At 41.4% G+C, this 115343-nt stretch carries 96 protein-coding genes (2 of these 96 running past the window's edge); 51 read left to right on the plus strand and 45 right to left on the minus strand.

Annotation, left to right across the window (positions count from 1 at the left end; all coding sequences use genetic code 11):
* The 9 genes from AC57BQ_RS00825 to sucD all read right to left on the minus strand — a co-directional run.
* Positions 1–622 carry the 5' portion of an acyltransferase family protein gene (locus AC57BQ_RS00825; protein WP_496404473.1) on the minus strand. The gene continues 335 nt to the left of window position 1, outside the view, so the window shows 622 of its 957 coding nt (coding positions 1–622); its start codon is at positions 620–622; the stop codon falls past the left edge of the window.
* Positions 623–761: 139 nt separating this feature from the next.
* A complete protein-coding gene (locus AC57BQ_RS00830; RefSeq protein WP_496404474.1) occupies positions 762–968 on the minus strand; it encodes a cysteine-rich CWC family protein in 207 nt (68 codons plus the stop codon).
* Between the two features lie 169 nt (positions 969–1137).
* Positions 1138–3510: a ribonucleoside-diphosphate reductase subunit alpha gene (locus AC57BQ_RS00835; protein WP_496404475.1), complete on the minus strand. Its 2373-nt coding sequence runs from the start codon at positions 3508–3510 to the stop codon at positions 1138–1140.
* 207 nt (positions 3511–3717) lie between these two features.
* Positions 3718–4689: a ribonucleoside-diphosphate reductase small subunit gene (locus tag AC57BQ_RS00840; RefSeq protein WP_090462904.1), complete on the minus strand. Its 972-nt coding sequence runs from the start codon at positions 4687–4689 to the stop codon at positions 3718–3720.
* Positions 4690–5247: 558 nt separating this feature from the next.
* Positions 5248–5619, minus strand: coding sequence for a methionine-R-sulfoxide reductase (locus AC57BQ_RS00845; RefSeq protein WP_496404476.1), 372 nt, complete (start codon positions 5617–5619; stop codon positions 5248–5250).
* A 376-nt stretch (positions 5620–5995) separates the two neighbouring features.
* A complete protein-coding gene (locus AC57BQ_RS00850) occupies positions 5996–6979 on the minus strand; it encodes an aldo/keto reductase (protein ID WP_496404477.1) in 984 nt (327 codons plus the stop codon).
* 126 nt (positions 6980–7105) lie between these two features.
* The gene (locus AC57BQ_RS00855) at positions 7106–7504 is read right to left on the minus strand and encodes a (R)-mandelonitrile lyase (RefSeq protein WP_496404478.1); all 399 of its coding nucleotides are present in this window, start codon (positions 7502–7504) and stop codon (positions 7106–7108) included.
* A 118-nt stretch (positions 7505–7622) separates the two neighbouring features.
* The gene (locus AC57BQ_RS00860; RefSeq protein WP_496404479.1) at positions 7623–8504 is read right to left on the minus strand and encodes a helix-turn-helix domain-containing protein; all 882 of its coding nucleotides are present in this window, start codon (positions 8502–8504) and stop codon (positions 7623–7625) included.
* 325 nt (positions 8505–8829) lie between these two features.
* The gene (gene sucD / locus AC57BQ_RS00865; protein ID WP_090462922.1) at positions 8830–9708 is read right to left on the minus strand and encodes a succinate--CoA ligase subunit alpha; all 879 of its coding nucleotides are present in this window, start codon (positions 9706–9708) and stop codon (positions 8830–8832) included.
* A 365-nt stretch (positions 9709–10073) separates the two neighbouring features.
* Here sucD and AC57BQ_RS00870 point away from each other — a divergent pair, with 365 nt between their 5' ends.
* Positions 10074–11078, plus strand: a complete 1005-nt coding sequence (locus AC57BQ_RS00870; RefSeq protein ID WP_496404480.1) for a hypothetical protein — start codon at positions 10074–10076, stop codon at positions 11076–11078.
* A gap of 355 nt (positions 11079–11433) precedes the next feature.
* On the opposite strand, the gene AC57BQ_RS00875 is transcribed toward AC57BQ_RS00870, so the two are convergent.
* A complete protein-coding gene (locus tag AC57BQ_RS00875) occupies positions 11434–12741 on the minus strand; it encodes a dicarboxylate/amino acid:cation symporter (protein ID WP_496404481.1) in 1308 nt (435 codons plus the stop codon).
* Positions 12742–12846: 105 nt separating this feature from the next.
* On the opposite strand from AC57BQ_RS00875, the gene AC57BQ_RS00880 reads away from it, so the two are divergent.
* From AC57BQ_RS00880 to AC57BQ_RS00900, 5 genes are all read left to right on the plus strand, one after another.
* Positions 12847–13167 (plus strand): hypothetical protein, encoded by a 321-nt coding sequence (locus tag AC57BQ_RS00880; RefSeq protein WP_496404482.1) that lies wholly within the window; start codon positions 12847–12849, stop codon positions 13165–13167.
* 76 nt (positions 13168–13243) lie between these two features.
* Entirely contained in the window at positions 13244–13444 is a 201-nt protein-coding gene (locus AC57BQ_RS00885) for a hypothetical protein (RefSeq protein ID WP_496404483.1), read from the plus strand.
* Between the two features lie 625 nt (positions 13445–14069).
* Positions 14070–14834, plus strand: a complete 765-nt coding sequence (locus AC57BQ_RS00890; protein WP_496404484.1) for an ABC transporter ATP-binding protein — start codon at positions 14070–14072, stop codon at positions 14832–14834.
* Between the two features lie 154 nt (positions 14835–14988).
* The gene (locus tag AC57BQ_RS00895; protein ID WP_496404485.1) at positions 14989–16086 is read left to right on the plus strand and encodes an ABC transporter permease; all 1098 of its coding nucleotides are present in this window, start codon (positions 14989–14991) and stop codon (positions 16084–16086) included.
* 180 nt (positions 16087–16266) lie between these two features.
* Entirely contained in the window at positions 16267–17760 is a 1494-nt protein-coding gene (locus AC57BQ_RS00900; RefSeq protein WP_496404486.1) for a TonB-dependent receptor, read from the plus strand.
* Positions 17761–17777: 17 nt separating this feature from the next.
* Here the strand turns inward: AC57BQ_RS00900 and AC57BQ_RS00905 are convergent, their stop codons facing one another.
* Positions 17778–19283, minus strand: coding sequence for a serine hydrolase (locus tag AC57BQ_RS00905; protein WP_496404487.1), 1506 nt, complete (start codon positions 19281–19283; stop codon positions 17778–17780).
* Between the two features lie 156 nt (positions 19284–19439).
* Between AC57BQ_RS00905 and AC57BQ_RS00910 the strand changes: the two genes are divergently transcribed.
* From AC57BQ_RS00910 to AC57BQ_RS00935, 6 genes are all read left to right on the plus strand, one after another.
* Positions 19440–20174, plus strand: a complete 735-nt coding sequence (locus AC57BQ_RS00910; protein WP_496404488.1) for a DUF2490 domain-containing protein — start codon at positions 19440–19442, stop codon at positions 20172–20174.
* A gap of 166 nt (positions 20175–20340) precedes the next feature.
* Entirely contained in the window at positions 20341–21636 is a 1296-nt protein-coding gene (gene eno / locus AC57BQ_RS00915; RefSeq protein ID WP_090462949.1) for a phosphopyruvate hydratase, read from the plus strand.
* Between the two features lie 58 nt (positions 21637–21694).
* Positions 21695–22015, plus strand: a complete 321-nt coding sequence (locus AC57BQ_RS00920; RefSeq protein WP_496404489.1) for a DUF7683 domain-containing protein — start codon at positions 21695–21697, stop codon at positions 22013–22015.
* A 61-nt stretch (positions 22016–22076) separates the two neighbouring features.
* A complete protein-coding gene (lspA, locus tag AC57BQ_RS00925; protein WP_496404490.1) occupies positions 22077–22619 on the plus strand; it encodes a signal peptidase II in 543 nt (180 codons plus the stop codon).
* 473 nt (positions 22620–23092) lie between these two features.
* Positions 23093–24475, plus strand: coding sequence for a DEAD/DEAH box helicase (locus AC57BQ_RS00930; protein ID WP_496404491.1), 1383 nt, complete (start codon positions 23093–23095; stop codon positions 24473–24475).
* Positions 24476–24629: 154 nt separating this feature from the next.
* Entirely contained in the window at positions 24630–24953 is a 324-nt protein-coding gene (locus AC57BQ_RS00935) for an FtsB family cell division protein (protein WP_369829165.1), read from the plus strand.
* 242 nt (positions 24954–25195) lie between these two features.
* Here AC57BQ_RS00935 and AC57BQ_RS00940 read toward each other — a convergent pair whose 3' ends face one another.
* The 3 genes from AC57BQ_RS00940 to fabG form a co-directional block, all read right to left on the minus strand.
* A complete protein-coding gene (locus AC57BQ_RS00940; protein WP_496404492.1) occupies positions 25196–26362 on the minus strand; it encodes an acyltransferase family protein in 1167 nt (388 codons plus the stop codon).
* A 294-nt stretch (positions 26363–26656) separates the two neighbouring features.
* Positions 26657–28738, minus strand: a complete 2082-nt coding sequence (locus AC57BQ_RS00945) for a hypothetical protein (protein WP_496404493.1) — start codon at positions 28736–28738, stop codon at positions 26657–26659.
* Between the two features lie 224 nt (positions 28739–28962).
* Positions 28963–29706, minus strand: a complete 744-nt coding sequence (gene fabG / locus AC57BQ_RS00950; RefSeq protein WP_496404494.1) for a 3-oxoacyl-[acyl-carrier-protein] reductase — start codon at positions 29704–29706, stop codon at positions 28963–28965.
* 230 nt (positions 29707–29936) lie between these two features.
* Here fabG and purH point away from each other — a divergent pair, with 230 nt between their 5' ends.
* The 14 genes from purH to AC57BQ_RS01020 all read left to right on the plus strand — a co-directional run bounded on the left by purH (position 29937) and on the right by AC57BQ_RS01020 (position 43151).
* Positions 29937–31463 (plus strand): bifunctional phosphoribosylaminoimidazolecarboxamide formyltransferase/IMP cyclohydrolase, encoded by a 1527-nt coding sequence (gene purH / locus AC57BQ_RS00955; protein WP_496404495.1) that lies wholly within the window; start codon positions 29937–29939, stop codon positions 31461–31463.
* A gap of 214 nt (positions 31464–31677) precedes the next feature.
* Positions 31678–32700, plus strand: coding sequence for a rod shape-determining protein (locus tag AC57BQ_RS00960; protein ID WP_076378059.1), 1023 nt, complete (start codon positions 31678–31680; stop codon positions 32698–32700).
* A gap of 85 nt (positions 32701–32785) precedes the next feature.
* Positions 32786–33619, plus strand: coding sequence for a rod shape-determining protein MreC (gene mreC, locus AC57BQ_RS00965; protein ID WP_496404496.1), 834 nt, complete (start codon positions 32786–32788; stop codon positions 33617–33619).
* On the plus strand, positions 33612–34130 hold the full coding sequence (locus AC57BQ_RS00970) for a rod shape-determining protein MreD (RefSeq protein WP_090462986.1): 519 nt from the start codon (positions 33612–33614) through the stop codon (positions 34128–34130). The genes mreC and AC57BQ_RS00970 overlap by 8 nt, the downstream gene beginning before the upstream one ends.
* Positions 34127–36145, plus strand: coding sequence for a penicillin-binding protein 2 (gene mrdA, locus AC57BQ_RS00975; protein WP_496404497.1), 2019 nt, complete (start codon positions 34127–34129; stop codon positions 36143–36145). Before AC57BQ_RS00970 ends, mrdA begins: the two co-directional genes overlap by 4 nt.
* A 1-nt stretch (position 36146) precedes the next feature.
* On the plus strand, positions 36147–37418 hold the full coding sequence (gene rodA / locus AC57BQ_RS00980) for a rod shape-determining protein RodA (RefSeq protein ID WP_496404498.1): 1272 nt from the start codon (positions 36147–36149) through the stop codon (positions 37416–37418).
* A 538-nt stretch (positions 37419–37956) separates the two neighbouring features.
* Positions 37957–38160 carry a hypothetical protein gene (locus tag AC57BQ_RS00985; RefSeq protein ID WP_143013790.1) on the plus strand — a complete coding sequence of 68 codons (204 nt, stop codon included), beginning with the start codon at positions 37957–37959 and terminating at the stop codon, positions 38158–38160.
* Between the two features lie 188 nt (positions 38161–38348).
* The gene (locus AC57BQ_RS00990; RefSeq protein WP_076378047.1) at positions 38349–38546 is read left to right on the plus strand and encodes a hypothetical protein; all 198 of its coding nucleotides are present in this window, start codon (positions 38349–38351) and stop codon (positions 38544–38546) included.
* A gap of 149 nt (positions 38547–38695) precedes the next feature.
* On the plus strand, positions 38696–38902 hold the full coding sequence (locus AC57BQ_RS00995; protein WP_496404499.1) for a hypothetical protein: 207 nt from the start codon (positions 38696–38698) through the stop codon (positions 38900–38902).
* Between the two features lie 133 nt (positions 38903–39035).
* The gene (locus AC57BQ_RS01000) at positions 39036–39245 is read left to right on the plus strand and encodes a hypothetical protein (protein WP_090465648.1); all 210 of its coding nucleotides are present in this window, start codon (positions 39036–39038) and stop codon (positions 39243–39245) included.
* Positions 39246–39358: 113 nt separating this feature from the next.
* On the plus strand, positions 39359–39532 hold the full coding sequence (locus AC57BQ_RS01005) for a hypothetical protein (RefSeq protein WP_176851901.1): 174 nt from the start codon (positions 39359–39361) through the stop codon (positions 39530–39532).
* A gap of 103 nt (positions 39533–39635) precedes the next feature.
* Positions 39636–39797 carry a hypothetical protein gene (locus AC57BQ_RS01010; RefSeq protein ID WP_166095710.1) on the plus strand — a complete coding sequence of 54 codons (162 nt, stop codon included), beginning with the start codon at positions 39636–39638 and terminating at the stop codon, positions 39795–39797.
* Between the two features lie 64 nt (positions 39798–39861).
* Positions 39862–41028 (plus strand): HlyD family secretion protein, encoded by a 1167-nt coding sequence (locus AC57BQ_RS01015; RefSeq protein WP_496404500.1) that lies wholly within the window; start codon positions 39862–39864, stop codon positions 41026–41028.
* A gap of 11 nt (positions 41029–41039) precedes the next feature.
* Positions 41040–43151: a peptidase domain-containing ABC transporter gene (locus AC57BQ_RS01020; protein ID WP_496404501.1), complete on the plus strand. Its 2112-nt coding sequence runs from the start codon at positions 41040–41042 to the stop codon at positions 43149–43151.
* A 191-nt stretch (positions 43152–43342) separates the two neighbouring features.
* On the opposite strand, the gene AC57BQ_RS01025 is transcribed toward AC57BQ_RS01020, so the two are convergent.
* Entirely contained in the window at positions 43343–44356 is a 1014-nt protein-coding gene (locus AC57BQ_RS01025) for a DUF8457 domain-containing protein (RefSeq protein WP_496404502.1), read from the minus strand.
* 73 nt (positions 44357–44429) lie between these two features.
* Here AC57BQ_RS01025 and AC57BQ_RS01030 point away from each other — a divergent pair, with 73 nt between their 5' ends.
* Both AC57BQ_RS01030 and AC57BQ_RS01035 read left to right on the plus strand, forming a co-directional pair.
* Positions 44430–45002 carry a thymidine kinase gene (locus AC57BQ_RS01030; protein WP_496404577.1) on the plus strand — a complete coding sequence of 191 codons (573 nt, stop codon included), beginning with the start codon at positions 44430–44432 and terminating at the stop codon, positions 45000–45002.
* Positions 45003–45158: 156 nt separating this feature from the next.
* Positions 45159–45536, plus strand: coding sequence for a response regulator (locus tag AC57BQ_RS01035; RefSeq protein ID WP_496404503.1), 378 nt, complete (start codon positions 45159–45161; stop codon positions 45534–45536).
* A 57-nt stretch (positions 45537–45593) separates the two neighbouring features.
* On the opposite strand, the gene AC57BQ_RS01040 is transcribed toward AC57BQ_RS01035, so the two are convergent.
* Together AC57BQ_RS01040 and AC57BQ_RS01045 are read right to left on the minus strand one after the other, a co-directional pair.
* Positions 45594–47777: a TonB-dependent receptor family protein gene (locus tag AC57BQ_RS01040; protein WP_496404504.1), complete on the minus strand. Its 2184-nt coding sequence runs from the start codon at positions 47775–47777 to the stop codon at positions 45594–45596.
* Positions 47778–47893: 116 nt separating this feature from the next.
* Positions 47894–48445, minus strand: coding sequence for a hypothetical protein (locus AC57BQ_RS01045; protein WP_496404505.1), 552 nt, complete (start codon positions 48443–48445; stop codon positions 47894–47896).
* 265 nt (positions 48446–48710) lie between these two features.
* Here AC57BQ_RS01045 and AC57BQ_RS01050 point away from each other — a divergent pair, with 265 nt between their 5' ends.
* On the plus strand, positions 48711–48902 hold the full coding sequence (locus AC57BQ_RS01050) for a cold-shock protein (RefSeq protein ID WP_076378023.1): 192 nt from the start codon (positions 48711–48713) through the stop codon (positions 48900–48902).
* 138 nt (positions 48903–49040) lie between these two features.
* Here the strand turns inward: AC57BQ_RS01050 and AC57BQ_RS01055 are convergent, their stop codons facing one another.
* Positions 49041–49901, minus strand: coding sequence for a sigma-70 family RNA polymerase sigma factor (locus AC57BQ_RS01055; protein ID WP_076378021.1), 861 nt, complete (start codon positions 49899–49901; stop codon positions 49041–49043).
* Between the two features lie 314 nt (positions 49902–50215).
* Positions 50216–52672, minus strand: coding sequence for an AsmA family protein (locus AC57BQ_RS01060; protein ID WP_496404506.1), 2457 nt, complete (start codon positions 52670–52672; stop codon positions 50216–50218).
* Between the two features lie 149 nt (positions 52673–52821).
* Between AC57BQ_RS01060 and AC57BQ_RS01065 the strand changes: the two genes are divergently transcribed.
* Positions 52822–54117: an aspartyl protease family protein gene (locus tag AC57BQ_RS01065; RefSeq protein WP_496404507.1), complete on the plus strand. Its 1296-nt coding sequence runs from the start codon at positions 52822–52824 to the stop codon at positions 54115–54117.
* Here the strand turns inward: AC57BQ_RS01065 and AC57BQ_RS01070 are convergent, their stop codons facing one another.
* From AC57BQ_RS01070 to AC57BQ_RS01080, 3 genes are all read right to left on the minus strand, one after another.
* Complete coding sequence (locus tag AC57BQ_RS01070; protein WP_496404508.1) at positions 54118–54711, minus strand: DUF4202 domain-containing protein; 594 nt, start codon at positions 54709–54711, stop codon at positions 54118–54120.
* Positions 54712–54724: 13 nt separating this feature from the next.
* Positions 54725–56572 (minus strand): chloride channel protein, encoded by a 1848-nt coding sequence (locus AC57BQ_RS01075; protein ID WP_496404509.1) that lies wholly within the window; start codon positions 56570–56572, stop codon positions 54725–54727.
* Positions 56573–57069: 497 nt separating this feature from the next.
* On the minus strand, positions 57070–57765 hold the full coding sequence (locus AC57BQ_RS01080) for a Crp/Fnr family transcriptional regulator (protein WP_496404510.1): 696 nt from the start codon (positions 57763–57765) through the stop codon (positions 57070–57072).
* A 521-nt stretch (positions 57766–58286) separates the two neighbouring features.
* On the opposite strand from AC57BQ_RS01080, the gene AC57BQ_RS01085 reads away from it, so the two are divergent.
* Positions 58287–60170, plus strand: coding sequence for a chloride channel protein (locus AC57BQ_RS01085; protein ID WP_496404511.1), 1884 nt, complete (start codon positions 58287–58289; stop codon positions 60168–60170).
* Between the two features lie 198 nt (positions 60171–60368).
* Here AC57BQ_RS01085 and AC57BQ_RS01090 read toward each other — a convergent pair whose 3' ends face one another.
* From AC57BQ_RS01090 to AC57BQ_RS01100, 3 genes are all read right to left on the minus strand, one after another.
* The gene (locus AC57BQ_RS01090; protein ID WP_496404512.1) at positions 60369–60725 is read right to left on the minus strand and encodes a DUF488 domain-containing protein; all 357 of its coding nucleotides are present in this window, start codon (positions 60723–60725) and stop codon (positions 60369–60371) included.
* 278 nt (positions 60726–61003) lie between these two features.
* A complete protein-coding gene (locus tag AC57BQ_RS01095) occupies positions 61004–61648 on the minus strand; it encodes a hypothetical protein (protein ID WP_496404513.1) in 645 nt (214 codons plus the stop codon).
* Positions 61649–61652: 4 nt separating this feature from the next.
* Positions 61653–62156 carry an RNA polymerase sigma factor gene (locus AC57BQ_RS01100; protein ID WP_496404514.1) on the minus strand — a complete coding sequence of 168 codons (504 nt, stop codon included), beginning with the start codon at positions 62154–62156 and terminating at the stop codon, positions 61653–61655.
* Between the two features lie 362 nt (positions 62157–62518).
* Between AC57BQ_RS01100 and AC57BQ_RS01105 the strand changes: the two genes are divergently transcribed.
* The 4 genes from AC57BQ_RS01105 to AC57BQ_RS01120 all read left to right on the plus strand — a co-directional run bounded on the left by AC57BQ_RS01105 (position 62519) and on the right by AC57BQ_RS01120 (position 66043).
* Positions 62519–63583, plus strand: a complete 1065-nt coding sequence (locus tag AC57BQ_RS01105; protein ID WP_496404515.1) for an LA_2272 family surface repeat-containing protein — start codon at positions 62519–62521, stop codon at positions 63581–63583.
* A gap of 216 nt (positions 63584–63799) precedes the next feature.
* Positions 63800–64375, plus strand: coding sequence for a porin family protein (locus tag AC57BQ_RS01110; RefSeq protein ID WP_496404516.1), 576 nt, complete (start codon positions 63800–63802; stop codon positions 64373–64375).
* Positions 64376–64484: 109 nt separating this feature from the next.
* Entirely contained in the window at positions 64485–65060 is a 576-nt protein-coding gene (locus AC57BQ_RS01115; protein WP_496404517.1) for an RNA polymerase sigma-70 factor, read from the plus strand.
* Positions 65057–66043 (plus strand): FecR family protein, encoded by a 987-nt coding sequence (locus AC57BQ_RS01120; protein WP_496404518.1) that lies wholly within the window; start codon positions 65057–65059, stop codon positions 66041–66043. Before AC57BQ_RS01115 ends, AC57BQ_RS01120 begins: the two co-directional genes overlap by 4 nt.
* A gap of 784 nt (positions 66044–66827) precedes the next feature.
* On the opposite strand, the gene AC57BQ_RS01125 is transcribed toward AC57BQ_RS01120, so the two are convergent.
* Positions 66828–68597, minus strand: a complete 1770-nt coding sequence (locus AC57BQ_RS01125) for a peptidase associated/transthyretin-like domain-containing protein (RefSeq protein WP_496404519.1) — start codon at positions 68595–68597, stop codon at positions 66828–66830.
* Between the two features lie 486 nt (positions 68598–69083).
* Between AC57BQ_RS01125 and AC57BQ_RS01130 the strand changes: the two genes are divergently transcribed.
* Positions 69084–69839 carry an SDR family oxidoreductase gene (locus AC57BQ_RS01130; protein WP_496404520.1) on the plus strand — a complete coding sequence of 252 codons (756 nt, stop codon included), beginning with the start codon at positions 69084–69086 and terminating at the stop codon, positions 69837–69839.
* A 127-nt stretch (positions 69840–69966) separates the two neighbouring features.
* Positions 69967–70548, plus strand: coding sequence for a TetR/AcrR family transcriptional regulator (locus tag AC57BQ_RS01135; protein WP_496404521.1), 582 nt, complete (start codon positions 69967–69969; stop codon positions 70546–70548).
* 65 nt (positions 70549–70613) lie between these two features.
* Here the strand turns inward: AC57BQ_RS01135 and AC57BQ_RS01140 are convergent, their stop codons facing one another.
* Positions 70614–71051, minus strand: a complete 438-nt coding sequence (locus AC57BQ_RS01140; protein WP_496404522.1) for a TQO small subunit DoxD — start codon at positions 71049–71051, stop codon at positions 70614–70616.
* A 346-nt stretch (positions 71052–71397) separates the two neighbouring features.
* Here AC57BQ_RS01140 and AC57BQ_RS01145 point away from each other — a divergent pair, with 346 nt between their 5' ends.
* From AC57BQ_RS01145 to AC57BQ_RS01180, 8 genes are all read left to right on the plus strand, one after another.
* The gene (locus tag AC57BQ_RS01145; RefSeq protein WP_496404523.1) at positions 71398–71556 is read left to right on the plus strand and encodes a hypothetical protein; all 159 of its coding nucleotides are present in this window, start codon (positions 71398–71400) and stop codon (positions 71554–71556) included.
* Positions 71557–71739: 183 nt separating this feature from the next.
* On the plus strand, positions 71740–73389 hold the full coding sequence (locus AC57BQ_RS01150) for a tetratricopeptide repeat protein (protein WP_496404524.1): 1650 nt from the start codon (positions 71740–71742) through the stop codon (positions 73387–73389).
* 333 nt (positions 73390–73722) lie between these two features.
* Positions 73723–76488 (plus strand): TonB-dependent receptor, encoded by a 2766-nt coding sequence (locus AC57BQ_RS01155; RefSeq protein ID WP_496404525.1) that lies wholly within the window; start codon positions 73723–73725, stop codon positions 76486–76488.
* A gap of 28 nt (positions 76489–76516) precedes the next feature.
* Positions 76517–77770, plus strand: a complete 1254-nt coding sequence (locus AC57BQ_RS01160; RefSeq protein ID WP_496404526.1) for a beta-helix domain-containing protein — start codon at positions 76517–76519, stop codon at positions 77768–77770.
* 53 nt (positions 77771–77823) lie between these two features.
* A complete protein-coding gene (locus AC57BQ_RS01165; protein ID WP_496404527.1) occupies positions 77824–78939 on the plus strand; it encodes a phytase in 1116 nt (371 codons plus the stop codon).
* 221 nt (positions 78940–79160) lie between these two features.
* Entirely contained in the window at positions 79161–80015 is an 855-nt protein-coding gene (locus tag AC57BQ_RS01170) for an HD domain-containing protein (protein ID WP_496404528.1), read from the plus strand.
* An 872-nt stretch (positions 80016–80887) separates the two neighbouring features.
* Positions 80888–81844: a PAS domain-containing protein gene (locus tag AC57BQ_RS01175; protein WP_496404529.1), complete on the plus strand. Its 957-nt coding sequence runs from the start codon at positions 80888–80890 to the stop codon at positions 81842–81844.
* 278 nt (positions 81845–82122) lie between these two features.
* A complete protein-coding gene (locus AC57BQ_RS01180) occupies positions 82123–84279 on the plus strand; it encodes a GH92 family glycosyl hydrolase (RefSeq protein ID WP_496404530.1) in 2157 nt (718 codons plus the stop codon).
* A 152-nt stretch (positions 84280–84431) separates the two neighbouring features.
* Here AC57BQ_RS01180 and AC57BQ_RS01185 read toward each other — a convergent pair whose 3' ends face one another.
* Positions 84432–85334, minus strand: a complete 903-nt coding sequence (locus tag AC57BQ_RS01185; protein ID WP_496404531.1) for a glycerophosphodiester phosphodiesterase family protein — start codon at positions 85332–85334, stop codon at positions 84432–84434.
* Between the two features lie 785 nt (positions 85335–86119).
* Here AC57BQ_RS01185 and AC57BQ_RS01190 point away from each other — a divergent pair.
* The 6 genes from AC57BQ_RS01190 (at position 86120) to AC57BQ_RS01215 (ending at position 95655) form a co-directional block, all read left to right on the plus strand.
* Positions 86120–86701 (plus strand): RNA polymerase sigma factor, encoded by a 582-nt coding sequence (locus AC57BQ_RS01190; RefSeq protein WP_496404532.1) that lies wholly within the window; start codon positions 86120–86122, stop codon positions 86699–86701.
* 61 nt (positions 86702–86762) lie between these two features.
* Positions 86763–87896: a FecR family protein gene (locus tag AC57BQ_RS01195; RefSeq protein ID WP_496404533.1), complete on the plus strand. Its 1134-nt coding sequence runs from the start codon at positions 86763–86765 to the stop codon at positions 87894–87896.
* A gap of 253 nt (positions 87897–88149) precedes the next feature.
* A complete protein-coding gene (locus AC57BQ_RS01200; protein WP_496404534.1) occupies positions 88150–91725 on the plus strand; it encodes a SusC/RagA family TonB-linked outer membrane protein in 3576 nt (1191 codons plus the stop codon).
* Positions 91726–91743: 18 nt separating this feature from the next.
* Positions 91744–93312 (plus strand): RagB/SusD family nutrient uptake outer membrane protein, encoded by a 1569-nt coding sequence (locus AC57BQ_RS01205; protein WP_496404535.1) that lies wholly within the window; start codon positions 91744–91746, stop codon positions 93310–93312.
* A 79-nt stretch (positions 93313–93391) separates the two neighbouring features.
* Positions 93392–94291: a substrate import-associated zinc metallohydrolase lipoprotein gene (locus AC57BQ_RS01210; protein WP_496404536.1), complete on the plus strand. Its 900-nt coding sequence runs from the start codon at positions 93392–93394 to the stop codon at positions 94289–94291.
* Positions 94292–94359: 68 nt separating this feature from the next.
* Positions 94360–95655, plus strand: coding sequence for a DUF4302 domain-containing protein (locus tag AC57BQ_RS01215; RefSeq protein ID WP_496404537.1), 1296 nt, complete (start codon positions 94360–94362; stop codon positions 95653–95655).
* A gap of 658 nt (positions 95656–96313) precedes the next feature.
* Here AC57BQ_RS01215 and AC57BQ_RS01220 read toward each other — a convergent pair.
* The 17 genes from AC57BQ_RS01220 to AC57BQ_RS01300 all read right to left on the minus strand — a co-directional run.
* Positions 96314–98482: a peptidase domain-containing ABC transporter gene (locus AC57BQ_RS01220; RefSeq protein WP_496404538.1), complete on the minus strand. Its 2169-nt coding sequence runs from the start codon at positions 98480–98482 to the stop codon at positions 96314–96316.
* A 31-nt stretch (positions 98483–98513) separates the two neighbouring features.
* The gene (locus AC57BQ_RS01225) at positions 98514–99026 is read right to left on the minus strand and encodes a peroxiredoxin family protein (RefSeq protein ID WP_496404539.1); all 513 of its coding nucleotides are present in this window, start codon (positions 99024–99026) and stop codon (positions 98514–98516) included.
* Positions 99026–99682, minus strand: a complete 657-nt coding sequence (locus AC57BQ_RS01230) for a hypothetical protein (RefSeq protein ID WP_496404540.1) — start codon at positions 99680–99682, stop codon at positions 99026–99028. The genes AC57BQ_RS01225 and AC57BQ_RS01230 overlap by 1 nt, the downstream gene beginning before the upstream one ends.
* A 59-nt stretch (positions 99683–99741) precedes the next feature.
* Positions 99742–100947 (minus strand): hypothetical protein, encoded by a 1206-nt coding sequence (locus tag AC57BQ_RS01235; protein ID WP_496404541.1) that lies wholly within the window; start codon positions 100945–100947, stop codon positions 99742–99744.
* Between the two features lie 184 nt (positions 100948–101131).
* Positions 101132–101887, minus strand: coding sequence for an ABC transporter ATP-binding protein (locus AC57BQ_RS01240; RefSeq protein WP_496404542.1), 756 nt, complete (start codon positions 101885–101887; stop codon positions 101132–101134).
* 236 nt (positions 101888–102123) lie between these two features.
* Entirely contained in the window at positions 102124–102288 is a 165-nt protein-coding gene (locus AC57BQ_RS01245) for a hypothetical protein (protein WP_496404543.1), read from the minus strand.
* A 72-nt stretch (positions 102289–102360) separates the two neighbouring features.
* Positions 102361–102516, minus strand: a complete 156-nt coding sequence (locus AC57BQ_RS01250) for a bacteriocin (protein ID WP_496404544.1) — start codon at positions 102514–102516, stop codon at positions 102361–102363.
* Positions 102517–102546: 30 nt separating this feature from the next.
* Positions 102547–102702, minus strand: a complete 156-nt coding sequence (locus tag AC57BQ_RS01255; RefSeq protein ID WP_496404545.1) for a hypothetical protein — start codon at positions 102700–102702, stop codon at positions 102547–102549.
* Positions 102703–102959: 257 nt separating this feature from the next.
* The gene (locus tag AC57BQ_RS01260) at positions 102960–104627 is read right to left on the minus strand and encodes an RICIN domain-containing protein (protein ID WP_496404546.1); all 1668 of its coding nucleotides are present in this window, start codon (positions 104625–104627) and stop codon (positions 102960–102962) included.
* A gap of 27 nt (positions 104628–104654) precedes the next feature.
* Positions 104655–105272: a hypothetical protein gene (locus tag AC57BQ_RS01265; RefSeq protein WP_496404547.1), complete on the minus strand. Its 618-nt coding sequence runs from the start codon at positions 105270–105272 to the stop codon at positions 104655–104657.
* A gap of 58 nt (positions 105273–105330) precedes the next feature.
* Positions 105331–106404 (minus strand): glycerophosphodiester phosphodiesterase family protein, encoded by a 1074-nt coding sequence (locus AC57BQ_RS01270; RefSeq protein WP_496404548.1) that lies wholly within the window; start codon positions 106402–106404, stop codon positions 105331–105333.
* A gap of 313 nt (positions 106405–106717) precedes the next feature.
* Positions 106718–107695: a glycerophosphodiester phosphodiesterase family protein gene (locus AC57BQ_RS01275; RefSeq protein ID WP_496404549.1), complete on the minus strand. Its 978-nt coding sequence runs from the start codon at positions 107693–107695 to the stop codon at positions 106718–106720.
* 23 nt (positions 107696–107718) lie between these two features.
* Positions 107719–109089 carry a RagB/SusD family nutrient uptake outer membrane protein gene (locus AC57BQ_RS01280; protein WP_496404550.1) on the minus strand — a complete coding sequence of 457 codons (1371 nt, stop codon included), beginning with the start codon at positions 109087–109089 and terminating at the stop codon, positions 107719–107721.
* A gap of 2 nt (positions 109090–109091) precedes the next feature.
* Positions 109092–112490, minus strand: coding sequence for a SusC/RagA family TonB-linked outer membrane protein (locus AC57BQ_RS01285; RefSeq protein WP_496404551.1), 3399 nt, complete (start codon positions 112488–112490; stop codon positions 109092–109094).
* A 263-nt stretch (positions 112491–112753) separates the two neighbouring features.
* Positions 112754–113707: a FecR family protein gene (locus AC57BQ_RS01290; RefSeq protein ID WP_496404552.1), complete on the minus strand. Its 954-nt coding sequence runs from the start codon at positions 113705–113707 to the stop codon at positions 112754–112756.
* 153 nt (positions 113708–113860) lie between these two features.
* On the minus strand, positions 113861–114442 hold the full coding sequence (locus AC57BQ_RS01295) for an RNA polymerase sigma factor (protein WP_496404553.1): 582 nt from the start codon (positions 114440–114442) through the stop codon (positions 113861–113863).
* Positions 114443–114568: 126 nt separating this feature from the next.
* Positions 114569–115343, minus strand: partial view of a nucleoside hydrolase gene (locus AC57BQ_RS01300; protein ID WP_496404554.1) — the 3' portion only. The gene runs 245 nt beyond the window's last position; only the last 775 of its 1020 coding nucleotides appear in the window; its start codon lies off the right edge, out of view; the stop codon is at positions 114569–114571.

A 115343-nucleotide genomic window follows, 5' to 3' on the forward strand; every position in this document is an offset into this window, starting at 1 on the left:
TTTTCAAGCTTATCTTTTTAATAAAATATTGAAATACAATATAGCCGGCTGCAAAGTCATACAGATAGGTAAATATCAGCTCGCGTATGTTTACTTTTAATAGCATACACACTAAGCTTATCAGTAGGAATATCAAAACAGATACGAGGGGTTTACACCGCATCAGCAGCGGGAAAAACAATCCTAGTAAAATGTAATACTGAAACTCGATACACAGCGTCCAGAAGATACCGCTGTACCAGTCGTAACCTTTAAATAAAGGGATCAGGTAAAAAATATGTAAAACCAAACGGCTGATGTCAAAGTGCCAGGGCACCCATCCCGATAAAAATAATAGCGCTATGGTTGCCCAATAAGGCGGATCTATCCGGACGCTTCTTTTTAAGAGAAAATTTGGGAATGCCTTTATCGTATAATTTTTTTGACTTAACGAATAAGGCAGCACAAAGCCCGAAATAACAAAAAACATAGCCACCCCCAATTGTCCGCTAAAAAACAACCGTGTCATCAACTGACCATACTGGACCTGGTTTGCTAAATAAAAATGCACAAAACATACACCCAAAGCTGCTATACCCCTTAACAGGACAATGCTTTCAATCTGGTTTTGCTTTTTGAACATAACCAAATATCATATAATTATGTATGGTTATAAAATGGGTAGGTAGCTGAGAGGAACAAAAATTGATGAGGCTCGTTTTGATTCAGTGTATATCTGTCCTGTGGGATCCCGAAATAAATTCGGGATGACGGGTAGTAGCCTACACCAATCCCATACTTTCCCGATACTCCTGCTGAATGACGAGCAGACAGCTGGCGCACAGGCATCCATCATACAGCTCACTTACGTACTGCACCTCGTTGAGGCTAAGCTGCACGGTACTGCACTGGCACTTGCTGAATGAATTGGCTTTACATTCAAAAGGGGCCTCGCAGCGTTCGCAACGGATGATTTCGTGTTTGGTCATTGTTTTTTAGTTCATAGTCGATGGTCCATAGATCATGGTACTTGTGAGCGCAAAATTAGTTAAAGTTGAAATGATTACTGAAACGCCAGTGTCATTAATGAAAAAAGTCCATGAACTATAGCTTTTGCGGCTATGGTCCATGGACTATCGTCAATTGACTAATTAAAACTTATGCAGAGCAGGTTACGCAACCTTCTTCCATAGAGCAGCTTGGGCCCTCTGGTACGTTGTCTGCCAATTGTTCAACCACTTCTGGTATAACAGGTTCCATGTTTGAACCGCCCTGGTTTTCAACAGTGAATTTAACAGCTTGTGATGCAGCTTGTGTACGCAGGTAGTACATACCGGTTTTTAAGCCTTTTTTCCATGCGTAGAAGTGCATTGAAGTTAATTTCGACGCGTTTGGCGAGTTGATGAACAGGTTTAATGATTGCGACTGGCAAACATAAGCACCCCTGTCGGCAGCCATATCAATGATGTTACGCATCTTGATCTCCCAAACAGTTTTGTACAGTTCCTTAACATCGGCAGGTATCTCTGCAATATCCTGGATAGATCCGTTGGCGCTGATGATCTTATCTTTCATAGCCGGGGTCCATAAGCCAAGGTTAACCAGGTCGCGCAGCAGGTATTTGTTTACCACGATGAACTCACCGCTTAATACTCTGCGGGTATAAATGTTTGAAGTATATGGCTCAAAGCACTCGTTGTTACCCAATATTTGTGAGGTTGATGCGGTTGGCATAGGCGCAACTAATAAAGAGTTTCGTACACCATGCTTCATCACATCCTTGCGCAGGGTTTTCCAATCCCAACGGGTGCTGGCAGGTTCTACGTTCCATAGGTCAAACTGGAATTTACCTTTTGACAATGGGGAGCCTTTGAAAGTTTGATACGGACCTTCGGCAATGGCCAGATCTTTTGAAGCTGTCATAGCTGCATAGTAAATGGTTTCGAAGATCTCTTTATTCAGTTGTTTTGCTTCGTCGCTTTCAAACGGCATGCGCAGCTGTATAAAAGTATCGGCCAAACCTTGCACGCCTAAACCAATAGGGCGGTGACGCAGGTTTGAGTATTCTGCTTCGGCAACAGGGTAGTAGTTACCATCAATAATGCGGTTAAGGTTGATGGTTGCCTGGTAAGTTACATCATATAATTTCTGATGATCAAAAGCGCCCTCAATAACGTACCGTGGCAATGCTAATGAAGCCAGGTTACAAACGGCTATCTCATTGGCATCTGTGTATTCCATAATTTCGGTACAAAGGTTTGAGCTTTTGATAGTACCTAAATTTTGTTGGTTCGATTTGGCGTTGGCTGCATCTTTATATAACAGGTATGGTGTACCGGTTTCAACCTGGGCATCCAATACGGCAAACCACAGATCCTGTGCTTTGATCACTTTACGGGCACGGCCTTCTTTTTCGTACCGGGTGTATAATTCAACAAATTCGGCGCCAAAGCAATCAGCCAAACCCGGTGCTTCATGCGGGCAGAATAAACTCCAATCCTCATTGGCTTCTACACGCTCCATGAACAGGTCAGATACCCAAAGGGCATAGAACAAGTCGCGGGCACGCATTTCTTCCTTACCATGGTTTTTACGCAGATCAAGGAATTCAAATATATCAGCATGCCAAGGCTCCAGATAAATAGCGAAGGCACCTTTACGTTTGCCACCGCCCTGGTCAACATAACGGGCGGTATCGTTAAATACACGCAGCATTGGGATGATACCGTTGCTGGTACCGTTGGTGCCGCTGATGTATGAGCCTGTAGCCCTTACATTGTGGATGCTTAAACCGATACCACCGGCGCTTTGCGAAATTTTGGCGGTTTGTTTTAAAGTATCATATATGCCATCAATGCTGTCATCTTTCATGGTTAACAGGAAGCATGACGACATTTGTGGTTTTGGTGTACCTGCATTGAACAGTGTAGGGGTAGCGTGAGTAAACCAGCGCTCGCTCATTAAGTGATAAGTTTTAATGGCGCTTTCAATATCGGCTTTGTGGATACCAACCGAAACGCGCATAAACAGGTGCTGCGGACGCTCGGCTATTTTACCGTTGATCTTTAACAGGTATGATTTTTCCAGGGTTTTAAAACCGAAATAATCAAAACCAAAGTCGCGGTCATAAATAATGGTGCTATCCAGCAGTTCGGCATTTTGCTCAATTACTTCCCAAACGTCATCAGCAATCAGAGACGCGTCTTTGCCGGTTTTTGGATCAATATATTCATGCAGTAAACGCATGGTTTCAGAGAACGACTTGATGGTGTTTTTGTGCAGGTTGGATACCGCAATACGCGATGCCAGCAAAGCATAATCGGGGTGTTTGGTGGTTAACGAAGCCGCCGTTTCTGCAGCCAGGTTATCCAGCTCGGAGGTAGTAACCCCATCAAACAAACCTTCAATTACTTTTTTGGCCACATCAATGGGGTCAACCAAGTTAAACCCATAGCACAGTTTTTCTATACGTGCTGTGATCTTGTCGAATTTTACCGACTCTTTTCTACCGTCTCTTTTTACTACAAGCATGTTTTCGAGTATTTAGAAGCTGGTATCAGGTAGCAAGCCCTATACCAACTTGTGTATATAGTGTGTTAATTATTTTTTTAGTATCAAGTAGTTAGTATCAAGTATCAAGACTCTTTACTAACTGTTAGGGTTTCGTATCGATAGCTAATGGAGGGTATCAAAATTATTTTTATCGTGATACTTGATACTAGCTACTTGATACTATTCCTAAAAATCCTCGTCCAACGAAAATGCCTTGCTTTCGGCATTGTTCATGACGCCGCTTTTCTGATAGTCGCCTACGCGTTTTTCAAAGAAGTTGGTTTTACCTTGCAGGGATATCATTTCCATGAAATCAAACGGATTGGTTGCGCCATAATGTTTTTCGTAACCCAGTTCGCCTAACCATCTGTCGGCCACAAATTCAATATACTGGCTCATCATTTTGGCGTTCATGCCAATCAGGTTAACCGGCAGGGCATCGGTCACAAATTCTTTTTCTATCTCTACCGCGTCGGTAATGATTTTGATAACCTGCTCGGCAGGTAACCTGTTTTGCAACATTTTGTATAACAGGCAGGCAAATTCACAATGCGAACCTTCATCGCGCGATATCAGTTCGTTGCTGAAGGTTAGTCCCGGCATCAGGCCACGTTTTTTAAGCCAGAATATAGAGCAAAAGCTGCCCGAAAAGAAAATACCTTCTACCGCGGCAAAGGCTACCAGGCGTTCAGCAAAATTGCCGTCGTTTATCCAACGCAGCGCCCATTCGGCTTTTTTACCTACACATGGTACGGTATCAATGGCATGAAACAGGCGGTCTTTTTCGGCCGGGTCTTTTATATAGGTATCAATAAGCAGGGCATAGGTTTCGGAGTGGATGTTCTCCATCATGATCTGGAAACCGTAGAAACAACGGGCTTCTGGCAACTGTACCTCGCTCATAAAGTTTACAGCCAGGTTCTCGTTCACGATGCCATCACTCGCGGCGAAGAAGGCCAGGATGTGTGAGATGAAATGACGTTCGCCATCGTTCAGATTTTCCCAGTGTTTCATATCGTCCGAAAGGTCGATCTCCTCGGCCGTCCAAAAACTGGCTTCGGCCTTTTTGTACATTTCCCAAATAGCCGGGTATTTAATCGGCAGAATTACAAACCTGTCCTTGTTTTCTTTGAGTAATATTTCATCTTCCTGTTTCATATGATACCTTTTTTATTGTTCCTTTTTATTACTTCAAGCAATCAGACACGAAAGCCACCCCAGTTTTTCAATTAGGGAGTTTGAATATTTGCGTTGGGCCTGACCAATCACAGGTTTTATTATGTAACGTACTGACAGCTAAGTTCTTGCATTTTGGATGGGGAATACATCCGGCTGTCTTTTGAATACTTTTTGCGAACCTTGTTCAACAAAGTTAATGTTTGAAACCCCAAGTTTTTAATGATAGTTTTACACAAACCCCCGAGTTATTAACACTTTAATGCCCTTATCTGATAAAAGAAAAAATTAATGAACTTGATTACAGTCGGTTAAAAAATGTAGGTGGAATTTGCCCGGAAAATATTTGCGAAAAACGATAATTTAACATTAAGAATTAGTTGACTTAACACCGACAATTATTGCGAATTGTATAACGGCTTTGCTAAGCACCAATTACAACTTTGAAATTGACCGGAAAAACAGGCTGATTTTGCAATTGTGGAAAACGAAATATCCCAACAGGCTGATCACCCGCCGGGATATTCCTAAAAGTTTTAATTATTTTATATCGTCGGCCGATACAAATTTCATCGATACCGAATTAACACAATGACGGGTGTTTTTTGGTGTAAGGTATTCCCCCTCAAACACATGACCCAAATGGGCGCCGCAATTGGCGCATACAATTTCTACACGGCGACCGTCGGCATCCGGTACCCTTTTTACAGCTCCGGGTATCTCATCGTCAAAACTTGGCCAGCCGCAATGTGATTCAAATTTTGATGCTGATGTGTATAGCGGCGTATCGCAGCGTTTGCAAACATACAGGCCCTCGGCCTTATTGTCCAGCAAAGCCCCGGTAAACGGTCTTTCGGTTCCTTTATGCAATATCACCCATTCTTCATCGGGTGTTAACTGATTATATTCCATGTTATTTAATTAGTGAATTATTGAGTTAGCGAATTAGTGATTACGATATTTCACCTTTTTTACTTACTTAAAGATACGGAATTTTGCCGGGATGGATGGCTTCTAAGAGGAGTGTTTACACTGATTTGACATGGGGTTTTAGATGTGTAGATGATCCCATATGTCATTGCGAGGAGGAACGACGAAGCAATCTCCTCCCGTGTCTCTACTTGTGATGAGATTGCCACGCTGCGCTCGCAATGACATGTTGTTTAAAATAAAAATGTCATCTCGAACGAGGTACGAGGAGAGATCTTTTACGCCGGGACTTATCGCTCGCAAAAGACCGCTCACTATCGTTCGAGATGACAGGAGGGAGAGTTTTTATAACAGTCTATCAGCGGTCAACCCGTTGCTGCAGATGCTGCGGATACCGGGCGCCTTCAATGGTAATACTGTCCGCGGCTGCTGCAATTTCGCGCAGATCATCAGCGGTAAGCGTTATTTTTGTCGCTCCGAGGTTTTCTTCCAGACGATGCAGTTTGGTTGTTCCGGGTATCGGTACTATCCAAGGCTTTTGGGCCAGTAGCCAGGCCAGCGCTATCTGGGCCGGTGTGGCTTCCTTTTGTGTGGCTATTTTACCCAGCAGATCAACTAATGCCTGGTTTGCTTTGCGGGCCTCGGGTGTAAAACGGGGTACAATGTTGCGGAAGTCGGTACTGTCAAACGTGGTATTCTCGTTGATAGCGCCGGTCAGAAAACCTTTGCCCAGCGGACTGAATGGCACAAAGCCAATGCCCAGTTCTTCCAGCGCAGGCAGAATTTCCTGCTCCGGCTCGCGCCACCATAACGAATATTCACTCTGCAGGGTCGCAACCGGCTGTACCGCGTGTGCTCTGCGGATGCTTTGTACACCGGCTTCTGACATGCCGAAGTGTTTTACCTTACCTTCGGCAATGAGCTCTTTCACGGTACCTGCCACATCTTCCATAGGTACATTGGGGTCAACACGGTGCTGGTAAAGCAGATCTATACGGTCGGTTTTTAAGCGTTTGAGCGAGGCTTCTGTTACCTGCCTGATATTTTCCGGGCGACTATCAACACCTTCCTGAACGTTTCCATTCTTAAAGCCAAATTTGGTAGCGATCACCACCTCATCCCGGAAAGGGGCCAGGGCTTCGCCCAGTAATTCTTCATTTTTAAAAGGGCCATAAGCTTCGGCGCTGTCAAAAAAAGTAACGCCACTTTCAAAGGCGGTACGGATGAGTTTGATGGCATCCTTTATGTCAGTGGCGGGGCCATAACCAAAGCTCAGGCCCATGCAGCCCAGTCCCAATGCAGAGACTTCGAGGCCGCTATTTCCTAATTTTCGTTTTTCCATTTTGTTTAGTTTTTAATTACTATGTCCGAACGGGTGTCATGCTGAGCGCCGTCGAAGCATGGTGAACTGGCCTCTGCGCTCTACCCTTCGACGGAGCTCAGGGTGACAGCCCCCTTTCAGACACTATTATTGATTATTGTATTGTTCGTCCGTAACCTGCTCCATCCAATCAACAGGCGAGCCATTGTGTTTTTCCTGGATAGCGATATGACTCAGGGCCGTAGTGGCTGTAGCGCCATGCCAGTGTTTTTCGTTAGGGGCAAACCAAACTACATCTCCCGGGTGAACGTTCTCTATCGGTCCACCTTCGCGCTGTACCCAGCCGCTGCCGGCGGTAATAATAAGGGTTTGACCCAGCGGATGGGTATGCCATGCTGTACGTGCCCCCGGTTCAAAAGTAACCAGTGCCATGGCTACACGTGCGGGGTCCGGCGGACTAAAAAGCGGATCGATACGTACTGTTCCGGTAAAATATTCTGCGGGACCTTTGCCTGATGGTTGTGAGCCGCTGCGTTTAATTTCCATAAAATGATCTCTTTGATATGTTTACTACACTAATTTATTCATTAGTGTTTTAGGTACCACAAAGATACCACAGCAAACGGGCCGTGGTTAATGAATATCAAACAGAAGAGTAAGAAAATCAAACAGCTTTAGCTCGTAACGCTTTGGGGATGGTTCCGGTAATTCTTTTGAAGTAGTTATTAAAGTAGGTTGGATATTCAAACCCCAGCGCGTAGGCAATTTCGGCCGTGCTCCAGTCGGTATGTTGCAGGAGGGCTTTGGCTTCGCTGATGATACGATCGGCAATGTGAGCGGTGGTAGGTTTGCCCGTAATTTCCCTCACCGAACGGTTCAGGTGGTTAACATGTACCGACAAGTTTTGGGCAAAATCCTGCGCAGTTTTTAACTTCAGCGGGTGATCGGCGCTTTCAATCGGAAATTGTCGTTCCAGGAGCTCCAAGAACAAAGAGGTGGTTCGTGACGACGCGTTTTTATGTTTGAAAAAATGGTCGACCGGCCGCATTTTCAATGCCTCATGAATAAGCAGGTTGATGTAATTGCGGATCAGGTCGTTCTTGTACAAATAATCAGTGCTTTGCTCTTCCAGCATCTTTTTAAAGATGGTATTTACAAATGCCGACTGTTCTTCATTTAGCGCGAAAACAGGGTTGCCGCCGATTTTAAACAAAGGCGATTCCTGCAGGCTTTCTGAACGCTCATTGGCTTTCAGAAATGTTTCGGTAAATAAACAGGCATAACCGGTTTGTTTTTCGGAATGCAGCTCGGCGGCATAAGGGATATGTGGATTGGCAAAGAATAAGGATGTGCCATCCAGGTCGATACTCCTGTCGGCATAATGTATAGTGCTTTTGGCATTCAGGATACATACTTTATAAAAATCCTTGCGCCGGTAGGCCGGCACACGGCTTGCGCCGGTTTCAATTTCGTATACCTTAAAACCTTTAAGCTTCAAATCAACCGCGTGGGCATCGCAAAGCGCAGCCATACCTTTATCATCCATAAAGTAAAAATAAGAAAAACAAATAGTAAATGTAAGTGGAAGGCGTGCTGCGTGCTGAATCGACTCACCCGATCTGCGCTTTGCTGGATCACCCTCTCTTCGGCTGCGGCAGGAAGAGGGGAAAAGAAGGTGTAAAAAATAACGTCATTGCGAGCGTAGCGTGGCAATCCCCGATATACAGAGCGCCTCTGTATATCGGGGATTGCCACGTCGTTCCTCCTCGCAATGACGCGTGGGTAATTTCACCCACAAAAAAAATCCCGGCCAAACCTGACCGGGATTTTAAATATGATTTTCCAGTTCCCCCTTCAGGAGGTTAGGGGGCTTAAGCTAATTTAGCCAGTTCCTCTGCCATGGCAGCGCCAATTTCGGCGGGAGATGCCACTACGCGGATACCGCACTCGGCCATGATCTTCATTTTAGCCGCAGCAGTATCATCAGCACCACCAACAATGGCACCAGCGTGACCCATACGGCGTCCTGGAGGCGCTGTTTGGCCGGCGATGAAACCTACTACAGGTTTAGTACCGTTAGCTTTGATCCAGCGGGCAGCTTCGGCTTCCATGCCCCCGCCAATTTCGCCTATCATGATGATACCGTGTGTATCCGGATCATTCATCAACAGCTCAACAGCTTCTTTGGTAGGTGTACCAATGATTGGGTCGCCACCAATACCAATAGCGGTAGTGATACCCAAACCTGCTTTAACCACCTGGTCAACCGCTTCGTAAGTTAAAGTTCCTGATTTAGAAACTACACCCACATGGCCTTTTTTGAAGATAAAGCCTGGCATAATACCAATTTTACTTTCGTCGGCGGTAATGATGCCTGGGCAGTTAGGGCCAATAAGGCGTGAATCCTTATCGCTTAAATATTCTTTTACCTCGATCATATCCTTTGTCGGGATACCTTCGGTGATACAAACAATAACTTTAATACCAGCTTCGGCAGCTTCCATAATGGCATCCGCACCAAAAGCCGGAGGTACAAAAATGATAGATACATCGGCGCCTGTAGCAGTAACCGCGTCTTTAACAGTATTAAAAACCGGCCTGTCTAAATGTTGCTGACCGCCTTTACCCGGTGTAACACCCCCAACCAATTGGGTACCATAAGCAATCATTTGCTCCGCATGGTAAGTACCTTCTTTACCTGTGAAACCCTGTACAATAACTTTAGAATTTTTATTTACGAGAACACTCATTGGCTTTTTTCGTTTAGTACGGCAAAGCTAAAGTTATTGACAATAAAGTCAAATTAAATTTAGCCGCCCAAAGCACTAATGCGGTAACAATTTTATTTGTTAACATAAACTTGACTTTTGGGTTATCAGAAAGAGCTTGTTTAGGGTGCGTTAACGTCATTGCGAGGCACGAAGCAGAAGCCCCCTCTAAATCTCCCCCAAAGGGGGAGACTTTAAAAAAACGCTTTGAAACCCTCTCCTTTGGAGAGGGTTGGGTGAGGCTCTTGCTTCGTACCTCGATGACGCGCGAAGAAGCAGATCATCTTTATCAGCTATCTGTATTGCAACATTTTAATTAATTTAGCCCCACATTACCCCTTAACACTATGAAGAAAATAAACAAAAACCTGATCACTCTGCTTATAGCATGCTTTTTTTGTACCACCGCCGCGCAGGCGCAATTTGGCGGCTTAGGAAAAAAACTGTTGGATAAAGGCACGGAAATGGCATCCGGCGGCGGTCTTAACAAGATCCTGAAACAACCCCAGGCTATTACTACCAGTTTTAAAGATGTAAACAAAACGGGTTCAAAACCGCCATCGTTTATGGAAGGGCAAACACCCGAGCCTTTGTATCTTTTACCCAAAACACCTACAGGCGCTTATAAACTTTGTGCCGGCTTTTACGAAATGACCAACAAAAGTTATTGCCTGCATGCCGGTACACGCGGCCCCAGCAGCGGCGACGGTTATATGCTTGCCCCGGTGCTCGGCCCCAAGCGCGATGTGGTGATATTGATACTGAAACATGCCGAAACGCATCCGGAGGTTAATCAGCACAGCATTCAGATATTGTTATGGGCGATAATTGCCCGCACTAAGTTTGCCGATTTTGGTACCGATATTAAACTCACCGCCACCAGACTGTTATCGCCCAACGAACTGCTGATGCTGGAAGGGGGCGCTCTGGGTGTATTGCCTGCCAGTGTAATGGCCAAAGCTAAGGATCAGCTGCCACCCGCTGCGCAAAGTGTTTTTGAGGCCGAAAACAATATTCGTCAGCTGGCGGCATCGGGCAACGCATCGTACGAGGAAATGGAGAAATATGCCATGATCGCCGGTTTGGCGCCGCAGCCCGATCCGGAAGTGCCGTCGGGCATCTGGTCATTACATCCCGATGGGTATTATATCCGGTTTATTCCGCATGGCTATTCACAAACTACCGTACAGATCTACGTACCCAAAGAATTGGTCGATACCAAACCCGGACTGATATATGATGGCCCAAATGGCATCGCCTGCCCGGCCAATGTAGGCGCCCAGCGCCTGGCCCAAACCAACGAACCATTGAACCCAGACAGGACGAAGAAGTTGAAGGCGATTTGTAATTAACCCCCCAGCCCCCTGAAGGGGGAGTTTTTTGATTTTGCCGAAGCAACTTGATAATGCGGCAAAATTTTCGTATCTTTAAAAATACCACGGCCCGTTGCTCCTGATTTGGAGTGACGGGCCGTTTTAGTTAAGACCAAAACAGGCCAAAAATTGACTTATTTTTATATAGTTATTTGAATATCAGGTATTTAATACTTTTTAAAGTTTCAAAAACTGCTCAAAATGGCGTAATAATTTGTTAAAAAGTGTTAAAATGAGGGTTTTTCGGGCAGTTTTTGAGCGATTTTACACCGTTTTTGGGCAGAAAAGTGTTAAAATTTAAGGTTTAAAAAGTTTATTTCGGTCATTATCCGTTTTAACTACCCCCTCGGAAAGTAGTTAAAAACTTTGCCGCTCCTTGTATAAAATCGGCAGTACCATCATCATCGTCGTTATCCTTATGGGGTGGAGGGGTAAATTCTTTCTCGCTCTTGGCGATCACAATAGTTGCCACTCCATTGCCGATCACATTGGTGATGGCCCGGGCTTCGGACATAAACCTGTCTACCCCGAGGAGTATCGCAACTCCTTCAACCGGGATCACCTTGATGGCAGCCAGGGTGCTGGTTAATACAATGAACCCACTGCCGGTAACGCCTGCCGCGCCTTTAGAGGTAACCATCAGGATGCCGATAATGGTGAGTTCCTGGAATAAGGATAAGGGGATTTTGAAAACCTGCGCCAGGAAAATGACACACATAGAAAGGTATATGGTAGTACCATCCAGGTTAAAGGAGTAACCAGTAGGAATCACCAAGCCCACAACCGATTTGGAACAACCGAAAGTCTCCATCTTGTTCATCATCCCCGGCAGTGCCGATTCTGAGGAGGAAGTCCCCAGCACAATCAGGATCTCTTCCTTAATATGTTTTAGGTATTTCCACAGGCTAAACTTAAACAGGTAACAGATCAGGTTAAGCACCACAAAAATAAACAGGAACATGGTCAAATAAACTGAGCCCATGAGCAAGGCCAAAGGTTTCAATGTTTTTAAACCATACTTGCTGATGGTAAAAGCCATACCACCAAAAGCGCCGATGGGGGCTACTTTCATCACGATCTTCATCACATTGAAGAATACTTTTGACAGTTTATCAAACAGTTGGATAACAGGCTGTCCGCTTTCGCCCATCAAACTTAAGCCATAGCCAAATAGTACGGCAAAAAACAGGATCTGCAAAATATCGCCCTTGGCAAAAGCTTCAAAAGCGTTGGATGGTATAATATGGGCGAAGAAATCGCCCCAGTGCATTTCGGAAGCGGCCTTTTCATATACCGCTATCTTGCTGGTATCAACGGCTGTATTATTTACAAAACCCGCGCCGGGTTTAAGCAGGTTAGCTACGGTAACGCCGATAATCAGGGCAAAGGTGGTCACTATTTCAAAATATAGTAAAGCCTTGCCGCCTACACGGCCCACCTTTTTCATATCGCTCATGCCGGCTATACCGAGCACGATGGTGAAAAATATGATAGGAGCTATCAGCATCGTGATCAGGCTGATGAACATTTTGCTGATCATCTCGGCCGTAGGGCCAAATTGTTTAAAATTCAGGCCTACAACAATGCCCAAAGCAATAGCAATAAGTACCTGGACGGTGAGGTTTGAAAAAAGACGTTTCATTATTCAATGATACGGTTTTAGGTTCAGGATACCAATATGTTGATATGACACTTACCTGATAAATGTGTTTATAATTTAATCAAAAAACTACCGTTCTTTGAAATAGTGAAAGTAACAGCGCTCCTTTTGGTTATCTGTATGGTCTTTGTTTCTGTTTTTACAGTAAAGGCTAAGGGTAGCAGCATGTTTGAAAAATGCTGCCATAAAACAACCAAAAGCCAATCCTGTGAACATCAGCAAAAAGACGATTGCGGGCAGGGGATGTGCAATACCATGCTATCCTGCAATACCTGCGGATTTTTGTTTGTGGAACAGGTAACCGTAAAACCAATTGTTCCGGTTTTAAAGGAACGGTCAGTTACGCCTTACCTGTCGAGGAGTTTGTCTGCTTATTCATCGTCATCCTGGCGCCCTCCAAAAGTTTAATAATACGATCTCATCTGCCTTTACCTTATCCGTTTAGGTCAAATTTCTATTATTAAACAATTTAAAAATTCAAATCATGAAAAAGTTTCTTTTCATCGCCATGGTGATGGTATCATCTTTGGGCGCTACATCAATCGCTAATGCTAATACCCCATGCTGCAACAGTAAAATGAACCATTGCACTAAATGTTCAAAAACCTGCGATAAAACCAATTGCATGGACTATTGCAGCAAGGTTTGCAAAACTTCGGGCAATTGCGACAAAACCTGTAAATAATAAAACCTGCTAACGCATCAAAAAGCCGGGTTAGCCCGGCTTTTTGATTATCGGCGAAAATCCTCACCAGCAATTTTCTGCCGTTCACCGAAATTTTCCCGCAGCTGGTCAAAAAGCTTTGGCTACTATAGCTCCCACACAGCAATTTTGAAGAAAAAACAACATTGCTATGAAAACTTTATCTACTCCCATTATATCATTAATAGTATATCTACAGGAACATTCACCCCTGTTTACACAACTGATGGCTAATTTATTTACCTGAGAAAAAGTACCTGGGGATGCTTGCCAACTAAGCGGCTAAAGCAGGTTCATTCATCGGTAATTTCCCGCCGTTTACCGGAAGTTTAGCCGCCTTTACCTAAAAGCACTACTCAAAAACATATTCTGTTAGCACATTTGAACCATAAAATCATCACATCATGAAAACTCTACTCGCCATACAAATTATTCACCTGGTTATGAAAGCCGCCCAACATGCCGAAGCATTGTGGCACTCCATTGGTCACCTGATAAAGTAATATACCTTAAGCACAACGGAGTACAATAGTCATCCAAGCTGTAAAATTTTCGGGATATAAATAAAACTCATGGTTATTTCATTATAGTAATGCATTTTTACCCTATGACAAAACAACCCATCATCACTGTAAATGACCTGGTAAAAAACTATGGCGATTTTGCAGCCGTAAAAGGCATCAGTTTTGAAGTATATGAGGGCGAAATTTTTGGTTTGCTTGGCCCAAACGGCGCCGGTAAAACCACCACCCTCGAGATCATTGAAACCCTGCGTGAAAAAACATCAGGCCACATCATTGTTGATGGCTTTGATATTGAAACAGATACCGATAGCATCAAAAAACGTATCGGTGTACAATTGCAGGCGGCAGGCTATTATCCTAATTTGAATCTGTCGGAATTGATCACATTGTTTTCAGGGCTATATGGCATTGATAAAAGCCCCATGGAAATGCTGGAGAAAGTAGCGCTCACCGACAAGGCAAAAGCCAAATATAAGGATCTGTCAGGCGGGCAAAAACAGCGTTTTTCTATCGCTACCACGCTTATCAATAACCCGAGAATCATTTTTTTGGATGAACCTACAACCGGCCTCGACCCGCAGGCCCGTCGTAATTTGTGGGATCTGATCCGTGAGATCCGTGACCAGGGTACCACCGTTGTTATTACCACCCATTATATGGATGAGGCCGAAGTATTATGTGATCGTGTGGCCTTTGTTGATGGTGGATACATCATTGGTATTGATACCCCTGATCATTTTATCGACCAGTTGGTAGCATCGGGCTTTGAACGTAAAAAACAAGTGAAGCTGGCCAACCTGGAGGATGTGTTTATCAACCTCACCGGCAAAGAATGGCGGGAGGGATAATCCCCCAACCCCCTGAAGGGGGAGTAGTTGGCAGTTTTGAGTTTGCAGTTAGCAAATCAAAAAATAACCTAATGACGCCACAGGCAAATGACTTAATGATAATTCCAAATGACCTAATGACGCTATCGGCGAATGACCTAATGACTAAATTGAAATGAACCCAAAACCATACAGCAATACAAAAGCAACACTGGCCATTGCTAAAGCCAGTTTCCGGTCGATACTGCGCAGCCCTTCGGCTGTAGTATTTACTTTGGCTTTCCCTTTGATATTTATTATCGTGTTTGCCAATATTGGCGGCGGCGGTGTTACGGTTGATGTAGGCGTGGCCAAAACCTGCGATACCATTAGTCCGGTTTACCAGGCGTTGAAAAATGTAAAGGTGGTTCATCTGGTAAAGGATCAGTCCACCGAAGAGATGAACACGAACCTTTCAAAAGGCAGTATTGACGCGATCATCAATATACAAAAAAACAATACCAGGCCACCGTTTACGGTTAATGTGGAATACACTAAAGCGTCCGCCGAAAAAGGAAATATCCTCAGATCGGTGCTCAGCAATATTTACTACAATATCAATAATAATGCACAGATCAATACCCCGCCGGTAGCCGAGATCAGGGAAACCACCATTCAGGGCCGTGAGTATAAATACATAGATTTTATACTACCCGGGCAATTAGGTTTTTCATTGCTAAGTAGCGGTGTTTTTGGTACCGCGTTCGTGTTCCTGAGCTTGCGTTTAACCCTGGTCATTAAGCGCTTTTTTGCTACACCGGTTAAACGCTATAGTATTGTACTGGGTGAAGCTTTGGCCAGAATGACTTTCTCGTTATTAGGCTCCTTATTCATTATCCTGGTTGGCCATTATATGTTTGGTTTTACGTTGGTACACGGCATAACCACGGTGCTCAATATGTTGGTGCTCTCGGCCATTGGGCTCATTATTTTTATGGGTTTTGGCTTCACCATATCGGGCATTGCCAAAAACGAAAGTACCGTGCCTCCATTGTCTAATATTATAACCTTGCCGCAATTCTTATTGTCGGGTACATTCTTTTCGGTCTCAGCTTTCCCTAAATGGCTACAGGGGATCAGTAATGCGTTGCCGCTAACTCACCTGAACAATGCCATGCGTAAGGTTGCCTTTGAGGGCGCCGGTTTAGGCGATGTAACCCACCAACTGTTTATATTATTGATCTGGTTTGTAATTATATACGCCGTTGCCGTTAAAACCTTTAAATGGGAATAGAAGAGAGGTGGTTAACATACTGATAACCCTTCCTTAATGTAAAATCCCAAAAGCGAAAAATGGGAGTCGATTTCTTGCTTTGTTCATAAGTTTTCTGCTGTATTCTTTAAAAAATCGTATTTTTGAGCTGTATTTCAGTTCATGATACTGGCAGCAGTAAACTATAAATAATTGTAGCTTATGAATATCGTTCATAATAAGGATATTGGGACAAAACAAAAAGCGCTTGCCATTAACCTCGACCCCGCAATTTATGGTTCATTTGCCGAAATTGGCGCAGGGCAGGAGGTAGCTGCCAATTTTTTTAAAGCCGGTGCTTCATCCGGTACAATCGCCAAAACCATGTCGGCTTATGACATGATTTTTTCTGATGCTATTTACGGAGTTCAGCAAACACGCCGCTATGTAAGTGAGTCTCGTTTAATATCTATGCTCGACCATGAGTATGGCCTGCTGATTGAGCGTTTGGCGGCATTGCGTGGTGATACTACAACCTTTTTTGCTTTTTCAGATACTTTTGCGGCTCTCAATTATCATAAAACAAACGAAGGTCATGGTTGGATGGGGGTTCGCTTCCAAACAGAGCCGAATGGCGAGTTTAATGATGTGGTGATCCACGTAAAACTATTGGATAATGATAATATCCTGCAACAGCAAGCCGCAGGTATATTGGGTGTTAACCTGATCTATGCCTGTTTCTATTATCATGAAATAGCCCCTGTGTTTTTGCTTTCGCTGATAGATAACCTGTCAAGAGATCGTATCCAGATAGATATGATCAGCTTTGAAGGGCCCGATTTCCAGAAAGTAGATAACCGCTTGATGAGTTTGCACCTGGTTAAGTTTGGCTTTTCTGACGCTGCTGTATTTGGCCCTGATGGTAAAAATCTGCAACCTACAGAGGCATTATATAAAAAGCACGCTGTAGTGATACGCGGTCGTTTCCGTCCGGTTATCAACGTGCACATCGATATGCTAACTCAGGGTGTTAAGCAATTTCTGCAGGAACCTGACGTAGATAAAAGTAATGTGATCGTTGTTACCGAGCTTACCCTGCAATCGTTAAAGGAAAGGGATGCCGACCTTAATGCGGAGATCGACGAAAAAGACTTTCTTGACCGGGTAGATATTCTTTGCTCACTGGGGCAAACGGTATTAATCTCTAATTTTCATGAGTATTATAAGCTGGTAGCTTATTTATCCAAGATCACCAAGTTAAAAATGGGTGTGGTATTAGGCTATCCCAATTTGGAATACATTTTTTCGGAAGAACATTATAAGGATCTGCCGGGGGGTATCCTCGAGTCATTTGCCACTTTGTTTAGCCGTAAAGTAAAGTTATTTATCTATCCTACTTTACGTGATGGAATAATCTGGAATTGCCTGAAATTTTCGCTGCCTCCACATCTGATCGACCTGTTTAGATACCTGATAGCCAATAATAAAATTGAAGATATCAGGCACTATAACGAAAATAACCTGAATGTTGAGACTGATAATGTATTACAGCTCATTAAACAGGGAGCAACCGGATGGGAGGAATATGTACCGGCTGAGGTAGCTACGATAATCAAAGAAAGGCATTTATTTGGTTATCCAGTAACAATTGAGGAAGCTAAACAAGACCTACCCACTACCAATGAAGACTCGGGGACAGTGAAGGATATTGCCTGAATATATACACCTAAAGGTTAGTTATGCGATGAATCCTTTTCTAACTTGGATAATGCTTCTTTTGCTTCCTTGTTATCGGGCTTCAGCATTATAGCTCTTTTATAAATCAATACTGCTTCGGTCTTTTTGCCTGCTTTATTTAGTGCTTTGCCATAGCTGTTGTACATTTCGGGATTAGTAGGGTTTAATAATAAATTAACCTTAAAGGCTTCCAAAGCTTTATCAGTATAAGAATCATTAAGCAATTCGTTGGCAATGAAATCCATTTCATGAGCACTATACCTATAATGAACTGTATCGGCTTGCATTTGAATTAAACGGCTTGCTGCAACATCACTACCAGATTCAAACAGGATTTTGGCGTATTTATCTGCAACGGATATTTTGACCCTTTCTTGAGGAGTATTATCTAAAATACTGATCGCGTTTGATGCGGTTATAAAATTGCTACCACTTTGAGCATTATCTAATATAATTACAGTCTGTTTCTTAGTCAAATTTCGTATAAATATGCTCCTTAACCCCTGTATAGCTCCGGTATGTAAAACAATTTTTTCAGACGGTTTGACCTTTAATATAAACCATCCTAAGCCGTATGAAACCCCACCACCCGCAACAACCTCTTGCTTGTTGTTTAATATTGTTGGTTTAAATGCTTCGTCCAGTATTTTGGTATTTACAAGCTTGTTATTATACAAAGCCTGGTCAAACTTTAACAGATCGGTTGTTGTACTGATCACATTTCCTTGTCCCCAGAATATAGTGTAATTCTTATATATGTTAGCAAATTCAGGAATGGAATCTGCCAGTTTCAAATGGGGGTAATAATGTTTCGGATACAGATAGCGAAGGGTGACGTTGCTTTTTTGTAATAGCTGTGGACTGCTCAGATAGGTGTCAGTCATGCCTGCCGGAGTAAAAATGTACTTTTTAAGATAGGCATCAAATGGCATGTTTGATGTTTTTTCAACCAATAATGCCAGTAAATTATAGTTAATATTTGAATAACTATATTGGTCGCCAGGTTTAAAAGCCAAAGGTTTAGGGTATTGTTGTAAAGCTGGTATGATGTCGTGATAACCAAATTTTTTTTGTGGCTGTACCTTTAAAACTGTGTCAAAAACATCTTCCATATCCCTTGGTAAGCCAGAAGTGTGTGCAAGTAAATTCTTGATAGTAACATCACCGTATGGGAAATTTGGAAAGTATTTTTTGTAAGGTTCATCTAATTTAATCTTCTTTTTTTGAACTAATTGCAAAACAGCCGTAGAGGTAATAGTTTTTGAAACCGAGGCCAGAAAAAAAGCCGAATGATCAGTATTTAATATCTTATTCGCCACATCTGCATAACCAAAAGATTTTTTATATATCACATTGCCATGATCAGCCACCAATACATTGCCATTTATTTGTCCTGCAGTAAATTGACCATTAAATAGGCTATCTAATCTTTTTGAGAGGTCTTGCGCGTTTGCATAACTATAAACGCCAGTTATCAGGATAAGGAAAAGGAGTTTTTTCATAGCATTAATAAGACTTATTTTATCATATTAACGTGACAAGAATTGATTGATAAATTTAATTCCGAATCACTTAACATTATCATAACATTAATGGTGTTGAAATTAACATTTAGGTAATATTGTGGAAATATCTTTGCGGTATAAAACCTGCATAAGATGTTAAAAGCCCCTATTGTTATAGTTGTAGTCTTTGTATTATTAACAGCATGCTTATTTCGTGCTCATGCCCAGGATTCCAAAGTAGGAACTTGGGGAATTGCCACAGTAGTACTCCCTGGCGATAGCAGCCATAAATGGGGTGGCTACTCCGAATTGCAGATACGTACAAACGGGCCGCTGAGCCAGTTTCAGTACTATGAAGCCAAGGCCGGCGTAAGCTATGACATCAACAAAGATTTTACAGCGTTATTGGGTACGGGTACTTACCATACTTATGATTATGCCGATCTGGGCAGCGGCCCCAATACCAACGAATTCAGGTTGTGGGAGCAAATGACGGTTAACCAGTTTCTGTACCGCCTTAAATTTGAACATCGCTATCGTATAGAGCAGCGCTGGGTTAATGGCGATTACCGTAACCGTTTCCGGTACCGGTTAAACATGTTCATCCCATTGAATAATACCAAGATCGTAGCTAAAACATGGTTCCTGTCGGTTTTTGACGAGGTGTTTTTTAATAATAAAGCCCCCAACTTTGAACGTAACCGTATATCAGCGGCATTGGGTTATCAGTTTGACAAATCATGGATAGCGCAGGCCGGTTGGATCAATCAGCGTAATTATACAGCTACACAAAGCAGCGGTAAAAATAATATAATGCTCATGCTGATGTACCGCATCAGTCGCAAGGGGGCCGGTCAGCAAGAGCATGTACCTACAACAACTGATTAATTAAGAATCAAGATATTAGAGTCAAGAGTCAAGAAAACCCGATCTGAGCTCTTGATTCTAATATCTTGATTCTTAATTCCAATATCTTAACTCTTTTTTGTGATTTCCTGAATTTGCTGTTAACTTAGCCCGCGGTTTACAAATTACAAATATCTGACAATAAACTATGAGCTTAATAATTGACGTACACGCCCGCCAGATCTTAGATTCGCGCGGTAACCCCACTGTGGAGGTAGAAGTTTTAACCGAGAACGGCGCTTTAGGTCGTGCTGCTGTACCATCTGGTGCATCAACCGGTGCACACGAAGCTGTTGAACTTCGCGATAACGATAAATCAAAATACATGGGTAAGGGCGTTTTAAAAGCCGTTGCCAACGTAAATGACATCATTGCGCCTGAATTAAAAGGCATAGATGTTTTTGAACAAAACGCTATCGACGCCATCATGATCGAGATCGACGGTACCGAAAATAAAGGCAAGCTTGGTGCTAACGCTATCTTAGGTGTTTCTTTAGCCGTTGCTAAAGCAGCAGCTCAGGAAAGCCGTCAGCCTTTATACCGCTACATTGGTGGTGTGAACGCTAATACTTTACCTATCCCAATGATGAACATCATCAATGGTGGTTCACACTCTGATGCGCCTATCGCGTTCCAGGAATTTATGATCATGCCGGTTGGTGCGCCATCTTTTTCTGAAGCATTGCGTTGGGGTACCGAAGTATTCCATAACCTGAAAAAGATCCTGCATGACCGTGGTCTTTCTACCGCTGTTGGTGACGAAGGTGGTTTCGCGCCAACCTTTGATAGCACCGAAGATGCTGTTGAAACCGTTTTAAAAGCTATTGAAAAAGCAGGTTATAAACCAGGCGAAGACATTTTCCTGGCGTTTGACTGCGCCGCATCTGAGTTTTACAAAGATGGTAAATACGATTACACCAAATTTGAAGGCGAAAAAGGTGCCATCCGCACCAGCGCTGAGCAGGTAGAATATTTGGCCGAATTAGCGTCTAAATACCCAGTAATCTCCATTGAAGACGGTATGCACGAAGATGATTGGGCTGGCTGGAAATTATTAACCGAAAAATTGGGCGCTAAAGTACAATTAGTTGGCGACGATTTGTTTGTAACCAACACTACCCGTTTACAAAGAGGCATCACCGAAGGCATTGCTAACTCTATCCTGGTAAAAGTAAACCAGATAGGTTCATTGACCGAAACTATCAACGCGGTAAGTTTAGCTCAAACTAATGGTTACACCTCTGTAATGAGTCACCGTTCTGGCGAAACTGAAGATGCAACCATCGCCGATCTTGCCGTAGCCTTAAATTGCGGTCAGATCAAAACCGGTTCGGCTTCACGTTCAGACAGGATCGCGAAATATAACCAGTTATTACGCATTGAAGAAGAATTGGGCAGCAATGCAAAATTCATCGGTAAGAATTTCAAATTCTACAAAAAATAATTCAACTCATAAAAGAGCCATCTGCCTAAAAACAGGTGGCTCTTTTTAATTGGTATAGATGGGAAAGAACAAACAGCCGGAATGGTTAAAACGGGAAATACAGTACTTTAATAAGGCCGACGAATCCTTAGCCGGCGAAGCTGAGCTTGCGCCTGTTGAACTGTCTATCCTGCAAAATTATTTTGAGGCTGATGCCGACGATCCCATATTTGATACCTACCAGTTGGAACCTGTCGACGCTACTTTTTTGAAACCATACACCACCCTGGAATTTGATTTTGAAAAGTATGATTACTGGCTGGCAGCCTATACCAACAACTGGGAGCAAACCAAACGCGACAAAGGTTTTATGGGCCAGTATCCGCTGCCGAAGCAATAAGCCCCGAATAATTTAACCATACCAGTCACGTTAATTACCATACACACATACAACTATATTAATGAACAAGAAATGGGTTTTGAGAGGCCTGGTAATACTATTGATCCTGGTTGCTGATATCGGTTTAGACAGAATCACTAAAAATTATATACGCCATAATTTCCGTTATTACGAAGAGATATTACCCTTCAAGAATAATCTTCATTACCTCATTACCCGGGTTGAAAATACGGGTGCTTTTTTAAGCCTGGGCGATTCGCTGGGTAACCCCTGGCGGTTTATGCTGCTTACGCTGATGCCGGCGGCTGTGCTGTTATTTGGCCTCACTTACATCATTATAAAAACCAATCTGCATAAACTAACCGTGCTGGGTATTATCCTGGTATTGGCCGGTGGTATGGGTAACCTTTATGACCGCTGGGTTTATGGCAGTGTAACCGATTTTATGCTTATCAAATATCCCTGGTTTAAAACAGGCGTGTTCAATGTGGCCGATGTTTCTATCATGATTGGAGTGGGCCTGTTGCTGATCCAATCGTTTTTAAATGACAGGGATTCCAAAAATAAAAAGTCCGAAAATAACCCCGAAAAAGTAGCGGTTTAATTTAACCCGCAGGCTACCTAAAAACTTCTTAAACCTTAAATTTTAACAATTTTTTAGTCGAAACAAGGTAAAAAGACTCAATAATTACCCGTTTTAACAGAATTTTAACGCCATTTTAACACTTTTTAACAAATTTTTGATGTGTTTTGAAAGGTTTAAAAAGTATTAAATAGCTGATATTCAAATAACTAAGTACAAAACAGTCGATTTTTGAGCCCTTTTGTACCTTAACCAAACAGCCCGAATTTCCTTTTTTCGGAAACCCGGGCTGCTCTATATACAAATATACGAAAATAACAGGTAGCATTAAAATCGGCGGCTACAAATAGGGTTGAAATTGGCATAGCTGCACATCTGCAATAAAAAGCGTATCTTTGCAAAAAAGATTACATAATCGCTTACGGTTTTGATCACCGAAACTCTTCAGACCCGCTTATGCTTTGGCGATAGCACATACACATTACAATCATTACATGTCATTCGAAAATTTAAATTTAATTGAGCCCTTATTAAAGGCTTTAAAAACAGAGGGATATACCTCACCAACCCCTATACAGGCGCAAGCTATACCTATTGTATTGCAACGACGCGACCTTTTAGGTTGCGCCCAAACCGGTACCGGTAAAACCGCCGCCTTCGCGTTGCCTATTTTACAATTGTTACATCAGGATAGGATACAGCATAAAGAACAAAAAACCATCAAGGCCCTTATATTGACACCAACCCGTGAGCTGGCCATCCAAATTGCCGAAAGCTTTACCGCTTATGGTAAACATACCGGCTTAAAAAACCTGGTTATTTTTGGCGGCGTATCACAAAACCCACAGGTTGATGCCTTAAGACGCGGTGTGGATATCCTGATAGCTACTCCTGGTCGTTTGCTCGACCTGGTAAATCAGCGCTATGTACACCTGGAGCATGTAAAAATGTTGATCCTGGATGAAGCCGACCGTATGCTGGATATGGGCTTTGTGCATGATGTTAAAAAGATCATCACCAAAATACCTGCTAAAAGGCAAACCCTGTTCTTTTCGGCTACCATGCCTAAAGAGATTCAGCAACTGGCTGACAGCATCCTGTCTGATCCTGAAAGAATAGAAGTTACCCCGGTATCGTCAACTGCCGATACTATACAACAGTCGCTTTTTTATGTAGATAAAAACGATAAAAAATCATTGCTGATCCATATCCTGAAGGATAAAAATATTAAAACCGCGTTGGTATTTACCCGTACCAAACATGGTGCGGATAAGGTGGTGAAAGACCTGGTACGCGCCGGTATTACTGCCGAAGCTATCCACGGTAATAAATCACAAAACGCGCGTCAGCGGGCCCTTAGCAATTTCAAAAATCGCACAACACGTGTACTGATAGCTACTGACATTGCTGCCCGTGGTATTGATATTGACGAGTTGACCCACGTGATCAACTACGAGATCCCTAATATTCCCGAAACCTATGTACACCGTATTGGCCGTACCGGTCGCGCGGGAGCAAGTGGTATCGCGCTTTCTTTTTGCGATGAGGATGAAATAGAATTTTTAAAGGATATCCATAAGCTGATAGCCAAAGATATCCCTGTTGAAGAAGGGCACCCTTATCCGCTTAGTCCGGTGGCTATAGCCGCAGGCATGGGCGCTAAAAAGGGAACGGCTAATGCCAATTTACGTAACGGCTCATCAGGTGGTCGTAGCGGCGGTGGTAACAATAAACGTCGTGGTGGCAATGGCGGCGGCGGCAATCGTTCGGGTGGTGGTAACCGTTCAGGCGGTGGTAACAGCCGCGGTGGTAGTAAACCAGGCGGCGGAAGCGGCATGAGCGGAGCCAGTCGCTCATCAGGCGGAAACAGGCATTAAACCTCTCCCAACCCTCTCCAAAGGAGAGGGCTTTAAAGAAATATACAAAAATAAAACAAAACCTGCCTCCCTCTCCTTTGGAGAAGGTCGGGGTGAGGTTGTTAATAAGTTAATAAGCATATTTGTACCTCTACATTTTTTTAAATAGCTTTAAATGAAATTTATAGAGCCCATATCCATGAAACGCCTCATTAACCTGGTAAAGAATAAGTTTTTTCTGGTTACTATGGCTTTTTTAGTGTGGATGATATTCTTCGACAAAAACGATCTGTTTTCACAGTACGAATATCGTCGCCAGGTAAATAAGCTAAAGGAAGAACGCGACTTTTATAAAAAAGAGACCGACCAGGTAAACAAAGAACTGGACGAGCTAACCTCGAACCCTCAAAAACTCGAAAAATTTGCCCGCGAAAAATACCTCATGAAAAAAGACAATGAGGATGTTTATGTGATCGTGCACGAGAAAAAGGAAAAATAGAATCAAGAGATAAGAATCAGGAATTAAGATATAAAAGCGATGGGTTTACTCATCGCTTTTTTTGTGGTGGAAAAACAAGGTCTTCATATCCCCATTAAAAAAGTATTTTTTTCAACCACGTCATTGCGAGGTACGAAGCAATCTCTATGCTATACAGAGTAAAGAGGTATTCATAATAGACCTGCCTATGTAGAGATTGCTTCGTACCTCGCAATGACACATTTTATATTTCTTATTTACCGTCATACCGCTTCCACAGCCACATGCTTTTTACTGTGTTTCCAGCGATGCAATAGTTTATCCCTAACCCTCAGTGATGGTTTCTCAATAACGTATCTTAGTATCAGGGCACACGCGATGGTGGCAAATAGGCAGCAAAGCATCATGAGGTTGCTGTTTTTGTCGATGCCGGTTTTTTGGAGCAGGTTTTGGGTAAGGTGGATCACCAGCTTGTGCGAAAGATAGATGCTGTAAGACAAAGTAGCCAATTGAGCGGTAATGGCCGACTGGCGACGATACAGGAAATTGGATGGACAAACGATGGCTGCCAAAATCAATCCGTACCCCAGCGAAATCAGGGGGAAAACCAAGATAGTGCTGGTTAGGCTATTGTCGGGTGAGCAAACAAAGTAAGCGGCTATTAAAATTACCAGGCCCAGCAGCATCAGGAGATGGTTATACTGGTTCACTATTTCTTTTACGCGCGGGTAAAAAGTGTAGGCGCCTGCAATACTTACACCGATAAGCAATCCGTCCAACCGGTTATAAGTAGGGTAGTAGATCACCTGGTGCCATATCGCCCCAAAATCATCTTCGGATAGGTGGGGCGCTACAAAATAGTGCCAGCCGGAATATCTGATCATAAAACCGGCAATAAACAACGTAGCCAGGATGTAGATGGCTTTTTTACCCGCTTTAAAATGGTTGAGCAGCCAAAAGGTTAAAGGCAGTATTAAATAAAACTGTTCCTCTACGCATAACGACCATGCATGGGTAAAGGTTCCGGTGGTTTTCAGATCCAAGCCAAAATTGAGGGTAAAGGTGAAGTATTTCCAGAGCGGGGCCATGTGCTCCCGCTCGCGCAGGAATGGAATGGCGGTATATAATAGCAGCACCACCAGGTAGGGGGGAATGATCCGAAAAAAACGCTTGGCAAAAAACTCGCGCATATCGATAGTCTTGCCATTTTTGATAGTATTAAAAAGCTGCCCGGCTATCAAAAATCCGCTTAAAACAAAAAACAGGTCGACGCCAGTCCAGCCAAAGCCTCCTACTTTAGATACCCAGGCCGGATGCCCGAAAAGCTGGTAATGAAACAGCAAAACATAGGTAATGGCCAATGCCCGTAAATGGTCTAAACCCAATAATTTATGTTTATCGGATATGCTGGCTGTGGTATTGTCTGACATGAAATTTGATCGGGGAATTTATGCCGTAATTTATCGAAATAAAAGGCAAAATAATACAGGATGTTTCTTATTATATAATAAGTTTGTCATTTCGAACGAGGTACGAGGAGAAATCTTCTTCGACATGCAATTGGGACTTTGTACATAGCAGAAGATTTCTCTTTCGCACCATGCTCATACCCGCCCATGCTCTATCGAAATGACATCGTTTTTGTAAAAGTCATTTTTCCAAACATCGATCACAAACATCATAAACAATCTTATTTCTTGATTCTAATCCCTTGCCTCTCCTCGCTAAACTTCACCCTCACGTTTCCGTAAAAACCATTCAGCGGATAGTAACAGGAGTATCAGTATGAATATCCATTTTACATCGATGATGTCGCTGTAGTGCTTGTCTTCGTAGACAACGGTTTTGATGTTGTCGTTTTTGCGGATGAGCTCGGCCAGTTGATTGAGTTGATTAGGGTATAACATTTGGCCGCCGCTTTGTTTGGCTATGGTGTTGATTATCTGATGATTGGCGGCACTTTGGCGGGTTTCCAGGTTAAGTGATTTTACGGTTAATTGTCCGCTGGCGCTAAAGCGTTGGGTGCCGTTCTGGGTGCCTGCATTGTAGCTGTATTCGCCAATGGGCAGCGTACCCGCATCCAGTTGGTAGCTTTGCCCGCTGCGGCTGAACAGGAAACTATAGTTTTTGCCCGCCTGGTTCTTGAGCTCAATCCGGACATCGGGGGTATTGATCAGTTCCAGGGCGTCGTTATATAGTTCGGCATTCAGGATCACATTTTCGCCTTCGTCAAAAACATTGCGGGCGGGGTATACCCTGAATCGCTGACGGTTGGCGTTGGCGGTTAGGTATTGTACAGTTTGGCTCAATAGTTCGTCGGTAGCATTGCGGTTACCATAATTTTGATATTCGGCCAGTTGCCAGCGCCACAGGCCCTCGCCGGTGAGTATAGCGGTACGGTGCCCGGCATCATCGGCAAAAGCCAGCAGGGGGTAGGTGGTAGCTACCGCGCCAATTTTTTGTTTTAACAGCACGGCGGTATTGGCAGCTGTGCCATAACTGCCAAAAGGCGCCAGGAGCGGAGGCATTATCGCTATTTTTTTGCGGGATGAATCAGATAGGGTAAAGGCTGAAAAGCCGGTTTCGGGCAGGGCCAGTACTTCCTGTGATTCGGAACGACCCGCGCTGATCTTGACGCTGTTTTGTTCGCCATTAAAGGCCTGTAGATCGGTCTGCGAGCCCAGTATATACCAAACGGGGATCTTACTTTTGGTGATAAAGTTTTTTAGCGGCGCGTATTCTCCCGCCGAGATCTGGTAAAGGATAACCAGGCTGTAATCGGCCAGTTTAATACCGGCAATATCCGCGAGCAGCACGGTTTTTACCTCGAAGTTTTTATTGGTTTCAATAGCCTGTTTAATAACGGTAATATCCGGGTGTGGACTGCGATATACCATCAATACTTTTTGCCGGGCATCCAACACATCCACGTAAATGGTTTCGGTATTGTTTTGGGTGGAGAGTTCGTTTTTAACCGGGGCAATGCTGATGCTGTACTTACGAAGGCCTTTTTTATCGGCGGTTAGTTTAATGGGGACGATCTTTTTAAAATCGGCAGAAGTAACCGGAATGGTTTGGGTAAATACCTGCCTTCCATCTTCGGTAACAGTTAGGTGCATGTTTTCGCCTTTGCTTTGGTAGGCAACACCCAAAACCTCTATTTCAAAATCGTTACCCAAAAAGGCAGTCTTGTTGTAATTAACGTTGCCAATGAGCAGGTCGCGTTTAGCAATGGTATCGCCCAGGGCAATAGTATAAATGCTGGTTTTGATGTTTTTGGCTTCGTACTGCGGATCGTTACCCTGGTTGTACAAACCGTCGGTGGCTAAAACCAGTGCGCCAATGTTTTGGTTTACAAAGCGGTTATTGAGTTGCTGCAAAGCCCCGGCGATATCAGTTTGCTTACCGCTGAATTTATCGGACAAGCCGTTACTCAGATCTTTACTGAAATTAAACTCCTGCACATCATATTTATCGCCCAGTTGCTGTTTGAGTTTAGCCAGGTCGTTTACAAATTGAGTGGAATTAAAACCGGCAGGTTTAAATGTATTGATGGAGGACGAATTGTCCTGCGCGATGAGCACCAAAGGTTTCTGCGGATCGTATTTAATGGTTTTTACCAGTGGCGAAACCAGCAGCATGGCGATAACAAACACAACCAGCGCACGGAGAACAGCTAACCACAACCTGAAATTTTTACCCAGGTTAACCGGTTGCCGGTATAATAGCCAGGCATATAATATACCCAGTATTAAACAAACAGGCACCCACCATCCGGAAACTGACCCCCAGGTTATTGAAAACATTTTTTATAGGTTGTATGAGTATTACGCAATACGTTTTACGCTCAGCTGCAAAATGCGAAATTATTGTGAAATGCGGGGAATAAAAAAAGCGTCATTGCGAGGTACGAAGCAATCTCTATGCTATACAGAGCAAACTTGGATAGTTGACCTGCTTATGTAGAGATTGCTTCGTACCTCGCAATGACGCTTTATGATTTGAGCTTTCTTAAATTCAGAACTTTCAACTACAACATTCCGCCGTCAACCGGGATCACTTGGCCGGTAATGTAGGTAGCCAGGTCTGATGCCAGGAAAACACAGGCATTGGCTACATCTTCGGGCTGGCCGGCACGTTTCAGCGGGATATCAGCTTCCCAGCCTGCAACCACTTTAGGGTCGAGCACGTCGGTCATTTCGGTTTTGATAAAGCCTGGTGCAACTACGTTTGTACGGATGTTACGTGAACCCAGTTCCTTAGCTACAGATTTGGAGAACCCAATGATGCCCGCTTTGGAAGCAGCATAATTGGCCTGCCCTGCATTACCCTGTACGCCAACAACCGAGCTCATATTGATGAACACACCATTACGGTTTTTCATCATAATCTTGGAGGCGGCTTTGGTCACGTTAAATATCGATTTCAGGTTTACGTTCAGCACCTCGTCCCAGTTCTCTTCGGTCATGCGCATCAGCAGACCATCTTTGGTAATACCGGCGTTGTTAACCACTATATGCAGGGTGCCAAAATCGGCAACAATATCATTGATGAGTTTTTCGGCTTCTTCAAATTTGGAAGCATCGGAACGATAACCTTTTACCTGGGTACCAAAACTTTGCAGCTCCTGCTCCAGCGCCTGGCCTTTTTCAACCGATGATAAATAGGTGAATGCCACGTTGGCACCGTGCTCCGCAAATTTCTCGGCTATTTTACGCCCTATACCTTTTGACGCGCCGGTAATAAGCGCTGTTTTTCCTTCTAATAATTTCATAAATTGAATATATGATTTCGGGCGGTGAAGTTAGTGGTTTTTTATTTTGGTTCATAGTTAATGGTTCATAGATCATAGTGGATAGTTCATAGGAGTAATTTGAACCAGTTGAATGATAATGTCCTTAGCTATGATCTATGAACCATTAACTATGAACTGTTTTTCCTTCAGAAAAAATTAATCAATTAACTAAATATCACTACCTTTGCGGCTCAAAAAATTACGTGTGCATGAGCCAGTCTGTTCAAATAAAAAACGCTTTAATTTCTGTTTACTACAAAGATAATTTAGAGCCTATTATCCTGGAGTTAAACCGCCTTGGTGTCGAGATCTATTCCACCGGTGGTACCGAAACTTTTATCCGTAATTTGGGTGTTAATGTGGTGCCTGTGGAGGACCTTACATCATACCCATCTATTTTAGGCGGACGTGTTAAAACCCTGCACCCTAAAGTGTTCGGTGGTATCCTCGCCCGCAGGAGCTTTGATGGCGACGGACAGCAACTGGCCCAGTATGAGATACCGGAGATCGACCTGGTAATTGTTGATCTTTACCCTTTTGAAGAAACCGTAAAATCAGGTGCAGCCGAAGAAGATGTGATCGAGAAAATCGATATCGGTGGTATTTCACTGATCCGCGCGGCAGCTAAAAACTTTAAAGATGTTGTGATCGTGGCCTCTAAAAATGATTACGGTACGCTGGAGGATATCCTGAAAACACAGGGCGGCGCAACCACGCTTAACCAACGCCGTTCATTCGCACAAAAAGCATTCAATATATCATCACATTACGATAGCGCTATTTTCCAATATTTTAACCAGGAAGATCCACTGCCGGTATTTAAACAAAGCATACAAAATAGTCAGGTTTTACGTTACGGCGAAAACCCTCATCAGGGTGGTGTATTTTACGGCGATCTGGATGCCATGTTCACCAAATTGCACGGTAAGGAATTATCCTACAACAACCTGGTTGACGTGGATGCAGCCGTCGCTCTTATCGACGAGTTTACCGAGCCAACCGTGGCGATATTGAAACATACCAATGCTTGCGGTATTGCCTCGCGCTCTTTTATTAAAGAAGCCTGGATCGATGCACTGGCTTGCGACCCGGTTTCGGCTTTTGGGGGTGTTATTATCGCTAATGATGAGATCGACGCGGATACGGCTACCGAGATCAGTAAAATATTTTATGAAGTACTGATAGCCCCGGCTTATACCGACGAGGCTGTACAAATATTACAGGGCAAAAAGAATCGTATCATTTTGGTTCGCCAACCGGTGGCCCTGGCAACCAAGCAGTTCAAAACTTTATTGAACGGCGTTATTGAGCAGGATAAGGACGCGGTTATTGAAGGCCCGGCCCAAATGACCCCGGTTACCAACAGAAAACCAACCGAGCACGAGTTGCACGATCTGTTCTTCGCCAACAAGGTGGTGAAACACACTAAGTCGAATACTATTGTATTTGCTAAAAATGGTCAGTTAATGGCTAGTGGTGTTGGTCAAACCTCGAGGGTTGATTCTTTAAAACAAGCGGTTATTAAAGCCGAAAGTTTTGGGTTTGATCTGCATGGAGCGGTAATGGCATCTGATGCCTTTTTCCCGTTCCCGGATTGTGCCGAGCTGGCTGCAGAAGCAGGTATAACAGCTATATTACAACCAGGCGGATCAATAAATGACAAGCTTTCTGTTGAAATGTGTAATGAAAAAAACATTTCGATGGTGACTACTGGTGTTCGTCATTTTAAACATTAAAATTTTAAGTTGACCGGGCTTACTGGGTTTGATGAAGTGTGGAGGATTGGAAATAAGGAGCGATTTTATAACCCCGAAAGCCCGATTAACATAATTTAACATAACCGACCTGTCCAAACAATAAATATGAAATTTATACGCTCTTAATTGCAACTATGTGATTTTTTTAAGCGTATTTTTATAAACTTTACAGATTATTTGAAAGAAGCAACAGATGGGTTTATTTAACTTTTTTACACAAGAAATAGCTATCGATTTGGGTACTGCTAATACCCTCATTATACATAACGACAAAGTTGTTGTTGACGAACCTTCTATCGTGGCGTTCGACAGAACAACTAATAAAGTAATTGCCATTGGCAGGCAGGCCATGCAAATGGAAGGTAAAACGCACGATAACATCCGCACGGTACGCCCGTTGAAGGATGGTGTAATTGCCGACTTTAACGCCGCAGAGCACATGATACGTGGTATGATCAAGATGATCAACCAGGGCAAGGGCTGGTTCTTCCCTTCGCTGCGTATGGTGATCTGTATCCCATCAGGTATTACCGAGGTAGAGAAACGCGCCGTGCGTGACTCGGCCGAGATTGCAGGCGCCAAGGAAGTTTACCTGATACATGAGCCTATGGCAGCTGCTGTTGGGATCGGTATCGATGTGGAAGAGCCTATGGGTAACATGATCATTGATATCGGTGGTGGTACTACCGAGATCGCGGTTATCGCTTTATCAGGTATTGTTTGTGATCAGTCCATCCGCGTAGCAGGAGATAACTTTGACTCAGACATTGTACAATACATCCGCCGTCAGCACAACATCATGATCGGTGACCGTACTGCCGAGAAGATCAAAATTGAAGTTGGTGCCGCGTTACCGGAACTGGCCGATCCACCAAGCGATTTTGCTGTTCAGGGCCGCGACCTGATGACCGGTGTTCCAAAGCAGATCATGGTATCCTATACCGAAATTGCACACTGCCTGGATAAATCTATCTCCAAGATAGAGGAAGCGATATTGAAAGCATTGGAAATTACCCCGCCCGAGCTATCAGCCGATATTTATCAAACAGGTATTTATTTAACTGGTGGCGGTGCTTTGTTACGTGGTTTGGATAAACGTGTAGCAGCAAAAACAAAACTACCGGTTCACGTTGCCGAAGATCCGCTGCGTGCTGTAGTTCGCGGAACAGGAACCGCACTTAAAAACATAGGAAATTTTAAATTTTTAATGCAATAATTTAGATGTGAGATATTAGATTTGAGACATTCGGTGTTTTTAATCTCAAATCTCAAATCTCATATCTCAAATCTAATTCAAGCCAATGCGTAACCTCTTGATATTTATCACTAAGTATAACGCGTTTTTTCTATTCCTGATTTTTGAGATAAGCTCGCTGCTTATTTATATCAAATACAATTCTTTTCAGAAAGCTACTTTTATTAACTCAACCAACAGGGTTACAGGTACTTTATATAGCCAGGTTAGTGAGCTTAATGGGTACTTATCATTAAAAAATGTAAATGATAGCTTGGCACGTGAAAATGCCAGTCTTCGTGGACAGCTTAAATCTGCTTTTTATATTGATTCTGTTGAGAAGCGTAAAGTGGCCGATACTGTTTATAAGCAACAATACACTTATATTGTAGCCAGGGTTATCAATAACTCTACTAACAAACGCAGCAACTATATCACCATCAATAGGGGTAGTAAAGAAGGTATAGCCAAGGATATGGGGGTTATTTGCAGCTCGGGCGTAGTCGGGATGGTAGTTGATGTATCGGAGCATCTGGCTATTGTACAGTCGGTTTTAAACAAAAATACCCGCTTTAGTGCTATGCTGGCCAATAATAAAGAGATCGGCTCATTTATATGGGGCGCTGATCTTGACCCTAAAAAGGGATTGTTAACAGATATTCAGAACGATGCGCAACCAAAATTGGGCGAGCAGGTAGTTACTTCTGGTTACTCGCTTTTTCCTACAGGTATCCCATTTGGTAAAATAACAAACCTGCATGCCAAAGGCGGCGGGTTACTGCTTAATGTGGATGTAACCCTTGCCGTTGATTTTAGCAAGTTGGAATATGTATACGTGGTAAATAACAAATTTGCGCAGGAGCAAACGGGACTGGAGGCCGGGCAGAAAAAAAATGAGTAGAGCTATTTTAGTCAATGCCATACGGTTTTTGGTGCTGGTTTTTATGCAGGTTTTTTTGCTGAAAAATATTACGTTCTATAACCTGTCGACCCCGTACTTTTATATCTTGTTTATTTTGCTGCTTCCGTTTGAGGTGCCTAATATATTGCTGTTCGTACTATCGTTTTTATTAGGATTAACCATTGATGCTTTTTACGATACGCCAGGTCTTCACGCGGCCGCGTGTGTAGTGCTGGCGCTGGTGCGTATCCTGTTTATCAGTATCACCGTACAAAAAGATGGGTTTGATAATGAACCCGAACCAACCTTGAGTATTATGGGCTTCCGGTGGTTTTTTACCTATGCCCTGGTGCTTACCCTCTTTCATCATTTCTTTCTGCTGAATTTGGAGGTTTTTAGTTTTTCTGAAATACAATACACACTAAGTCGTGTTGTATTGAGTTCAATATTTACTGTATTTTTAATGCTTATTTCAGGATTACTATTTTTCAGAAGGAAAGAACGTAAATGAACAAGTTTTTTGAGCGTCGCTACGTTGTAACAGGTATTTTTCTGGTAATTATGATCACGCTTTTGGGTAGGCTTTACTATATCCAGATAGTTGATGACCGCTATACACTATACGCCAACAGTAATGTAAGGCGTACGCAGATACAGTATCCTTCGCGCGGCCCTATCCTTGACCGCAATGGTAAGATCCTGGTTCAGAATGTACCTATTTACGATATCACCGTTAATCCCAAAGAGGTAAAATCCTTTGACACACTGAAATTTTGCAAATTAGTAGGGATTGATAAGGAAGGTTTTGACAAACGCCTGCTCAAAGCCATTAAGTACTCGCCCAATAAAGAATCGATATTTGAAAAACAGCTTCCTTTTGAGTTATATGCATCTTTTCAGGAAAAATTGAACGAATTTCCAGGATTTTACGTACAGCCGCGTACCGTACGGACTTATCCCGACTCGACCGCCGCACAATTTTTAGGTTTTATTGGCGAGGTGCAGGATCGCGATATTAAGCGCTCTAACGGCTATTACCGCCAGGGTGATTATATTGGTGTTACCGGTGTCGAAAAATCCTATGAGGGGGTTTTACGGGGCCAGCGTGGGGTAAAGATCCAGATGGTTGATTCGCGCGGCATTCCAAAAGGCTCTTTTGCCAATGGGGCTTTTGATACGCTGGCCCGCGCCGGCGACCGGCTTACTTCATCACTCGATATCAACCTGCAAAAGCTGGGCGAAAAACTCATGGAAAACAAGTTGGGCAGTATCGTAGCCATTGAACCGTCAACAGGCGAAATACTTTGTTATGTGAGCAGTCCTACCTATGATCCAAACCTGATGGTTGGCCGTGAACGTGGTAACAACGCCTCCAAATTATATAACGATCCCTACAAGCCATTTTTTATCAGGCCAATACAAGCTTATTATCCGCCGGGATCATCGTTTAAACCATTAAGCGCTTTGGTTGCTTTGCAGGAGGGTTTGATAACGCCTCAAACTACTTATAACTGTCCTGGCTATTATATGGCCGGTAACGTAAGGGTAAAGTGTACACACGTACATGGTGTGGTAAATTTAAGTAACGCTATTGCAGGTTCATGTAATGGGTTTTTTGATATGGTTTTTGAAAAACTAATGAATGTCAGGGGCCCCCGGAACACAACTCCATCATTTGTTGACTGGCGTAATAAGGTAAACAAATTTGGCCTGGGCGCAAAGCTTGGTGTTGATATACCAAACGAAGGTCGCGGCAACGTACCTACCGCTTTGCACTACGATAATATCTATCATCCTGGCAGGTGGCGCTCAAGCACCATTATATCGCTGGCTATCGGGCAGGGCGAGTTAGAAGCTACTCCCATGCAATTAGCCAATATTGAATGTACAATTGCCAATCATGGTTTCTTTTACAAACCACATTTAATAAAGGGCATTGGTGATAAGGATGTAATAAAAAGCGAGTACACGCAAAAGAATTATGTGGGTATCGACCCGCAATATTTTGAACCTGTTATTAATGGGATGCAGAACGTGGTTGAAGGTAACAACGGTTATGCAACCGCCCGTCGTTCGCGGATACCAGGTATTATCATGTGCGGTAAAACTGGTACGGCGCAAAATCCGCATGGTAAAAACCACTCGCTTTTTGTAGCCTACGCCCCAAGGGAAAACCCAAAGATAGCTATTGCCGTAGTAGTTGAAAACTCTGGTGATGGCGGTAACTATGCCGCGCCGATTGCCAGCTTTATTGTAGAGAAGTATTTGAAAGGGGTAATTACCCAGCGCGAATCGGGTATTACGGTTAATGAGTTTGCCAACATGAATCTGCTGCCCGACCTGGCCCTTTACCAGCACGATTTGCAAAGGGAGCGGAGAAGGGATAGCATCCGGGCCGTAAAAGCCGACTCCATTAAAAAGTTCAAGGCCGATTCAATGAAAAAGGCGGCTCAGCTTAAATCAGCAAAAAATAATAAACCAGGTAGCTGGGGCAATCTTTTTGCAGGAAGGGGTACAGGTAAGTAGCGTGAATAATAACCACAACCAGCGTAGTTTCTTTTTTAATGTTGATTGGGTAACCGTATTTCTTTACCTGTTACTTTGCACCATTGGCTGGTTTAATATTCATGCTGCTGTATTTGATGAAAAGCATTCGAGTCTTATTGATGCGTCAACCAACTATGGTAAGCAGTTCATCTATATCAACGTATCCATTATAGTGGCCATTGTTATACTGTTGCTGGAGAGCCGGTTTTTAACCGCGCTGGCACCTGCATTTTATGGCATAACGGTGTTGCTGTTGATATTGGTATTGGTTGTGGGCCGAAACGTTGGTGGTAACCAGGCCTGGATAAATATGGGTGGCGGGTTCCGGCTGCAACCATCAGAATTTGCCAAATTTTCAACGTGTTTGCTGTTGGCGCGTTACCTGAGTTCGGTTAATATTAAAGTTACGGAACTGAAATCGTTCCTGATAGCCGCGGCTATTATCGGTTTCCCGATGTTACTGATCATGCTACAACCAGATACCGGATCAACCCTGGTTTTTTGCTCTCTTATTTTTGTGCTTTACCGGGAGGGTTTGTCGCCATACTTTTTGGTGATTAGTGGTTTGCTTATTGTGCTTTTTGTGGTTTCACTTTTGTATAATCCATTGTATGTTATTCTGGTATTGGTGGTATTAACCGCGCTGATCATATTCTTATTCAGACGGCAGCGTAAACTTATTTTTACTGTGCTGGTAGGGTTGGCCATATCGGTCGCTTTTATTTTTAGTGTTAAGTTTATTTATTCACACGTTTTAAAGCCTCACCAAACCGAACGTATCAATATATTGCTGGGCATCACTACCGACTTAAAAGGTAAGGGGTATAACGTGAATCAGTCAAAAATAGCTATTGGCTCGGGTAAGTTGTGGGGTAAGGGTTATTTACATGGCACGCAAACCAAATATTCCTTTGTCCCCGAACAAAGTACCGACTTTATTTTTTGCACCATAGGCGAGGAGTGGGGCTTTGCAGGATCGGTTGTAGTCATAGGGCTTTACTTGTTTTTAATATTACGGGTGATCTACCTGGCCGAAAGGCAGCGATCGCCCTTCTCCCGGATCTACGCTTATGGCGTGGCATCGGTATTGTTTTTTCACGTGGTTATCAACATCGGCATGACTATAGGAGTAGTGCCGGTAATTGGTATTCCATTGCCATTTATTAGTTATGGTGGTTCTTCTTTGCTCAGCTTTACCATACTGCTTTTCATCCTCGTTAAGCTTGATTCCAACCGGATGGGGATCGTTTAATTTCTTCTGAAGATTAGACGCTAATACCCTGATTATGTATCATGTATGATTTAACTTATTAATACATTGTTATATTAATATTAATTATTTAATACTAATATGGTGAATATTAATTACAGAATGGTTAAATATTTGTGTAGTTAATAATTAAATTATTAATCTTTTAATTAAATTGTTGAGTTGTTAACAATTGTGTTAATTATAGATTACTTTTCTTGAAAATTCCTCATCAAACCCATATTTTGACAATTTATTTATTAAATAGGCCCTGGAATTAATCCGGAAACTGTTGTATAGTAAAATGAATGAATTGAATATGACCCTAAAAAAGCATGTTTTTGGTCTAAAAAGCATGTTTTTATAGCGTTTTAACCTATTTTTAAGCCTTTTTTTCTTTCCAAAGCTGTGTCAGCAAAAGAGGACTCATTTAAGTATTTATTGTTATATATTATATTTGTTTTAAGCGTTTGGCCGAACGGAGGCGTATCCTGAAAAGCCTATAATAGAGTAAGGGGACAAAACAATAAGTAACACTATTATGAAAAATTTAGAATTAAAAGAACTTGGTGTTCAAGAAATGAACGCTAATGAAATGACTAACGTTAACGGTGGTGGTCCATTAAGCGACATACTGGTTAACACTTTATTTGTGGCTTTGGGCGGTGTAAGCATTTTGGTAAACAACACAGTTAGCTTTGTTGGTTACACTGTAAATTCGCTTTTAAGCTTCATTAAAAGCTAATTAGTTTTATTTAAAACTATTTCCCAAAAACAATTTCGCGATTTATGTTTAGATGGGGCGTTTAGCACGGCTTATCTTATTGGTTGCGATTCTAATTAATTTATGGCATTGCCATTATTGGCCGGCCAGACGGGCGAATCCTGAAAAGCCTTAACAGAGTAAGGGGTTATTGAACAAAAAATACTATTATGAAAAATTTAGAATTAAAAGAACTTGGCGTTCAAGAAATGAATGCTACTGAAATGACTAACGTTAATGGTGGTTTATTAGGTATCAGCATTGACCTGGGCCCACTTTTCGCTCAACTTAATAAAACATTAACTGAAGTTGTGTCATTTGTTACTACTCAAGTTAAGATCGTTGGTGCTATTCTTGGAGCATTATAATACAAACCTTTTAAATAGCCGTTGCCCAGGTTGGGTTAACGGCTATTTATTCCTATCGCACGTAACAAATCCTATTCCTCAAATTCACATAAATGGCGGATCCCGAAAAGCCATGAACAGAGTAGGGAAAATTTTTTAAAACTACCCTTATGAAAAATTTAGAGTTAAAAGAACTTGGAGTTCAGGAAATGAATGTTGCCGAAATGACCAATGTAAATGGAGGCAGTGTAATTGGAGGTATCATCAATGCTGTTCAAGCACTTGTGGATGGTCTTCAGGCAAATGTAAACCTGGATGGGATCATTCAGGACTTTAAAACCTTTTTTACTACTCTTAAAGGTTTGCTACACGGATAACCGTTGCTTAAATTGAGCTAAACGGCTATTTCCCTACATTATATTTAAACTTAGATTATTCCCAAAACTTTATATACATGGCGTACCCTGAAAAGCCTTTAACAGAGTAAGGAAAATGATTAAAAATTCAATTATGAAAAATTTAGAGTTAAAAGAACTTGGCGTTCAGGAAATGAATACTGCTGAAATGACCAAAGTTAACGGTGGCGGCTTAGGCGACATCTCAATCAGCCTTAACCTTGAGCCTGTTTTGAAATTTTTAGCAGGTGTATTAACTGATACCGGTACACTCCTTACTAAAACGTTGGGCTCTCTGTTCCAGTTACTTCAAGGTGGCTTGTAAGAAAAATATGCAATAGCCGTTATTCCTGATTTTTGAGGATGCCGGCTATCTGTTTTTTAAAGGGGCCTGTTTAACCGACTCAATTGTGTAAATCAAAATAAACACTCACAATTATGAAAAATTTAAAATTAAAAGAGCTTGGTGTTCAGGAAATGGATACTAACGAAATGATTAATGTTAACGGTGGCGATGGTGGCCTTTTAGATAGTTTGCTTGGCCCTTTGCTTTTAGGACTTGTTCCTATTTTAAATTCGGTTATAGAGGCTTTAAAAGCAATATTAAAGTAGCCTTTATTCCTTCTTTTAGGGATGTCGGCTATTCGTTTTTCAATTTAAAAGGGTCAACTTAATTTGGCCCATTTGCGTAAAAATCAAATAAACACTCACAATTATGAAAAATTTAGAATTAAAAGAACTTGGTGTTCAGGAAATGGATGCTAACGAAATGATCAATGTTAACGGAGGTTATGGCTTAGGTGATTTGCTTGGCGCCGTTTTTACCGCTTTAGGCTCTATTTTAGATGCTGTTGTTAAATTGGTTCAAGGTTTATAAAACATAGAATAGTCGTTGTCGTGAATTTTCAGGATAACGACTATTTTAGTATGTTAACAAAAGCATGGCATTATTTAACTATTCTACGGAAACAATTGCTGAAACATCTATCGTTTACCGTTCACAGATCAGCAGGCGAACCCAGCTTATCTATGTGGTTACGGTGATGGCGATATTAGTAACTTTTGCACTGCTTCCATTCATTAAAACCCCTATCAGCATAAAAGGTAACGGGCTTTTACAATCATCTATCGAAAAAGCAGAATTAACCATTCCGGTTAATGGGCGACTCACAAGACTTAAACTTACCGACAATCAAAAAATTACCCGGGGCGATACCATTTTAGTGATAGATGCCTCAGTTCAGAAACAACAAGGCGCTTTGGCCGATAATCGTAAAAGACAGATAGGTCAGTTTTTAGGAGATATCAACGAGCTATTGGCCGGTGTGAATAACGAAAGAACACGCACCCCTAATTTACAAACCGGGCAATACAACGCTTCATGGCAGCAATTTGCGCAGGAGCTGCAAAATTCGGCTATTGCCAAACAACAGGCGGCAAGCACATTTAACCGCTATAACGAATTGTATAAAAACAAAGTACTCACCGAATCTGAGTACGAGAAGTATAAATTTGAATATGATCAGGCCAAATCTGCCTATTTAATGATACTGGCTAAATATAAAACACAATGGCAAACCGAAGCCAATGGATTCAGGAATGAACTACGGCAGCTAAATGGACAAGAGGCTGAATTAAACGAACAAAAAAGACAATATATGCTGAGGGCACCCATAAGCGGCTCAGTTCAAAATATATCAGGCGTACAAAACGGCGCGTATGTATTTGCGAATCAAAAGATCGGAGAAATATCGCCCGATGCTAATTTAACCGCCTTTTGTTATATCAAACCCTCAGATATCGGGTTGATCAAAAAAGGACAGCAAGTACGTTTCCAGGTGGATGCCTTTAATTATAACCAATGGGGCCTGGTAACAGGTAAGGTGGTTGATATTTCTGATGATATCATCATTGTAAACCAAAACCAACCTGTATTTAAAGTAAAATGTACCCTTGATAAAAATTACCTCACCTTAAAGAACGGTTATAAAGGGTATTTAAAAAAGGGAATGAATTTTACGGCCCGTTTTAACGTAACCAAACGGAGCCTGTATCAATTATTGTACGATAAGGTAGATGATTGGGTAAATCCTAATATAGGCAGTTAATCCAGATAGCAATGAGCATTAAAATAAAACAGCGGGATATCACGGATTGCGGGGCAGCTTGTTTAGCTTCTGTAGCATCACACTATAAGCTTGATCTTGCGGTTGCCCGTATCAGGCAGCTTGCAGGTACTGATAAAAAAGGAACCAATGTATTGGGCATGGTTGAGGCCGCTCAGAAATTAGGATTTGAAGCCAAAGGCGTAAAAGGACCTTTTGAAAGCCTGTTCAAAATACCCAAACCTGCCATTGCGCACCTGGTGGTAAAAGAGATTTTGCACCACTATGTAGTGATATATAAGGTTACGGATAAATTCATTGAGGTGATGGACCCGATTGACGGGCAACTAAGCCGCAGGACTCACGATGAATTTAAAAAAGAATGGTCAGGAACGCTGATACTATTGTTGCCATCTGAAGAATTTGAGACTGGTAACGAAAAGAAATCAGTAAACGGCCGTTTCTGGACGCTGATCAAACCGCATAAAAGCATTTTAATACAAGCCCTGTTTGGTGCTGTTATTTATACCATTTTAGGTTTATCAACTTCGGTTTTTGTACAAAAGCTGGTTGACTTTGTATTGGTTGACGGCAATCGCAACCTGCTCAATATTATGGGCATTGGTATGGTGATCATTTTGGCATTGCAGCTTTTTATAGGTACAGCCAAAACCATATTTACCCTTAAAACCGGGCAAATGATTGATGCCAAGCTCATATTGGGGTATTACAAACATTTGCTTAGGTTACCACAGCAGTTTTTTGATACCATGCGCGTTGGTGAGATCATTTCACGTATCAATGACGCAGTAAAGATCCGTACGTTTTTAAATGATGTAAGCATTAACTTTTTGGTAAACATATTTATCGTGGTGTTCTCGTTCATCATGATGTTTACCTATTATTGGAAACTGGCACTCATCATGCTTAGCGTTATCCCTTTATATCTGCTTATATATTATGTAACAGATAAACTCAATAAAAAGGCACAGCGTAAACTGATGGAGGATGCCGCCGAGCTGGAATCACAACTGGTAGAAAGCTTGAACTCGGTTGGAACCATTAAGCGCTTTGGTTTGGAAGATCATGCAGATGAGAAAACAGAAGTACGTTTTGTTAAACTGCTGAAGGTGGGCATGAAGTCAAACCTGAACGCCGTTTTTTCAGGTACCTCGTCTGAGTTGATATCCCGTTTATTAACCATTGCCTTACTTTGGGTAGGTGCCGGTTATGTGATGGATAATAACATAACCCCGGGCGAACTTTTATCATTTTATACCCTGATCGGTTATTTTACCGGTCCGGTATCCTCATTGATCGGGATGAACAGAACCGTACAGGATGCTGTAATAGCGGCCGACAGGTTGTTTGAGATCATGGACCTGGAGCGAGAAAACGATGAAAACCAGATCGAGCTTAGTCCTGATAAAATTGGTGATATTCGTTTTGAAAATGTTTCCTTCCGTTATGGAACAAGGGTAGCTGTTTTTGATGATCTGAACCTAATCATCCCTAAAGGGAAATTTACGGCTATCGTGGGCGAAAGCGGTTCGGGCAAATCAACCCTCATGTCCATATTGCAAAACATATATCCTATACAGGGTGGCAATGTACGTATAGGCGAGTATGATCTTAAATACATCAAAAATTCATCTCTTCGTCAAATGATATCGGTGGTTCCGCAACAAATCGATTTGTTTGCCGGTAATGTAATTGATAACATAGCCGTTGGCGATAATGAGCCAGATATGAAAAAGATCATCGACATATCGGCTAAATTGGGTATAACCGGCTTTATAGAATCGTTACCCAAAGGCTTCCAGACTTACCTGGGCGAGAACGGAACTTCACTGTCTGGTGGACAAAGGCAACGCATCGCCATCGCCAGGGCATTATATCGCGACCCCGAGATCCTGATATTGGACGAAGCTACGTCTTCGCTTGATTCTGTGTCTGAAAAATACGTGCAAAAGATGATCGAAATGCTAAAAGATGATCAAAAAACGGTAATTGTTATTACGCACCGTTCAAGCACCTTAAATAATGCCGATAACATCATTGTGTTGGATAAAGGCGTTGTTGTGGAGCAAGGCAGCCACAAAAAATTAAATTACAGTTTGAGCTAAAAGCCGAAGGCTTAAAGCGAAAAGCCAGCTCAATGAAAAAAACGCGTCATTGCGAGCGATAGCGTGGCAATTCCTAACTTTACGGGCGGCTCTGCTAATCGGGGATTGCCACGCTATCGCTCGCAATGACGGTTTTCTATAAAACAAGAAAAGCCCCGGTATGTCCGGGGCTTTTCTTGTTTTATCCTTTATCATGCAGGATATCTGCGCTTTAGTAAAGCATAAAATTTCTCGGCGGTAGCAGGCTTGCTTTCCCAATTGTTTTTTACAACGTAGTTGGTTTTCAAAAAGCGCTCTGCTTCATCAAATGAATTAAAGCGATTCACTATTTCAACAGCTTCGCTGTAGGCCAGGCTGTAACCATTAAACAGATCTTTGATATAAAGCAATTTGTCATTCAGGTTGATAGCTGATTTTAGATCGGTAATGGGCAAAACAGTCGCGGGCGACGCGGCAACAGCTCCTTTATCTTTTTCAGCTTTTAATGCCGATATTTTTTGATTAATAGTAAGTACTTTATCGTCGGTCACCGCTTTACCGTTATCGTGATGATCAATAGCCTCAGGACTAGGTTGATCATCCGCGGCTACAGGGGGTAATTGTTCAGTGAGTTCTTCCTGTTCAAAATGATCTTCTTCATCTTCCCATTCAGCAGTATGATCAATCTCCAGTTCTTCTTTTACCGGTTCTGGTTCATGTCGCTCAAATGAATAAGTGTCGCTTGTATCTTCGGCCTGTAGTTCGATTAGCGGAACAGGCTGCTCCTCCTGTGCAGGTATGATCTCTGGTTCAGGTTCTGTCTTAATCGGGTTATAAGGTGGTTGAACGGGTGGAACAGCGGCCTGGGTTAGCTCCAGCTTGCTTTCAGCAGCAGGTTTTTGTTGTACAACAGGTTCAAAATAGCGTTGCTCATGTATAGGCTCCGTTTTTTTTTCAATGGGTGCCGGAGGGGGTAACGCAATAGGCTTGCTTATTTCTATTACCGGTTCCGGCTTTTCGGCAATGGGCACTGGTGTAGCCGGGTTGGCACGCTCATGCAGCCGGCGTAATATCTCGGCATGATCTTTTAAAAAATGAGCGTTGGCAACAAACAGCTCCAGTTCGAGCTCGTTCAGTTCACTGCTCTCGGCTTCAAGGTAATTATATTGGTCATTAAGCTCTTTTAAAATACCACCTATCTTTTTAAATACATCCAGTTGCTTCATGGCTTCAATCTTAGAAAAATGCTTACCAAAAATAGGATTAAATTCTGATATTTGCCCTCCACTAATAGTCAGAATGGTATTTAACGAGGAAATTTTTAAACGTAAAAGTGAATTAGGCGGCAGTATTGAAGTGATCTGCGGATCGATGTTCTCAGGCAAAACCGAAGAGCTGATCAGGAGGCTTAACCGTGCCCGTATCGCGAAGCTGAAAATAGAGATATTTAGCCCAAAAGCTGATACGCGTTTTGTTGAGGATGCCCTGGTATCTCACAATGCCAATTCCATTCCCTCTACGCCGGTTGACAGTGCTTCGGCTATATTATTACTGAGCAGTGATGTTCATGTTGTTGGTGTAGACGAGGCCCAGTTTTTTGATGATGAACTGCCCGAAGTTTGCAATATATTAGCCAACAAAGGTATACGTGTAATAGTTGCAGGTCTGGATATGGATTTTAAGGGCCGCCCGTTTGGCCCGATGCCCACTATTATGGCCATTGCAGAGTCGGTTACCAAATTGCATGCTGTATGTGTAAGGTGTGGTAATCCGGCCCTTTATTCGTATCGTTTGGTACCAGATGAAGCCAGAATACTCCTGGGCGAGCAGGAAAGCTATGAACCCCGCTGCCGTATTTGCTACCATAGCTAACGGATAAATATTTTTTTTGTATAAAGCCCTCTTTTTCAAAACAAAAGGTAGCATGTCATGTGTTAATGCTTTGAGTAAATCATGGTGTGTTTATAATTAATTTTTTTAATTATAATTAAAGCGCAGTATTGTATTCATTCTTAAGTTAGGGGTTTTATGGCAAAAAAAATCTTAGTGATCGAAGACGATAAAGACATCAGAGATACCATTGTGTACGTGCTGGAAGAGGAGGGTTACGAAGTGATAGCCTCAGATAATGCCAGGATACTAAAAAAAGTGCAGGACCTGGAGCCTGATCTGATACTGCTTGATAATTGGCTTACCGATTGGACAAGTGATTTAAGCGGGCAGCAATTGAGCAAGGCGTTGAAGAATGACCCCACTACTAACCATATCCCGGTGATCCTTATTTCGGCAGTAAATAACTTAAAGGAAATTGCTAAAGCCGGGGAAGCCGATGGCTATATCAAAAAACCATTTGACCTGACGGAGCTGATTGAGGTAGTAAAAAGCCACATTGCAACAGAATTATAAAATAATCAATATAGTATGAAACGGCCTTTCAAGCATAGTTTGAAAGGCCGTTCATATTTATAGCCTCATACCAAAACCAACATTAAATGTGCGTCCGTCGGCGGGTAAAATTCCTGGGCCGGGGTACATATTGATACGGCGGGTAAAATATTTGGCGTTAAGCAGGTTATTAACGTTTGCGGTGAGGTGGTAGTTTTTAAGAAAGCTAAAATTGAATGCCCAGTCAACAACATGGTAAGCAGGTACTAAACCTGTGGCGCCTGTAGGGTTAAATACCGTGTTGTTGGCGTCGCTAAAACTTTTACTGGTATAGCTGTATTGCAGGGTACTGCTCACATGTCCTCTTAAAAATGTTAGGCCCGTGCGGTTTATCCAATCAGGTGTACTTTCGGTATGGTTGTTTTTTAAGCTGATATTTTTGCCAGACTGATTGATGGATCCGTTGATATAACGGCCATGGGTATAGGCCAGGGAATTAAATAGCCGCAAGTCGCTGCCGGCATGCTCATTAAATGATCTGATCAGGGATACTTCAGTATAAGCCTCTACACCTTTGGCCACGGCATCACCAATATTGGTCATAAACAGGTGGGTTACGTTGTTGGCGTCTGTCTGTGTCAATGTACCCGCGCGGTTATTGTAGCGTACATAAAAGCCATTAACATCATAATTAAATATATTGCTTATGCGACCACGATATCCAAAGTCGATATCATAGCCACGGCTATCCTTAATGTTTGGATCAATAACAGTGAGCTGATCGGCAGGGGTAACAGCCGCATATAAATACGGGCGGTAAGCCTGCGAAAAATTACCATATAACTGGCTGCCATTGTTGAACTCGTATTGAAGGCCTGTACCAAAAAGCGGATAGTTGCGGTTTCCTTTATAACCAATGGGGAAGCTGGCATTATTAATAACGCCTGATGTGGTGGTTTTGATTACCTCGTACCTTACACCCGGGGTTATGGTAAATGCTGGTGTTATCTGGAAAATGTTTTCGGCAAAGGCGGCATAGTTCAGACTGTGTAACCTCAGGTCGATACCATATGGTTTAACCAGGCTGAGGTCGAAATCGGTGCCGGTAGTGCCCACACCTTTTTGCTTACGTTTAGTTGTTTCTTCAAAATACCTTACACCGGTGGCAATGGTACTTTTCAGATCACCCAGTTTATAGCTGTGCAACAGGCGCGCCTCGGTAGTAAAGCCGGCATAATAATCACGGTCAACCTGGCGTGGGTTATACGTGTTTAGTTTGGTATTAACCGTGTCAGGCACATTGGGCGTATTGATAAATTGTACGCTATTACGTTGACCAAATAGTACATGGGAGATCACTTCCAGCCGGGTATTGCTGTTGAAGGCATAGTTGAACAATAATGCCGGGATATTGATCTCAGGATTAAAGAAATTACGGAAACGGGTAGATTGCCTGTTGTTGGCATTAAACTGATCGTCGGTTAGCCCACCTGCAATTTGCTGCCGGTAATCTGAACGGGAAAATTGCAGTGCGAGGCTACCTTTGCTGTTAAATTGGTATTTGATGTTGGCATAATAGGCCCGGTAGTTAAAAGCAGCATCGGGGCGCCAGCCATCACCGGTGCGGGCCGAGTAATACGCGTAATAGCTTATCTTACCTACTTTGCCGCCAATAGCGTTATAAGAGTTAAAAAAACGGTTAGAGCCGCCGCTTTGTTCGGTCTCAAAACCAAACACTTTGGTGCTGTCGCCTTCTTTAATTTTATAGTTTACCATCCCGCCAAACTGGCTGCCAAATTGCAATGCCGCCGAACCGCGTACATATTGAATTTCGCTGATAGCTTGAAATGGTACATTGTAATGGTTTTCGGGATAGCCAAACACATCCGAATTGGTATTGTATCCATTTTGACGCATATTCATTTCAATTGACCGGTGCACATCGGTACCCCTGGTGCCGATATTGATCTGCAGACCGGCACCGTCCATTTCCCAAACGTTTAGTCCCGGCACTTTGGCAAAGGTCATACGGACGTTGTTGTTGGCCAGGTTGGCTTTCCCTTCATCAGGGAATAACAGGTTTGTTTTTTTACCTGCAAAAATGTAGGTGCCTGTTACATTGGGTAAGTGCTTAAGCCTGTTTTCTTTGATAATTACGCTATCGAGCTGTAGCGTGTCCCTGGTGCTTTTTTGTTGTGCATGCAGGCTGTTAAAACTCAAAACAAGCGGCACAAGTAATAATATTTTATAAAAATTATTCATCTAAATGGAATTGATGTAATGATCAATGTGTTAGTTAACACCCACATATACGCAAAATCAACGCACAACTATGGAAGGGGTTAACTTGATTAATAATGGAAAGAAGAAGGATGATTTTAAACCGTTAATTCCGGGGGCCTGCCTGATATTTGAACCAATGGTTGTTTTATGCTGATGTAAATTAAGGTATTTAATTTTTGAACCTCCGGAGATGCTGCAAAAAGAACATTGTAATTTACAGGGAAGTTATATTTATTATCGACCCCGGTTTTTTTACCTGATGATTCGTGAGCTTTTTTACTTACCGGAATATCGTTAACCTGTTTGGCACATATGATATTCTCATTCAGTAGTTTGGTAGTTTCATAATTAGGTATGCACTGTACAAACAAGGTATCGCGGGTCATTTTAAGCCTGACATAATTGTAAGCCACGCCGTTTAGCTGAATTTGGCCCGATACGCGTGCATAGCTCTTCCAATCCTGTATCTGAGGCAGGTGTTGCTTTATTTTTATTTCGATAAGGTTATTGATGTCATATTTGCCCTTACTTATCTGCTCGGTCACAAAGCTGTTTGACTGGTGTACCAGGTATTGATTGAGCACCAGGTAGCCACCCACATTAAATAGGTGCACAATAAGCATAAAAGTGGCTACGATCCGGGTCAATTTATAATCAATCTAAATTATAACAATACTAAACATAATTTCATTCAGTTTTACAATAAATGTTCGTAATGATAAAAGGATATATGATGTGTATTTATTACACTAAGCGTTGGTGTAAACAGCTTAGCCTAAGGTTGCATAGCCGCGTTGGTGTGTGTTTTTTTACTCCCGATTTTTAAGCTGAAAATTAGGAAAAAAACTTAATTGCCTTATTTATAGTTAATTGTTGATTATTAACCGTATCTTTACTTAATTAAATAAAAATATAATGCAAGGAACAGTAAAATTTTTCAATGAAAGCAAAGGTTTTGGATTTATTACACCAAGTAATGGTGGTGCCGAAGTTTTTGTACATGCCTCAGGCCTTATTGACACTATCCGTGAAAACGACAGTGTTACCTACGATGTAGAACAAGGTAAAAAAGGCTTAAATGCGGTAAATGTAAAAGTAGGTTAAATAACTATTATTATAATCGTACAAGCATCTGCACATTGTGTGGATGCTTTTTTTTGTGCCCGAGAATTTGATATCAACAAAAAAAGCGGATGGTTTTGGCCATCCGCTTTTTATCATGGGCTACTGCCCGGTAATTACTTAGTTCAAATACGATTGTAAAAGATTTGATTTGGAGTTATGACGCAGACGCATCAAAGCTTTATCTTTTAACTGACGTACACGTTCGCGGGTAAGATTGAATTTCTCGCCTATTTCCTCTAACGAATGAGGGGCATAGCCACCCAAACCAAAGAATAAAATAATAACCTCACGGTCGCGCTCGGCAAGTATGCTTAATGAACGTTTGATCTCTTGTGAAAGAGAATCCATCATCAGTTCGGTATCAGTCGCGGCATCAGTACTTTGCAATACGTCAAGCAGGGTGTTTTCTTCACCTTGAATAAACGGAGCATCCATAGATATCTGGCGGCCGGCATTACTCAGTGAATCGGCAATTTTATCAACAGATACTTCCAGATCTTCAGCCAGCTCCTCAGGTGTTGGCTGCCTTTCAAATTCCTGCTCTAATTTCGAAGCCGCTTTATGAATCTTGCTTAATGAACCAATTTGGTTTAAAGGTAAGCGCACAATACGTGATTGCTCCGCAACAGCCGATAATATTGACTGACGGATCCACCACACAGCGTATGAAATAAATTTAAAGCCCTTGGTTTCGTCAAAACGTTTAGCCGCTTTAATTAAACCTAAGTTTCCTTCGTTTATAAGGTCGCCTAAGGTAAGGCCCTGATTTTGGTACTGTTTTGCCACTGATACTACAAAGCGAAGGTTAGTTTTTGTTAACCTTTCTAATGCAGCCTGGTCGCCCTCACGGATCTTCTGCGCCAGGATCACTTCTTCCTGTGCACTAATTAAATCTACCTTGCCTATTTCATGCAGATACTTTTCAAGCGACTGAGACTCGCGGTTGGTAATGGATTGGGATATTTTAAGTTGTCTCATTTTTTTGAATAGATTTTTTTCAAGCTAATAAACAGTCCGATAAGATTTTGTCTGGTTAAACTTAACCAGCCGATATTAAAAAATAAATTAAATTAAACTTTGCTTCTGTAAATTTTACTATACCCGGGATAGTTACGAGGGTTGGCTAATGCTGTTATTGCAGTACGAAGCGTGGTGTTAGTAACCAATAAATGTTTAATCAAATGTATGATCTCTTAAATGGATGCACAAAGATACTCAATTAAATGCTATTATTGTGTCAAAATTACATGACGCAAGGATGTAATAACGGTTTATTATGTTCTTTTTTTAATTTAGTTGGTTATTTCGGTGTTTGTCTCCTCTTTTTTCGCCCGGTTCTTGTTCCACTTTATCTTGATCTTGCCATCATCACCGTCTGTAGCTAATATATGTAAAACAATGCCACGCATGCGTTTTTTATTTCGTTCAGTTTGATCAACTATGGTCGAATCCTTTTTAGGATTACGGAGTGGGATGTCAAGCGCTATGTTAGTACCCCTTGATAAAGAATACACGCCGGCCACATCCATATTCAATACACTTGAGTTGATTTGCATAGGACTTATAGTGATTTTATCGCCGTTAATATCAAATTTGCCTTTTAGGTTGGAGAAGGTAATATTCTTCAGATCGCGAAACGGGAACGCGAATTTCCCTACACTTGTTATCGGGCTAAAGTTAATCAGTGCCCCTTTTTGCAGATCAATGGTTGCCGTGCCGTTGATAGAACGGGGCACAATATTGCCTTCGTTATTGATACTACCCGTAATATGTGCTTGTGCCGATAAAAACCCCCTTAAATTTTTTGACGAAAAACTTTGCAAGCCAAAATCATTAAACGAATAAAAGAAATTACTCACGTTTACATTATCAACCTGGGTGTTAAGCAAAAAGTTGTTCACCTTACCATTTTGAACAATGTTACCCGCCAGCTTTAATGATCCGCCCGCATGTTTAACGCTCACGTTCTGCACCTTGATAATATTATTATCCAGTAACAGGTCGGCAGTGGCATCGGTGGCTAAAAATTTTTTGTAATAAACTTTGGCTACACGGAGGTGCAGTTCGGCTTTGCCTTTGTCAAAGGCAGTGTTTAGCTTGTTGTTTAAATTGATCTTGGTGTTTTTTGTTTTAACGGGTACTTCACTTTGGCGGGCATTCAAAAAGCCTAAAAATTCGGCTATATGTAGCTGCGGACTTGTTATTTGCCATACGATCAGTATTTTCTCAGGGGCGGTGTAGTACAGATTTAAAAAATTACTCACCTTTCCTTGCATACTTACCACACTATTACCTGTTTGCAAGCGGATATTATTCATATACAAATCGTTCTTATAAAATCTTAGTGCAATACCCGTATTTTTAAAATGAAGGTTACGCGGTAAATAACTTACGTCGGCATTTTTGATGTTAACTACACCATCCAGCAAAGGCTTGTTTAACTCGTAATTTACCAGGTCGGCTTTGTAAGCCATGGTAATATCAGCAGTACCTTTTGTAAACTTAAGGCTCTGCTCGCCAATAACGGAGTTAAGCTTTTCCACATCAAATTGTGATCTGAATACACCGGTTGCAACCGGTGTATTTAAATTGTTAACAAAAGCGGTATCAACCGTAAAAGGCAAACCTTTATAATCGCCATTAAAATGATACAGCTTAATAATAGAATTTTCATCACCCAAACCTTTACCATTAATATAATTGTTGCTGAACACCCCGTTGAAACTACAGTTATTAATGCGGCCGGCAGGGGTTGTTAATGTATTATCCTTTACTTTACAGGTAACAAAGATTAGGGGATCACCGGCGCCAAAGCTGCCTTTCAGGTCGGCGGTTACGGCGATGGGGGCGTCCAAATCAAACATCCGCAGACTCTTGGTAATATTGGCTGCCAGCAGGTTCGACGCGCTTCGCCAAAGGATATGATCGTCGGCAATGTTCAGCGTAAATTTAACCGGATCTGTGGCCAGGTTAAACTGGCCGCCAATGGTAAAGGTATCATCGCCAATTCCCAATTTGTTAGGCGCCACGGTGATCAACTTGTTTTTGTTATCGTAGCTAATATCAAAAGGTCCGCTAAGCAGCTTATCCTTTATAAAACTTCCTTTTTTAGTGTTGAACGAGAAGCTTTTTACCAGTGTTTTTAATTGAAGATGAGCTTTCCAGCCGGTAGTGGGGTAGTCCATTTTTCCATCGATATCCTGCACCTCAAACTGAAACAATTTAGATGCTTTGCGATCGTCCACAACAAAATTAACATTGTTTAATTCAAAGCGTTTTATCTGGGTTGATGAGCTGCTTTTTTCTTTAATTGATGTGTTTTCCTGGTGCTTGCTTTTAAAAACAGCCGTATTGCTATAACCAGTACTATCCGTAAACAGATCGATATTGGCATTACTGATCTCTACTTTATTGATATTAATCGTGCCTTTTAGTAAAGCGCTGGCATCTACAGAAACATAAATGTCTTTCGCGCTCAGCAGGGTATGGTGATGGGTAGCCCAAAGTTTATCTTTCAGGGTAACATTTTTTAACGCTACCGATACACCCGGGAAGCCTTTAAAAAAAGTAGGGTTGAGCCCGCCAATGGTAAGGGTACCATTCAGGTTTTTATTAAGCTCGGTAGTAATGAGGTTAAGCACTTTTTGCTTATTGTAAACAACATAAATAGTAATGGCTATAAAGGCCACTATAACTAATGCTACAATACCGCTCAATACTTTTAATGTTGTTTTAACCCAATGAGGCATATTTGTTAATTTATCAATAAAGGGTTAAATAACCTAATTGTTTGTTTATAAAGCTACTAGTTGTGAAATGTCTGCTCTTTTTTACAAAGCTTGTCAAATAGCTTGTAACAAAATTTAGGCAGAAATATCTTAACAGGATACGCAGCTAAATGAAAACGCGACACCTTTTAACCGTCATAGCAATCATACTTATTTTTGAATTGCCGGCCTCTGCCCAGATAAAACAGCTCCATGAATTGGTATACACCAAACAATATACATTATTAGAGCAGGCTTTAGCTACGGCTCATATATCGGCGAATGATAAGATACTTTATAAAGCGTTTTTAACCAACGCGTTTAATCAACCCGAAGCTTCCAATTTGCTCCTTAAAAAAATATTTGCCGGTAAAATATCAGCAAGCGACAGTAAACTGCAGTTTTATCTGCACCGTATTGCTTATGACAACTATGTTAAACTGAATAATTACAAGACCGCCCACACAGCCTCTGAACAATTGGTTAAATATTACAGCGCCTGGTTTAGCGCAAGCGAACTAACTGATCAGCAGGAAGAAAACAAAATATGGGCTGCGCTTGCCACTGCCCCTGCTCAACAGGTGCACAAACAAGCGTCATCAGTCATCCCGGTAAAAAAAGATATGGCCGGTTTGTGGAATATCCCGGTGCAACAGCAGGATAGCAGTTACCTGTTTGTTTTTGATACCGGGGCTAATATATCAACCATAAGCGCCACCTATGCCCAAAAACTGCATCTGGATGTGGTTAAAAACTCCCAGGTGAGTATTGAAGGCGGGATGAATGGCGTAAGCACCAAAGTGAATCTTGGTATAGCCAAGAAGTTCAACATAGGTAATGTGCAGATCAATAATGCCTTGTTCCTGATATTTCCGGATAGCGCCCTGAGCTTTGCCGGTGGAGCCTATAAAATCAATGGCATTATTGGCTTGCCTATTATTAAAGCGCTTGGCGAAATAACCATAGATAAAGATACCATGCAAATTCCATTAATAGCAGATAGAAAAACTATCCCGCATAACCTGGCGCTTGATCTGCTACAGCCTGTAATTTATATGGAGTACCAGGGTAAATCACTGCCTTTTACTTTTGATACCGGCGCCCAGATAACTTTATTTAGCGATAATTTTTATAAACAATTCAAACCCCATTTGGATAGCATCGCCAAAAAAGACAGTCTGCACATGGGAGGCGCTGGTGGCGCAAGGCGAATGAAAACGCTCAAAGTACCGCAGCTGGCCTTTACTGTTGATCATAAACAAGTGTTTTTTAATAACACACAGGTAAACCTCGAAGAAACCCAGGTAAGTGACAAATACTATTACGGCAACATGGGGCAGGATATGTTTTCACAGTTTACCAGTATGACCATCAACTTTGTTAACTCGTCTATAACTTTTGGTAACAGGAAAGAGCCGACAAAATAATTATTTACTGTTTATCAGCTTTAAAGCCTCCTGTATATAATGCAAGCCCTGGTTTGAATAAGGCAGGGTTAAAGCAAACTGGTGCCCGTGCGCATCCATTTTCAGCAGCGATTTTTTAAGGATATTGATCACCTTATCAGCCTCGTATTTGGGGTGAAAGTCCTCGTACTGAAATTGCAGGAATACCAGGCAAAGGGCATTTTCTATAGTTTGCACATCATGGTCAACCTTGATCTTTTGCTTAAGCAGTATCTGCCTTGCCCGGGCAATTTGCTCGGGATTATAACCAACATTTTCCATAATAGCAGCCGCTTTTTCGGCATGGTACTGGGCCAGGTCTTTACGCCATTTTAAATAAGCTTCCCTGCCTTCGGGATAGGTATTGCGCGGTATTTCCCAACGACCGATATGCTGGCTCCGGGAAGCAAGCAGCAACTCTTCGCTGGCATCAGGATCCAGTTTATTCACCCAGTTGTACAGCTCAATGGCCAAAAAATACTCCTGCGGATAGCTTATATTTTCCCAGGTAAAAGTATTCGGGTCTTTTTGATTGTAAGCATCAAATTGCTCAAAAGCGGCACTTAGTTTATTCATGGCTATCAATTATTTAACTGGAGTATTCTTTTAGCAACTGCCGGTAACGGTTCAGTACGCTTGATTTGGATATAAAACCAACAAATTTGTGCTGATCAACCACCGGGAGGTTCCAGCTATTGGTTTCATCAAATTTTTTGACAATTTCCCGCACATCGTCCTCCGCGTTAATAATGGCAGGAGGGATAACCATTACTTTTTGTACGCTCAGTTCATCATACAAGTCTTTATTGAACATGACCGGCCTGATATCATCCAGGAGGATGATACCTTCAAGTACGTGATCATCATTAGTTACGGCGATAAAGTTTTTCTTGCCGACACTGATCAATTCGATCAATTCTGTAAATGACGCGTAGATGCTGATCTCCTGTACGTCATGGTCTATCAGATCGGGTGTGTGCAGCAGCAGGAGCAGGTTTTGATCGTGCTCGCGGGTAAATATCTTGCCCTCCTCGGCCAATTGTTTTAAGTCGGGCGATATGGCCGAAAAACGTTTGGCGATCAGGAACGACATCACCGAAACGATCATCAGCGGCATAAAAAGATCATATCCCGAGCTCGACTCGGCGATCAGGAATATGGCTGTCAATGGTGCATACAGTACCCCGCTCATTACCCCGGCCATTCCCACTATCACCATATTGGTGGTGGGTACATTCGGGATACCTATCTGGGTACATACTACCGCGATAAAATAACCCAGAGTGCCACCCGCAAATAAGGAGGGCGCGAAGTTACCGCCGTTACCGCCACCGTAAATGGTAATAGAGGTGGCAAAAGCCTTTAACAAGCAAATAAAGCCCAAAAACAACAAAATAAACCACTCGTGAAAAGTGAAATATTTAAAAAAACTAACCGCCACTACCGACTCTATCTTCCCGGTGGCCAGCACTTTAATGGTCGAATAACCTTCGCCAAATAAGGGCGGAAATAGTACACAGAGTACCGAAAGCAGTACCCCGGCTATGATAGCTTTTTGTAGCCTGCTTCTTTTCAGGTGTTTAAATTGATGCTCCACCCATTGCGATATCACCACGAAATAGCGGGCATACAGACCGCAGGCAATGCCCAGTACAATATAGAACGGTATGTTTTTATAGTTAAAAGCCTGTCTCGATGTAAACTGAAACAAGGCTTCCTCGTTTAAAATGATCCTGGATACCAGGCTACCGCAAACAGCAGCCACAACCAGGGGGATAAAATCGGTAAAAACCACACCTGTAAGTAATATTTCAAAGGCGAACATCATCCCTGCTATAGGGGCATTGAATGCCGAGGCTATACCCGCCGTGGCTCCAGCGGCTAGCAGCAGGGTACGGTCTTTATAGTCCAGCTTGTAGGTTTTGGCAAAGTTGGAGCCAATGGCCGAACCCGTTACCGCGATAGGGCTTTCCAGGCCTGCAGAACCACCCAAACCTACGGTAATGGCGCTTTGCACTATCTGGGAGTACATTTTTACCGGCGATACCAGGCTGGAGTTCTGTGCGATTTCATATAATATGGCAGGAATGCCTTTCCTGTCATTACCCCGGTAAATGTATAGCACCACCAGTGTGGTGAGTACAATGCCCAATAAGGGAAATACCACATAAAAAACGATTTGCTGCTCAAACTGGAATTTGGAGGTGATGAGGTAGTGGATATAATGCACCAGCATTTTTAAAACTACCCCCGCCAAACCCGCTGTACAACCCACCAATATACCCGATAGTATCAGGAAATGACTGTGCGAAAGATTGTTGCGAACCCAAAGCAATATGATCTCATAACTCCTGACCTTTTGAACACTGTTGGCCCTGAAATCGCGCTGAAACTTAAAAAAGTTATGAAACCGCCTTAATTTGCTGTACTTACTCAATGAAAACCTCCCGGCTGCAATTTAGGTATAAATTTGGAGCAAGAGTTAAGAGATTCAAATCAGGAAAATCCGGTTGTCATATGCCCGGCTCCACTTGGCCATTAAAAAACTTTTTAAACCTTAAATTTTAACACTTTTTGGCCGAAATGGGATGAAAATCGCTCGAAAACTACTCGAAAAACCCTCATTTTAACACTTTTTAACAAATTTTAACGCGGTTTTGAGCAGTTTTTGAAACTTTAAAAAGTATTAAATTATTGATTATCAAATAACTAGATGTAAAATGGTCAGTTTTTGACCTGTTTGGGGGCTTAACAAAACAGCCCGGGTTTCCTTTTCGTGGGAAACCCGGGCTGCTGTATATGTAAATATACGAAATTTTAAGGAGAATATTTAGTCATGCCGAGCTTGTTTCGGCATCCCATGAGCAAGGTGTACAACATGGCGGTTAACCTGTCCTGAGAGATCCTGAAACAAGTTCAGGATGACAGAACCCGCTACCTCTTCCTCCCCAAAGTCATTTCTTTCAGGGCTTCTTCGTTCAGGAGTTTGAAGCTTTTACCATCAAGGGTGATGAGCTTGTTCTGTATAAACTCCTGCGTTACTTTAAAAAAGGTTTCGTACACCACGCTGGCATAGGAGGAAATATCCTGCCGGGTGAGTTCGATATCTACAAAGCCATCCTCATTGAGACCAAACTGGTTACGGAGGGACAACAAAGCCTGCGCGATGCGCTCCTTGACCGGCATGTGTGCCAGGTTACGCATCCTTTTTTCCGACTCCTGCAACTCGTTGGCAAAAAACTTCATGAGCTTGTACGTAAGCTGACTGTTCACATTTAATGACGATTCAAAGAAATCCATTTTAACATAACACACAATCCCGGGTTCAACGGCTGTTGCCGAAATAGGATAGGTTGAAGTATCGCCTAAACCCAGATGCCCCAATATGTCGCCCTGTTTGGCAAACCGCAGGATCAGGTCCTTTTCCTGGTCCCATTGTTTGTGAACCTTTACCACGCCTTTATACATAAAGTAGATGCCGGTTACGTCGTCGCCCTCTTTAAATAGTTGTTGCCCCTTTTTCAGGGTGATATTCTGTTTATGGGCACCAATGGCAGGCAGCCAGTCTTTAAGGCTGTTACGACACAAAAAACAGGTATTCAGATCACAGGTATGGGTGGCTTTTGTCATAAATGTTGCGTATGCAATAATAAATATTTAATTGTTAGCCTCACTTAAACTAAACGCGGTATCAACTCACCCCGACATCGCTACACTTGTCGACCCTCTCTTCAGCTTTGCTGGAAAGAGGGTAAAAAACAACGTCATTGCGAGCGTAGCGTGGACAACCGACCGGAGGGAGCTCATTGATACCTTTAAAAGACAATTAACTAGATTAATAATCCCCGATTTACAGAGACGCCCTGAATATCGGGGATTGCCACATCGTTCCTCCTCGCAATGACGCGCGGAGAGATTTTCTCCCCTCTTTCCGCCATAGGCGAAGAGAGGGTGGTCCAGCGAAGCGCAGACCGGGTGAGTCTATTCTACACCTGGCGTTAATAACTTTTTTGTTGTTTAAATAATATAAAGCGTATAAAAATGTAAAATTAATGTTTTATAAATATTGTTTATACAATATTTATAAATAAAAATCTTAATTTTGTACCCCGAAAAGCTGGTCTTAACAATCAATTGCCGGCATCATCAAAATGGAACCATTAAAAAAAGCTGCAAACAAAACCGGGATACCCATATCGCCGGCATTAAATTATATCGAGAATCCATCCAATTCCGGAAATGGCATTATTCAAAAAAAACGACTGGTATTTATTTCCTGTTTATCGGTGGCGGTGGCTATAGCTATCAGTCTTATCGCTAAAGTGTTGATCTATCTCATTAACCTGGTTACCAATATATCTTTTTATGGTTCGTTCAGTCTGGGCTTTCACTCGCCTGCGGGTAACCATTTGGGGGCATGGGTTATTGTTATTCCGGCTATTGGCGGTGTATTGGTAGGTATTATGGCTTTTTATGGTTCGAAGGCTATCCGGGGGCATGGGATCCCGGAGGCGATGGAGCAGATCCTGGTTAACGAAAGCAATATCAACCCGGCCATTACCTTTTTAAAACCCATATCATCGGCTATTGCCATAGGTACGGGTGGTCCCTTTGGTGCCGAAGGACCTATTATAGCGACGGGTGGCGCCTTAGGCTCGACCCTGGGACAACTATTCCGGATAACGGCCAATGAACGTAAAATTATTTTAGCGGCAGGGGCAACGGCTGGTATGTCGGCTATATTTGGTACACCTATAGCGGCAGTGTTCCTGGCTATTGAATTGTTGTTGTTTGAGTTTTCGCCAAAGGCTATCCTGCCTGTAGCTTTAGCCTGTATCACCGGCGCGGCGGGTCATCACTTGCTGTTTGAGGCAGGTCCTGTATTTCCCATGCCCGATCTGCCAACGCCGTCAAACCTGGCCTTGGGTATATATAGTTTTATGGGTATCGTCATAGGCTTTTTATCATTGGGCATCACCAAAATCGTATACGTTATTGAAGATAATTTCGAAAAATTGCCCATTCACTGGATCTGGTGGCCGGCTATTGGCGGACTGGCCGTGGGTGTTATCGGTTTCTTCGCGCCGCATACGCTAGGGGTGGGTTATGATAACATTACGGGTTTGTTATCGGGCAAGTGGCCGCTGATCATCATCTGTAATTTGTTGTTTCTGAAATTTTTATCCTGGGCTATTGCGTTGGGTAGCGGTACATCGGGCGGTACTTTGGCACCATTGCTTACGATGGGTGGCGCTGCCGGGGCGCTTATAGGTACACTTATTTTACTGATGTTCCCTAACTCGGGCATCAGTATCCCTATGGCTGCGCTGATCGGCATGTCGGCCATGTTTGCGGGGGCTTCAAGGGCTTATTTAACCAGTATCACCTTCGCGCTGGAGGCTACTATGCAATCGCATGCCTTGCTGCCTTTGCTGGGGGCTTGTACCGCCGCTTATATGGTTTCGTTTTTCCTGATGGAGAATACCATCATGACCGAAAAGATTGCCCGTCGCGGTATTTTTACGCCCGATTCTTTTGAACCCGACCTGCTGCAAAAAATGGTGGTTTCGCAGGTGATCAGTGATGAAGCAACGGTCATCAACCTCAACAACAGTATAGCCGATGTACGTGCCTGGGCAAGTACCAATAAGATCCAGGACAATTACCTCATTGTAGTGAATAACGACGGCGAATTTAACGGTACTTTAAAGCTAACGGACATTTACAGCCGTGATCTTGACCCAACTTCGCCATTACGGGATCTGCTTAAAAAGGAGGCCTGGACTTCTGTTAAAAGTACCGACACACTGCGGTATGCGATGGAAATGATGTCAAAAGCTGATGTAGAGGTGCTGCCCGTACTATCACCCGGCGATCAGCAGGTGACGGGGATATTATCCTACCGGGATATCATCTCGGCCTTTAAAATAGAAGCCGATAAAACCCAGCAGCCCTATGTGAAAATATCCCTTAAACGGCAACGGATGAAAATGCTGGTAAGGGGAAGGAAAACTTCACCTAACCCTCCATCCTGATAGCTATCGCGAGAGAAGACTTTAGAAAACTTCGTAAGTCTTAACTTTTAACCATCACGTCATTGCGAGGTACGAAGCAATCTCTACGTAGGCAAGACAACCAGAAAAGCACACCCTGTATAGCATAGAGATTGCTTCGTACCTCGCAATGACGTGTTTTTTTTGACACTACTCCGCGCGCTCGCAATGACGTGCGTATTATATAATCATCAACAAAAACTCCCGTAACACCATCGCATGATTTTGCTGTTCGTCATGAACAGAAAAGAGCAGGGTAACTGTTTCATGACTTTTTATGAGATCTACCAGTTCATTAACCGCTTCTTTTGATTGCCGCAGTTCGGCGATGTAGTTGTGCTGAAACTCTGCCCAGTTTTGCGGATTGGCATGAAATTGTTTGCGCAGTTCGGTTGATGGGGCTATATCCTTCATCCAGCGGTCAATTTGCGCCCGTTCTTTGGTTACGCCTCGTGGCCATAGCCGGTCGACCAGTATCCGCAGACCATCTGTTTTGTCGGCAGGGTTGTATATTCGTTTTGTCCGTAATTCGCCCATAGAGGTTTTTAATTATCGAATTATTGAGTTAGTGAATTAGTGATTAAGTTAATACTTTAATTGTGCATTCAATAAAAGCCTGGCCTTATGCGATTCCTTCCCTCGGGAAGGGGAGGAAGGGGTTTAACCATCCGGCAAGTTTAAGCCTGATGTATAAACCCCTCCCTGCATTTGCGCGCTACCCTACCACACCCCTCCCGTGGGGAGGGAACTGAAAAATATGATTTTAGAAACTAAGACCAAAGTTCTTGATTCTTAACTCTTGATTCCTGGCTCTCTCAACCCTCCGTTTTATATTCCTCTATTTCTTTCAAAAACTCCATGGCTTTGATGATCTTTTTGCCGCCAAAACTTTCAATAAAACTTTTGACCCATTTACGATGGATGTTTTTATAGGTTAATGTATTGAATAGGTAAACAGACAGTATAGTAAATAAAGTAACTACAGTGAGGTTGATAGCCCAGAATGTTGTTCCGCCGTGGTCAACCAGTTGCTGGCTGTACCAAAACGTGCACCAAAAAGGGGTTTGCAATATCATTATCCGGCCTACCATGTTCAATGAGCTTTGTATAGCGGCCAGTTTTTCCTGTGTACGGGTGATGGTATCAGTAATGCTCACACGCTCTAACATAGCCAGATGCCTGATATAGGCGGCCACAGCAAAAATATTGAACAGGGCGATAAGACCGATGGAGATAGCGAAATAGATATTGTTTAAACTGTTGATCACCAGAAAGCCCAGAAAAACGGTAAATAATATGCCTACCACCACGCCGAAAACCTGGTTACGGCGAAACGAGTTGATATGGTCCTCGATTTTTTTGGTTTGCATTTCCCTGATGATCTTATAATTGAGCTGCAGGGATCTTTCCAGTTTCAGATCGTAATCGCGCCACATTTGTTTTATCATCGACTCTTCCATGGTATTAAGCGTTAATTTTTGAAAATTTTTGTTTTAATTGTTCTTTAATGCGGTTAGTCTTGGTCCGCACGTTGGCTTCAGATAAACCCAGTATTTCGGCTATTTCCTTGCCGCTTTTTTCTTCCAGATAAAGCAGCATCAGGGCCCTGTCCAGTTCTTTCAGTTCGTTAATAAATTGTTGCAGGAGGTTAATTTGTGTTTCTGGCGATGCTTCTGCTTCCTCGCTGAAATCCATCATGCTTTCAGACAGCAGGACGATCACATCGTTCTTCTTTTTTTCTTTCCGGTAGGAGCTGATGGCTACGTTTAGTGCCACACGATACATCCAGGTAGATAGTTTGCTGCGGTCATCAAAACTGGGAAAGGCCCGCCAAAGCTGGAAAATGATTTCCTGCACTAGGTCCTTTTTATCATTCTCATCCTTCTTGAACGAATTGGCGATCTTGTAAATGATCCCCTTGTTCTGTTCAATTACGGTTAAAAATATTTCCTCTTGTTGATTACTCATTGAAGTACCTATGGTGATTGTGTTTTACCAATTATTCGCACGAAGGGGTGAAATGTTACAGTTTTTTTTAGAATCAAGAAATAAGAGTCAGGAATCAAGAGATAAGAGTCAAGAATCAAGAGGGAAGAACCTGCCCGTGTTATTGCATTTTTCTCGCAAATTATGTCTTTTGTATTTCCTTGTCTTGATTCTTGACTCTTATCTCTTGATTCTATTTCCTATATAAATCTATTAGTTTTTTCCTGGTCTTGATTCTTGACTCTTGGTTCTTGTTTCTCGTTCCCGATTTTTTTTAAAAACAGAGTCAGGGTAAAGTTCAAGAGGCGTGTCATAGCTCCAAATACACGATAAATATTATAGACATGAACTTTTACTCTTACAATGACAGCCTCTTATTAACTATTTTAAAGATATGGACGTTTTTTTTAATAGTATTTGTAGGCACCAATGCCCAGGCCCAGGATCACGACCGCGCCCGCACTAACGTGGGTTTGGTTTATCCGCTCAGCAGCAACTGGACAAACGCAGCCCGAGATACTAATAGTTTTTCGCTAAACCTGATTGCCGGGGTATCAGCCGCCGAACGCGGGGTTACTATTGCCGGGTTCTCCAATATTATCCACAATGACGCGCGCGGTTTCCAGATAGCCGGTTTTTCGAACCATGTGGGCAAAAATGCCGATGGTACCATGGTAGCCGGTTTTCTAAACACATACGGCGGTGGGCATGGAGTGGCGATTGCCGGTTTTGCCAATATAGCAGGCAAGAGCAGCGGCGCCCAGATAGCTGGCTTCCTGAATAAGGGCGGCAATGTTTCAACCCTGCAGCTGGCCGGTTTTATGAATATAGCCCGCGACAATAAGGGCACCCAGATTGCCGGTTTTATGAACCTGGCTAAAAAATCAAGAGGCACGCAAATAGGTTTTATCAATATTGCCGATAGCGCCGGTACGCAAATAGGTATCATCAACATTGCCAAGAATGGCGAAAAAAGCCTGGGTGCTACTATCGACGAAAATCAAACCACGCTACTAACGTTCCGCTCCGGTGGTAAAGTGTTTTATGGTATTGTGGGTATTGGCTACAATTTCAAGAATAAAAAGCAAAAGTATGCGTACGAGGCCGGTTTTGGCGCGCATGTGTTAACCATCCAATCGTTCCGCCTGAATACAGAATTAGTTAATGGTGGACTGGAAAGCTTTAAAGGCGACGAATACTGGAAGTCGACCTTCAGACTGATGCCATCATTCCGGATAGCTAATAAGGTGGAGATATTTGCCGGTCCGTCTATCAATTATGTAAACACCAATACCGAAGAGGGGCGCAAGATGACCACCAAATACATCAACAGCTGGACACGCCATGACGGCCGCGACCTGTATGGATTTTACGTTGGCTATACCGCGGGTATACAGGTGGCATTGTAGATGTTACACAAAGAGGGGTGTCACCCTGAGCTCCGTTGAAGGGTAGAGCGCAGAGGCCTGCCCACCATGCTTCGACAGAGCTCAGCATGACACCCTGTTTTTAGTATAAAACAAATTTTTTTCAAAACACAGTCAGGGTAAAGTTTACCGGGCGTGTCATACTATCGAATAACAAATAATAAACAGATAAAGATGATCACAAACAAAAACCAAAAAATGAAAGCAATTAAATTATTTACAACCGCAGCTATCCTGGTTACTTTAGGGGTAGGTTCTGCAAAAGCCCAGTCATCACCAGATCTTGAGTTTGGTATCAAGGCAGGTGTTAACTTTTCTACCTTAAAAACAGGTTTGAGCGCCATCAACGATAAATCGGGCAAAATAGGTTTTAACGCGGGCATATTTGCCAGGGCCGGAAAGACCTTATATTTTCAACCTGAGTTAAACTATGTAACCTTCAGCGATAAATACCGTTTTAATTCCAATTCGTACGAAGCTAAGTTCAGGCAATTGAACGTACCTTTAATGGTAGGCTACAAGCTTGTGAATACTGCCGATCTGAATTTCAGGGTATCTGCCGGTCCGGATTTGTATTATAACCTTAAAACACCAATTGCTCCGGAAGGGTTTAAATACAAAAAATTTAGCGCCGGGGGTGTGATAGATGCAGGTGTTGATATTGGAAGCCTCACTTTTGATGCCCGCTACAGCCTGGGTTTAAGCAAGGTGAATAAGGAACTTGGTCAAAAGGCCAATATCTTTAGCCTGGGAGTTGGTTTTAAATTTCAATAGTTTAAAATAAGAGTCAAGAGATAAGAATCAAGATAAGCCAAAAGCAACCTGCTATTATTGTTTATCTTGGTTCTTGATTCTTGACTCTTGGTTCTTGATAAATACCATAATGGATAATAAGGAGATGACAGCCGATCTGGTCAACGAAAATGAGGCCGTTTTTGAGCAGCTGTTCAAAAAACATTTTAGGGAACTCCATGCATATTCTTTCTCGTTATTGAAGGACTGGGATGTGGCGGAAGAGATTGTGCAATCGCTGTTCCTTAAACTCTGGGAAAAAAACGAATGGTCGCATATACAAACATCCATTAAATCGTACCTGTACAAATCGGTATATCACGAAAGTCTGAACTACATCAGGCGACAAAAAGTTCAATTAAAATATCAAACCTCAACAGCGTATGCCATGAAGAACGATACAGATGATGCGGCAGGCAAACTAAAAATGAGCGAACTGGAGCACCATTTAAACAATGCCCTGGGTAAATTACCCGAAAAATGCCGGGCTATATTTCAGCTCAGCCGTTTCCAGGAATTAAAATACCAGGAGATAGCTAATCAGCTGGATATATCCATCAAAACTGTAGAAACCCACATGGGCAAGGCGCTGCGGATATTAAGAAAAGAAATGAAGGAATTTTTACCACTTATTGCATTTATGCTATTTAATATGTTTAGATCATGAAACAGGATATGAGCGAAGATATACTGATCAAATATATTTTGGGAGAGGCAAGCACCCATGAAGGGGAGGAGATTGAAACCTGGAAGAGTGCCAATCATGCCAATGCCAAAAAGTTTGAGGAGGTAAAAATTATCCTGGAAACCGGTAAACGACTGGCAGAGGTTAGTCCGCTGAGTGAGGCCGATGCCTGGGAGAAATTTAAGGAAATAAGAGCGACAGCCCAACGGGAGCCCGCCAAAGTAGTTTCGATAAACAGGAGTACTGACACTAACTGGCTGCGCATAGCCGCGGCCGCGATATTGGTAATAGGCGGCGGATGGATAGGTTATTACCTGTACCAGCAAAACGCCGCTACCCAGGTGGTGAACATTCAGGCCAATAACCAGGTGAGGGTTGATACCTTGCCCGATGGCTCGGTGGTGCATTTGAACAAAAACTCGGGTATCAGCTATGTTGGTGCTTTTAAATCAAAACGTGAGATCACCCTTACCGGCGAGGCATTTTTTGATGTGAAGCACAATGAGGCAGCCCCCTTTACCGTGCACGTGAATGATGTTACCATAAAAGATATAGGTACGGCCTTTAACGTAAAAAGCAAGCAGCGCAACACCCAGATCATAGTAGAGAGCGGGATTGTACAAGTGACCCGGAGCAACAACGCGATAAGGTTAACCCGTAATCAAATGGTGAGCATCAATCCCGAAGATAAACAACTGAAGGTTCAAAAAAGCACCGACGATCTGTATGGCTATTACAAGAACCCGGTATTCAACGCCAATAATATACCGCTGTGGCGCCTGGCCAATGTATTGAACGAAGCTTACGGCGTAAATATCAGAATTGAGAAGGCTGCCTTGCGCAATATCCCTATCACCATCACCATTAAATGGTCCGAGCCCCTAAGCAATGCATTGAATGCCATAAAAGGCACAACCCCTGCTATGAATATCATAGAAGTAGGAAATAATGTCATTATCAGATAATAAAAGAGGCTGTATCATCAATCATGACCGGCCTCTTTTTTCTTTGATCTGTCCGGATACGCAGTGTTATAAAAAGTGGGTTTACATGGTTTACACTTTTTATGGTTTACATTATTTTAACTAATTGTAAAACAAATAGTTATGTATTTTTTTAATCATTTAATGGGTTTACAGTGTAAACCCAACTTTATACTTCGTTGGTTCAAGTGGTCATGCCTGAATAGACTGAAAATATAAAAAAAGGTGTCACCCTGAGCCTCGTCGAAGGGTAGAGCGCAGAGGTCTACCCACCATGCTTCGACGGGCTCAGCATGACAGCCGAAAAAAAAGCCAAAGCCCTGTGCGATTCCTTTCCTCGGGAAGGGGGGGAAGGGGTTTATGGAACAGGATAATCATCGCGCGTAGAAACCACTCCGCCGGTTCAAGCGTCCACGCTTGAACCCATACTTAAGTAAGCGTCTACGCTTACAGTTATTAAAAAGTAAGCGTGGACGCTTACCTAAAATAATATCCAGGCGTAGACGCCTGGATTGGCGAATTTTTCGGAAGATTGTTGGTTCGGCTAAAGCCAGCAAATGATTCCATTATCCGTCCCATTTATGGGACGGCAATGAATAGAAGACGAACTGATTTACCTTTGAAATCCGTTGGTTTTAACCAACGGATTTCAGTATGATAAGCTACTGGCTTTAGCCAAAAAACGGTCAATTTAATTGACAATGCCGCCTCTTTTTTACCCCTATTCTTTTAACCGTAGAGACGCATCAAATGCGTCTCTTTTTTACTACCAAACAAATTGCAGCCCGCCGGTTACGCCGATACTTAGGGTGGTGATATTATTATCACTACCGATATGTTTGCTCAGCTCCCAGCCATGTACTTGGGCATCGTCATTCGGATCGGAGCCGGTGATATCAAAGGTTGGGCCAGCAAATAGGCGTAACAGTTTAGTAAGCTTGTAGCCTGGTAGCAACTTAAAGGATTGGGTTTGATAAAATTTCTTTTTGGTATCGGTAATAAGCTCTACTGTATATTCGCCGTTTAAGGAGAATTTGGAATGGTTGATGATATGCGCGCCAAAACCCAGGTCAAATGCATATTTGGATGACGCATCGCCAAATTTATAACCCGCACCAATCAAGCCATACATCACCCTGCCACCCGAGCGGAAATCAAGATGGGTGAACAGATTTTCATCGGTACTGATGGCCAGGCTTTTTTCGCCGTTTTTAATAAAGTTTAGGATGCCGATGGGGTAGTCGCTGCTATCGGCTACGTTAAATAAAAACCCAAACTGAAAACCTTTCACCTTTTTGGCTACGTTGAAAAGACCCGCCATTTGTGAGCCCGTTTGCCCGGTCGACCAATTGAAAAGCCCGGCAAACTGCACACCACTTGCTTGCTGCCCGGTATTAAAAAGCCCTGCCACCTGTACACCACCGGTAAAATTCTTTACGTTATTAAACAGCCCTGCCATTTGAAAGCCCTTTGCCTCCTGATCCAGGTTGGCTATACCAGCCACCTGCGCGCCTTTAAATTTATTAGTTCTGTTGCCAATACCAGCCACCTGCATACCGCTTGAGTTGTTGAGCACATTGTTGTAGATGCCGGCTATCTCAAAACCGCTCAGGCTGCCGCCAACCACGTTAAATATTCCAGCCAGCTGAAAACCGTTCACATCTTTGCGATTGATATTAAATATCCCGGCTGCTTCAACGCCATTAATACCGGCAGTATAGCCACCCAGAAGATTATAGGAAACTTTGTCGATGATCTGGCTGTTATACATACCATGCGTACTCAGGCCTGGCACCAGCGAAACCTGGTAGGGGCTTGTGGCAAAAAAGTTGCCCAGGTTCATACCTTGCACCAGTTGTTTTGAGCTGATAAAGAAACGGGCAAAACGGCTATGCTCCACACCATTTCCCGAACCTTCGTCGGGGTAATATTTATAATTCTTGTTATTATGTTTGGAGTCTACGTTTACTACCGGCAATATATAAAGGGCGGTATCGCGGTATTCCTCCTTGCTTACACTTAAGGAAAGGGCGCCGTTCGCGTTTTTAAGCTTGAGCTCAAAGTAACCCTTGTCATTAGTTAAAGTTGATACCAGCTGATTTTTTTCATAAACGCTGGCCCGTGCTATAGCTTTCTGCCCCGAAACATCATTTACATAACCTTTAACTATCGCGAATTCCTTATCTACCTCGGCAGTGATATACAATCTGCCCGGTGCATGTCGTAATACAATATATCCGGGTACCTCTTTAAATTCATAGCTATCACCCAATAATTTATCCAGCAGGCTAAAAAGTGTTCCGCGATAACCCGCCACAGATACCATGCTATCGGCCGGGATGGTTTTGTTGTTGTAGGCAAAATAAAAGTTGCCTTTACTGGCAATCTTATCCAGCACGCTGCCCATGCGCTGCTGTTTGATCTCGCCGATGGAGATCTCTTTCATCAGGTTATTCTGAGCATAAAGTTTGGTGCAAAAAAGCGCGGGTATAAGAAGCGCGAAGCCGCGGGTGATTAGTTTTTGGTTGATGGTCATTAATTTATAGATGCTTTGTGTGTATAACGCGTCCGTTTTATGAGCCGGTTTAGGCTACATAAAGCATGGCGCATATGATAACACGCTCAAGGGCTTTTACCCTTACCCTGTTTTTAAATTATTTTAGAAGCTATTTAAAATTTAATTCTTCTTAAATGTAGAGACGCATAATTGCGTCTCCCGCTTACAAAGGCGGTTAAATGTTTTGCAAAGCGGCTTGTCCTGAGGGAGACGCAATTATGCGTCTCTACATAATTTTTTTTAAATCAAATTTAAAAAGCTTCTTAGGTTAGATCCCAATTCTGCTAAATAGTGACAGAATTTTTTTTCAAGGTATTTGATTACGGCAAAATTAACCATTTTATTCCCTAAATGTCAGTCCATTGTAAGTAATAATAAAATATTGATTTTTATTTTGAAATGATCGTTTCAAAATACTTATCTTTGATTCAACATTTCAAAACAAGAATCTTAAACATTAAAAAAATGAATAATTTAACAAACAAAGTTGCCGTAGTTACAGGTGGTAACAGCGGTATTGGATATGCAGCCGCAAAAGAACTGATAGCACAAGGTGCAACTGTAGTTATTACCGGTCGTAACCGGACATCTGTTGAAAAAGCAGCCGAAGAATTGGGCGCCACAGGCATCGTATCTGACCAAAGCAAAATTGACCAGATAGATAATTTAGCACAGGCCGTTAAAGACCAGTTTGGTAAAGTTGACATCCTGTTCCTGAACGCAGGTATAGCCGCTTTTAGTCCGGTTGAAACCGCTACCGAAGAACATTATGACAGCATCATGAACCTGAATGTAAAAGGCGTTTATTTTACTGTTCAAAAATTTATCCCTTTACTCAATGATGGTGCTTCCGTTATATTCAATACTTCTGTAAATGCCGTTTTAGGTGTGGCCGATAGTAGTGTTTATGCAGCCAGCAAAGCCGCTGTATTGTCATTTAACAAAGTATTGGCCCGCGAATTGGCATCACGTAAAATCAGGGTAAACGCTATTTCTCCCGGCCCGGTTGCAACCCCGTTGTATGATAAATTAGGTTTAGAGCAGGAGCAGGTTGATGGGTTCGGCGCGGCTTTAAGTCAAAAAATATTATTTAACCGCTTTGCACAACCAGAAGAAATTGCCAATGTGGTACGGTTCCTGGCTTCAGACGATGCTTCATTTATTACAGGTACCGAAATTACTGTTGATGGCGGCTTAACAGTGAACGCGATTATGTACTAAAAAAATTTGCACGCAATTGAAACGATTGTTTCAAATAAGTTAAATTTATTAACTTTGCCTTATTGCCAGAGGTTGTTTATCCAAAGGGGTAAATAGCATCTGGCAATGGACATTAAAATTGTTGATCATGGCACGTAAGAAAGATTTTGATGAGGATGAACTGCTTGGGAAAGCGGCAGAGCTTTTTTGGAGAAAGGGGTATAATGGCACCTCGGCACAGGATTTGGTCGATTGTTTGAACATCAATCGGTCGAGCTTGTACAATACCTATACTGATAAAAGAACGCTGTTTAAAAAATCCTTGTCGCTATATCAAACCCAGCAAACCGGGGCCATGTTGAGTATGCTCGCTAAAGCCACAAACCCCGAAGCTACCGTTAAACAAATTTTTGACGGTTTGATCAAAGAGAGTGCGGAAGACCGGCTTTTAAAAGGCTGTTTCATGGTAAATACTGCTGTTGAACTGGCTGGGCAGGATAAAGAAATAGGCGATATGGTAAATAACAATAACCTGAGCGTGGAAGATGCCTTAACCAAACTGATAGAGAGCGGACAGCAACAAGGCCAGTTTTCGACTCAAAAAACAGCCCGTACATTGGCCCGGTTTATTTTTGCCAATATCACCGGGATAAAGGTAGCCGCGAGGACAGGTGCCGATGAGCAGACACTCCGCGATATTGCTGATGTGGCTATTTCATCTTTAAAATAATAGACAAGAGCAAATAAAAAAAGCCGGGCCATTTTAAATGGTCCGGCTTTTACTATGTAACTAAATCATTTTTTTAAATAACGATCCACGCTCCAATAATAAACCGGGACGGTGGCCAGTAAAAGTGCCGCGGCACTATCGGCAAATACCGAATAATTAAAAGGTATCCTTGGACCAACAAAAACGGCCATACATAAGGCAAAGACCAAGGTAAGCGCGAAGCTACCCAGCGCGGTTAGTTTTGTTTTGTACCCGATGATCAATAAAACGCCAAATAAAGCTTCGGCAATGGTAGCCAGTAAGGCCATGATACCCGCAGCTGATTTGTCCAAAAACGGGAGCAGAGTATTGGTATAAGCTACAAAATTGGCCCAGTTGCCCCAGGCATTACCGTGTACACCGGCTTCGCCCAATACGCCCAGTCTGTCTAATACAGGGAGGATAAAACCAATACCAAGGGCCTGACGTAAAAATAACTGCGGTATTTTAGCTGTGTTATTCATGATGATAGTATGTTAAGGTACTGGTAAAGTTAGATAACATTTATATACCCAAAGGCTTTACGTAATTAGACCTTTAAAATTGACATACTTGTGGCAACAGCTATTGTATTAAAGTGACATCATCGTATTTCCCGATTAAAGCAGTTGTACGATCAATTGTTAATTTTTCATCTTAAACAATTAATTAATATATGATTAACCCCCTGATAGTATTACCTGCTTAGCTTTGCCGCTGAATTAAAAAGAAACTGTAATTTTATTTATAGTAATAGTAGAGCGCTGGATGGCAGCATGCTGAAGGTTCGAATCCTTCCTCTACGTCTGATCCCATTTTATTTAACCAGCTATGAATTACCCTGTAATCGCATTGATCATTTTATTGGCGCTGGGAATTATTGGTTTACTGGCCTGGAAAAATCAAAAGGATAAGAAAAAGATAGAGAAGGAAATGAATCGTTCCGAGATCAGGCCCGAAAAACATAACGAGAATAAATCAGACGCCTGAACGCTATAAGATCTTCCAGAACCGGTTTCCCCGCCATATTGAATTGTTATTTCAATGTTTCCTTAATGTAATCTGCCTATTTGTTAACATTAAGGTTACATTAAAATGTTTTCTTTGTTTGCTATGCTTGATAGCGAGTTAATGCCCTGTTTAATACTATGATCACCCATTCAATTTTAATGTATGGTTAGCATTTATGCCCGGCCCTCGCAACTCATATGGGTACTGCTTTGGGCTTTTTTATGTTTAAACATAACCGCCGGTGCCCAATCCGAAAAAAACGCACAGTTTCAGCAATTACAATCATTGGGGCAACCGCATCCCGATTCGGCGCTTATTGAGCTAAAAAAGGCCCATGCTAAAGCCGTTCAGGATAATGATAACCTGGCAGCTGGCAGGATTTTGCAGCAAATGGGGCAAATTTGTTTTAACCAGGGACATTATGCACAGGCCCTGGATTTTTATTTACATGCCGATAAGGTATTCGCGCAGGAAAGCAACAAGGATCTATTGGCCGGGAATATGGGTAAAATGGGCATCCTGTATTATTATAACAAGCAATCGGATAAGGCATTTCAGCTGTATAATAAGGCCCTGGCTCTTTACCGGTCTACCGGGAATAAAAAGGGGCAGGCCGAAATATTTGGCGCTATAGGGCATCTGTATGAGAAACATCATCGGTACGACAGCTCTTTTTATTACCAGCATTTAGCCTTGCGTACCTATAACCAGATAGGAGATAACTATGGACAGGCAAAAATATATGAAAACCTGGGCAGCATCCACGAAGACCTGGCCAATTACGATTCATCTTACTCCTGTTTTAAGGAATCGCTGAAGATATACCAACAACATCATGATGAAGTGGCCAGTATTGAAGTGATTAATAACATTGGTGATATTTTGCGTAAAACGGGCAAGTATGCGCAGGGAATTGAACAATCGCGCCTGGCTTATGCCTTGTCGGTAAAAAACGATAACCTGTATCAGCTTGCTGCGGCTTGCCGCGATCTGGGTAAGGGTTATCAATTGCTTCACCAAATGGATAGTGCCTATCATTACCTGGAACTGAGCCGTAAATATTCGCTTGAAGTATATTCCAGGGAGAGCCTCAAGCAAACTTCCTTTTTACAAGTGTTGTATGATATGGATAAAAAGAGCGATGAAATTACAAGGCTCAATAATATCCGTAAAATCAACCAGATAGTTACCATAGCAATAATTACCATTGTACTGTTGCTGATTGTTCTGGGATTGGTAACGTTTAGTCGTCAGCGGTTAAAGATCAGGGATCAGCGTGCTTTGGCCGAACAGAACAAATCGATATTTGAGGCCCAGCATGAATTGATGCAGCTTGAATTGAAAAACAAACAACTGGAAGAAGAAAGCTTGAAACAGCAACTGGAGCTTAAAAGCCAGGAGCTTTCAACCCATACTTTAAACCTGATCAAAAATAACCAGTTGCTGGAAAATATGCGGAATACATTGCAGGACATGGTGAAGGAAGATAAGCGCGATCAGAAGAAACAAATGCAGCAGATCATCCAGCAAATAAACCAGAGTTTTAACCACGAGCAGCAATGGAAAGAATTTACCCTTGCCTTTGAACAGGTACACCAGCGGTTTTTTGATAAACTGAAACTGCACAGCAATGATCTTACATCAACAGATATGAGGCTGATCGCATTGCTTAAGGTAAATATGGATTCCAAAGATATTGCAGGCTTATTAGGTATCTCCAATGATAGCCTGCGTGTTGCCCGTTATCGTCTGCGTAAAAAACTCAACCTGGAGCAGGGTGATAACCTTTCCACCTTTATACAAGCGCTTTAATAAGTCTGAAGTCTTGAGGCTTAAGTCAAAAGATGTTCGGCTTACGACTTTAGATTCATTATTCCTGACTTAAGACTCCAGACTCGGAACTTAAGACTTTAGGATGCTTAACATTGGCTTAATGTAACGGTAAACTAATGATAATGGAGGTTTTGTTATTTAGTATATAATTGATAATGAGTTGTTTGTAATTTTTTGTTGCCCTTCCGTATACGTTGCTTGTAACGGTGTTTCCTTTTTGTAACGGCAAATATTAATAAGCATATAGATGGTTTAAACACCTTTGTCCCGTCAAAAAAAAATCAAACACAATTTGTATCAAACATTCACAAAATGAATAAATATTTACAAACCTTATTATTCCTGCTGTTATGCGTTACCGCAGCTAACGCTACAAAACTAAAGGGCCATGTTTACGACCGTAAAACCGGCGAACCCATGGTAGGAGCCACCGTTAGTCTGGATAAAACCAATAAAGCAACCACCACCGGCCTGGATGGTTCATTCGAATTAAAAGATGTACCCAAAGGAATATTTAATCTCCGGATTTCCTATGTTATGTATCAAACGGTGATACAGGAAGTGGATATTGAAAAAGAAGATAACCCTCATCTGAAAATTTACCTCGAAGAAGCTGGTAAGGCCTTGCAGGAGGTAACTATATCTACCAAAAAGAATGCAGCTTCCGAGAATACCGCCAGAAGGTTGGAACAACAGTCGACCCAAGTGATGAATGTGGTATCGGGCAAGGCTATTGAAATTTCACCCGATTTGACGGTAGCCAATGTAATTGCCCGCGTATCAGGTGTATCGGTTGAGCGTAATAGTAACGGCGATGGACAGTACGCCATTTTAAGGGGTATGGATAAACGCTATAACTATACCCTGGTTAACGGCGTGAAGATCCCGAGCCCGGATAATAAATACCGTTACGTTCCGCTTGATATTTTCCCGTCCGATCTGCTGGACCGCCTGGAGGTATATAAAACCCTGACACCCAATATGGAGGGTGATGCGGTTGGTGGCGCCGTTAACATGGTGATGAAAGATGCTCCGGACCGCCTTACGGTGAACGCCAATATAGCCGGAGGTTATAGCCAGTTGTTTATTGACCGTAAATTTATGAGTTATGATTACTCTGGTATCAACTACAAATCGCCTTCAGAAATAAACGGCAAAACCTACCAGGCCACCCAAAACGATTTTTCAAAAGGTACATTAAGCTATGCCTTAAAACATCCGGCCCCGAATGTGGTGGGTAGCTTAACCCTGGGACAACGCTTTTTTGATAATAAATTAGGCGTACTCGTGGCCGGGAGCTACCAAAATACTTACAGGGGTAGTAATAGTACATTTTTTAGTTCGCAAGTTGTTAATACAGACAAATTTGCCTCCATTACCAGTAGAAGCGACAGGCAGTATTCGGAACAACAAAAACGTTACGGCCTGTTCTCCAAGGTTGATTATGTGATTGACAACCGAAATAAATTGAGCTTATTTAATACCTATGTGAACCTGACTAACATACAGGTTCGCGATGAGGTTTCAACCAGCTTTGCAACTGGTTATGAACCTGATAAAGGTAATGCGCAGTTAGGTTATTCAACCCGTAGCCGATTAACCGAGCAACAGATTTATAATGGTATGTTACGAGGCGATCATAAATTGTTTGATGATAAATTAAAAATACAATGGTCGGCAGTGTATTCATCAGCCGAAAACGAAGTGCCTGATAATACGACCATTAGTCTGAACGGTGTGCGCGAAAATTTTGTTAGCAGACCTACGTTCCTCACTAATGGCACTTCACTTACCCATCGCTGGGAACGTAATACCGATGAAGATAAAGCAGGTTACCTCGACCTGACATACACTGCTCCGGTTGCGGGTGTTAATGTCGATTTTTCTGCAGGTGGTTTATACCGCGATAAACAACGTAGCAGCTTTTACAATAATTATGCACTTACTGCCACCAACCCCGATTTGGAATATGGTAAGGATTTTCAAAACTATACCGACTTATCTTTTAACGTAACCAATCCAACCGGTGCGGTAAACAATCCCCTAACCTATGATGCTTCTGAAAAAATAAGTGCAGGATATGGTATGTTTAAATTCACAACCAAAACCGTACAGGTAGTAGGTGGTGCAAGGGTTGAGCATACCGACCAGGGTTATAATATGCTTTTCCCGCAAGGTGAACCACGCCCACAGGGTAGCCAGGTTTATACTGATGTGTTGCCAAGTGTTACTTTTAAATATTTTTTAACGGATAAAGAACAGCTTCACGCATCTTATTTCAGATCTGTTAACCGGCCTGGTTTTTATGAGATAGTACCCAGCAAAATAGTAAATGAAGAATATGAGGAACGCGGTAATCCTGATTTGAAACGCGCCATCGCCGATAACTTTGATTTAAGATATGAGCTCTTCCCCAATGCCTCTACGCAATTACTGGTTGGTGGCTTTTATAAAACCATTAAGGATCCTATCGAGTATATTTTTAAACCGGATGCTACACGTGGACAGGATATATATTATACCCCGGGTAATTTTGGCACGGCGCACAACTATGGTTTGGAACTTGATTTTATCAAATTCTTTAACAAGTTTGGTGTAAAGGCCAATTATACCTATACCCACTCACGCATTACTACTCCTAAAAATTCCAGATACATTGATGCCAACGGCAATCCCCAACTTGAATCTGTAAACCAGACGAGACCACTTTACGGACAATCGGAGCATATTGCCAATGTTTCCCTTTTATATAAGGATACAAAAAAAGGTTGGGATGCACAGTTATCTGCGGCTTATACAGGCCCAAGGATCAATACAGTATCTCAATTCCTTGACAATGACCTGTGGCAAAAAGGTTTTATACAAATGGATGCCTCTGCCGAAAAAAGATTTAAAAGCGGCATAAGCGTTTTTGTAAAAGCGGGTAACTTATTAAATACACCTAACAAATTATTTATTAAAGGCACCAATCCGGCTAATGCGAATGTAGAAGGGGTAGATGAATCAAACGGCCATACTTTAATTCGCAGCGATTATTACAAACAGACATACCTGATCGGTGTGCGCTATAAACTTTAAAACATTAATCATTTTAATCAAAAATAAGATGAACTTAAAACCAATATTTACAGCACTGCTATTATCGGCCATGGCCATTAGCGGTTGCAGAAAAGCCAATCTGGATGTTGATACCAGCTCTGGCGACGGTTCGGCCCTGGGTGAAATATCAGGCGTATGGGCAAAGGGTAGTACGCAGGTTATCAAAGGAGATGTAATCATACCCGAAGGGAAATCACTGATCATTGAAGAGGGAGTAACTGTATTGATGGATACAGTGGCCAAACCCGAATTTATAGTAAAAGGTAATCTATATTCGAGGGGTACCGCTGAGAACCCGATAAGATTTACGGTGAATGATGCCTATAAAACTGATGCCAAAAAGTTTGGGAAACTGTGGGGCGGTATACTGGCAGCTAAAACCTGTCAGGAACTGGTTTTGGATCATACCATATTGGAGTACGGCGGCAATACCACGTCAGATGCCTCAACTTCGGTGAAACAGGGTTTGTATAAAGCTGTTGCGGGAGAAAATGTACCGGCCTTATGGTTTTCTAATGTTAACGGTAAATTGATCGTGGTTAACTCCATTGTCCGTAATTTTCAGGAAGATTGTACCTATATCGAAGGCGGTCAGATCATTTTTGCCAATAATACTTTCTATACAACCGGTGTAACCGGTGGCGAGGCTATGAACTTTAAATCGGGCTGTTTGGCCGATGTGGGTTTTAACCTGGTATATAGTGCTAATACTAACGCCCTTAAATTATCAAACTCCGGCGACCGTAACCCGCAAGCCTATATCATCGCGTACAACAATACTATGGTGAATACCGGCTGGCGCAGACCATCTGCCAAGGGGGGCTCTGTCTGGTTAGAAAATACAGTACACGCCGATTTATATAACAACCTGTTTGCCAATACCCGTTTTGGTATAAAAAGAGATACCAAAGCTCCGGAAGATAAACGTTCGGTGATCAGCAATAACCTTTATTATGGTTATGATCAAACCACGGTAAATCAGTTCCAGCCATCAAAAGATATCGTTGCTGGTGTAAACGATATCATCAGCACCAAAGCCGGTGATAACGACCCTAAGTTTGTGAACTACCCGGAATCAACCCCGGTATTAAACGCGGTATTTAACACCGCCTGGGATTTTCATTTGCAAAGCGGTTCGCCAGCCTTAAATCATGGCATAACCAACTTTACCCGCCACCATGCGGCAGGTATTACAGTAAATGGGGTAACCTATGTTTCTCCGGATCCTGCTACTTACATCGGCGCTTTCGGAACAAAATAAATAAACAAGAAAATCTATGGCCCTGCTTATGCAGGGCATTTTTAATATGATTAATGAATAAATTAAACACTCTTTTATTGGCATCACTGGGCATCATGCTGTTTAATACAGCCTGTGGTCAGGGCCAGGTACGTGATCACAAGGGAAATATGATGCCTGCAATTTCATCGCAGGCTATAAAACCCGTTATTATTACTGAACCAGTATTGTTTGATACCGATGACCCGGCAATATGGATAAATCCTGCAGATCCGGCTCAAAGCTTGATCATCGGTACGGATAAAAACAGCGAAGGGGCACTTTATGTATTTGACCTGCAGGGGAAAATTGTGAAAGATAAAGTGGTGCGCGGCTTAAAACGACCAAACAATGTGGATCTGGCTTATGGTTTAAAGCTGGGGGGCAAGCCTACCGATATTGCTATTACTACCGAACGTATGACCCATAAGCTGCGGATATTTTCCCTGCCGGATATGAAACCGGTGGATAACGGCGGTATTGATGTGTTTGTAGGTGAAACGGGTTTCGAGTACCGCGACCTGATGGGTATATCTATCTACACAGCAAAAAATGGTAAAATGTACGCGGTGGTTGGTCGCAAAAATGGCCCCAAAGATGGAGGCTATATATGGCAGTATTTGCTGGAAGACGATGGCACCGGAAATGTTAAAGCAAGCCTGGTACGCAAGTTTGGTAAATACAGCGGTAAAAAAGAGATCGAGGCGATAGCGGTAGATAATGAGCTGGGTTATATTTACTATTCAGACGAACAGGTTGGTGTACGCCAATACTATGCCGATCCGGAAAAAGGGGATAAAGAACTGGCTATATTTGGTACATCTGGTTTTGAGGCCGATCATGAAGGGATCTCTATTTATAAACTAACAGACAAAACAGGTTATATCCTGGTATCTGATCAGGGGGCCAACCGTTTCCAGATCTTTAGTCGGGAAGGAACTAAAGCTAAGCCCTTTGAACATAAGCTGGTAAAAATTGCCAATGTTGCTGCCCAGCAAAGTGATGGTTCTGATGTAGTGGCCACACCGCTTAATGCTACTTTTAAACACGGCATTTTTGTGGTAATGAGTAATGATAAAACTTTCCACTATTATCGCTGGGAAGATATTGCGGGTAAAGATTTAAAGATTAAAGCAACCGGAACTAATTAATCCCGGCGTTAATCATCAATAATAAAAGGTCGTTCTGAGAAATCTCAGGGCGACCTTTTTTGTTTTACTGAAAGCTTTATAGTAGCATTGCTGCGACGTAAAAGTTGTTTAAACTCGCAAATAAAATGCTAAAAATATTAGTATTTTAATAAAATTTAATATAGGTTTGTATCACGGAATCGGGGCTAATATCAGGCCTCATAACGATCATAAAACGTTATATGAAAATTGAGGATAAGATATACGGTAGTTTTGAAGTTGGGCCAGTGCTGGAAGAATTGATCTTGTCGGCACCTGTGCAGCGGTTGAAAAACATTCACCAGGGTGGAGCGATATTTTTGGTAAACCCGGCTTTAAACCAAACCCGCTATGCACATTCTGTTGGTGTGCTTTACCTGGTAAAACATTTTGGTGGAGGTATCGAAGAGCAAATAGCTGCCTTACTGCATGATGTTTCGCATACCGCTTTTTCGCATGTGGCAGATTATGTGTTTGAAAATATCAATGAAGATTATCATGAAACCATATTCGATGAGGTGATCAACCGCTCAGAAATTCCTCTCATCCTCAAAAAATATGGCTTTAACAGTACTACCTTATTTAAGCAGGCCCATACCATTCTGGAGCAACCACTTCCTGCCCTTTGTGCCGACCGGGTAGATTATACGCTGAGAGATTTATATCAGGCTGATTTTATAGGACTAACCGAGATCCGGAATTTTATCAGTGAGCTCACCATTCAGGATGGTTGCATGGTAGTCAAGTCCGAAGCAGCAGGTGATTGGATCAAAAATCAGTTTCGGCGTTTAAATGAAGCTTACTTTAAAAAGCCGGAGCATGTATACGCCAACCTGAAACTGGCCGAACTTATTAAAGACGCCCTGGCCCAGGGGATGCTTCAAAAAAACGATCTTTTACGGGATGATTTTCAGGTATTGCGTAAATTAAATACACATAAGGTCATGAGCCAGCGATTAAATGACATCGAAAACCTGGTACATTTTAAACAATTTGCAAATAAAGGGGCAACTGAACGATTTAAGCAGAGATCACTGCATCCTTTGGTCATGGTTTAAAAAACGTTTGCAATAAGAAATAAATACAACCTAAACTTTATACAAAAAACAAGCCTGGAGATTTCTTCGGGCTTGTTCCAAAATTGTATGAGACCCTTATTAGCTTTCAGAAGATCTTTATGCTTATTGCAAAAGATTTATACCGATGTTTTAAAAAGGTCAAAAAAAAAGAACCCTTCCTGAAAAGGGTCCTTATACTAACCACTTAATCAACCATACCCAGGTCTCACTCCGGATAACAGCCAAATTTTTAATTACCAGTCTTTAGGGGGGCTGGTATTTTTGCGTAATAACAGTGTTATAACCCATCTAACACATAAGTGAATGTAAATCAAAAAGATGTGATCTTGTATTTTTAATGTTACACAAACGTTTGCGTAAATTAATGGCTAATGAAAAAATAGTTAAAGTCGGTATCAGTAAAATTTAGTCATAGCTGTTAGGAATTGAAACTATTAGTCAGTAAACTCATTAAAACAGAGTTATTTGCGTGTGGATTTTAATAAAGAGTAATTATACGGAAGGAACCATCACACAAACGTTTGTGTGATGGTTTCATATTAAGATACTTTATTAAGTTTTTTGATAAGTATTCTTCGCTGCGGGTGTATTTATACAAACAAAATTAGCGATTCGATAATTAACTATATTTTTTTTAAAATACTGTATTTGTATATTTTATTGTGTTTTAAACAGTTAAATGGTTTTGTTTCCTTATAGGCAAATAGAAGTTAATTTTTAATTTATTATTAATTGTATATTTAACAGTATACAACCTTAAACTTTATATGAATACTTTACACCATTCTCGCGAGATGTTATATGATCAGTTTAGTGTAGGTAACTGGCTCCAAAACCTACTTTTTTATTCCATGATCACTACTTTAATAATTATTAATCTTTATTTCATTAAGAAGAAGAGTGTTTCTAACAGAAAAGCTGCTTTACCGTCGCGTTTGAATGCCGACGAACTTCTTCAAATATTATCTTCGTCTGTCAATGAAATTGCCATTGCGATCTATTCAACTGAAGATATTATCATTGAATTTGCTAATGACGAAATGATGCGTTTTTGGGGTGAAAATCACAGTGTGACCGGTAAACCCATGAAAGAAGAGCTTACCGGGTTAAAAGTCCCATCTTTTTTGAGTAATCTTAAATCTGTTTGGGCAACAGGTGAGAATTTGAAGAATAAAGATATGCTTTATTTTCTTGAAATAAATGGGGTACAGCAACCAGGCTATTTTGATGTTGAGTACAGGACGATAAAGGATCGCACAGGTAAAACGCTTTATCTCATTCATACGGTTACTAATGTCACAGAGAATCATCTGAAACATGAAGCCCTAAGGCAAAACATCAATGCTCTAAAAGCTGATCTGATCGCTTTAAAGCAAGAGCTGATGCATACAGGAGAGGAGTTAGAGCTTTCCTATGTCAATACAGATAGATCCAACAATATGTTGTTAGAAGCGCTGGATTGCTTTAGCACAAAAATAGAACTTGCCAGTACTGGATATTGGTCGGTAAACCTACAAACACAGGAGTTTTCACTTTCTGAAAACGGGAAGGTCATATATGGAGTCCCAAAGGGAGCAAAATTAACGCTGGCAGATGGGTTAAGGATGATCGATAAGGAGAATCAAAGTGAAGTTATTGATGCCATTGAAGACACTATAAAAAATGGCACACGCTACGTAAAAAATTACAAGATCAATCCATTGGATGGCAGCGAACCAAAATGGGTGAAGAGTTCTGGTAAGGCCCATTATAATGAAGATGGAATCGCATTGGCTTTGTCGGGGAGTTTCCTGTTGACCCAAAGTTAACTGGCCAATAAAATCAAATACGCTCGCTTTCTGCAAAAGAATGCCGAATCGCTTAGCGGTAAGGGCATAGGCAGGCCATCAATGATGGTAAGCCCGGATTGGACTAAACTTCCATCTGGCAGCACAGACCTTACTACCCAGTTAAGTGGTGTTATGATGATTGAAGCCGCTGCAAAACTAAAGGCCGAGGGAAAAATTCAATAAATGTATATTGCTGTGTTATGCAAAAGAGTAATTACAATTTTTGATCAACAGATATAATCAACTATTTTTAAAGAATGAGAAACTCAGCTAAAAGCATTTTAAATATAGTATTGATTGTTTTGCTTGCATCAACTGTGGGTAAAAGTCAAACAACAACGGCTTATACAAAATATGTAAACACCTTTATTGGCTCAGAAGGAGTTACTGATCCTAAAGTTCTGGGTTATGAATTGCCAAAAGGTTGGAGGGCGTGGTCGGGACTTACCTTTCCTGGTAGTTCTTTACCCAACGCCATGGTGCAATTAAGCCCGATGACAAAATTTCAGCCTGCCGGTGCCGGATATGAATATGAGGATTCGGTTATTGTGGGTTTCACACATACCAATAAAGGCCATTGGAATTTTGGTAATATCCCCATCCTGCCCCTTTCAGATCCGGGCGCTCAATTTGGTTCAAGATTTACGCACAAAAAGGAAAACGCCTCCCCGGGTTTTTACCAGGTATACCTGGATGATTACCATGTTAACGTAAGTTTGACATCTACGTTAAGATGTGGCTATCATCGATATGAGTATAAAAACAACGCGGACAGGCAAATACTTTTTGACTTGTCAAAAGCGCTTAGCCGCGTATCAACCTGGAAGATTGAACAGGCTGGGGACTTTGCTTTACAGGGTTTTCAGAGCGGTGAAAACGTTTATTTTTATGCCACTCTAAATACCAAAATTGAAAAATTAGAAAAGAAAGATGAAGGACAACATACAGGCTTTGCTATAGTTCATTTAGCTAATGGTAGTACAGGGCCCGTTGAACTTAAAATAGGGTTGTCATTTGTGAGTGTAGAAAATGCGAAACAAAACCTGGAAAAAGAAATAGGCAATAAAACATTTGACGTCATTCGCAAAGAAGCAAACCAGAAATGGGAAACGCTATTGTCATCTATCCAGGTAAAAGGCGGAACCTATAAACAAAAACAAATGTTTTATTCATGCTTTTACAGATCATTTCTGTGGCCGGCATTGCGCAGTGATGTAAACGGAGAGTTTACAGATATCAAGAAAAATGTAGTAAAAACTGGGATTACTTACTACACAGAACCCTCGTTATGGGATACCTATCGTAATAAGGATGTACTTTTAGGTCTTATAAGTCCTGATGTTACGCTAAACGTTATTAAATCACTGAAAGATAAGGGCGATAAAACAGGCTTTATACCCACTTTTTTTCATGGTGATCACGCTGCATCATCTATTGCAGGGGCCTATCTCAGGGGGATCGACAACTTCGATATTAAAGGCACCTATCAGTTACTGCTAAGAAATGCCAATATAGAAGGAGGGACACGCCCATTTATAGCTGAATATATTAAAAAAGGATATATAGCTGACCCCGATGTTGAGAACCCCAATGTAGAAACCAAAGGCAAAGCAGGAGTATCAAAAACCCTGGAATATTCTTACGATGATTACTCTGTTGCCCAAATTGCTAAAAAATTAGGCGATACAGCCAATTATAGAATCTTGATGGCAAGATCCAGAAATTATAAGAATGTATTTGATCCGTCTACAAAATTTATGAGAGGCAGGTTAGAAAATGGGGAATGGGTAAAAAACTTTAACCCTCAATATCCTTACTATGAATATATGTACAGGGAGGCAAATGCCTGGCAAGTATCTTTTTTTGCACCCCATGATATGCCCGGATTGATTAAACTATACGGCGGATCAAAGAATTTTGAAGCAAAGCTAGATTCGTTTTTTACCGTGCCATGGAATCCTAAGTACATTGCCAGAAATGTAGAAACTATGGTGGGGCAATATTGTCAGGGTAACCAGCCAGATCATGAGGCGCCTTTTGCCTACTATTTTGTTGGCAAACCATGGAAATCGCAGAAGATCATTGATCATATATTAAATAATTTATATGGCATAGGTAGCAGAGGGCTGGAGCTTAGCGGAATGGATGATGCGGGTGAAATGTCGTCCTGGTATGTATTCAGTGCATTGGGCCTTTATCCATTTTCAGCTACCGATCCAGAGTATCTGGTAACAGTTCCGCTTTTTGACGAAATAAAATGGAAAACAAACACAGGCAAAATGTTAACCATAATAAAATCCGGAAAGGGGCGAACTTTAACATCCATAAAAGTAAGCGGAAAGGAAAATAAAGGTTATTTCGTAAAAAATAGTTTGTTTACTACTGGTGGCAGTATTGAGATTATTACAAAATAATTAAATTATATAGCCATTTCAGAGCTTGATGTATTGGTCAATAATGCATCCGCAATAAACCTTGGGTTAAATGACCTTTTCCAAACTAATTATTTTCTGCAACAAAGGGTATCCCTTTAAGGATACCCTTTGGAAATAAAGTGTTGATTGGTTTAAATATGCAGCGATCTTTTGCGCAAGTAAGCTAAAAGCTCTTTGGGTCTGTCAGTTTGTATTATGGTTGCACCATGTGCTATTAACCAATCCCAACTGTCTTTAGTGTTCGACTCGTCTACGGCTACATCATCGGCATGGCCGCCGTTTAGCGAAGGCCACAAAGAGTTGATCCAGATTTTTGCTCCCTTGTTTTTGATAAAGGCATTATCGGTTAAAATGCCTGAAGTGTCTTTTTGAAATATCAGCTCAAAGGCTACGGGTTTCATCCAGGTTTGGTAATCATCAATAATTTGTTTTGCTGTGGGTTTATCCAGGCTAACTACCGCCATAAAAGTAATACTGTCTAAAATAGGAGCATACCTGGTATGCAGATCCTGGTACGGAATATCTGTTTTAAAAATGGCCTGTTGCAGGGTGCCAGTTTTTTTCAGTACCTGATAAGCCTCATTGTAATAAGGTAAACTTTTATCCAGGTTTACCAATACCTTTCCTTTAGCCAGCTGCATTACCTCTTCAAGGGTTGGTATAGTATGTTTGGTTATCACGCCCAGGCCGTTCCGTAAATGAAATTGTTTTAATTGGGCCAGCGTATAATCTGATGGTTTTCCTTTGCCATCTGTCGTGCGGTCAATAGTGTTATCATGCATAACCACAATAATACTATCGCTGGTTTTGTTCAGATCGATCTCAATACAATCAACACCCATTTCAATAGCCAATTGATAGGCCCTCAAGGAATTTTCGGGGGCATTACGCCAGTCGCCGCGGTGTGCGGTTACCAGAACCTTTGTTTCTTTGGGATTGTGTAATTGTTTAATGATCTGTGCTACCTGGGCATGTAAAGCCAGGCTGCTGCAAACTAACAGTGCCGATAAAATAGTATTCCGTAATTGTTTCATAAATAGTATTTAAAATGTGGAAAGGACTGCAGCCCGTTCCGTTATAAATTCATTAATAACCAGGATTTTGTGTAAAGCCCGATTTGTTGGTTGATATGTCCAGCTCTGATTGTAGTATAGGATAAAGCACCAGGCAAAAGTGTGCTGGCGTTCAACCTTTGACCGTGCTGCATTTAAATATATACAGGCATCGGTTGAGTATCCGGTTTCATTCTATCAGTAACACGTCGGCGTAAGCTTGCGAGAAAAATTAATGCCCCGGCTTTTTAGTCGGCGATGCAGAAATGCAAGCACTGATTCATCATTATCTAATATGACATCACCTGTTAAAAGCGATAAAAAATGTCCTGTAAAATATATTCAACATCCTGTTCCGACGGTAGGCGGCGATAGGCAACCACATATAGTTCTTTCCAAAATCTGCCATATACTTTCTTAATAAATTGCCTTTTTTCTTCGGCCTGCATTTTGGAGTATCTTAATCAAACAAAAGTCGGAAAATAGTATTATGAAAATGTTAAATTTAGTATTAATAGAATTACCAAGGACATTTTTTATTGGTGGGTATAAATGTACAAGACTAGTCCCGGCGATGTTTATGAATAGTTTTATCATCGTCTTATCTACGTTTGGCGCTTTCTGACCAGTTTATTTCTTAAGTTAAAGATCAAAAGAAAGCTACAGAATAGGTGTTTTTTGAAACTGATCAGCTTTTTTCATCTATAAATTTTTTTAAATCGATTTATAGTTATATTGGCCTTTAAAGAATAGTATGATATAAAATATTGAGTGATACTGAATTAATTACCTTACTTAGATCAGGAGATCGGGAAGCTTATACCGAAATTTATCGTCGCTATAAAGGCATTTTACTTATACATGCTTATAAAAAGCTTGGAGATTTTGAAGAGGCAAAAGATATTGTACAGGAAACTTTTTCATTTTTGTGGAAAGACAGGGAGCAAATCCCCGAAACAAAAAATCTCGCCGGATTTTTGTATACCGTTGTTCGTAATAAAATATTAAATTACATAGAACATAAAAAGGTTGAATCGAAATATGCTTCTTCGTTTATACAATTTGTTGCAGGTGAAAATCATGTAACTGATTTTTTGATACGGGAAAAAGAACTGGCGGCCCGGATAGATAAAGAGATCAATGCTCTCCCTGAAAAAATGAAGGAAGTTTTTGTTTTAAGCCGAAAAGACAATCTTTCTCATAAAGAAATTGCGGAAAAATTAGATATTTCTGTGTTTACGGTGAAAAATCACATCAAAAGTGCCTTGAAAGCGCTACGACCCAAATTTGAGATGCTGATTATAACTGGTATTTTATTGAATTTATACTTAATGTTAAATTTTTATTAAATCGACTAGCCCCTGGGTAGGGATATAACTGTCTTACAGTTATATTTTATATCAGCAGGGAATGAATACCGAGGATTTTAAAAAATTATTACACCGATACAATGCCGGAAAATGTACCGAAGCTGAAAAAGCGTTGCTTGAATCCTGGTACAAAGAATTTGAATTCCAAAAATTACCCGAACTGACTAATGATCAATTAGCCGAGATACTTTCCATTCAAATACCATCTCCTCAACGGAAAATCAAATCGCTGATCCCATGGATCTCTTCAGCAGCAGCTGTTTTATTACTTTGTTTATCGGTAGGGGGCTATTTTTTATGGCATAAACACCATTTACCGCAGGTTACAGAAAAATATACTTATAAAGTACCTCCAGGAACTGATAAAGCGATTTTAACGCTTGCGAATGGAAAAAAAATGGTTTTGTCCGCGAATCAGGTTGGGAAATTGGCAGAACAGGGAGGCGTGACTGTAGACAGAACAGCAGATGGGAAAGTGCTCTATACCACTTCGGAAAAGCAGAGTCCAACAGTTGCCACATTATATAACACGCTCAATACACCACGGGGGGGGCAATACAGTTTGGTGCTGTCTGATGGTACAAAAGTTTGGCTGAACGCGGCTTCGTCTATAAAATTCCCCGTAGCTTTTAATGGCGATGAAAGGAAAGTTGAAATTACTGGCGAAGCTTATTTCGAAGTAGTACACGACACCACTAAACCTTTTAGAATTATAGTTGGAAATCGGATTATCGAAGATCTGGGTACACAATTTAATGTTAATAGTTATGTTGATGAACCGCTTACAAAAGTAACGCTGATCACGGGAAGTGTTAAGATCAGCGGAAACGACCAAAACATCATCCTTAAACCAGGCCAACAATCACAGTTCCCAAGCCAACTGACCGGTCAGGGTTTCAGAATTACAGATAATGCTGATGTGGCGGAAGCCGTAGCCTGGAAAAATGGACTGTTTAAATTTCATAAAGCCAGTTTGCAGACAGTAATGCGCCAGCTTTCGAGATGGTATAACGTAAATGTGAATTATGAAGGCAAGATCCCTGATGTTGAATTTTCCGGCGAAATCACCAGGAATGTTAATATGTCGGAGGTATTGGACATACTGAGTTATTTAAAGGTGCACTTCAAAATGAAAGAGAATAACCAGAATATAATAATAGAGGGTACAGAATGATCAATTAACTTACTTAAAACCTAAACCCAAATTATGGAAAAATAACTACCAAGGCCTCCCCAAAAAGGTGACCAAAAAAAACGCAGAAGTGTTCTAGCACTCCTGCGCAATATTTGGATTAACCCTCCCTAACGGGAAAAGAATTGTTTTCGCTATTCCATGTATTAACCCAAACTAAACAAATGTAATGAATTTTTATTCGTTTATTCTTGCTGTGCCGAAGGCATGGTATTTTCGCAAATTTTTAAAAGTTATGAAATTAACCACCTTTTTGATGGTTATTACTCTTCTTCAGACGAGCGCCAAAGGATTCAGCCAGATCAGCCTGCGGGAGACCAATGCCCCGCTTGAAAAAATCTTGAGATCGGTCAGTGACCAATCTGGTTATCATTTTTTTTATAATGAAAAGGAACTGGCAGATAAAACTATAAGTATCAGTTTAAAAAACGCTACTATCGAAAAAACTTTACATGACTGCTTCAGTAAACTATCCCTGACGTTTAAAGTCATTGGAAAAAATATTATCGTCACTTCCAATACTTCTTTAGCCCAGGATGAATTAATTACGGTGAAGGGCACAGTGCTTTTGCGACGGCAAAATGGTAAGGATGAAAAAAGCGCTGGCGTAACTATCGCAGAAAAAGGCCTAAATAACGGAACACAAACTGATGCAAACGGACAGTTTACACTCCGGGTACATAAGGGGGCCAAACTGATATTTTCGATGCTGGGTTATAAAAGGCTGGAAATAGAAGTTTCTGCAGAAAACCCAGTGCTGTCTGTCAGACTGGAAGAAGATGCTGCCAGTTTAAAAGAGGTAGTGGTAACTGGTTATCAAACGCTTGATAAAAATAAGTTTACCGGTGCCGCAGCCAGGTTAAAGGCCGAGGATATAAAAATGAACGGTACAACTGATGTTAGCCGTTTGCTGGAGGGTAAGGTAGCTGGTGTTTCTGTACAAAACGTGTCAGGTACATTCGGTTCGGCTCCTAAAATCAGGATCAGAGGGGTTACTTCACTTACCGGTGCCAATAAACCTTTATGGGTAGTAGATGGCGTTGTATTGGAAGATGTAATCAATGTTACCAATGATCAGCTATCCAGCGGTGATGCTTCTACGCTTCTTGGTTCGTCTGTTGCCGGTTTAAACGTTAATGATATTGATGATATTTATATTTTAAAGGATGTGGCAGCAGCCTCGCTGTATGGCGCCAGGGCCATGAATGGGGTAGTGGTTATTAATACCAAAAAAGGCAAGGCCGGTCCTCTGCAGGTAAGTTATACGGGTAACTTTAGCTCCTCATTGCGTCCCAGTTACAGCAACTTTAATATAATGAACTCGGCCGAACAGATGAGTGTTTACTCAGAAATGTACGGAAAAGGGTTGCTCAATGTAGGCGATATCGGTAATAATCCTGATCGGGGTATTTATGGCAAAATGTATGATGCGTTACAGTATGACCCTGCCACAAAAACCTTTGGTTTGGCGAATACCCCCGATGCCCGCAATGCCTTTTTAAAGCGTTACGCGGAAGCCAATACCAATTGGTTCAAAATACTGTTCCGTAACTCTTTAGTGCAGGAACACGCGCTTAGCTTTTCGGGCGGCTCTGATAAAGCGCAATCCTATACCTCCGTAAGTTTTTTAAACGATAACGGATGGACCATAGCCGATAGAGTAAAGCGCTACACAGTTAATTCGCAAAATAATTACGCCGTTTCAGATAAAGTTAAAGTTGGTATCATAACCACGGCGTCATTAAGGCAGCAGGATGCGCCCGGTACGGTTAACCGTACATCTGATCCGGTTTATGGACAGTTAACCCGAAATTTTGATATTAATCCATACAATTTCGCATTAACTACCAGCAGGGCCATTACGCCATACGATAGCCAGGGTAACCTGGAGTATTTTACGCGCAATTACGCTCCTTTTAATATTATTAACGAACTGCAGAACAACAAGATCAGGCTTACAGCGCTTGATGTTAAACTGCAAACCAATCTGTCATACCAGATAACCAAGTATTTAAGATACGATCTTTTAGGTGCATTCAGATATGTAAAAACTACCCAGGAAAACCTGGTAAATGAAAATTCTAATCAAGCCAATGCTTATCGGGCTTATATCAACCCCACTATAGCTCAAGGTAATAGCTTTCTTTATAGGGATCCCGATTTTCCTAATAATGAGCCTGTGGTGGTGTTGCCATCAGGCGGCCTTTATAATCGTACAGACAATTCATTATCGAGTTATGATGTGAGGAATCACTTATCCTATGTCAGAGATTTTGGTAAGAGTAACATTAATATACTGATAGGCCAGGAGATAAAATATGCCGAGCGGCAAAACGCCTTTAACAATGGCTATGGCTATCAGTATGGTTATGGAGGTACTGTTTTGGTAGACTCACGCATTATCAAGAAAGGAACGGAGCAAAATGATCCATATTTTGGCATGGGTTATACCTATGACCGCTTTGCATCGTATTATTCAAATATAAACTACACCTATAACGACCGCTATACGCTAACGGGCTCTATAAGGTACGATGGTTCAAACCAGTTTGGAATAGGAAGCAACCTGCACTGGCTGCCTACCTGGAGCTTGAGTGGTGCCTGGAATATAGATAAGGAAGACTTTATGCAAAATGTATCAAGCGTAAGTTTTCTTAAATTAAGGGCAAGTTATGGTTTGTCGGCTGCTCCGGGAGTGGCAACAAATTCCTCGGTTGTTTTGCAAACCCAAAATACGCTCAGACAATATACTCAGGATATTGAATCGGGTATTTATATTAAAGATCTCCAAAACTCCGACCTTACCTTCGAAAAACAATATTCGGGCAATATTGGTGTAGATGCAGGCTTTTTTAAAGGGAGGCTTACCGTTACCGCCGATGTGTACCGCAAAAGAGGGTTTGATCTTATTGGTTTCATCCGCACAAGTGGTATAGGCGGCCAGGAAATAAAACAAGGAAACTATGGTAACCTGAGTTCGCACGGCTATGAGTTAACCATTGGTGGTGATATTATTAAGAAGCAAAAATGGGGGTGGAAATCAACTTTTATATTTAGTTACAACACCAATAAAATAACAAATTATAAAAACACCCCCATTATTTTTGACCAGTTGGCACCTGCCGGAGCTAATCAGTTAGGCTATCCGGTAGGCTCCCTGTTCTCACTTGATTTTAAGGGGCTTGACCACTATACAGGTATCCCGAAATTTGTGAATGAAGCCGGACAAACGGGCTACGGGGTTAATTTACAATCAAACGTAACTAAGTATCTGAAATATGAAGGCCCGGTTGATCCGCCTTATACTGGTGGTTTTACCAATAATTTCCGCTACGGCCCTGTTTCGTTAACCGTACAGCTCACCTACCAGGCGGGTAATAAAATACGACTAAACCCTGCATTTAAATCCAGATACTCTGATCTGGATGCTTTTCCAAGAGAATTTAACAACAGATGGGAAGTGCCTGGCGATGAAACAAAAACCAATGTACCTTCCATACTTGATGCAGAAACTCTTTATACTGTAAATCAAGATGCATACCCTTACAATAATTATAATTTTTCATCGGCAAGGGTGGCAAACGGCGGTTTTGTCCGAATAAAATATGTGGCTTTCACCTACCAGCTTCCTGTTGATTTTGCCAAGCGGATAGGCATGAGTAACGCCTCGGTTACCGCCTCGGGTACAAACTTATGGCTTCTTTTTGCTGATAAAAATCTTTATGGGCAGGATCCTGAATTTTTTAATGCCGGCGGAGTGGCCCAGCCATTGCAAAAACAATTGGTACTTTCTTTAAAAGTTGGATTTTAAAAAGACACATCAAACATTATGAAATTAGTTTTAAAACAATATATACCAGTTCATAGAACCGTCGCCGCTGCGCTATCAAAAGCAAGTGGTAAAACATCGATGGGAAGTTTGCCTATGCTCATTGTTGCATTGGTAAGCACCATAACATTAGCATCATGTAATAAATACCTGGATAAACAACCAGATAACCGCACCACACTGGATAACCCAACCAAGGTATCGCAATTATTGACTTCGGCATATCCGGCAGCTGATTACATCAGTTTTTGCGAATCACTATCTGATAACAGCGGCGACAGGGGCTATGCTACCCAGGGCTCACTTGATCCGCTAATAAACGAAAATGCCTACAAGTACATTGATTATCCTTCAAATATTTCGGGATCATCAGACAATTACTGGTTGGGATGTTATAACGCGATAGCCGCTGCTAACCAGGCGCTTGAAGCCTGTAATAAAGCGGCAAACCCGCTGCCATATCAACCCTATAAGGGCGAGGCTTTGCTGGCCCGGGCTTATGCGCATTTTATGCTGGTAACGCTTTATGCTAAAACTTATGACCCTGCTACCGCGGCAACTGATCCGGGAATACCTTATGTAACAGAGCCCGAAACCCAATTGCTTAAAAAATATGATCGTAAAACAGTGGCCTATGTTTACGACATGATTGAGAAGGATATACTGGCAGGTATACCACTATTGGATGATAATGCTTACCAGGTACCGGCTTTCAGGTTTACAACAACGGCAGCGCATGCCTTTGCGGCCAGGTTTTATTTGTTTAAACAACAATATGATAAAGTGGTTCAGCAGGCAGATCTGGCTTTTCCAGGTAGTACCACCATTAATTATTTAAGGCCCTGGAATACAGATTACAAACCGATTACCGACCTGGATTTTCGGTCTGTATACACAAAATCAACCCAAAAGGCAAACCTGCTGCTGGCTACTACAGGCTCTACCTGGGCCAGGGATTGGCAAAATTTCCGTTATGGCCTTAACGCCAATATCAGAATTGCAATTGTTAAAATACCTGGAATTGTAGGGGGCTCTCTGGCTGTAGATATCAGAAGTTACGGTGCATCCGGACAAATGAAAGGGCTTAATAAATTTTTGGAAAACTTTATCTATGTACAAGGAAGTACCCAAATAGGTAACCCCTATATATATATTCCTTTATTGAGCAGCGGCGAGGTTTTATTTAACAGGGCCGAGGCATTGGTTATGCAAGGTAATTATGACGCTGCCGTTAGCAGTCTGAATACTTATTTAAGTACAATTATTAACAATTATAATCCTGGTACTCATAATCTTACCATAGCAAAAGCCCTGGCATATTATCAAACAGGCTCTACCAAAGATGCCCTGATCAACACCATTCTTGATTTAAAAAGATATGAATATGTAGATGAAGGAATGCGATGGTTTGATATTTTGAGATACCACCTGCCGGTAACGCATACCATACTTGATAATGCGGGTAATGTAGTAGAACACTACGATCTTAAAGCGGATGACCCGCGCAAGGTAATGCAAATTCCGCAAACCTCGCAGAGTCAGGCCGGTCTTGCACCTAACCCGCGTTGATGTTAGGTAATAGGAGTAATCTAATGACGACGCTTAGAACATTAAACAATATTTAATTCTAATAAAAAATAGTATTAAGATGAAAAATATAAAATACTTAGTCCTTTTTTTGCTCACGATATTTATTTTTTCGTGTAAGAAGGATAATAAACTGGTATTACAAAACAATTATTTAGGTAACGAAACCGCCGGTAAAACAGCTATTGATGCTTATTTAAATAATCAGTTTGTAAAACCTTATAACATTGATGTTAAATACAAATGGGATCAATCATTATTTGACCAGCAGTATATTTTGGTACCACCCCAGGAAACCAATATTATGCCTTTTATGCAGGGAGTTAAACAAGCATGGCTTGATCCGTACAACGCCGAAACCGGTAGCGATGTATTCATGAAAGAGTATACGCCCAAACAAATAATTCTGTCTGGAAGTGCTGAAATAAATACTGATGGTACCGAGGTACTGGGGGAGGCTTCAGGAGGGCTCACTATTTTATTGACCAATGTTAATGGTACAGATTTAACAGATGAGGGCGCAGTAACAGAATTGGTGCATGTTATTAATCATGAATTTACCCATATCCTTAATCAGAAAAAGGTTATTCCAGTAGAGTATGCAAAGGTATCTGCCGGCGATTACAGCGGAAACTGGGCTACCGCCACAGAGATCCCATTACAATTGGGCTTTATTTCGGCATATGCAAGGGATAAATATACAGAGGATATTGCCGAAATGGTTTCATTAATGCTTACCTGGGGTAAGGATGGATATGAGGCTTATTTGAACAAAACCATCCCTGATCCTACCGACAAAACCGGGCAACGGCGTATTCCTGATCCGGCTTATGCTGCCGGCATTGCTAAAATGAGGCAAAAAGAAGCCATTGTGGTAGATTATTTTAAGAAGAATTTTAACATTGATTTTTACAGTTTACAAACACGGGTACATGCCTCTATTGCAACCATTAGCAATTAGATTATAACCGGTTTTAATGACGCGTAAAGCGTTGAGTGTAATGTAAAATAAACTAATTAAGACATACAATGAAAAAATATATTTACCCGGCATATTTATTAATACTGCTGCTGATAACGGGTTTATCGGCATGTAAAAAAAATGACCCCGACTATTTTGGTAAAACTCCTACAGAGCGAAGCACAGAAGCGCTCAGTAAATACCAGGCGCAATTAACAGGCGCCACCAATGGCTGGAGAGCTATTTTATATCCAAACGGTGGAGGGGTTTACCTGTTTTCTATAAAATTTGGAGCCGACAACAAAGTATCTATGCTTTCTGATATAGATGCTGGAACATCAACTACCGCGGTGGAAAGCGCCTATAGTATAAAACAATTACAAGCACCATCATTAGTGTTTGATACCTACTCCTATATCCATTTACTGTCAGATCCCGATCCGAACGTATTGGGCGGCAATTCGGGTGCAGGTTACAGCTCCGATTTTGAGTTTTCGTTTGATAAAATGAGCGGCGATACGGTAACACTGATAGGCAATAAAAATGGAAGTAAACTCACCTTAGTAAAAGCCGCTACCGCGGCCGAATACACCTCTTTTACAACAGGTACCACAGCGGTGTTTACTACATTGAGCGCTCTACGAACGTACTTTAAAAGAGTAACCATAGGCACAACAGCTTGCGAAGTGAAAATTGATCAAGGAAATAAAGTATTAACCTTTTCCTATTTAGATGCGGGCAAGAGTTTTAAAACGGTTTCCAGCAGTTTTTATATCGATGGTTCAACTAATGTCATGGTGCTTATTAATCCGGTTACAATAGGCGCAACCACAATAACAACCATAAAGGCAATAGCTGGTGATACCGGTGCCCACACAATTAATGCTACTATAAATGGGACTGCAATACAAATAATAGAAGCCGTTGAGCCTTTAAAATATGATTTAACCGCAGCTACTACATTTTTCAATAAGCCATCAAATGGATCATATTGGTCTTCAAACACAGGCTTTACTGTGGATAATGTTTCGGATGGTTATAAAGTAACTACTATACCAAATTTTGGTTATATGTTGTTTTGGCCCGCGTACAATGCTGCATACAGCAGGCTTGGTTATATTTCTACCGGTAATAGTTTTTTCAGTTATGGACCAGCCCCTGTTGCATCATTCCCTGCCAATGGGAAAATAGTATTTAAGAATTTTGGGTCATTCGGAACACCACCAGCTGCTATAGCACCCATTGTAAAAGCAACTTCTGATAAGTTTTTTGATCCAAATGGTTATTATGTTATCCAAACCAGCCCCAAAACTTATGATATAGTTAATGCTACTGATGCCCGCGCCTGGATGAGCTTTTATTAGTACCGACAAGCCGTATAATCACTAAGGCTCTATCCTGTAAATGGGGTATCCTTAGTGATATGTATGGTTTAGAGGTTTATTATAAAACACGCAAACAAGTCACGCTAATTAGCGTGACTTGTTTGCGTTTAGGGAGATGCCCCAATCCTTTGCTAATAATTTACATTCCTTCTTCACATCAAATTCACATTACCTTAGTGACATAGAATAACCTGCGTTAAGATGGTTTACATAAATTATCGAAAAATTAATATAATTAATTGATTATCAATTGTATAGTTGTATGTAAGCCATAAATTGTGTAAACCATGTAAACCCAATTTGTAACGAAATGACCTGCCTGTTCAGTATAATAATCAGTCAATAGAATTTGTCGAAAAGTTATCATGCAGAACTTCGCTTAAGCATGGCAGAAAGGTCTCTGCGCGCTAACCTTTCAATAGAGTCAGGATGACAGCCCTGTTTTTAAATATGATCATAGGCTATTACGCTAAACAGGGAGTTTAATCGTCGGTTACACTCTTCCCAACATCTGTTGGCTGAACTCAATCTGAACGACTGCCGACTTAACAAAGTGATGCATTGGGATTCAGGATGAAAAAATACAAAGCGGTCTCGCTAATTAGCGGGACCGCTTTTATTAAGGAAACACTTTTTTCTAGACAAAAACATCTGCTATTAATTGACTGTAAAAATTTTGCCCCGTTGAAAGCATAAAAGGGGTTCCACTGTCTTTTATTACGCCGTCTTCAATGATGTATATCCGATCTGCATTTTTTGCTGTCTGAATCCGGTGAGTAATTAAAAATACTCCTATGGTTTGTTTTAGTTTTTGTAGTATCTCTAAAATTACCTTTTCGGTGTTTCTATCCATTGCCGACGTAGCTTCATCCAATAATAAAATTTGAGGTTTACGATACAGGGCTCTGGCTAACGCCACTAATTGTTTTTGGCCCCCGGAAATATTGATACCCTCTTCGCCTATTAAGGTGAAATATCCTTGCGGGAAACTTTCAAAAAAACGGCCAAACCCCATTTCACTACAAAAGTCGATAATTGCTTTTATTTCTTCCGGGGCATGTCCTAACCCTATATTGTCTATTAAGGTGCCGTTAAACAGTTTAATATCCTGCTGAACAGTAGCGATTACGTTCCGCCATCTTTCGGTATCGATATCAGGTAGTGGCTCACCATTTACATTAATAACTCCGGCGTCAGGTATAAAGAATTTTTGTAATATAGCCATGAGCGTGCTTTTACCCGAACCGCTTTCGCCCAGCAGTGCAATCATTTCCCCTTTATTTAATTCCAGTGAAATATCTTTAAGAATTACCCGCCTGCCTGGAAATCTGAACGCGACATGCTCCAGTACCAGTTTATTAAAATTAAGAGGAGTGGTTAATTCCTGCTTAGGTGTATACTCAGGTTCAACCGAAGTGAAATCGTACATCCTGTCAAAAGCAATATTAGCCTCCTGAAATTGTATGTTTATCTGCGATAAGCGGGCCACCGCAGGTAGCAAACTATTAACCAACGATAATATCGCTATCATTTCACCGGTTTTAAGTTGTTTGTTTAGCACTAAAAAAGAAGACACACTAATGAGGACAACATTTAACGATAGACCTAAAAAATCGGTGGTTATGCTGAAATTGTTCCCAATTTTACCTAATTCAAGTGTTTCGTCTTGTAATGATCCGTAAATAGCATTGATTTTCCCGGTGAAAAAATTTTCCTTATTCTGACTTTTTATACTTGAAATACCCTGTATAGTGTCTATATAATTACTTTCATTTAAAGCGTTAGAAGCCATAACTTCCCGTTGTTTTGTTTTAATGGGTTTGGTATAACTTAATACGGTAAATACCAGGATGGGTATAAAGCCAAAAACAATCAGCGAGATAGTAAGCGAATAATTAATCAGGAAAAAACAGGTGACCATAAATATGATGATGTCAATAAAAACCGAGCCTGTTATATAGGCAATATTCCGTTGAATACGTGCGGTATCATTCATACGGGCTATCATATCCCCGGTTTTTCTTCTGTCAAAAAAAGACTTGGGAAGCCGCACCAGGGCGCTAAAGAAATTGCCTACTATCCGGTTATTGAAATCTTTACTTTGCAAGAGCAAAAAATACTGCCTGATATATGTAAGCCCCGCCCTGATCAATAGCACAAAAAACAATAATACAAGACCAATTATTAGTTTATTACGATTTGCAGAGGGGAGAATATTGTCAATCAGTTTTTGCGAAAAAATAGCCATTGCCAATCCTAATACCGTGATTAGTACGCCAAGGACCATCGTAACCGTCAAAATATTTACATCCTCTTTAAGCAACTTCCAAAACCATTGCCATTTGATCTTCTTTTGCTCTTTTTCTGAAATAAAATGTTCGTTGGGTTCAAGCTGCAGCAGTGTTTTACTTTTCCATATCTCCAGGAGCTTTTCTTCGCTCATCAGCACAATACCTTTGGCCGGGTCGCCTATTACAAATTGCTCCTTTTTACTATCAACCCCATAAAACACGATATAGTGTTGCATGTTTTCTATAATAACATGCAATATACAGGGATCCTTCAGCGCCTTTATATTTTCTATATCTGCCTCAAATGCCTCGGCTTTAAATCCTAACTTATGCGCACATTGATATAAACCCAGCAGGGTTGTACCAGTTAAATTAGTGCCGCTAAACTCGCGCAATTTTTCAAGTGACTCATCTCCGCCAAAATACCTGGTGACAGAAAGCAGGCAAGCTACGCCGCAATCGGTATGATCGTGCTGAAGGGCAAACCCTTTTTTTAAAACGGAAACAGGTTTCATGGTAGCTGGTTTTATAAGGTTTAGGTTAGGGTTAAATCAGTTTTTTTATGGCTTCTATCTTCACCTCGCCATAAAATTCCTTAACAAGATGATGGTTTGCGTTATATACAAATACCGCCGGGATAGAACAGCTTCCAAACCAATGGGTAAACTTATATTCTTTATCCATCATGAAGGTTATCTGATCATATTTATTCAGCCCGTAGGTTTTTGAAAATTTCTTAATTTCATCTGCTTTATTAAAAGATACCATTACAATCTGTGTGTCTTTAAATAAAGCAATATTGGCATTAAGCTGGGTGGCTTCCTGCTGACAATGCTCACAGTCGCTATTAAAATATATAATAACCACAGGAGCCCCTGACTTGATAAAGCTATTTCCTTTTTTTATTCCATTCAGATCAAAAAATGAAAAGTCAGGCAATTGCTGCTTTTTTTCATTATCTATACTTGCCTGTTTTTTGGCATGTATGATATGAGATACCATATAGCCTAATCCACCACAAAGTATAACTGCCACAAGCAATACAATAGTTTTTTTCATTATATTTTAGGGTTGATGTTGATAGTTAAAAACATAACCAACACTATCCAGATAAGTAAACCTGGCAGGTAGGTACTTACGGCCAGTTTCAGGCCCTTGTCATAATTTTTCCCTCCAAATTTATAGATCCAGAAACCGAGCACAAATATGTATACAACCTCAAACAGGTTAATGGATTCCAGTGGATAATACCAAAGCGCGCTAATTGATTTGGTATCAAAAAAATTAATCGCCGATAGTGGAGAAAACCGCTGTATATCCTCAAGTGTATAGTCTTTATGAAAGAAGGTAAACCAAATCAGCTTTAAAAAAATAGGGATCATAAATACCACATCGGATAGCAGGGAAATTTTAAAGGCTTCCGAAAACTTTAGTTTTACATTAAAAAATATGGCACCCGAAAGTAAACAACAGCTTACCAACAGGAATTTTATAAAATATAGAAGCGGCACCGCGCAGTACGCTGTCCATTGCCATTTTCTTTGGAAACTAAGCATCTTTTCGATCGAACTATAACTTAACTGATCAGCTAACGCGTGATAATAAAGCTGATCATTCATCAAAAAGAGATGCTGTAAATAAGTGAGCGCCATGGCATATAAACAGTAAATGCCAAACATTTTAATGGTGCTGTAATTTTTAAGTGTATCAATCATGACAACCTGTTAAAATTTAATGAGTTTATAATGGTTAATTGGGAGAAATTTACCTATAGCTAAGAGCTGCTAACCGGCTTTAAATTAAAGATGGTGGCTTTGAGCTTTTTAAAATGGGTGCCAAAAGTAGATCGTATATAAAGGGATATAAAAACAGAGGCTATTAGCATTCCCAGCAAAAAGATATACAGGTAAATATTTAAATCATATAAAAAGCCTACTATAAACGCCGGCGCTATCATTAAGAATGAATAGAATTGAGATGTTTTACCCCTGAACCTCGAAAAATTAAGTGACAGATCAACAAGAAAGTATTTTCTGAATGAGCTTAAGAAACCTAACGACAGGCAATAGATGCTAATGACAATATAAATTAAAAGCAACTTAAAGGTCAATACATTAAAATAGCCAAAAACAATCAGCACAACAACAGCATCGATAAGTAAAACAGGTAAAAAAAACGAAAAATAGGTTTTAAGTTGCGTTTTTAATGAGGGATTAGCTATTATGTTATTGAGTTCAACATCTATAAAATATCCCCATACATTATTAAAAATGTAAGTGAAAATGATGACAGGTGGTTCAAGAAGCAATATAAATGGAACTTTATGCAGTATTTCACTGAATGAGTATCTTTCTGTACTTGACAAAAATAAGACAAGGAAACTAACTTTACAGCCAATGGCGATTAGCAATGCCGACCGGAATCTTTGATTATTCCATAATATTTTAAAAGTTAAAAACTTGCTTAAAACAATTTCCTGGCCTTTGGCGGCTTTATAACCACTCACATGCTGAACTTCAGATTTTCCTTTGTAAAACAAAAAGAAAGAGGCAAATAATAGCGCAGTGCAAGCAGTTAAGGCTATAAAAAGATAGTTTAACGCTATATGAAATTGGGGCTGATACTTAATAAAAAGAATCAAAAGGGCAAAAAGCGATACCGTAAATATCAAATAAAAATACTTACGCCAGGTAACGGCATTTATAATGTTTTCGGCCAGTAAAAATCCGATGATCCAGTAATAAAAAAGTGATATAGCCTCTTGTGCATGTATATTATTACTGGTTAGGCTAAAAACAAGAACAAAAGCAAATAATATCCAATTGGTGATTTTAACAAAACATATTGAAAAAAAATCAATCAACGCAATTTTAAGTGTAGTAAGCGGAAAATGCGGACTTATAATGGTTTGCTTCAATGAAATGGAGGGAAAAAATTTCAATGTTACCGGCAACACAATAAGCATAATTTTAATGCTCATGATGATTGTTAAGGCCGAAGCAACCAAATGACGTCCTATATACATATCGTACAAATAGCCTGCACCTATAGCATATATTATTAAAATCGCCGAAAATACGAACACACTGAGCATCCTCTTCCAGTTGTTAATACTGTAGAAGCTTTTAAACCGCTTTTTTAATAAAAAAATTAATAGTTCCACTTTATGTTATTGATTCAAGTAAAGAAGAATAATCATTCTTAGGCTGGAGATATTTGAGCAGCTCCTCATCTAATGTTTTGGTGCCGCCTTCTTTAAAATGGTACATAGAATCGCTATAAACCAATGATGAATCATTGATGATGCCAATATGTGTTGCTATTTTATCGACGTATAATAAGTCGTGCGAAGAAACAAATATCAGCCTGTTCTTATTCCGGTATGCATTCAAAAAATCGCATAATTTATTTGCAGCAACGGGATCGAGGTTAGCAAAGGGTTCATCCAAAAGCAGCAATTTGGGCTTATGGATCACGGATGCGCAAAAGGCTAACTTTTTTTTCATCCCGCTGGAGTAACCAGCACAAGAAGCATTTAAATTTTCGCCGTTATCAAAAAAGAAGCTCAACAAGTTTGATATTTGAACCTGGATATCGTTCTTATTTAAGCCATATAACAATCCAACCCAATGTAAATAGTCCTGGGCGTTCAAATCGCCTATGAGTTGATCATATTGACTTAATAACCCGGTTTGTCTTTTAATTTGAATTTCATCCTTATGATAATTAAGCTGATCAAAAAACACTTCACCTGTAGTTGGCACTATCAGATTAGAAAGAATGTTTATTAAAGTACTTTTGCCCGCGCCGTTTCTGCCCAATAAACAATACGTCCATCCACCCTCGCAAATCAGATCTACATTATTAAGCGCGTGGTTATCTGCATAACTTTTGCAAAGTTTCTTAATAGTTAACTCCATTGGTCGATTTCCACTTTTTGAAATTATAAACGCCTAAAATTGCCCAAGCCAAAGCCACTATAATTAATAAAATAACTTTTATTGATATGGTATAATGCTTAGTATAGGAGTTATATGATAATATGCAAAAAGTTATAGCTAAAATAAACTTAAGATATATATATGTGAATTTGTTTGTCATATTTTAATTGTAAATAGTTTGGCGGCATTTATGCCGCCAAACTATAATAATAATATTAGTCAGATATAAATGCGGTTCCGCAGCTGGCATAGGCAATAGCCACACCAATACCTGTTTCGGCAGTAAGCAACCCTACACCGCAGGCTACACCTGCAGCAAAGCTACCCCAAGGAAAACCCCCTTCAATAACTTCCATTTGATCAACTGATAAATTTTTCATGTTGTTTGTTTAATTGTGTTTTTAAAACGTTTGTTTATTACTCGCTTAAGGCAACTGAACGTCTACAATAGCTTATTCATCCAGCGCCGCTCCGCAAAGGCCGGCAGTTGTCGGTATTAAATATTCCTGGCCGGCTAAAATAGCTGCTACGCCTAAACCACATCCAAAAGCCGCCCAACTAAAGCCGCCTTCGATCTTTTCCATTTCTTCAATATTAATTGTCTTCATTTTTTTTGTGATTTAAAAGTCTATAATAGCTTATTCATTCAGCGCGGCTCCGCAGAGGCCGGCAGTTGTCGGTAATAAATATTCCTGGCCGGCTAAAACAGCTACTACGCCTAAACCACATCCAAAAGCTGCCCAACTAATGCCGCCTTCGATCTTTTCCATTTCTTCAACGTTAACTTTTTTCATTTTTGTTTTAATTAGATTTTGGTTTTTAAAATTGATTGCAATTGTATATTCATGCATGAAAATTGCTGTTATTAAATAATATTATATAATAACATTTGCTAATCTATTTAATAGATTTTGATATTTAGTGAAGATTTAATGAAGATTTGGCCTAATAAGAGGTATGGTTCAAACAAAAACGACATTAGCTTCACGCCAATGCCGTTTTTGTTTAATTAAATATAAGTCTTTTGTTCCCCCTTAAAGCAACAGGCATATCATGGCGTAATAGTCCATTGTTGGTTATTACTACTGTTGCTTGGCCAGAACTGCATAGCTGATCTGTCAGTAGTCCCACCTCCAGAATCCAGGCATTTGCCATTGGTGCGATTAACGATTTTGAAATAAGAACCTACAGGAATGATTGTCCATTGCTGATTGGTACTACTACCGCTTGCCCACTGTGCAACGGCTGAGCCATCTGCTGTATGGTCATAGCTATCCAAGCACTTGCTGCCGGTTACACAAGCCAGTTTGTAGTAACCACCACTATAAGTTATTACCCACTTCTGATTATTGCTGCCGCTCGAAGCCCATTGCGCCACATTTGTCCCGTTCGTTGTTGAACCTAAATTATCCAGGTATTTTCCACTGGCGCGATTGATTAATTTATATGTGCCATTGGCTATTGGCTGTACCCCTACAGAATGGGTTAAGGTACCAAATCCTAACTGATCGTATCCACCACTGTTTGGGCCGTAATCGCCACCACCACCTTCCGGCCTTACATTAGCGGCATACTGGCCGCTGTAGGTTGTTCCGGTAATGCCGTGTGACTGCTGATAATTATAGATGAGCTCCCAGCTTGGGCGAATGTCCTCTCTTCCACCTTCCGCAATCACCGTTTGTGTTTGTGCAGAGCAATGTTGCCCATTACCCCAATTGTAAGTGGTGAAAGGCACCGTGTTGCCAAGATTATAGCTGGCTGTGTATTCGCAAACTGCCAATGCTTTATTATTTTCATAAGCAAATAGGTCCTGTCCCTGGTTATAAGCCATTTGGCAGAAAGCGCCCAGCAGGGAAATATCCAAACATTGATGTCCCTGATCCCGGCCCGACTCCTGCCCCTGGCCTAACAGGCCTGAGTTGTATAAAAATGGCACTGCATGATCAATTGCCCCATTGCCGGCACCGGTTTTGAAATAGGTTATCGCTTCATTAAATTTATTGGTATCATCACATAATATACCTATCGACAGAATTGATGCCATACTGCACAGATCCCAGTTTGCCCAATAATTGGTGATACAGGCACCGTTATGATTTACCAAAAAATCATGGTTCATAGGATAAAATACATTGAGCATCATATTTTTAAAGTTGGTAAAGTCTGTAGCCGACCAGCCACTATAGTCGCGCATGATCTCGGCTGCATTGGCAAACTCATAACCATATATACCGGCAGCTAGCCATCTGTCCGCAGAGCCGTTGATAGATTTCAGCCTGGACGACCAGGCGTTCATTATAGCAACTGCCTTATTTCCGCAGGCTACATCACCATTAATTTTCCAACGTAAAGCATTTTGGTAGGCGGCAGCGATGTCGTTGTATAACTTTGAATAGTTTTGCGGCCAACCAGAACCTCTGTAAACGGTATCTACGGGCCCCTGCATGGAATAGGTTGATGCTGAGTGCGAGTTGGCTGTCAGTTTATTCCATCCGGAAAGCCAGGGCTCCGCATGTGCGTTAACCATGGTTTGCATCCTGATAAAATCTGCCTGGCTGTGCAGCATGCCCGGATGGATAAATCCTGAAGTTGCGTTTACGGATAATTTGGAAGCAGATGCAGGGGGATCATTCGCTGTTATAGGCGAAGAAGCCTTTTTACATCCCATGGCAAAGATCAATAATAAACAACTGAGAAAAACGAGAACTTTTGACTTCATTTCTTTAAAAATTTAATTTTAAATATATTATATCACTCGTTTATAATTAAAAGATACACCACCAAAATAATACCCGCTGGTGTGGCCAGGTATATAATCAACGGTATTCAATTGCAGTACATATAATACAGTTGCTTTAAGGATGCTTGTTCCTTTAAACAATACTACATAGCGATCTTTTACAGGAATAAGTCCGTATTGCTTGCCATCAGTATAGGTATACCAGTTTTTTGTATTGTTTTCCTTACTTTTTGCTGTAGTATCAACAAGTTGTAACGGAGATGCAAGAACATCTTTCAAGGTAATGGTACTTAATGAATTGCTGGTTATATCAACGTAACCTAAAGTATAATCATTACCGGCATGAATTTCCTTACACAAAGTGCCATCAAAACTAAGGAGCACCGAGTCTCCACTTGTTTTATTGCTGACCAGATCATAATTTACCTTACCCCAGTTACCGCCGGTTACACCAGCCACAGAATCAGGGGTGGTAAAAGTAGCTTTGGTTACGGAATTAAGCGCTAAGGCCGATGTTTTTACATTGGCAGTAGCTGGGTTTTCCGTAATCTGTTTTTTACAGCCTAAGAAAGAAGCTAATGCGATAAGCACGCACAGGGCGGGCAGAAATTTATTTGTTTTCATTTTTAAGGTCTTTTTAAATTAATAATTTGATGAATAAAGCTAAATCAATCTCACAGGATCAATAATAGTATTTGCTGGCATTTCTGAAACCATGGTTAAGCCAGTCATTGATCAGGTTTACAGGTTCGTCAGTGGTGATCCAGTGTACCCCCATCGATGTTAGCCATTGCCAGCTCCCCCTGTTATCCTGAGTATCCGCTTTACCTGATTTGGACTTGAAAAACAGGCTCTGTAACGTATAACAGCAAGTACCATTAGCATAGTAAAAATTATTACCGCCCGCATCAGGTATGGCATTGAAGCAACAAACGGTTTTACCATCATTCCATGCCTGGTCCATCATATCCTGATGAATGCCGTTTTGTTGTTTGATATCAATTTCAACGCCGATAAAATAGGGTTTGTTCCTATATGACTTATATTGTGCCATACAATCAATCTTATCCACCATGTTGGTGGTATAAACAGGCACAAATCTAAAATCGTTGTATCTGCTTCCGCTTAATCTCAGGCCTTTTTCCAGATCAGCCGGGCCATTATAAACCGTTGCGTTAAGCTTAAAGACAGTCCATTTCGCAGCAGGATTTCCCCAATGATTCTTCCAGCCCTCTCCTTCGTTCATGATGTTCCAGCAAGCCCCTGCAGCGTTTCTATCCTTAATATCCAATACCAATACTATCGCGATACTGTGATCACGGATATAGGAAAGTACCTGCCTGAATGTGGGTAAGTGCTCATTGGTTAAATTTCCGTTTTTGTCTTTTAAACGAAGGCTTTGTAATGCACCATTTGGCCAGCTGTTCACCAGGTCGTTTCTGCCCATGCCCAGTTCTGTGGTCCGGCCCAGGTTCCAGTCATGCATCAGCACCGGCTCACCGTCGCTACTCATTTTTATATCAATTTCTACCGTCTCGATCCTATTGTCAAAAGCCCGCTGAATGGCTCGTAAAGAGTTTTCAGGTACGCCATTTTCGCGCCAGTACCCTCTGTGTGCGCATACAGCAACAAGGTCAGTTTTCCTCCCTGATTTTAATGTGTTGATTACTTTATCTGTGTTTAAAAGCTGTGCCTGCAATAGGTTGGAAGCACAGACCAACAATAATAATAGACTTAATTTTTTGATGTTTTTCATAATAATGATGAATGTTATTTTTAGTTTTTTTTGCTTTTTAAAACGATGTTTTTCTTTCCACAATAGGCGCCTGCGAATTGTATAGTGTTCATTTTCTGTGGTAGTTTTTAAGGTGGTTTCATTTTAATAGGGGTTTTGTAATTTAATTTGTTGATTAATCTCGTTTCAAGTGAAGCGGATGTTTTTAATCCCGGCACCCTACCGATAATATACAATCGATTGCGTAAATGATAATGACATATAGAAAACCTTACCATTTGCAATCCTGCATAGGTTCTTCCGGGAAAAATTATTTAAATGGGTTAGTTGATTTTTAAGGGTGTAGCTTCCTTGATTTTAGATAATGAAGCAGATCCTTAGGCCTGTCGGTTTGCATTATATTGGCACCATGACTAATCAGCCATCCCCATGTTTCATCGGGCCTGTTTTCTTCAACAGCCGTATCATCATCATGCCCGCCATTTTGCTCGGGCCATAAAGCGTTGAACCAGATGGAGTAGCTTTTCTTTAAAACAGGCACCTTGCCGAGAATGGAATCGGTATCATTGCTGAAGATGATCTGAATAATGGTTTTACGGTGGCTTTTATAGGAGTTAATGATGCTTTCGGCATTAGGGTCTTTGGGGTTCACGATCACCTGTAAGGTAAGCTCTTCCGGGATGGTTTTATGTTTAGTTTTTACGCTATCCAAAGGCAAGCCATAAATATTAAAAATAGACTGATCAAACATTTTGGCCGAATCCAGTTTAACAATGATCTCGTCATAATAGTCGTAACCTTTGTCAATATCTATAATGATCTTTCCCTTTGCGGTTTTGAGCATTTCATCAAATGTAGGAATGGGGTGCACGGTTGGATGGCCGGTGCCGCTTTTTAATCTGAATTTTCTGATCTCTGCCAAAGTATAATCTTCCGGCTTACCTTTTCCGTTAGTACTGCGGTCGATGGTTTTGTCATGCATAATGATCAGCTGTCCATCTTTTGTTTTACCCATGTCAAACTCGGCAATATCAACGCCCATAGCTATACAGTTTTTTAAAGCCTGAACAGAATTTTCGGGCGAGTTCCGCCAATCGCAGCGATGAGCGGTAACTAAAACCGATTTTGAATTTTTGTTATGGAGCTGATCAATGGCCCATTGATAATGCTGCTGGATATTGTTGGTGTTAGCCGCAATATTGTTTTTTGATTGACAAAATCCGGCAAACGGCATCAGCCAAAAAAATAGATTGAGTAAGTTTTTTATAGGAGGCATGGTAAAATTATAAATAGCTGATGCTATGGTCAGCATCAGCTATGATTTAATAGATAGTTTTAATAACCGGGGTTTTGTGTATATCCAGCCAGATCCTTCTCCGTTTGAGGGATAGGGTAGTATAGTAAATAGGTACGCCCGTTTAAGGTGGTCAGCAAATCTGTTCGGCCAGTTCTTTTAATATCATACCACCAATGCCCCTCGCCAAAAAACTCACGACGTGATTCATTTAAGATCAGATCCTGGTATTGTGAAGCTGTTAACGCGGCAACCGACGCTGCTGTTGGAGACACTTTATACCGGTTGGTAAGATAGGAGGTAAGCGTAGCCGAACCGGCTGATACACCTTGTGCCTCCGCTTTGATCAAATACATTTCGGCCAGCCGGGATATAATGATTGGCGTTGCGATCGGATTAGTCGATACCGCTAATTGCTGTCCCGCCTTGCCGTTTGGAAACTTGATGATCCGGGTAGGGTCGGAGGAAAATACCGCAGCCTTTCTTTTATCCCCAGCCTTGATCAGCGGGGTAGACGCATCACTATACAAGTTTTTATAGGTAAACGCACTGGGCGAATAGGGCCAGGTTGCTTTGGTATCATTTACCTGGCTCAAAAAGGAATGCGTATTGGCCGTACTGTTGTTGGCCAGGGCAAATATGATCTCTTTGCTGGTTGATCCCGCGGTAAACATGCTGGAATAAGACATGGAATCTGTCGATAAGGCAAATTTGCCGCCGCTGTAATTGATGAGGGAATCAGCGTAGGTTATGGCATTGGCATTATCGCCCGTAGCCAGGTAAACCCTCGCCATTAAGGCTTTAACCGCCTGGTCAGACACATACAAATTATTACTGAAAGTGCCGACCAGTGAGCGTGCAGCGATCAGGTCACTTTTGATCTGCGCCCAAACCTGAGCCTCGGTTGAGCGCTGAACGGCATCAGTCGAGCTTTTTAAAAGCATAGGTACACCACCATACCTGATGACCAGATCATAATAGATAAGTGCCCTGAAGTATAAGGCCTCGCCTTTATAGGATAGTTGCGCTGTAGTAGCGTCTTTACCTAAATTATCAACACTTTGTATTAAAATATTGGCTGTATTGATCCCTTTATAACAACCGCGCCAGTAGCTGGTGATATCCGCATCAGAAGCATTCATACTTACCGGGTCAACCACATTATAGCCCGGACCACCCGTCAGGTTTTCGCCTCTTTTGTCAAAATCGAACCAGAAATTGAACAGCACATCTTCCATGGTAGCGTAAAGTCCTGTTCTTAACTGTGGTATATCATTTACACCCAGTGAACTTACAGGTATGGCATTTTGTGGCGACAGATCCAGTTGTTTGGAGCAACCCCATAGGGTTATGCTTAAACAGGATAGTATCATCAATCTTTTTAAGTTTTTCATCACCTTATATGTATACATGATTAAAATTTTAAATTAAATCCGAAAAGGATGGTTCTCAATGCAGACTGCAAGCCAAAATCGACACCGTAGTTAGCATCGCCGGGATTGGTCACATAGGATTGTTCAGGATCGTAACCATCATACTTGGTAAAAGTGTACAGGTTATCAACCGAAGCAAAGATCTTGAGTGCGCTGATATGGTATCTTTTTAAAACAGCAGGTGGAATATTGTATCCCAGGGTTACTGTTTTTAAGCGCAGATATGATCCGCTTTCTAAAAAGTGTGTAGAGGGCTCCTGGTTATATCCATTGGTATAACCCGTAAATACGCCCCCTCTTACGGCTCTGGGCATAAAGTTGCTGGTGCCGGGTCCTGTCCAGTAATGGGTTGCGGCATAAGCGTCCACATTGTAAAATTGCTCCGTTTTACTGCCGTCATTTAATGTCGCGGTCGAAAAAGCGTTACCTAAAGACTCTATTCCTTCCGGGCTGCCGCCTTTATAAGATGCATATACTTTAGCGCCGACCGAGTATTGGGCAAACAGGCTTAGATCAAAACCTTTATAACTCATGTTAGTGGTAAAGCCGCCGTAATAATTGGGTGTTGCTTTTCCAACATATTGCCGGTCCGCTGCTGTGATATCACCATCGCCGTTAATATCATCATATTTGATATCTCCGGCCCTTACACCTTTGGCGTATAACTTGGCGGGAACTTCACTATCCTGTTGGTAGATCCCCGTTTGTTTTAATAAATAAAACGCGCTGATGGGTTCACCATTGATCAGGGCATGAATACCAGTTCCGCCGCCTAATAAACTGCTTCCGGTAGATGGGATGATGTATTGCTGACTGCCATCATACAGGGAGAGCAGCTTGTTTTTAACAAATGTAATATTGGCCGAAGCATCCCATTTAAACTCGCCAGTGAGTATTTTAGCATTTAAGCCTAACTCTAAACCTTTATTGTTTAATGAGCCTATATTAGCCGCTACCGAGGTGAATCCTGTTGTTGCATAAACCGGTTTATTGTACAATAGATTGGTTGTTTTTTGATAAAAATAATCTGTTGTAAATCCCACACGCCCGTTCCATAGTTCCGCATCTATTCCCACATCAAACTGACCGGCTTTTTCCCAGGTAAGATTCTGGGCATTTTGCGTGATGACCAGGCCGCCCTGGTTATTATAAGAATTACCACCGGAAACTAGCGACTGATTGGCATAATTGCCAATGCCTGCCAGGCTGCCGGTAACACCATAGCTTGTTCTTAGTTTAAGCTGTGAAAGTGTGTTGGCAATAGGGCTGTCTTTCATAAAAGATTCATTCATGATCTGCCAGCCCAAAGAAACCGAAGGAAATGTACCGTACCTTTTATTGGATGAAAACCGGGAGGAACCATCCGTGCGCAAACTGGCGTTCAAGATATAACGATGGTCATAATCAAGTGTCAATCTCCCGAAATAACTATCCAGCGCATAAGAATCATAGCCGACTGCATCCGGGTAAATATTGGTTCCGGCATTAACTGAATTTAAGTTAGCAGAGGGATATGCGGCGTTAGCGTAATTGCTGCTATACACTCCTAATTGATCATTGGTATATTTTTCATAAGAATGACCGGCAAGTATGTTATAGTCAAGCTTCCCTGCACTGTTCTTATAATTCAGCACATTATCCAACACATAACGGTACGCAACATTTCTGTCCTGCAAAATAGCGCCATTTCCTGCTGTTACATTCCTGGCCACCATTTTATCCGTAAGCTTTTTATTGTTGTTGAATAGTGAGCCGTATGCGCTTATAGATGGGGTATAAGTTAATCCCTTTATAGGCGTAATATCTAAGCTGATCCTGCCAATACCTTCTGTGGTGTTTGTCTTCCAGATCTCTTCATTGATCAGCATCACAGGATTATGGCGAATGATCCCATTTACCCCGTTTACCGTATAACTGCCATCCGCATTATAGGGGCCATACCAGGGTTGTTCTTCCCTTGCGGTATATAATACTTTAAGGCCTACGTTACCTTCTTCCAGTAACCTTTGAGCGGTATAGGAACCAGATAAATTGGTATGTAAAGTAAAATATTTGCTAATGGTATGGTTAAGATTTAAACGGTAATTGTACTGGTTATAATTACTGTTCTTCAAAATACCCTGCTGCCCAAAATAGCCAAAGGATGTAAAGACATTGGTGTTTTTGTTTCCTCCGGAGATATCAATAGCCGCGGAATTATTAATGGCCGATTCCCTGGAAATTAGTTTTACCCAGTTGGTTTCCTGAATTACCGGGGGAACGTACAAGGTGAGGTTGGTACCTTTTTGGCTATTATAATTTTTAACCGCATCCTGCATCACTGCGGTGTATTGAGCCGAGTTTGCCATGGGTATATCATTGTATATTTTGCCGGCTCCGGTATGGGCCGTTACATTGACCTGTGTTTTACCCTCTTTACCCGATTTGGTGGTGATAATAACCACACCGCTGTTTGCCCTTGAACCATATATGGCTGATGCAGCGGCATCTTTCAATACGTCTATCGATTCCACATCATCGGGGTTCAGATTGGGTGCGGCTTCAAAAGGCACTCCGTCAATAACATATAATGGCGAACTTGCCCCGCTTATGGACCCCGTACCGCGTACCAGCACAATGGGTTTTGCTCCTGGGATACCCGAAGGGCTAAGTACATTTACACCTGTAACCCGCCCCTGCAAAAACTTAACAGGGTCGTTGGTGGCTCCTTTGTCTATATGATCAGGTTTTACGGAAGCTATGGATGAGGTTACATCTTGCTTTTTCTGGCTGCCATAGCCCACTACAACTACCTGGTTCAGTGCCGAAACACCGGCAAGCAACTTCACATTAATGTGCGATTGTGTACCAACGGCTATTTCTTTTGTGGTATAACCAATATAGGAAAAAACAAGAATGGCATCTTCGTTGATCACATTGATGTTATACTGGCCTTTGTCGTTGGTTATAGTCGATTGTTCGGCTCCCTTGACCGTCACGGTTACACCAACAAGTGTTTCGCCTGTGACGCCGTCTGTAACAGTACCTGTAACGTTGCCGGTGTTTCTTGAAGATGCTGCCTTTTTAGTTTTGATCAATACATAGACACCCGAGTATTCGATATTAACCGGATAGGCTTTAAGTAGCCGGGATAGGGCATTGCTTAGCGATTGGTTTTTGATCTCCAGTGACACAAGCTCGGTTAAGGGCAATACGCCCTCTCCATACACAAATTTACACTGGCTTTTATTTTCAATCTGTGAAAGCGCATGTTCTAATGTAACGTGCTTGAGTTTTAAGGTGATGATTTGATCTGCTACCGATTGCGCCCTAACGGGTTTGGCGTAGCTTAAGGTACTCAGAATAACAACTACTAAAGTTATCAGTGTGCTGTATTTCATGATCTGCAATATTTTTTTTGGTGCATTTGTAGAAAGGCACAAAAGATTATTCATAATTTTGATTTGGTTTTAAGTAAACGCTTAAAGCAATAAAACTCCCTGTTAAGCTCCCTTGGAACTTAATGATCATGTTTAGCGACATCAGTGTGGGAGAAAATTGTAAAAACCGGGGATGTTGCAAGCATCTTCGGTTTTTGTTTGTTAGCCTTTTTTTATCATCATATTTCAGGGGTTAAATAATTTAATAATCAGGAGTATGGGGGTTATCGTATCAGATAAGTTGTTCCTTCGTGTTTGTACCTGGCACCAACATAAGTGCATAAAACGCTGATCACGTTTTCCAACGATTCATTTTTATCAAAATGCGCGTTTAATATTGACCCGGCTATCTGATCATTCTGAATAATGATATGGGTATTGTACCTGCGGATCAATGTTCTGGTGATTTCATTGAATGCCTGATCCCTAAAGATCAGCTGTCCCTCTGTCCAAGCTTTCAAAGCCGAGACATCAGCTATAGTGCTCTTTAATAATTTATCATCTTTAGCGTTGTAATCAACCGTTTGATTAGGGGTAAGCAGCGTGGATAAATGACCAGCCACAACACCCACTTTACCGCTTACTACTGCCACGGTAATTTTAGGTTCATTGGCATAAGCCTTTACATTAAAGCTGGTTCCTAAAACCTGGGTCCGCACTTTTCCGGTATATATTAAAAATGGCTTTTGGGGGTTATGTACCACTTCGAAATAGGCTTCCCCAATTAAAGTAACCTCCCTGTTTGCAGCAGTGAACTTACCGGGAAAGCTGATCCTGGTTGCTGCATTTAAGAACACTTTTGAACCATCAGGAAGAATTACGGTTTTAAGCTGACCAGCCGGATTATAAATAGACGTATATGGTTCTGTTGGTTTATGGCTATAGTTGTTCCAGCTCCAGATACCGATAGTACCAGCTAATAGTAATACAGCGGCTACTTTAAGCCATGCCTGTAAATGAATAGGATTTCTTTTCTTTCTTTCAGGAAATAAACTGCTTTTTATCTGAGAACGGATAGCTTCCTTTAGCACATTTTCCTGCTCATCATTTTTAAAATAGTAGCCCGGTTGATCAAGCCCCTGCTCATCGATCCATTGGTTTAGTATTTCTATTTCCTGCTCATTACATAAACCTTTTTTATATTTTGTAATGAGTTGTTGGGCTTGTTCTTTATCCACTGTATGCCGGGCTTTATATATACATTATCGGCTATCTGGCAGAATGGTACTATACGATAATGAAATTTATTTTGAGAAGATGAACTTTGTGCGGTAACTGTGTTGAAAATGAGTGTTACAGGCGGGATTAAAACAGGAGAAGTGGATTTATAACTACTTTAAAAGAAAATAAACTACTGCAATTGTCAGGTAATCGGTAAAATTTAACCTTAACCTTTTAAGCGCTGTTGAAAGCTGATTTTTAACCGTCTGTTCAGAAATGTTAAGCTGTTCGGAAATTTCGCGGGTCGAATATCCTTTAAGACGACTTAACTCAAAAACTTCCTTCATTTTACCAGGCAGCTTTTGTAATGACAGATTTAATAAGCCATTAATTTCCCGTATATAAACACTTTGATTTACATTATTATCAGAAGGGTGCTCAATTTGATTAATATGTAATGCATGCTTTTTTTTAACCGCGCTGGCATGATAATGATCAATTAGCTTAAACCGGAGCATTGAAAAAAGATAGGCTGATAATGAGGAGGTCAACTTAAATACATCTTTTTTGTTCCAGAACGAAATAAAAACATCCTGTACCATGTCTTTGGCAATTTCTTCTGACTGTAATCGATTGTAGGCATATTGAAAAAGTTGCTTCCAATAAAGGTCATATATATGATCGAATGCCGTTTCGCTATTGTGCTGTAGTTGTTCAATCAAATGCTGTTCGTCGCGGTAAACAAAATTCATATTATGATATAATCACGCAAAAGTAGCTGCATCTTAAAGGCTTAATATTAAGTTATTATTAAATCTGAAAATATTGTATTGGACTATCTGTTTATCAGCGTGGATGCTGCTGATAAAATCTTTCGCTCAACGAACCCGGTTTAGCATCTTTATTTTCGCAAAGAAATCTTCAAATAGTAAACGTGTATCCAAAGAAACATATACACGTATTTTTCTTCCATCCGGATTGTCTTCATAAGTGCCCTCATTGTTAATACGTGGAGCCTTTCTTGTTACATAAATGCTGGAAGAAGGATCCGGTTCGTAGGGTGATTGCAGGGCTGATAATAACACGAGAGGGCTATCGCCAAGTATATAAGTTTCGCCAAGGTTGCCTCCACTTTTTTGAACTCTGCGCATCAGATCTTCAAGCGCGGTAACCAGTAAGCGACCGGTTTCGCCGTAGGGCTTAATCTTTTCGATTAGCTCTGAATAAGCGATAAGTGGTAGTCTGTAGGTGTTTCTTGGTACCTGCCAAATGCTGACGGTCGAGTGATTAAATAGGACTTTTGCTGCCGCTATATCAATATTTAAGTTATACTCAATACCTGAAGCATGGGGCGGGGCAGGTGCTAGATCGGGATATTCCGGCCCGCCAATCCATATAAGGGTGAACTTTCCAGCAATTTCCGGTGCTTTTAGAACCGCTGATGCCACTTCTGTCAGACCAGCTCCGCATAGTATGTAAAGGGGTTCTTTAGTATCCGTCCTGAGTGTTTCCCGGATAATAAAATCAATTGCTTCGCTTTGCCTGGGAGTACTATCGTTCAGCATGGCGGTGTTCGAACCAGTAAAAACCGGTATCCGATTGTGCAGATGCAATGTACTTAACAGTGCTTTTGCCTTTGCAGCAGCATGTTCA

Source organism: Mucilaginibacter sp. BGA-UO-ETr-C110 (genome assembly GCF_059567985.1).

What these genes read in the sequence shown, in the direction of transcription:
- AC57BQ_RS00830 (WP_496404474.1), bottom strand. Translation starts at nt 968, where the DNA reads ATGACCAAACACGAAATCATCCGTTGCGAACGCTGCGAGGCCCCTTTT.
- AC57BQ_RS00835 (WP_496404475.1), bottom strand. Translation starts at nt 3,510, where the DNA reads ATGCTTGTAGTAAAAAGAGACGGTAGAAAAGAGTCGGTAAAATTCGAC.
- AC57BQ_RS00840 (WP_090462904.1), bottom strand. Translation starts at nt 4,689, where the DNA reads ATGAAACAGGAAGATGAAATATTACTCAAAGAAAACAAGGACAGGTTT.
- AC57BQ_RS00845 (WP_496404476.1), bottom strand. Translation starts at nt 5,619, where the DNA reads ATGGAATATAATCAGTTAACACCCGATGAAGAATGGGTGATATTGCAT.
- AC57BQ_RS00850 (WP_496404477.1), bottom strand. Translation starts at nt 6,979, where the DNA reads ATGGAAAAACGAAAATTAGGAAATAGCGGCCTCGAAGTCTCTGCATTG.
- AC57BQ_RS00855 (WP_496404478.1), bottom strand. Translation starts at nt 7,504, where the DNA reads ATGGAAATTAAACGCAGCGGCTCACAACCATCAGGCAAAGGTCCCGCA.
- AC57BQ_RS00860 (WP_496404479.1), bottom strand. Translation starts at nt 8,504, where the DNA reads ATGGATGATAAAGGTATGGCTGCGCTTTGCGATGCCCACGCGGTTGAT.
- sucD (WP_090462922.1), bottom strand. Translation starts at nt 9,708, where the DNA reads ATGAGTGTTCTCGTAAATAAAAATTCTAAAGTTATTGTACAGGGTTTC.
- AC57BQ_RS00870 (WP_496404480.1), top strand. Translation starts at nt 10,074, where the DNA reads ATGAAGAAAATAAACAAAAACCTGATCACTCTGCTTATAGCATGCTTT.
- AC57BQ_RS00875 (WP_496404481.1), bottom strand. Translation starts at nt 12,741, where the DNA reads ATGAAACGTCTTTTTTCAAACCTCACCGTCCAGGTACTTATTGCTATT.
- AC57BQ_RS00885 (WP_496404483.1), top strand. Translation starts at nt 13,244, where the DNA reads ATGAAAAAGTTTCTTTTCATCGCCATGGTGATGGTATCATCTTTGGGC.
- AC57BQ_RS00890 (WP_496404484.1), top strand. Translation starts at nt 14,070, where the DNA reads ATGACAAAACAACCCATCATCACTGTAAATGACCTGGTAAAAAACTAT.
- AC57BQ_RS00895 (WP_496404485.1), top strand. Translation starts at nt 14,989, where the DNA reads ATGAACCCAAAACCATACAGCAATACAAAAGCAACACTGGCCATTGCT.
- AC57BQ_RS00900 (WP_496404486.1), top strand. Translation starts at nt 16,267, where the DNA reads ATGAATATCGTTCATAATAAGGATATTGGGACAAAACAAAAAGCGCTT.
- AC57BQ_RS00905 (WP_496404487.1), bottom strand. Translation starts at nt 19,283, where the DNA reads ATGAAAAAACTCCTTTTCCTTATCCTGATAACTGGCGTTTATAGTTAT.
- AC57BQ_RS00910 (WP_496404488.1), top strand. Translation starts at nt 19,440, where the DNA reads ATGTTAAAAGCCCCTATTGTTATAGTTGTAGTCTTTGTATTATTAACA.
- eno (WP_090462949.1), top strand. Translation starts at nt 20,341, where the DNA reads ATGAGCTTAATAATTGACGTACACGCCCGCCAGATCTTAGATTCGCGC.
- AC57BQ_RS00920 (WP_496404489.1), top strand. Translation starts at nt 21,695, where the DNA reads ATGGGAAAGAACAAACAGCCGGAATGGTTAAAACGGGAAATACAGTAC.
- lspA (WP_496404490.1), top strand. Translation starts at nt 22,077, where the DNA reads ATGAACAAGAAATGGGTTTTGAGAGGCCTGGTAATACTATTGATCCTG.
- AC57BQ_RS00930 (WP_496404491.1), top strand. Translation starts at nt 23,093, where the DNA reads ATGTCATTCGAAAATTTAAATTTAATTGAGCCCTTATTAAAGGCTTTA.
- AC57BQ_RS00935 (WP_369829165.1), top strand. Translation starts at nt 24,630, where the DNA reads ATGAAATTTATAGAGCCCATATCCATGAAACGCCTCATTAACCTGGTA.
- AC57BQ_RS00940 (WP_496404492.1), bottom strand. Translation starts at nt 26,362, where the DNA reads ATGTCAGACAATACCACAGCCAGCATATCCGATAAACATAAATTATTG.
- AC57BQ_RS00945 (WP_496404493.1), bottom strand. Translation starts at nt 28,738, where the DNA reads ATGTTTTCAATAACCTGGGGGTCAGTTTCCGGATGGTGGGTGCCTGTT.
- fabG (WP_496404494.1), bottom strand. Translation starts at nt 29,706, where the DNA reads ATGAAATTATTAGAAGGAAAAACAGCGCTTATTACCGGCGCGTCAAAA.
- purH (WP_496404495.1), top strand. Translation starts at nt 29,937, where the DNA reads ATGAGCCAGTCTGTTCAAATAAAAAACGCTTTAATTTCTGTTTACTAC.
- AC57BQ_RS00960 (WP_076378059.1), top strand. Translation starts at nt 31,678, where the DNA reads ATGGGTTTATTTAACTTTTTTACACAAGAAATAGCTATCGATTTGGGT.
- mreC (WP_496404496.1), top strand. Translation starts at nt 32,786, where the DNA reads ATGCGTAACCTCTTGATATTTATCACTAAGTATAACGCGTTTTTTCTA.
- AC57BQ_RS00970 (WP_090462986.1), top strand. Translation starts at nt 33,612, where the DNA reads ATGAGTAGAGCTATTTTAGTCAATGCCATACGGTTTTTGGTGCTGGTT.
- mrdA (WP_496404497.1), top strand. Translation starts at nt 34,127, where the DNA reads ATGAACAAGTTTTTTGAGCGTCGCTACGTTGTAACAGGTATTTTTCTG.
- AC57BQ_RS00985 (WP_143013790.1), top strand. Translation starts at nt 37,957, where the DNA reads ATGAAAAATTTAGAATTAAAAGAACTTGGTGTTCAAGAAATGAACGCT.
- AC57BQ_RS00990 (WP_076378047.1), top strand. Translation starts at nt 38,349, where the DNA reads ATGAAAAATTTAGAATTAAAAGAACTTGGCGTTCAAGAAATGAATGCT.
- AC57BQ_RS00995 (WP_496404499.1), top strand. Translation starts at nt 38,696, where the DNA reads ATGAAAAATTTAGAGTTAAAAGAACTTGGAGTTCAGGAAATGAATGTT.
- AC57BQ_RS01000 (WP_090465648.1), top strand. Translation starts at nt 39,036, where the DNA reads ATGAAAAATTTAGAGTTAAAAGAACTTGGCGTTCAGGAAATGAATACT.
- AC57BQ_RS01005 (WP_176851901.1), top strand. Translation starts at nt 39,359, where the DNA reads ATGAAAAATTTAAAATTAAAAGAGCTTGGTGTTCAGGAAATGGATACT.
- AC57BQ_RS01010 (WP_166095710.1), top strand. Translation starts at nt 39,636, where the DNA reads ATGAAAAATTTAGAATTAAAAGAACTTGGTGTTCAGGAAATGGATGCT.
- AC57BQ_RS01015 (WP_496404500.1), top strand. Translation starts at nt 39,862, where the DNA reads ATGGCATTATTTAACTATTCTACGGAAACAATTGCTGAAACATCTATC.
- AC57BQ_RS01020 (WP_496404501.1), top strand. Translation starts at nt 41,040, where the DNA reads ATGAGCATTAAAATAAAACAGCGGGATATCACGGATTGCGGGGCAGCT.
- AC57BQ_RS01025 (WP_496404502.1), bottom strand. Translation starts at nt 44,356, where the DNA reads ATGAAGCAACTGGATGTATTTAAAAAGATAGGTGGTATTTTAAAAGAG.
- AC57BQ_RS01030 (WP_496404577.1), top strand. Translation starts at nt 44,430, where the DNA reads ATGGTATTTAACGAGGAAATTTTTAAACGTAAAAGTGAATTAGGCGGC.
- AC57BQ_RS01035 (WP_496404503.1), top strand. Translation starts at nt 45,159, where the DNA reads ATGGCAAAAAAAATCTTAGTGATCGAAGACGATAAAGACATCAGAGAT.
- AC57BQ_RS01040 (WP_496404504.1), bottom strand. Translation starts at nt 47,777, where the DNA reads ATGAATAATTTTTATAAAATATTATTACTTGTGCCGCTTGTTTTGAGT.
- AC57BQ_RS01055 (WP_076378021.1), bottom strand. Translation starts at nt 49,901, where the DNA reads ATGAGACAACTTAAAATATCCCAATCCATTACCAACCGCGAGTCTCAG.
- AC57BQ_RS01060 (WP_496404506.1), bottom strand. Translation starts at nt 52,672, where the DNA reads ATGCCTCATTGGGTTAAAACAACATTAAAAGTATTGAGCGGTATTGTA.
- AC57BQ_RS01065 (WP_496404507.1), top strand. Translation starts at nt 52,822, where the DNA reads ATGAAAACGCGACACCTTTTAACCGTCATAGCAATCATACTTATTTTT.
- AC57BQ_RS01070 (WP_496404508.1), bottom strand. Translation starts at nt 54,711, where the DNA reads ATGAATAAACTAAGTGCCGCTTTTGAGCAATTTGATGCTTACAATCAA.
- AC57BQ_RS01080 (WP_496404510.1), bottom strand. Translation starts at nt 57,765, where the DNA reads ATGACAAAAGCCACCCATACCTGTGATCTGAATACCTGTTTTTTGTGT.
- AC57BQ_RS01085 (WP_496404511.1), top strand. Translation starts at nt 58,287, where the DNA reads ATGGAACCATTAAAAAAAGCTGCAAACAAAACCGGGATACCCATATCG.
- AC57BQ_RS01090 (WP_496404512.1), bottom strand. Translation starts at nt 60,725, where the DNA reads ATGGGCGAATTACGGACAAAACGAATATACAACCCTGCCGACAAAACA.
- AC57BQ_RS01095 (WP_496404513.1), bottom strand. Translation starts at nt 61,648, where the DNA reads ATGGAAGAGTCGATGATAAAACAAATGTGGCGCGATTACGATCTGAAA.
- AC57BQ_RS01100 (WP_496404514.1), bottom strand. Translation starts at nt 62,156, where the DNA reads ATGAGTAATCAACAAGAGGAAATATTTTTAACCGTAATTGAACAGAAC.
- AC57BQ_RS01105 (WP_496404515.1), top strand. Translation starts at nt 62,519, where the DNA reads ATGAACTTTTACTCTTACAATGACAGCCTCTTATTAACTATTTTAAAG.
- AC57BQ_RS01110 (WP_496404516.1), top strand. Translation starts at nt 63,800, where the DNA reads ATGAAAGCAATTAAATTATTTACAACCGCAGCTATCCTGGTTACTTTA.
- AC57BQ_RS01115 (WP_496404517.1), top strand. Translation starts at nt 64,485, where the DNA reads ATGGATAATAAGGAGATGACAGCCGATCTGGTCAACGAAAATGAGGCC.
- AC57BQ_RS01120 (WP_496404518.1), top strand. Translation starts at nt 65,057, where the DNA reads ATGAAACAGGATATGAGCGAAGATATACTGATCAAATATATTTTGGGA.
- AC57BQ_RS01125 (WP_496404519.1), bottom strand. Translation starts at nt 68,597, where the DNA reads ATGACCATCAACCAAAAACTAATCACCCGCGGCTTCGCGCTTCTTATA.
- AC57BQ_RS01130 (WP_496404520.1), top strand. Translation starts at nt 69,084, where the DNA reads ATGAATAATTTAACAAACAAAGTTGCCGTAGTTACAGGTGGTAACAGC.
- AC57BQ_RS01135 (WP_496404521.1), top strand. Translation starts at nt 69,967, where the DNA reads ATGGCACGTAAGAAAGATTTTGATGAGGATGAACTGCTTGGGAAAGCG.
- AC57BQ_RS01140 (WP_496404522.1), bottom strand. Translation starts at nt 71,051, where the DNA reads ATGAATAACACAGCTAAAATACCGCAGTTATTTTTACGTCAGGCCCTT.
- AC57BQ_RS01145 (WP_496404523.1), top strand. Translation starts at nt 71,398, where the DNA reads ATGAATTACCCTGTAATCGCATTGATCATTTTATTGGCGCTGGGAATT.
- AC57BQ_RS01150 (WP_496404524.1), top strand. Translation starts at nt 71,740, where the DNA reads ATGGTTAGCATTTATGCCCGGCCCTCGCAACTCATATGGGTACTGCTT.
- AC57BQ_RS01155 (WP_496404525.1), top strand. Translation starts at nt 73,723, where the DNA reads ATGAATAAATATTTACAAACCTTATTATTCCTGCTGTTATGCGTTACC.
- AC57BQ_RS01160 (WP_496404526.1), top strand. Translation starts at nt 76,517, where the DNA reads ATGAACTTAAAACCAATATTTACAGCACTGCTATTATCGGCCATGGCC.
- AC57BQ_RS01165 (WP_496404527.1), top strand. Translation starts at nt 77,824, where the DNA reads ATGAATAAATTAAACACTCTTTTATTGGCATCACTGGGCATCATGCTG.
- AC57BQ_RS01170 (WP_496404528.1), top strand. Translation starts at nt 79,161, where the DNA reads ATGAAAATTGAGGATAAGATATACGGTAGTTTTGAAGTTGGGCCAGTG.
- AC57BQ_RS01175 (WP_496404529.1), top strand. Translation starts at nt 80,888, where the DNA reads ATGATCACTACTTTAATAATTATTAATCTTTATTTCATTAAGAAGAAG.
- AC57BQ_RS01180 (WP_496404530.1), top strand. Translation starts at nt 82,123, where the DNA reads ATGAGAAACTCAGCTAAAAGCATTTTAAATATAGTATTGATTGTTTTG.
- AC57BQ_RS01185 (WP_496404531.1), bottom strand. Translation starts at nt 85,334, where the DNA reads ATGAAACAATTACGGAATACTATTTTATCGGCACTGTTAGTTTGCAGC.
- AC57BQ_RS01195 (WP_496404533.1), top strand. Translation starts at nt 86,763, where the DNA reads ATGAATACCGAGGATTTTAAAAAATTATTACACCGATACAATGCCGGA.
- AC57BQ_RS01200 (WP_496404534.1), top strand. Translation starts at nt 88,150, where the DNA reads ATGAAATTAACCACCTTTTTGATGGTTATTACTCTTCTTCAGACGAGC.
- AC57BQ_RS01205 (WP_496404535.1), top strand. Translation starts at nt 91,744, where the DNA reads ATGAAATTAGTTTTAAAACAATATATACCAGTTCATAGAACCGTCGCC.
- AC57BQ_RS01210 (WP_496404536.1), top strand. Translation starts at nt 93,392, where the DNA reads ATGAAAAATATAAAATACTTAGTCCTTTTTTTGCTCACGATATTTATT.
- AC57BQ_RS01215 (WP_496404537.1), top strand. Translation starts at nt 94,360, where the DNA reads ATGAAAAAATATATTTACCCGGCATATTTATTAATACTGCTGCTGATA.
- AC57BQ_RS01220 (WP_496404538.1), bottom strand. Translation starts at nt 98,482, where the DNA reads ATGAAACCTGTTTCCGTTTTAAAAAAAGGGTTTGCCCTTCAGCACGAT.
- AC57BQ_RS01225 (WP_496404539.1), bottom strand. Translation starts at nt 99,026, where the DNA reads ATGAAAAAAACTATTGTATTGCTTGTGGCAGTTATACTTTGTGGTGGA.
- AC57BQ_RS01230 (WP_496404540.1), bottom strand. Translation starts at nt 99,682, where the DNA reads ATGATTGATACACTTAAAAATTACAGCACCATTAAAATGTTTGGCATT.
- AC57BQ_RS01235 (WP_496404541.1), bottom strand. Translation starts at nt 100,947, where the DNA reads ATGAGCATTAAAATTATGCTTATTGTGTTGCCGGTAACATTGAAATTT.
- AC57BQ_RS01240 (WP_496404542.1), bottom strand. Translation starts at nt 101,887, where the DNA reads ATGGAGTTAACTATTAAGAAACTTTGCAAAAGTTATGCAGATAACCAC.
- AC57BQ_RS01245 (WP_496404543.1), bottom strand. Translation starts at nt 102,288, where the DNA reads ATGAAAAATTTATCAGTTGATCAAATGGAAGTTATTGAAGGGGGTTTT.
- AC57BQ_RS01250 (WP_496404544.1), bottom strand. Translation starts at nt 102,516, where the DNA reads ATGAAGACAATTAATATTGAAGAAATGGAAAAGATCGAAGGCGGCTTT.
- AC57BQ_RS01255 (WP_496404545.1), bottom strand. Translation starts at nt 102,702, where the DNA reads ATGAAAAAAGTTAACGTTGAAGAAATGGAAAAGATCGAAGGCGGCATT.
- AC57BQ_RS01260 (WP_496404546.1), bottom strand. Translation starts at nt 104,627, where the DNA reads ATGAAGTCAAAAGTTCTCGTTTTTCTCAGTTGTTTATTATTGATCTTT.
- AC57BQ_RS01265 (WP_496404547.1), bottom strand. Translation starts at nt 105,272, where the DNA reads ATGAAAACAAATAAATTTCTGCCCGCCCTGTGCGTGCTTATCGCATTA.
- AC57BQ_RS01270 (WP_496404548.1), bottom strand. Translation starts at nt 106,404, where the DNA reads ATGAAAAACATCAAAAAATTAAGTCTATTATTATTGTTGGTCTGTGCT.
- AC57BQ_RS01275 (WP_496404549.1), bottom strand. Translation starts at nt 107,695, where the DNA reads ATGCTGACCATAGCATCAGCTATTTATAATTTTACCATGCCTCCTATA.
- AC57BQ_RS01280 (WP_496404550.1), bottom strand. Translation starts at nt 109,089, where the DNA reads ATGTATACATATAAGGTGATGAAAAACTTAAAAAGATTGATGATACTA.
- AC57BQ_RS01285 (WP_496404551.1), bottom strand. Translation starts at nt 112,490, where the DNA reads ATGAAATACAGCACACTGATAACTTTAGTAGTTGTTATTCTGAGTACC.
- AC57BQ_RS01295 (WP_496404553.1), bottom strand. Translation starts at nt 114,442, where the DNA reads ATGAATTTTGTTTACCGCGACGAACAGCATTTGATTGAACAACTACAG.